This is a genomic window from Streptomyces sp. NBC_01750, from assembly GCF_035918095.1.
Taxonomy (GTDB): domain Bacteria; phylum Actinomycetota; class Actinomycetes; order Streptomycetales; family Streptomycetaceae; genus Streptomyces.
In genome coordinates this window covers 6111793-6227135 of sequence record NZ_CP109137.1, presented here as the reverse complement: position 1 = coordinate 6227135, position 115343 = coordinate 6111793, and the positions used below count along the sequence as shown (strand labels likewise).

General features: G+C 69.4%; 101 protein-coding genes, 3 pseudogenes and 1 riboswitch (2 of these 105 only partly in view). Of the genes and pseudogenes, 52 read left to right on the top strand and 52 right to left on the bottom strand.

The window, feature by feature from the left end:
• The 3 genes from OG966_RS28455 to OG966_RS28445 form a co-directional block, all read right to left on the bottom strand.
• Window positions 1-180, bottom strand: partial view of a cysteine desulfurase family protein gene (locus OG966_RS28455; RefSeq protein WP_326652762.1) — the 5' end (the start) only. Its footprint begins 984 nt before the window's first position; 180 of the gene's 1164 nt are visible here — the first part of the coding sequence; its start codon is at window positions 178-180; its stop codon lies off the left edge, out of view.
• A 100-nt stretch (window positions 181-280) separates the two neighbouring features.
• On the bottom strand, window positions 281-658 hold the full coding sequence (locus tag OG966_RS28450) for a DUF4190 domain-containing protein (RefSeq protein ID WP_326652761.1): 378 nt from the start codon (window positions 656-658) through the stop codon (window positions 281-283).
• A gap of 21 nt (window positions 659-679) precedes the next feature.
• A complete protein-coding gene (locus OG966_RS28445; protein WP_326652760.1) occupies window positions 680-832 on the bottom strand; it encodes a hypothetical protein in 153 nt (50 codons plus the stop codon).
• A gap of 103 nt (window positions 833-935) precedes the next feature.
• Between OG966_RS28445 and OG966_RS28440 the strand changes: the two genes are divergently transcribed.
• Entirely contained in the window at window positions 936-1550 is a 615-nt protein-coding gene (locus tag OG966_RS28440; protein WP_326652759.1) for a TetR family transcriptional regulator, read from the top strand.
• Here the strand turns inward: OG966_RS28440 and OG966_RS28435 are convergent.
• Window positions 1486-2517: a helix-turn-helix transcriptional regulator gene (locus tag OG966_RS28435; RefSeq protein WP_326652758.1), complete on the bottom strand. Its 1032-nt coding sequence runs from the start codon at window positions 2515-2517 to the stop codon at window positions 1486-1488. The two genes, OG966_RS28440 and OG966_RS28435, sit on opposite strands and share 65 nt — an antisense overlap.
• 88 nt (window positions 2518-2605) lie before the next feature.
• On the opposite strand from OG966_RS28435, the gene OG966_RS28430 reads away from it, so the two are divergent.
• On the top strand, window positions 2606-3184 hold the full coding sequence (locus OG966_RS28430; RefSeq protein WP_406731003.1) for a TIGR03086 family metal-binding protein: 579 nt from the start codon (window positions 2606-2608) through the stop codon (window positions 3182-3184).
• A gap of 65 nt (window positions 3185-3249) precedes the next feature.
• Here OG966_RS28430 and OG966_RS28425 read toward each other — a convergent pair whose 3' ends face one another.
• From OG966_RS28425 to OG966_RS28370, 12 genes are all read right to left on the bottom strand, one after another.
• Window positions 3250-4101, bottom strand: coding sequence for an SRPBCC family protein (locus OG966_RS28425; protein WP_326652755.1), 852 nt, complete (start codon window positions 4099-4101; stop codon window positions 3250-3252).
• Complete coding sequence (locus tag OG966_RS28420) at window positions 4098-4442, bottom strand: ArsR/SmtB family transcription factor (RefSeq protein WP_326652754.1); 345 nt, start codon at window positions 4440-4442, stop codon at window positions 4098-4100. Before OG966_RS28420 ends, OG966_RS28425 begins: the two co-directional genes overlap by 4 nt.
• Before the next feature lie 53 nt (window positions 4443-4495).
• On the bottom strand, window positions 4496-5344 hold the full coding sequence (locus OG966_RS28415) for a thioesterase family protein (RefSeq protein WP_326652752.1): 849 nt from the start codon (window positions 5342-5344) through the stop codon (window positions 4496-4498).
• Window positions 5345-5456: 112 nt separating this feature from the next.
• A complete protein-coding gene (locus OG966_RS28410; protein ID WP_326652750.1) occupies window positions 5457-6116 on the bottom strand; it encodes a trimeric intracellular cation channel family protein in 660 nt (219 codons plus the stop codon).
• Window positions 6117-6519: 403 nt separating this feature from the next.
• Window positions 6520-7839 carry a dipeptide ABC transporter ATP-binding protein gene (locus OG966_RS28405; protein WP_326652749.1) on the bottom strand — a complete coding sequence of 440 codons (1320 nt, stop codon included), beginning with the start codon at window positions 7837-7839 and terminating at the stop codon, window positions 6520-6522.
• 20 nt (window positions 7840-7859) lie between these two features.
• Window positions 7860-8957 (bottom strand): ABC transporter ATP-binding protein, encoded by a 1098-nt coding sequence (locus OG966_RS28400; protein ID WP_326652748.1) that lies wholly within the window; start codon window positions 8955-8957, stop codon window positions 7860-7862.
• The gene (locus tag OG966_RS28395) at window positions 8954-9952 is read right to left on the bottom strand and encodes an ABC transporter permease (RefSeq protein WP_326652746.1); all 999 of its coding nucleotides are present in this window, start codon (window positions 9950-9952) and stop codon (window positions 8954-8956) included. The genes OG966_RS28400 and OG966_RS28395 overlap by 4 nt, the downstream gene beginning before the upstream one ends.
• Before the next feature lie 125 nt (window positions 9953-10077).
• Complete coding sequence (locus tag OG966_RS28390) at window positions 10078-11853, bottom strand: ABC transporter substrate-binding protein (RefSeq protein ID WP_326652745.1); 1776 nt, start codon at window positions 11851-11853, stop codon at window positions 10078-10080.
• Between the two features lie 107 nt (window positions 11854-11960).
• Complete coding sequence (locus tag OG966_RS28385; RefSeq protein WP_326652744.1) at window positions 11961-12959, bottom strand: ABC transporter permease; 999 nt, start codon at window positions 12957-12959, stop codon at window positions 11961-11963.
• Window positions 12960-13396: 437 nt separating this feature from the next.
• Window positions 13397-14188 (bottom strand): enhanced serine sensitivity protein SseB C-terminal domain-containing protein, encoded by a 792-nt coding sequence (locus tag OG966_RS28380; protein ID WP_326652743.1) that lies wholly within the window; start codon window positions 14186-14188, stop codon window positions 13397-13399.
• Between the two features lie 123 nt (window positions 14189-14311).
• Window positions 14312-15082, bottom strand: a complete 771-nt coding sequence (locus tag OG966_RS28375) for an enhanced serine sensitivity protein SseB (RefSeq protein ID WP_326652742.1) — start codon at window positions 15080-15082, stop codon at window positions 14312-14314.
• Between the two features lie 138 nt (window positions 15083-15220).
• Window positions 15221-15889: an AAA family ATPase gene (locus OG966_RS28370; RefSeq protein ID WP_326652740.1), complete on the bottom strand. Its 669-nt coding sequence runs from the start codon at window positions 15887-15889 to the stop codon at window positions 15221-15223.
• Window positions 15890-16070: 181 nt separating this feature from the next.
• Window positions 16071-16168, top strand: a riboswitch (glycine riboswitch).
• A gap of 149 nt (window positions 16169-16317) precedes the next feature.
• On the opposite strand from OG966_RS28370, the gene gcvT reads away from it, so the two are divergent.
• The 6 genes from gcvT (at window position 16318) to OG966_RS28340 (ending at window position 22450) form a co-directional block, all read left to right on the top strand.
• Window positions 16318-17442, top strand: a complete 1125-nt coding sequence (gene gcvT, locus OG966_RS28365) for a glycine cleavage system aminomethyltransferase GcvT (protein ID WP_326652739.1) — start codon at window positions 16318-16320, stop codon at window positions 17440-17442.
• A 58-nt stretch (window positions 17443-17500) separates the two neighbouring features.
• A complete protein-coding gene (gcvH, locus tag OG966_RS28360; protein WP_326652738.1) occupies window positions 17501-17878 on the top strand; it encodes a glycine cleavage system protein GcvH in 378 nt (125 codons plus the stop codon).
• 23 nt (window positions 17879-17901) lie between these two features.
• A complete protein-coding gene (glyA, locus tag OG966_RS28355; protein WP_326652737.1) occupies window positions 17902-19164 on the top strand; it encodes a serine hydroxymethyltransferase in 1263 nt (420 codons plus the stop codon).
• Window positions 19165-19317: 153 nt separating this feature from the next.
• Window positions 19318-20685 (top strand): L-serine ammonia-lyase, encoded by a 1368-nt coding sequence (locus OG966_RS28350; protein WP_326652736.1) that lies wholly within the window; start codon window positions 19318-19320, stop codon window positions 20683-20685.
• Between the two features lie 251 nt (window positions 20686-20936).
• On the top strand, window positions 20937-21551 hold the full coding sequence (locus OG966_RS28345; protein WP_326652735.1) for a type IV toxin-antitoxin system AbiEi family antitoxin domain-containing protein: 615 nt from the start codon (window positions 20937-20939) through the stop codon (window positions 21549-21551).
• A complete protein-coding gene (locus OG966_RS28340) occupies window positions 21551-22450 on the top strand; it encodes a nucleotidyl transferase AbiEii/AbiGii toxin family protein (RefSeq protein ID WP_326652734.1) in 900 nt (299 codons plus the stop codon). Before OG966_RS28345 ends, OG966_RS28340 begins: the two co-directional genes overlap by 1 nt.
• Before the next feature lie 443 nt (window positions 22451-22893).
• On the opposite strand, the gene OG966_RS28335 is transcribed toward OG966_RS28340, so the two are convergent.
• On the bottom strand, window positions 22894-23952 hold the full coding sequence (locus tag OG966_RS28335; protein WP_326652733.1) for a phosphorylase family protein: 1059 nt from the start codon (window positions 23950-23952) through the stop codon (window positions 22894-22896).
• Between the two features lie 266 nt (window positions 23953-24218).
• On the opposite strand from OG966_RS28335, the gene OG966_RS28330 reads away from it, so the two are divergent.
• Entirely contained in the window at window positions 24219-24611 is a 393-nt protein-coding gene (locus OG966_RS28330) for an STAS domain-containing protein (protein ID WP_326652732.1), read from the top strand.
• 103 nt (window positions 24612-24714) lie between these two features.
• Here OG966_RS28330 and OG966_RS28325 read toward each other — a convergent pair whose 3' ends face one another.
• Window positions 24715-24930: an EF-hand domain-containing protein gene (locus OG966_RS28325; protein WP_326652731.1), complete on the bottom strand. Its 216-nt coding sequence runs from the start codon at window positions 24928-24930 to the stop codon at window positions 24715-24717.
• A 185-nt stretch (window positions 24931-25115) separates the two neighbouring features.
• Between OG966_RS28325 and OG966_RS28320 the strand changes: the two genes are divergently transcribed.
• A complete protein-coding gene (locus OG966_RS28320) occupies window positions 25116-25754 on the top strand; it encodes a GNAT family N-acetyltransferase (RefSeq protein WP_326652730.1) in 639 nt (212 codons plus the stop codon).
• A gap of 184 nt (window positions 25755-25938) precedes the next feature.
• Here OG966_RS28320 and OG966_RS28315 read toward each other — a convergent pair whose 3' ends face one another.
• From OG966_RS28315 to OG966_RS28290, 6 genes are all read right to left on the bottom strand, one after another.
• Window positions 25939-27117, bottom strand: a complete 1179-nt coding sequence (locus OG966_RS28315) for a YncE family protein (protein WP_326652729.1) — start codon at window positions 27115-27117, stop codon at window positions 25939-25941.
• 8 nt (window positions 27118-27125) lie between these two features.
• Window positions 27126-27905 carry a polysaccharide deacetylase family protein gene (locus tag OG966_RS28310; RefSeq protein WP_326652728.1) on the bottom strand — a complete coding sequence of 260 codons (780 nt, stop codon included), beginning with the start codon at window positions 27903-27905 and terminating at the stop codon, window positions 27126-27128.
• A 409-nt stretch (window positions 27906-28314) separates the two neighbouring features.
• Complete coding sequence (locus OG966_RS28305; protein WP_326652727.1) at window positions 28315-28818, bottom strand: ATP-binding protein; 504 nt, start codon at window positions 28816-28818, stop codon at window positions 28315-28317.
• 262 nt (window positions 28819-29080) lie between these two features.
• Entirely contained in the window at window positions 29081-29851 is a 771-nt protein-coding gene (locus OG966_RS28300) for an enoyl-CoA hydratase/isomerase family protein (protein WP_326652726.1), read from the bottom strand.
• Window positions 29852-29937: 86 nt separating this feature from the next.
• Window positions 29938-31188 (bottom strand): L,D-transpeptidase, encoded by a 1251-nt coding sequence (locus OG966_RS28295; RefSeq protein WP_326652725.1) that lies wholly within the window; start codon window positions 31186-31188, stop codon window positions 29938-29940.
• Between the two features lie 184 nt (window positions 31189-31372).
• Complete coding sequence (locus OG966_RS28290) at window positions 31373-32584, bottom strand: L,D-transpeptidase (protein ID WP_326652724.1); 1212 nt, start codon at window positions 32582-32584, stop codon at window positions 31373-31375.
• Between the two features lie 199 nt (window positions 32585-32783).
• On the opposite strand from OG966_RS28290, the gene glgX reads away from it, so the two are divergent.
• From glgX to OG966_RS28265, 5 genes are all read left to right on the top strand, one after another.
• Window positions 32784-35060, top strand: a complete 2277-nt coding sequence (gene glgX / locus OG966_RS28285) for a glycogen debranching protein GlgX (RefSeq protein ID WP_326652723.1) — start codon at window positions 32784-32786, stop codon at window positions 35058-35060.
• Between the two features lie 152 nt (window positions 35061-35212).
• Window positions 35213-37003 carry an ABC transporter ATP-binding protein gene (locus tag OG966_RS28280; protein ID WP_326652722.1) on the top strand — a complete coding sequence of 597 codons (1791 nt, stop codon included), beginning with the start codon at window positions 35213-35215 and terminating at the stop codon, window positions 37001-37003.
• Window positions 37000-38889 carry an ABC transporter ATP-binding protein gene (locus OG966_RS28275; protein WP_326652721.1) on the top strand — a complete coding sequence of 630 codons (1890 nt, stop codon included), beginning with the start codon at window positions 37000-37002 and terminating at the stop codon, window positions 38887-38889. Before OG966_RS28280 ends, OG966_RS28275 begins: the two co-directional genes overlap by 4 nt.
• A 247-nt stretch (window positions 38890-39136) precedes the next feature.
• Window positions 39137-39613 carry a TetR/AcrR family transcriptional regulator C-terminal domain-containing protein gene (locus OG966_RS28270; protein ID WP_326652720.1) on the top strand — a complete coding sequence of 159 codons (477 nt, stop codon included), beginning with the start codon at window positions 39137-39139 and terminating at the stop codon, window positions 39611-39613.
• A gap of 174 nt (window positions 39614-39787) precedes the next feature.
• On the top strand, window positions 39788-41824 hold the full coding sequence (locus OG966_RS28265) for a M4 family metallopeptidase (RefSeq protein WP_326652719.1): 2037 nt from the start codon (window positions 39788-39790) through the stop codon (window positions 41822-41824).
• Window positions 41825-41912: 88 nt separating this feature from the next.
• On the opposite strand, the gene OG966_RS28260 is transcribed toward OG966_RS28265, so the two are convergent.
• The gene (locus tag OG966_RS28260; RefSeq protein ID WP_326652718.1) at window positions 41913-43136 is read right to left on the bottom strand and encodes an alginate lyase family protein; all 1224 of its coding nucleotides are present in this window, start codon (window positions 43134-43136) and stop codon (window positions 41913-41915) included.
• 282 nt (window positions 43137-43418) lie between these two features.
• A complete protein-coding gene (locus OG966_RS28255; RefSeq protein WP_326652717.1) occupies window positions 43419-46076 on the bottom strand; it encodes a glycosyltransferase family 1 protein in 2658 nt (885 codons plus the stop codon).
• Window positions 46077-46834: 758 nt separating this feature from the next.
• On the opposite strand from OG966_RS28255, the gene OG966_RS28250 reads away from it, so the two are divergent.
• From OG966_RS28250 to glgB, 4 genes are all read left to right on the top strand, one after another.
• Window positions 46835-48823: an alpha-1,4-glucan--maltose-1-phosphate maltosyltransferase gene (locus OG966_RS28250; RefSeq protein WP_326652716.1), complete on the top strand. Its 1989-nt coding sequence runs from the start codon at window positions 46835-46837 to the stop codon at window positions 48821-48823.
• The gene (gene treS / locus OG966_RS28245) at window positions 48820-50544 is read left to right on the top strand and encodes a maltose alpha-D-glucosyltransferase (protein WP_326652715.1); all 1725 of its coding nucleotides are present in this window, start codon (window positions 48820-48822) and stop codon (window positions 50542-50544) included. The genes OG966_RS28250 and treS overlap by 4 nt, the downstream gene beginning before the upstream one ends.
• Window positions 50545-50698: 154 nt before the next feature.
• Window positions 50699-52111: a maltokinase N-terminal cap-like domain-containing protein gene (locus OG966_RS28240; RefSeq protein WP_326652713.1), complete on the top strand. Its 1413-nt coding sequence runs from the start codon at window positions 50699-50701 to the stop codon at window positions 52109-52111.
• A gap of 29 nt (window positions 52112-52140) precedes the next feature.
• On the top strand, window positions 52141-54492 hold the full coding sequence (gene glgB / locus OG966_RS28235) for a 1,4-alpha-glucan branching enzyme (RefSeq protein ID WP_406731011.1): 2352 nt from the start codon (window positions 52141-52143) through the stop codon (window positions 54490-54492).
• Window positions 54493-54617: 125 nt separating this feature from the next.
• On the opposite strand, the gene OG966_RS28230 is transcribed toward glgB, so the two are convergent.
• Entirely contained in the window at window positions 54618-56900 is a 2283-nt protein-coding gene (locus tag OG966_RS28230; RefSeq protein ID WP_326652711.1) for a HelD family protein, read from the bottom strand.
• 165 nt (window positions 56901-57065) lie between these two features.
• On the opposite strand from OG966_RS28230, the gene OG966_RS28225 reads away from it, so the two are divergent.
• Both OG966_RS28225 and OG966_RS28220 read left to right on the top strand, forming a co-directional pair.
• Window positions 57066-57614, top strand: a complete 549-nt coding sequence (locus OG966_RS28225) for a DUF6817 domain-containing protein (protein ID WP_326652710.1) — start codon at window positions 57066-57068, stop codon at window positions 57612-57614.
• 566 nt (window positions 57615-58180) lie between these two features.
• Window positions 58181-59677 carry a D-glucuronyl C5-epimerase family protein gene (locus OG966_RS28220; RefSeq protein ID WP_326652709.1) on the top strand — a complete coding sequence of 499 codons (1497 nt, stop codon included), beginning with the start codon at window positions 58181-58183 and terminating at the stop codon, window positions 59675-59677.
• A 51-nt stretch (window positions 59678-59728) separates the two neighbouring features.
• Here the strand turns inward: OG966_RS28220 and trxA are convergent, their stop codons facing one another.
• From trxA to OG966_RS28205, 3 genes are all read right to left on the bottom strand, one after another.
• Window positions 59729-60121: a thioredoxin gene (gene trxA / locus OG966_RS28215; RefSeq protein ID WP_326652708.1), complete on the bottom strand. Its 393-nt coding sequence runs from the start codon at window positions 60119-60121 to the stop codon at window positions 59729-59731.
• Entirely contained in the window at window positions 60118-60537 is a 420-nt protein-coding gene (locus tag OG966_RS28210; RefSeq protein ID WP_326652707.1) for a MerR family transcriptional regulator, read from the bottom strand. The genes trxA and OG966_RS28210 overlap by 4 nt, the downstream gene beginning before the upstream one ends.
• Window positions 60538-60807: 270 nt before the next feature.
• Entirely contained in the window at window positions 60808-61326 is a 519-nt protein-coding gene (locus OG966_RS28205) for an Lrp/AsnC family transcriptional regulator (RefSeq protein WP_326652706.1), read from the bottom strand.
• Between the two features lie 65 nt (window positions 61327-61391).
• Here OG966_RS28205 and OG966_RS28200 point away from each other — a divergent pair, with 65 nt between their 5' ends.
• The 4 genes from OG966_RS28200 (at window position 61392) to OG966_RS28185 (ending at window position 65857) form a co-directional block, all read left to right on the top strand.
• The gene (locus OG966_RS28200) at window positions 61392-62300 is read left to right on the top strand and encodes an NAD-dependent epimerase/dehydratase family protein (RefSeq protein WP_326652705.1); all 909 of its coding nucleotides are present in this window, start codon (window positions 61392-61394) and stop codon (window positions 62298-62300) included.
• The gene (locus tag OG966_RS28195; RefSeq protein WP_326652704.1) at window positions 62300-63253 is read left to right on the top strand and encodes an aldo/keto reductase; all 954 of its coding nucleotides are present in this window, start codon (window positions 62300-62302) and stop codon (window positions 63251-63253) included. Before OG966_RS28200 ends, OG966_RS28195 begins: the two co-directional genes overlap by 1 nt.
• Before the next feature lie 176 nt (window positions 63254-63429).
• The gene (locus tag OG966_RS28190) at window positions 63430-64869 is read left to right on the top strand and encodes a glycoside hydrolase family 16 protein (RefSeq protein ID WP_326655406.1); all 1440 of its coding nucleotides are present in this window, start codon (window positions 63430-63432) and stop codon (window positions 64867-64869) included.
• A gap of 16 nt (window positions 64870-64885) precedes the next feature.
• Complete coding sequence (locus tag OG966_RS28185) at window positions 64886-65857, top strand: DUF1996 domain-containing protein (protein ID WP_326652703.1); 972 nt, start codon at window positions 64886-64888, stop codon at window positions 65855-65857.
• Window positions 65858-65860: 3 nt separating this feature from the next.
• Here the strand turns inward: OG966_RS28185 and OG966_RS28180 are convergent.
• Window positions 65861-66547 (bottom strand): annotated as a pseudogene (locus OG966_RS28180) (MFS transporter); the annotation flags it as partial.
• On the opposite strand from OG966_RS28180, the pseudogene OG966_RS28175 reads away from it, so the two are divergent.
• Window positions 66513-67075, top strand: a pseudogene (locus OG966_RS28175) (TetR/AcrR family transcriptional regulator). The pseudogenes OG966_RS28180 and OG966_RS28175 sit on opposite strands and share 35 nt — an antisense overlap.
• Window positions 67076-67106: 31 nt before the next feature.
• Entirely contained in the window at window positions 67107-67412 is a 306-nt protein-coding gene (locus OG966_RS28170; protein WP_326652702.1) for an ArsR/SmtB family transcription factor, read from the top strand.
• A gap of 132 nt (window positions 67413-67544) precedes the next feature.
• On the opposite strand, the gene OG966_RS28165 is transcribed toward OG966_RS28170, so the two are convergent.
• Window positions 67545-68918, bottom strand: coding sequence for a cation:dicarboxylate symporter family transporter (locus OG966_RS28165; RefSeq protein WP_326652701.1), 1374 nt, complete (start codon window positions 68916-68918; stop codon window positions 67545-67547).
• A 123-nt stretch (window positions 68919-69041) separates the two neighbouring features.
• Between OG966_RS28165 and OG966_RS28160 the strand changes: the two genes are divergently transcribed.
• Complete coding sequence (locus tag OG966_RS28160) at window positions 69042-70808, top strand: sensor histidine kinase (RefSeq protein WP_326652700.1); 1767 nt, start codon at window positions 69042-69044, stop codon at window positions 70806-70808.
• A gap of 322 nt (window positions 70809-71130) precedes the next feature.
• On the top strand, window positions 71131-71832 hold the full coding sequence (locus OG966_RS28155; RefSeq protein WP_326652699.1) for a response regulator: 702 nt from the start codon (window positions 71131-71133) through the stop codon (window positions 71830-71832).
• Between the two features lie 10 nt (window positions 71833-71842).
• Here the strand turns inward: OG966_RS28155 and OG966_RS28150 are convergent, their stop codons facing one another.
• Entirely contained in the window at window positions 71843-73480 is a 1638-nt protein-coding gene (locus OG966_RS28150; protein WP_326652698.1) for an IS200/IS605 family accessory protein TnpB-related protein, read from the bottom strand.
• On the bottom strand, window positions 73473-74048 hold the full coding sequence (locus OG966_RS28145; protein WP_326652697.1) for an IS607 family transposase: 576 nt from the start codon (window positions 74046-74048) through the stop codon (window positions 73473-73475). The genes OG966_RS28150 and OG966_RS28145 overlap by 8 nt, the downstream gene beginning before the upstream one ends.
• Window positions 74049-74308: 260 nt before the next feature.
• Here OG966_RS28145 and OG966_RS28140 point away from each other — a divergent pair, with 260 nt between their 5' ends.
• The 4 genes from OG966_RS28140 (at window position 74309) to OG966_RS28125 (ending at window position 78150) form a co-directional block, all read left to right on the top strand.
• Window positions 74309-75670, top strand: a complete 1362-nt coding sequence (locus tag OG966_RS28140) for an extracellular solute-binding protein (RefSeq protein WP_326652696.1) — start codon at window positions 74309-74311, stop codon at window positions 75668-75670.
• On the top strand, window positions 75667-76533 hold the full coding sequence (locus tag OG966_RS28135) for a carbohydrate ABC transporter permease (protein WP_326652694.1): 867 nt from the start codon (window positions 75667-75669) through the stop codon (window positions 76531-76533). Before OG966_RS28140 ends, OG966_RS28135 begins: the two co-directional genes overlap by 4 nt.
• Window positions 76533-77357: a carbohydrate ABC transporter permease gene (locus tag OG966_RS28130; protein WP_326652692.1), complete on the top strand. Its 825-nt coding sequence runs from the start codon at window positions 76533-76535 to the stop codon at window positions 77355-77357. Before OG966_RS28135 ends, OG966_RS28130 begins: the two co-directional genes overlap by 1 nt.
• A gap of 115 nt (window positions 77358-77472) precedes the next feature.
• A complete protein-coding gene (locus OG966_RS28125; protein WP_326652691.1) occupies window positions 77473-78150 on the top strand; it encodes a helix-turn-helix domain-containing protein in 678 nt (225 codons plus the stop codon).
• Here OG966_RS28125 and OG966_RS28120 read toward each other — a convergent pair.
• From OG966_RS28120 to OG966_RS28110, 3 genes are all read right to left on the bottom strand, one after another.
• Window positions 78147-78677 (bottom strand): RICIN domain-containing protein, encoded by a 531-nt coding sequence (locus OG966_RS28120; protein ID WP_326652690.1) that lies wholly within the window; start codon window positions 78675-78677, stop codon window positions 78147-78149. The two genes, OG966_RS28125 and OG966_RS28120, sit on opposite strands and share 4 nt — an antisense overlap.
• Window positions 78584-79042, bottom strand: coding sequence for a hypothetical protein (locus tag OG966_RS28115; RefSeq protein WP_326655405.1), 459 nt, complete (start codon window positions 79040-79042; stop codon window positions 78584-78586). The genes OG966_RS28120 and OG966_RS28115 overlap by 94 nt, the downstream gene beginning before the upstream one ends.
• A gap of 298 nt (window positions 79043-79340) precedes the next feature.
• Window positions 79341-80366, bottom strand: coding sequence for an ATP-dependent 6-phosphofructokinase (locus OG966_RS28110; RefSeq protein ID WP_326652689.1), 1026 nt, complete (start codon window positions 80364-80366; stop codon window positions 79341-79343).
• Between the two features lie 279 nt (window positions 80367-80645).
• On the opposite strand from OG966_RS28110, the gene pta reads away from it, so the two are divergent.
• The 4 genes and pseudogenes from pta to OG966_RS28090 form a co-directional block, all read left to right on the top strand.
• Complete coding sequence (gene pta / locus OG966_RS28105) at window positions 80646-82727, top strand: phosphate acetyltransferase (RefSeq protein WP_326652687.1); 2082 nt, start codon at window positions 80646-80648, stop codon at window positions 82725-82727.
• On the top strand, window positions 82724-83941 hold the full coding sequence (locus OG966_RS28100) for an acetate kinase (protein ID WP_326652685.1): 1218 nt from the start codon (window positions 82724-82726) through the stop codon (window positions 83939-83941). Before pta ends, OG966_RS28100 begins: the two co-directional genes overlap by 4 nt.
• 88 nt (window positions 83942-84029) lie before the next feature.
• Entirely contained in the window at window positions 84030-85460 is a 1431-nt protein-coding gene (pyk, locus tag OG966_RS28095) for a pyruvate kinase (protein ID WP_326652683.1), read from the top strand.
• A gap of 87 nt (window positions 85461-85547) precedes the next feature.
• A pseudogene (locus OG966_RS28090) lies at window positions 85548-85673 on the top strand (SAM-dependent methyltransferase); the annotation flags it as partial.
• Window positions 85674-85781: 108 nt separating this feature from the next.
• On the opposite strand, the gene OG966_RS28085 reads toward OG966_RS28090, so the two are convergent.
• The 4 genes from OG966_RS28085 to OG966_RS28070 form a co-directional block, all read right to left on the bottom strand.
• On the bottom strand, window positions 85782-87068 hold the full coding sequence (locus OG966_RS28085; protein WP_326652681.1) for a hypothetical protein: 1287 nt from the start codon (window positions 87066-87068) through the stop codon (window positions 85782-85784).
• On the bottom strand, window positions 87058-87606 hold the full coding sequence (locus OG966_RS28080) for a DUF6114 domain-containing protein (protein ID WP_326652679.1): 549 nt from the start codon (window positions 87604-87606) through the stop codon (window positions 87058-87060). The genes OG966_RS28085 and OG966_RS28080 overlap by 11 nt, the downstream gene beginning before the upstream one ends.
• A gap of 97 nt (window positions 87607-87703) precedes the next feature.
• On the bottom strand, window positions 87704-88360 hold the full coding sequence (locus tag OG966_RS28075; protein WP_326652678.1) for a DUF6230 family protein: 657 nt from the start codon (window positions 88358-88360) through the stop codon (window positions 87704-87706).
• Window positions 88361-89014: 654 nt separating this feature from the next.
• Window positions 89015-89992: a tetratricopeptide repeat protein gene (locus tag OG966_RS28070; protein WP_326652677.1), complete on the bottom strand. Its 978-nt coding sequence runs from the start codon at window positions 89990-89992 to the stop codon at window positions 89015-89017.
• Window positions 89993-90212: 220 nt separating this feature from the next.
• Here OG966_RS28070 and OG966_RS28065 point away from each other — a divergent pair, with 220 nt between their 5' ends.
• Window positions 90213-90860: a TetR/AcrR family transcriptional regulator gene (locus tag OG966_RS28065; protein ID WP_406733745.1), complete on the top strand. Its 648-nt coding sequence runs from the start codon at window positions 90213-90215 to the stop codon at window positions 90858-90860.
• Between the two features lie 49 nt (window positions 90861-90909).
• Here OG966_RS28065 and OG966_RS28060 read toward each other — a convergent pair whose 3' ends face one another.
• The 4 genes from OG966_RS28060 to OG966_RS28045 form a co-directional block, all read right to left on the bottom strand.
• Entirely contained in the window at window positions 90910-92610 is a 1701-nt protein-coding gene (locus tag OG966_RS28060; RefSeq protein ID WP_326652675.1) for an acyl-CoA mutase large subunit family protein, read from the bottom strand.
• Window positions 92611-92696: 86 nt separating this feature from the next.
• Window positions 92697-93023: a DUF3817 domain-containing protein gene (locus tag OG966_RS28055; protein ID WP_326652673.1), complete on the bottom strand. Its 327-nt coding sequence runs from the start codon at window positions 93021-93023 to the stop codon at window positions 92697-92699.
• Window positions 93024-93087: 64 nt separating this feature from the next.
• Window positions 93088-93597, bottom strand: a complete 510-nt coding sequence (locus OG966_RS28050; protein ID WP_326652672.1) for a MarR family winged helix-turn-helix transcriptional regulator — start codon at window positions 93595-93597, stop codon at window positions 93088-93090.
• A 10-nt stretch (window positions 93598-93607) separates the two neighbouring features.
• Entirely contained in the window at window positions 93608-95044 is a 1437-nt protein-coding gene (locus tag OG966_RS28045; protein WP_326652671.1) for an MFS transporter, read from the bottom strand.
• 71 nt (window positions 95045-95115) lie between these two features.
• Here OG966_RS28045 and OG966_RS28040 point away from each other — a divergent pair, with 71 nt between their 5' ends.
• Window positions 95116-96111 carry an ArsR/SmtB family transcription factor gene (locus OG966_RS28040; RefSeq protein ID WP_326652670.1) on the top strand — a complete coding sequence of 332 codons (996 nt, stop codon included), beginning with the start codon at window positions 95116-95118 and terminating at the stop codon, window positions 96109-96111.
• 26 nt (window positions 96112-96137) lie between these two features.
• On the opposite strand, the gene OG966_RS28035 is transcribed toward OG966_RS28040, so the two are convergent.
• Window positions 96138-96431, bottom strand: coding sequence for an MTH1187 family thiamine-binding protein (locus tag OG966_RS28035; RefSeq protein WP_326652669.1), 294 nt, complete (start codon window positions 96429-96431; stop codon window positions 96138-96140).
• Window positions 96428-96772, bottom strand: coding sequence for a DUF3817 domain-containing protein (locus tag OG966_RS28030; protein WP_326652668.1), 345 nt, complete (start codon window positions 96770-96772; stop codon window positions 96428-96430). Before OG966_RS28030 ends, OG966_RS28035 begins: the two co-directional genes overlap by 4 nt.
• 181 nt (window positions 96773-96953) lie before the next feature.
• Here OG966_RS28030 and OG966_RS28025 point away from each other — a divergent pair, with 181 nt between their 5' ends.
• The 4 genes from OG966_RS28025 to OG966_RS28010 all read left to right on the top strand — a co-directional run bounded on the left by OG966_RS28025 (window position 96954) and on the right by OG966_RS28010 (window position 99619).
• Window positions 96954-97586 carry an AIM24 family protein gene (locus tag OG966_RS28025; protein WP_326655404.1) on the top strand — a complete coding sequence of 211 codons (633 nt, stop codon included), beginning with the start codon at window positions 96954-96956 and terminating at the stop codon, window positions 97584-97586.
• Window positions 97586-98236, top strand: a complete 651-nt coding sequence (locus tag OG966_RS28020) for an AIM24 family protein (RefSeq protein ID WP_326652667.1) — start codon at window positions 97586-97588, stop codon at window positions 98234-98236. Before OG966_RS28025 ends, OG966_RS28020 begins: the two co-directional genes overlap by 1 nt.
• Window positions 98233-99015 (top strand): AIM24 family protein, encoded by a 783-nt coding sequence (locus tag OG966_RS28015; protein ID WP_326652666.1) that lies wholly within the window; start codon window positions 98233-98235, stop codon window positions 99013-99015. Before OG966_RS28020 ends, OG966_RS28015 begins: the two co-directional genes overlap by 4 nt.
• A 127-nt stretch (window positions 99016-99142) precedes the next feature.
• A complete protein-coding gene (locus OG966_RS28010; RefSeq protein ID WP_326652665.1) occupies window positions 99143-99619 on the top strand; it encodes a MarR family winged helix-turn-helix transcriptional regulator in 477 nt (158 codons plus the stop codon).
• 99 nt (window positions 99620-99718) lie between these two features.
• On the opposite strand, the gene meaB is transcribed toward OG966_RS28010, so the two are convergent.
• Both meaB and OG966_RS28000 read right to left on the bottom strand, forming a co-directional pair.
• The gene (gene meaB, locus OG966_RS28005) at window positions 99719-100675 is read right to left on the bottom strand and encodes a methylmalonyl Co-A mutase-associated GTPase MeaB (protein ID WP_326652664.1); all 957 of its coding nucleotides are present in this window, start codon (window positions 100673-100675) and stop codon (window positions 99719-99721) included.
• Window positions 100676-100707: 32 nt separating this feature from the next.
• Entirely contained in the window at window positions 100708-101910 is a 1203-nt protein-coding gene (locus OG966_RS28000) for an acetyl-CoA C-acetyltransferase (protein WP_326652663.1), read from the bottom strand.
• Window positions 101911-102046: 136 nt separating this feature from the next.
• Between OG966_RS28000 and mce the strand changes: the two genes are divergently transcribed.
• From mce to OG966_RS27965, 7 genes are all read left to right on the top strand, one after another.
• Complete coding sequence (gene mce / locus OG966_RS27995) at window positions 102047-102475, top strand: methylmalonyl-CoA epimerase (protein ID WP_326652662.1); 429 nt, start codon at window positions 102047-102049, stop codon at window positions 102473-102475.
• Between the two features lie 166 nt (window positions 102476-102641).
• The gene (gene scy, locus OG966_RS27990; protein ID WP_326652661.1) at window positions 102642-106598 is read left to right on the top strand and encodes a polarized growth protein Scy; all 3957 of its coding nucleotides are present in this window, start codon (window positions 102642-102644) and stop codon (window positions 106596-106598) included.
• Between the two features lie 114 nt (window positions 106599-106712).
• Window positions 106713-107651: a cellulose-binding protein gene (locus tag OG966_RS27985; protein ID WP_326652660.1), complete on the top strand. Its 939-nt coding sequence runs from the start codon at window positions 106713-106715 to the stop codon at window positions 107649-107651.
• 100 nt (window positions 107652-107751) lie between these two features.
• The gene (locus tag OG966_RS27980) at window positions 107752-108735 is read left to right on the top strand and encodes an ABC transporter ATP-binding protein (RefSeq protein WP_326652659.1); all 984 of its coding nucleotides are present in this window, start codon (window positions 107752-107754) and stop codon (window positions 108733-108735) included.
• Between the two features lie 3 nt (window positions 108736-108738).
• Complete coding sequence (locus tag OG966_RS27975) at window positions 108739-109518, top strand: ABC transporter permease (RefSeq protein ID WP_326652656.1); 780 nt, start codon at window positions 108739-108741, stop codon at window positions 109516-109518.
• A gap of 196 nt (window positions 109519-109714) precedes the next feature.
• Complete coding sequence (locus OG966_RS27970) at window positions 109715-110890, top strand: ABC transporter ATP-binding protein (RefSeq protein WP_326652655.1); 1176 nt, start codon at window positions 109715-109717, stop codon at window positions 110888-110890.
• Window positions 110887-111714 carry an ABC transporter permease subunit gene (locus OG966_RS27965; protein WP_326652653.1) on the top strand — a complete coding sequence of 276 codons (828 nt, stop codon included), beginning with the start codon at window positions 110887-110889 and terminating at the stop codon, window positions 111712-111714. Before OG966_RS27970 ends, OG966_RS27965 begins: the two co-directional genes overlap by 4 nt.
• Before the next feature lie 5 nt (window positions 111715-111719).
• Here OG966_RS27965 and OG966_RS27960 read toward each other — a convergent pair whose 3' ends face one another.
• Window positions 111720-112049 (bottom strand): ATP/GTP-binding protein, encoded by a 330-nt coding sequence (locus OG966_RS27960; RefSeq protein WP_326652652.1) that lies wholly within the window; start codon window positions 112047-112049, stop codon window positions 111720-111722.
• A gap of 214 nt (window positions 112050-112263) precedes the next feature.
• On the opposite strand from OG966_RS27960, the gene OG966_RS27955 reads away from it, so the two are divergent.
• The gene (locus OG966_RS27955) at window positions 112264-113295 is read left to right on the top strand and encodes an LLM class flavin-dependent oxidoreductase (RefSeq protein WP_326652651.1); all 1032 of its coding nucleotides are present in this window, start codon (window positions 112264-112266) and stop codon (window positions 113293-113295) included.
• A gap of 74 nt (window positions 113296-113369) precedes the next feature.
• On the opposite strand, the gene OG966_RS27950 is transcribed toward OG966_RS27955, so the two are convergent.
• Window positions 113370-113762, bottom strand: a complete 393-nt coding sequence (locus OG966_RS27950; RefSeq protein ID WP_326652650.1) for an SCO5389 family protein — start codon at window positions 113760-113762, stop codon at window positions 113370-113372.
• 242 nt (window positions 113763-114004) lie between these two features.
• On the opposite strand from OG966_RS27950, the gene nucS reads away from it, so the two are divergent.
• A complete protein-coding gene (nucS, locus tag OG966_RS27945) occupies window positions 114005-114676 on the top strand; it encodes an endonuclease NucS (protein WP_326652649.1) in 672 nt (223 codons plus the stop codon).
• Between the two features lie 69 nt (window positions 114677-114745).
• On the opposite strand, the gene OG966_RS27940 is transcribed toward nucS, so the two are convergent.
• A protein-coding gene (locus OG966_RS27940) for an ATP-binding protein (protein WP_326652648.1) crosses the window boundary here: on the bottom strand, window positions 114746-115343 show its 3' portion. The gene runs 1883 nt beyond the window's last position; only the last 598 of its 2481 coding nucleotides appear in the window; its start codon lies off the right edge, out of view; it ends in the stop codon at window positions 114746-114748.

Here is a 115343-nt window from a genome sequence, read left to right as displayed (position 1 = left end):
GCTGGGCCGTGCGCCGAGCGCCTCGGCGAGGGTCTCGCGGGCCTCCTCGACGGCGCGGCGGGCCCGGCGCCCGGCGGCGTGCAGCGCGGAGGCGTTGCCGGTGACGGTGAGCTGCGCGGTCATCGCCTCGACGGCTTCCGGCAGCATCGGAGTGGTCGCAGCGTGGTCCAGGTAAGCCATGGTGGCCACGATTCTACGAGGCCCGGCGGGGGCGCGGACGCGGCGCAGGGGTGCACGGGCGTGCGGGCTCCGCTTTCCCGGCTCTCCGCGGCCGCCGGTGTCAGCCTCCGAGGCCCCAGACGACGGTTCCGTTCACGCTGACGAGTACGGCGAGAACGGCCAGGTCGGCGACGCCGAGTGCGAGTCCGAGCAGGGCGCGGAAGCGGCGGGTGGTGCCTCGCCAGAGGGCGATCACGGCCAGCACCACGGCGATCGGGCCGAGCAGGATGTTCATCACGAGCAGGCCGACCAGGCCGAGGACGAACGCGGCGACGGCCATGCCGTCGGCGTCGCGCCGCGCTTCGGGACGGGTTTCGGACTGCGTAGCCGGCCGGGTTCCGGGCTGAGTGGCATTCCGGTCGGCGGCATCCCCGAGGGTGCTCTCGGTGCGGGCGCCGCGTGCGGTGCGTGCAGTGCGTGCGGTAGCGGTGAGTTGCATGGTGGTTCGGCTCCTTCCGGATCAGTGGTTCCGGGCGCGACGCTCGCGCACGGCGAAGACGATCAGCCATGCACCGATGAGGGCGCAGGCCACGGCGGTGACGGAGAGCGGGAGTTGGGCCACTGCGCCCAGCATGATTCCCAGGAGGAGAAGCGCTGCGACGATGGCGATCATTGTCGTCCTTCCGAATTTTGGGTGAACACTTGTGAGTACGATTGTTCACTGACTGACGAGTCTACACTTCCCTTCTCGGGAGAACGGTTGTTTACTGAATGTTATGAGTCACACCGTCGGGATCCGTCAGGCCCAGAAACAGAAGACCCGTCAGGCCCTCCTGGACGCCGCGCTGCAGCTCCTCGAGGAGCAGAGCCTGAGCAGCCTCGGACTGCGTGAGGTGACTCGGGCCGTGGGTGTGGCACCGACGGCGTTCTACCGGCACTTCAGAGACACGGCCGACCTCGGCGTCGCGCTCGTCGAGGAGGCGCTCGGCAGCCTGCACGCCATGATCGGCGAGGCGCTCGCCGAGACCGGTGACGATGTACGTATCGACCGGACCGTCGCGCTGATCGCGGATCTCGTCCGCAGATCCCCCGCGCATGTCCGGTTCATCGCCCGCGAGCGCCATGGCGGAGTGCAGCCCGTACGCAAGGCGATAGGCGCGCAACTGCGCCGGTTCGCCGACGAGGTGGCGGCGGCCTTCGCACGCGAGCCGGAGTCGGCGGGATGGAGCGAGGCGGATCTGCGGATGCTCGCGGGCGTCTATGTCGACCACATGGTGATGACGGCGTACACGTTCCTGGAGGCCGGTCCCGAGGGCGAGGAGCGGGTCAGTTCGGTGGCCCGCCGCCAGCTGCGTCTGGTGAGTCTGGGCCGGCGCCACTGGCTGGACTGACGGGCCCGGCGGGCCCGTTTCCGTACAACTCGGCGACGGCCGCGGCCGCGCGGGCCAGCTCTTCTCGCGCCTCGGGCGGGGAGAGCACCTCCACGCTGTCGCCGAAGGCGAGCAGCGCGCGGGCCGCGGCCGCGGTCGACAGCGCGAGCTCCACGCGCGCCCACTCGCCGGCGACCTGAGGCTCCTCGGCGATCTGACCGGCCTGTATACGCAGGAACATGTCCAGCCGGTCGGTCCGCACCAGCGCCGTCACCCGTACATCCGCCGGGCGGGCCTCGACCTGACGGCGCAACACCTGCCAGACGTCCGCCAGTTCCCGGCCGGGGCGCCGCCGGACCGGCGCGTCGGTGAGAGTGGCGGCGAGCACGCGGTCCGCGCGGAAGAGCCGAGGGGCGGCCCGGTGGTCGGCGACCAGGTACCAGACGCCCGCCTTGACGACGAGTCCGTACGGATCGAGCGTATAGGTCCGCGGTTCGGTCGTCCCGCTGTGCCGGTAGCGCAGTCGCAGCCGTCGGTCGGTGAAGACGGCGGAGTTCAGCACGTCCAGATCGACGGCCGGCTGCGGTACGCGCATCCAGCGGGCCGGGTCGACCAGGATCCGCCGGCTCGTCAACTCGGCCGCCGGCCGGTGCGGTTCGGGCAGCGCGGCCATGACCTTGCGCAGTGCGGAGCCGAGCGCCTCGTCGAGGCCGAGCGCGGAGTGGACGCCCTGGGCGGCGAGGACGAAGAGGGCGCGGGACTCGTCGGCGGTCAGCCCGGTGACATCGGTACGGAAGCCGGGCAGCAGCGTGATGCCGCCGTGCCGCCCGCGCTCGGCGTAGACGGGGACGCCGGAGGAGGAGAGCGCCTCTATGTCGCGGTAGATGGTGCGTACGGAGACTTCGAGCCGCTCGGCGAGTTCGGCGGCCGGGACAAGACCGCGGGTCTGGAGGAGCAGCAGGATCGATAGCAGCCGGTCGGATTTCACGGGTCTCAGGGTCTTTGGAAAACATGACGGAAGGTGTCAGGTTATCCCGGAAGAGTCCCCCTCGTCACCGAGTTCCGGTCTTGAGGAGATGGACACCATGAACGATCCCCGCCCCTTGTACGAGCGCGCGGCCGACCAGTTCGCGAGCGTGCTGAAGACCGTGACGCCGGAGCGGCTCGACGGCCCGACACCGTGTACGGAGTTCGATGTACGGGCGCTGCTGTCCCATGTCGTGGGCGGTGTACACCGGATCGCGCTCATCGGGGAGGGCGGGGACGGCCTGTCCGTGCCGGCCCGGGTGGACGGTGTCGCGGACGACGGCTGGGTGACGGCGTACGAGGAGGCCCACCGCCGGTTCACGGCGGCGTGGGCGGACGACACGAAGCTGACCCGTGAGGTCACGGTCCCGTGGGGCACGGTGCCGGGCGCGGCCGCGGTGGGAGGCTACGTGATGGAGACACTCACGCACACGTGGGACCTCTCGTGGTCCCTGGGCCACCCGCTGCCGCTCGACCCGGCCCTGGCGGAGGTGATCCTGCCGATCGCCCACGAGGTGCTGCCGCCCGAATCCCGCGCGGAAGGCGCTCCCTTCGGGCCGGTGCGGGAAGCGCCGGAGGGTGCTGACGCGTACGACCGCCTGGCGGCGTGGCTGGGGCGCTCGGTGTGACGCATGGGAGGGGTGCCCCACCCTGCTTGACCGTGGGGCACCCCCCGAGCGGCTGAACCTCCGCCCTACTTCTCCGGCAGGCGGGCCGCCAAGGCGTCGACGCGGGACTGCCAGGCCGTCAGCGCCGATTCCGCGTCGAAGTCGCCCGGACCCGATTCGGTCAGGATCAGGCGCGGGCCGTGGCCCGTGCCGGGGGTCAGCTGCCAGCGGACCTCACCCCCGGAGTGGGTGGTGAAAGCCAGCAGGTCCGGGGCGTGCACTTCGCTGACCGGGCCCGGAGGAGTCCGCGGTGCGGTGAACCCCTTCGGTGCCGGTGTGCCCTTCAACGGCTCCGTGCCCGAAGTCAGTTCGGCCCAGACCGTCTCCACGGGGCGCACCAGCTGGCGTTCGATGCGGATCCGGCGACCGTCCGCCGTGTGCTCGACCACGCCGCGGCCCAGATCGAACTGCGCGAGGTACGTCTCGTGCAGTTCACCGAAGGTGTCCTGTGTGACGTCGACCTTCCCGTCGTCCAACAACTGGCCCAGCGCGGTGATGCACAGATGCCAGCCCGAGGCGAAGCTCGCCGCGCCGAAGCGGTCGCCGAAGGTGTGGACGAGGGTGAGCAGCGAGCCATCGCCCTCCGGGGTGATCTCCCAGCGCAGATGGTCCTCGCCCCAGGTGAAGGCGAAGACACGCGGCTCCTCTGCGTCCGTCACGGTGCCTGTCATCCCCGGCTCGCCGGAACCGGGGAAGACGAAGCCGATTGCCCCTCCGGGCCTGAGCTCCACGGACACCTCGGACGGGAACCACCGGGCGAGGTGGGCGGGTTGGGTGATGGCGGCCCAGACTCGCTGCGGCGGCTGCGCGAGCCGGCGCTCCATCCGGAGCGCGGTGCGCCCGTCCGCAGTGGTGAGAGTGTCGGAGTGCGGGTTCATGAGGAGTCGTCCTCCATCGCGTCGGACTGTCGTCCATGGGGGTCCACCCGGACGAAGTCCGGGGGAGCGTCGAGACTCCCCGCCCACAGATGGCGGTAGTGCGCGAGCCAGGCGTCGAGCTCCGCGAGGGGCTCGGGCGTCAGCTCGTACCAGCGGCGCTGGGCGTCCTGGCGGACCCGGACCAGACCGGCCTCCCGCAGCACTCGCAGATGCTTGGAGGTGCCGGGCTGGCTCAGGCCGAGCCGGTCGGTGAGCTCACCGACCAGGTGCGGACGCTCCAGAAGCCGATCGAGGATCCTGCGCCTGCTCGGATCCGCGAGCACGTCGAACGGTATGGGCATACCTCGAACATACTTCGCGGGTTATATACCGGCAACGACATGAAGGCGGGTCCTCAGTCGCGCGGAGCCTTCGCCAGCTGGCGCGACTGAGCCACCAGGCGGTCCGCGCTGTCCCAGACCTCCGCGTCCTCCTCCAGGAATCCACCGGCCAGGTTGCGGGTCGCGATGGAGACCCGGAGCGGTCCGGGGGCCGGGCGGCAGCGGATGTGCGTGGTGAGTTCGACCGTCGGCGTCCAGCCCTTCAGGCCCAGCTCGAACGAGGTCGGCGGCAGCGCGTCGACCGTGAGCAGCAGCGAGAACGGGTCGGCGTCACGGCCGTCGGCGAGGGCGAACCAGCCGCGCATCTCGCCCTTGCCGGAGGGGGCGCCGACGGCCCAGCCGACGGTCGTCGGGTCGAGCTTGATGTTCAGGCGTTCCGTGATGGCCGAGCTGCCGGGGATCTTCGGCGCGGGACCGTCGGACGGGCCGAGGCAGTCCTGGAGCGCCGGCATGACGGGCGGCTCCGCCGACGTGCGTACGTCGTCGGGCAGCGCGTCCAGGTCTCCGTACGAGGCGAGGACGCGGATGCGCTCGACCTCCGTGCCGTCCTCGGCGTACTGGAACAGCGAGGCCTGGCCGGTGGAGAGCGTGCGGCCGGTGCGTACGACCTCGGTGCGGATGACCGCGGGGCCCGGGTGCGACGCCGTGAGGTAGTGCGCCGAGACCGTGAACGGGTCGGGGTGCGGCAGAGCGTCCCCGAGCGCACGGCCGAGCAGGGCCAGCAGGTAGCCGCCGTTGACGGCGCGGATGATCGTCCAGCCCGCCGAGAGCTCCGCGTCATAGATGCCCGGTGCGCGCAGGGTGACAGCGGTGTCGCGGTCGAACTCACTGTCCCCGATGGTTGCCTGTACTGCCTGTGCCATGGCGGCACCGTACAACAGAAAATTACTGAGCGGTAGCTTTTTTTGCTCTGTGCGGGCCAGACCGGCGGAACGCGGCATTCCGGAGCGGTCCGGCTCTGCCGGCTCTCTTCGGCTAGCTCTCTTCGGCGGCTGCCGAGCGCCGGTTCCAGGCGCGCGGCGCGCGCCAGTGGAAGCGCATCGCGAGCAGCCGCAGCACGAACGCGGTCACCACGGCGAATCCACTGGTGGCCGCGTTCAGTACGTCGAACTGGATGGCGACCACCACCATGGTCGCGCCGACAATGGCGGGGACGGCGTACAGATCACGGTCCCAGCGCAGCAGCGACGGCACCTCGTTGGCGAGTACGTCACGCAGCACACCGCCACCCACGGCGGTGGCAAGCCCGAGCGCGGCGGAGAAGGTGAGGCCGAGCCCGTACTCGTAGGCCTTGGTGGTGCCGGTGACGCAGAACAGGCCGAGGCCTGCGGCGTCGAAGACATTGACACCGACCTGGATGCGCTCGACGTGCGGATGCAGGAAGAAGACCAGAGCGGTCGCCACGAGCGGCATGAGGAAGTAACCGAGATCGCTGAAGGCCGCGGGCGGGACGGCCCCGATGATCAGGTCACGAAGGAGCCCTCCGCCCAGCGCGGTCACCTCAGCGAGCACCGCGATGCCGAAGACGTCGAAATTCTTGCGTACGGCGAGCAGTGCGCCGGAGATCGCGAAGACGAAGATCCCGGCGAGGTCGAGCGCATGCTGGACGGAGGGCGTGAACAGTTCATGGAGCACCGGACGATTGTGCCGGTTCCACGACGCGGAGCTTGCCGTGGTTACCCGCGGATCGACCGGCGGTCCCCGCCGGCGGCCTCCGCGGCGCCGCCGACGACGCCCGTAGCGGGCTGAGCCTCGGCCTCGCCTTCTTCGCCCGGGCGGGCGCGGCCTCGCTTTCCCCGGCGCCCACGGCCCCTCCTGGCCGAGCCGTCACCTTCGCCGGCCGCAGGCTCGGCCTGCGGCTGCGCGGCCGCACCTCCGGCAGGTCCCGGCGCCGTCGGCGTACGACGCCGCGCTCGGCCGAAGGCTCCGCCCCGGTTGCCCCGGACTCGCCCTGCGCATCGGCGCTCTCGCCTGCGACAGGCCCGGCCCGGCCGACGGCGTCGCCATCGGCCGGAGCTCTCACCCCGGCAGCGCCTGACTACCCGTCGGACGCCTTGCCTTCGACGGGCCCGGTCCTGTCGCCCGGCTGCGCATCGGCGTCCTCACCCACGGCAGGCTCAGGCCCGCTGTCGGCGGCGTCGTCCGACGCCGCGGCGGCCGGGGTCTCCGCCTCGATGGCCTCAGGCTCGGCCTTGGCGAGGCTCGCCCCGGCCTCGGTGTGGTCCGCGTCCTCGTCGGACTTCGCAAGGCTCGCCCCTGCGGTCTCCGATGCCTTCGGCGTCACGTCGACGATCTCGATCGCCTCCCGCGCCGACGGCAGGAGCGCCGCGTCGCCCGGGGCCAGGTCCGGTGCGTTCTCCGGGTGGTGGCAGGCCACCTGGTGGCCCGTCTTCAGTGCCAGCAGCGGCGGTTCCTGCGTCTTGCAGATATCCGTCGCCTTCCAGCACCGGGTGTGGAACCGGCAGCCGCTCGGCGGGGAGATCGGCGACGGGACGTCGCCCTTGAGCAGGATGCGGTCGCTCTTGGCGCCACGCCGCTTCGGGTCAGGCACCGGCACCGCCGAGAGCAGCGCCTTCGTGTACGGGTGCATCGGCGACTCGTACAGCGACTTGCGGTCCGTCAGCTCGACGATCTTGCCCAGGTACATCACCGCGATGCGGTCCGAGACATGGCGGATGACCGACAGGTCGTGGGCGATGATCACATAGGTGAGACCCAGCTCGTCCTGGAGGTCGTCCAGCAGATTCACCACCTGCGCCTGGATCGACACGTCCAGCGCCGAGACCGGCTCGTCCGCCACGACCAGCTTCGGCTTCAGGGCGAGGGCCCGCGCGATACCGATGCGCTGGCGCTGGCCGCCGGAGAACTCGTGCGGGTAGCGGTTGTAGTGCTCGGGGTTGAGACCGACCAGGCCCAGCAGCCGCTGGACCTCCTTCTTGATCCCGCCCTCGGGTGTGACGCCCTGCAGCTTGAACGGCGCGCTGACGATCGAACCGACCGTGTGGCGCGGGTTCAGCGAGCCGTACGGGTCCTGGAAGATCATCTGCACGTCCCGGCGCATCGGGCGCATGCCCGCGACACCGAGGTGCGTGATGTCCTTGCCCTCGAACTCGATCTTGCCACCGGTCGGTTCGAGCAGCCGGGTGATGAGCCGGCCCATCGTCGACTTGCCACAGCCGGACTCACCCACGACACCGAGCGTCTCGCCGGGAAGTACGTCGAAGCTGATGCCGTCGACCGCCTGAACGGCACCGGCCTGCCGGCGCAGCAGCCCCTTCGTGATCGGGAAGTGCTTGACCAGTCCGGTGACCTTGAGCAACGGCTCGGGCGAGGAGGTGGCCTGCTCCGGGATCGCCATCTCGGAATCCTTTGTCTCACTCAAAGCTTCGGCGCAATCTCTTCGGTCCAGATCCGCGTGCGGTCCTCCTGCGACATGTGGCAGGCCGAGTGGTGTCGGCTGCCGACCTCCCGCAGCTCCGGCCGCTCGGTGCGGGTGATCCCGCCCTTGGGCACATCGGCGTACGGGCAACGCGGGTGGAAAGCACAGCCACTGGGGATGTTGATCAGGCTGGGCGGGGAACCCTTGACCGGGATGAGGCGCTCGGTCTGGTCACGGTCGATACGCGGCATCGAGCCCAGCAGGCCCCAGGTGTAGGGGTGCTGCGGCTCGTAGAAGACCTTCTCGGCCGGACCCCGCTCGACGCAGCGGCCGCCGTACATCACCAGGATGTCGTCGGCCAGCTCGGCGACGACGCCCAGGTCATGGGTGATGATGATGACCGCGGAGCCGAACTCCTTCTGCAGATCCCGGATCAGGTCGAGGATCTGCGCCTGGACGGTGACGTCCAGCGCGGTGGTCGGCTCGTCCGCGATGAGCAGCTCGGGGTTGTTGACCAGCGCCATCGCGATCATCGCGCGCTGGCGCATACCGCCGGAGAACTCGTGCGGGTAGCTGTCCACCCGCTTGTGGGGCTCCGGGATGCCCACCCGGTCCAGCAACTCGACGGCCCGCTTCAGGGCGGTCTTCTTGTCCGCCTTGTTGTGGACCTGGTACGCCTCGCTGATCTGCTTGCCGATGGTGAAGTACGGATGCATCGCGGACAGCGGATCCTGGAAGATCATCGCCATGTCGCGGCCGCGCAGGCGGCGTACCTCGTCCGGATCTGCGGTCAACAGTTCCTTGCCGTTCAGCCAGATCTCGCCGGAGAGGTGCGCCTTCTGCCGGCCGTACTGGCCGACGCGGTGCAGGCCCATGATGCCGAGCGAGGTCACCGACTTGCCGGAACCGGACTCACCCACGATGCCGAGGGTCTTGCCCTTCTCCAGCGTGAAGGAGAGTCCGTCGACCGACTTCACGAGACCGTCGTCGGTCGGGAAGTGCACCTGGAGGTCGCGTACCTCGAGGAAGGCGGTGGAGGGGGCCGAGCCCGCGGAGACGGGCTCGCCGACGGCGCCGGTCTTCGTCAGATCGGTCATGAGAGCCTCACTCGGGGGTCGATCACTGCGTACATGAGGTCCACGACGAGGTTGGCGAGGACGACGAAGAAGGCCGCGATGAGCGTGACTCCGAGGATCACGGGCAGATCGTGGTCGCTGATTGCCTTCACCGCGTTGTAGCCGAGGCCGTGCAGGGAGAAGGTGCTCTCGGTCAGGACCGCGCCGCCCACCAGGGCTCCGAGGTCCAGGCCGAGGACGGTCAGGATCGGGGTCATGGTCGAGCGCATCGCGTGCTTGCCGATGACCACCGGTTCCGTGAGGCCCTTGGCTCTGGCGGTGCGGATGTAGTCCTCGTTGAGGACCTCCAGCATGGTGGCGCGGGTGAGCCTGGCGTACATCGCGGCGTACAGGAAGGCCAGCGTGACCCACGGCAGAACCATGCCGTTGAACCAGGCCGCCGGATCCTCACTGAACGCCGCGTCCGGCCGGTCGAACCACCCCAGCTGGTCGGAGAAGAGCGCCAGGGAGAGCATGCCGGTGAAGTAGATGGGCAGCGAGACACCGCCGAGAGCGATGCCCATCGCCGAACGGTCCAGCGGCGTACCGCGCTTGAGGGCGGAGATGATGCCGGTGGAGACACCACCGATCACCCAGAGCACGACAGCACCCGCGGCGAGCGAGAGGGTGACCGGCAGCCACTCGAGCAGCAGCGGCCAGACCTCCTGCTCGGTTTTGAACGAGTACCCGAAGCAGGGCGCGGCGCATTGCGTCACGTCGGAGCCGTTGGCGTACGTCCGTCCGACAGCCAGCCCGGCCACGAACTTCCCGAACTGGACCAGGATCGGGTCGTCCAGGCCCATCTTCTGCCGGATGCCCTCGATGGAGGCGGGGTCGGACTGTTTGCCGACGAAGTACAGCGCCGGGTCCGTCCCGATCATCTTGGGGAAGAGGAAGAAGATTCCGAAGGTCACCAGCGTGATGACCATCAGCATGACGATGACGGCGAAGATTCGCCTGATGAGATATGCAAGCACTGCGCTCGGCCCGACGGTGGCCCGGGGGCCCTCTCTTATGGAGAGGGCCCCGGGCCACCGCTCGCGGCCATCACCTGCCCTTCGTGCCTAGCGGGTGTGGCACTGGAACGTGAACTGACTGGGATTTACTTGACGACGCCGAGCGAGGCGTAGTCGTAGCGGCCGTTGTAGGCGTCCGCGGTGTAGGCGTTGGTCAGGCGGGTGCTGCGCCAGGTGATCGTCTTGTCGTAGACGAAGGGCAGGTAGACAGCAGCCTCGGAGACCTTCTGGTTCATCTGCTTGTAGATCTCGCCGGCCTTGGCCGGGTCGGTCTCGGCGATGGCCTGGTCGAAGAGCTTGTTGACCGCGGGGTCGTTCAGCTCGGAGAAGTTGTTGTTACCGCTCTGCAGGATGAACCGGCCGTCGACCAGCGGCTGCGAGAAGCCCTGGCCGGTCGGGAAGTCCGCGCCCCAGCCCATGATGATGATGCCGTAGCCCTTGGACTTGACGACCTTCGGCGAACCGATGATGCCGGACGTCTGGGCGCCGTCGAACTGGTCGACCTGAGCGTCGATGCCGACCTGCTTCAGCGCGTTCTGCAGCGAGACGGCCGTGGCGACCTCGACCGGCTTGTTGTTGCGCACCGCGATGGTGGTCTTGAAGCCGTTCGGCTGGCCACAGGCCTTCAGCGCGGCCTTGGCCTTCTCGACGTTCGGCTTGCTGTCGTTCTTGAGGACCTCGTACGGGTCGTACGTGGGGTCGGAACCCTTGATGCCCGCGGGGAGCATGTTCGGGGCGATGTCGCCACCGGCCTGCGGGCCGCCACGGGCGGTCTGCAGCGACTTCTTGTCGGCGGCGTAAATGACTGCCTTGCGGCACTCGATGTTGTCGAACGGCTTGACCGTCTGCGGGAAGACCGCGTAGCGGATGAAGCCGGTCTGGCCGTTGTCGAGGTTGTCCTTGTGCTTGCGCAGGGCGGTGGTACGCGCCGCCTGGCCGATGCCCGTCGCGTTGATGTCGACATCGAAGTCGCCCTTGAGCAGGCGCTTGTCCATGTCGTCCGCGTTGGTCATGAAGGTGACCGTGATCTTGTCCGGAAGCGCCTTGCGGATGGTGTCCGAGGCGGGCTTCCAGTTGGTGTTGCGGGACAGCGACATCGACTTGTTCGGCGCGTACGAGTCGATCTTGTACGGGCCGTTGGAGAAGGGCTTCAGGCCGTACTTGGAGGCGGTGTCCTTCTCCTTCTTCACCGGCGAGGCCGCCGGCATGGCGAGCATCTGCTCGAAGTCACCGTTCGGCTTCGGCAGCTTGAAGACGATGGTCTTCGCGTCCGGCGTCTCGATCGCCTTCAGGCCGAGCTTGTCCGCGGCCTTGTCCTTGTACGGACCCTTGTACTCGGTCTTCGGGTCGAGCACCTGCATCAGGTAGACCGGACCGCCGGAGATGACGTCCTGAGCCCAGGTGCGCTCGATGCCGTACTTGATCTCCTGCGAGGTGACGGGCGTGCCGTCCTCCCAGGTCACGTTGTCCTTGAGGGTGTACTTGTAGGTCTTGCCGCCGTCCGATATCTCGGCCTTCGCGGTCGCGAGGTCCGGGACGAGCTCGGTGCTGCCCTGGCCCGGCGCCGCCTTGAAGCTGACGAGCTGGCGGGTGTAATAGCGGGCGAAGTCCCACATGAAGCCGTAGTAACCGCGCTGCGGGTCCCACGAGTCGGCGTCCTGGGTGCCGACGAACTTCAGCGTGCCGCCCTTGGTGTCGGACGCGTTGGCGACCTTGCCAATGCCGGCGTTGAAGCCGGCCGCCTTGCCGGCGCCGTCCTTGCCGTCGTCCTTGCCGCCACATGCCGTGGCGGTCAGCAGGGCCGCGAGCACGACAGCCGTGCCTGCGGCAAGCCTGCGCTTCGACGTGCGATTGGTTGTCACGATGCTCGCAACCTCCGTAGTAGTCACTGCCCTTGAGGGCCGTGGTTCTGGGCTATTGCTCCTGACGGCTTCGGCAGGGGCGGTGTGTCCGCAGGGACGTGTGGGGGTCAGCGGGACCCCTTCGGGTCCAGCGCATCTCGTACGCCGTCGCCGAAGAGATTGAAGGCCAACACGGTGACGAAGATCGCCAGGCCCGGGATGATCATGAACAGCGGATCGTCCTCGTAGGTGCGCACGGCCGTCGAGAGCATCTCGCCCCACGACGGAGTGGGCGGCTTGACGCCAACGCCGAGGAAGCTCAGGGCGGCTTCCGTCAGGACGTTGGTGGGGATCATCAGCGTCGTGTAGACGGTGATCGGGGCCACCAGGTTCGGCAGCAGCTCCCGGAAGAGGATGTACGTACGGCCCGCACCGAGGCTGCGCGCCGCTTCGACGTACTCCCGCTCACGCAGCGAGAGCGTCTGCCCGCGCACGATCCGGCCGATGTACGGCCAGCCGAAGAAGCCGATCACCAGGACGAGGACCGCGATGCGCAGACCCGAACCGGAGAAGCCCCACAGTTCATTCGGGACGACCGAGATCAGGGCGATGATGAAGAGCAGCTGCGGGAAGGCCAGCAGCAGGTCCATCACCCGGCTGATCGCCGCGTCGACCCAGCCGCCGAAGTAGCCGGCGACGACTCCGAAGACGGTGCCCAGGGTGACCGCGACGAAGGCGGACAGGAAGGCGACGAGAAGCGAGATCCGCGCGCCGTAGACGATTCGGCTGAAGACGTCCCGGCCGTTGACCGGCTCAACTCCGAAGAGGAAGTCGGAATTGATGCCACCCCAGTCACCGATCGGGGTACCCAACAGCGGGTCGATCGCATCCTCGTGGAGCTCCTCCGGCGGGTGGCCGAGCAGACTCACGATCAGTGGAGCGAATATCGCGACCACGATCAGGAGGAGCACCACGAAACCGCCGACAAGTGCGACCTTGTCACGCTTCAACCGGATCCAGGCGATCTTCCAGGGCGAACGCCCTTCGATGGCCTTCTGCGGGACATCGGCGGCGACATCGACGGCCGCGGTTTCGGCCGCGCTCGTGTCGTGCAGTGGTGCCGTCATCGTGGTGGGGACCCCTCTCGGCCGGCGGTGACCGACCCATGCCCGCCGCTGTAGCGGCTTCGTTCACATCAGTGGTGCAGTTGTGTGTGTTGCGAGGAATGTTCGAAAAAGCTGGTCGTACACAGGACCGAAGGGTCCTTGTTGCCGGGAGTCTTCAACGCTGCCGCGATCACCCGCCAGACCCCTCGGGGAATGTTTGCTCAAACGTGATGAGGGGAGGGGGTTTCCGTTATACGGACGGAGCCACCGACTGAGCGGAACGCCAAATATCGCAAATGGGGCGAAAGTTGACTGTTGTGCCGCCATGCGGACGAGGGCGGCTCTTCGATTGCAAGGCGTTTGAAGGTCCAAGCGCACACAATTGCACCCCAAGTGTGAAGTTGGGGCATGGAATCAGCAGGTCAGGCCCTGAGCGTCAATGTGCTGTCACGGCCGACTCAGCGGCCGTGCGGCGGCGGATAGCCGTAGCCGCCGCCGGCGGGCACGCCGCCGGCATGGGCCTCACGGTCGTAGAACGGGCGGGCGTTGGCCCGCAGCCACATCGTGACGGGGTCGTACTCGTCGGACATCGCGACGGTGGAGACCGGCAACCCGTCCGGTACCGCGGCGATCGACTGCTGCATCATCGCCCGCACCGTGTCCACGGACTGCCTGCTCGTGTCGTACAGATCGAGCCCGATGGCGAGATACGGAGCGCCGAGCGCGGGCTGCACCCAGGCGCGGCGCAGCGAGCGGATCGCGTGCGTGCGGTGGGCATTCTGGGCGAGCAGGCCGTAGAAGTGCGGGAGCTCGATGGCCGGTTCGGACAGTCGCAGCGGTCCTGCGGGCATCCGGTCGAGGCCGGTGGCGATGCGGCGCAGATCCAGCCAGGGGATGCCGACGCCGCCGCCCGGCGCGTGCGGGTTGAGCCAGATACCCCAGCGGTCCGGGTACAGCGCGCGGGCGATGTCCCGGCCGGTGACCACCTCGTGGGCACGGTTCCAGCCGGAGACGGAGAGCTCCTGGGCGGAGGTGACGCAGGGCGCGTAGCCGACGCCGTCGACCTCCATGTTGCCGTACTGGGCGTCCGACGATCCGGCCTGGCCGTGCCAGAGCAGCATCCAGACCTGGCCGTTCGACGGGTCGGCGATGGCGTGCAGCAGCGCCTCGTACGCGTCGTAGCGTCCGGGAGTCACCTGGCGCAGCATGTGCTCGACCTGCCCGGCCGCCGCGGTGCCTGACGCACTCACCCTGGTTCCGCCCCTCTTCGATGCCTCTTCGATGCAGCAACACCACAGCCGCCCCGGGCACACGAGTGCTGCGGTAAGGCCATCAAACCAGCTTAATCGGCAGTCCTGACACCGACTTGACGACTACAAGTGCGGCCGTTCGTAGAAGGGCCGCACCCGCTCCAGCATCCATGCGCCGACCGGGTCCTGGGCGGCATCCAGCAGTACGAGGTTGACCGGCCAGCCCACCTGGACCCGGCCGAGCGCCCGGCCGAGCGCGTCCATCGGGGCATTGCGCTCGGCGGCCTCCCAGGAGGAGAGCTGGACACCTATGAAGAGGGCCGGCGGGTCGCCCTCGATGGAGGCGAGCGCACGACGGGCGGTGAGGACGACGCCGGAGGCCTCGAACTCCCCGGCCGCGGCGGCGAGGAAGTCGACCGGCTCTTCCTGCCAGTCGGGCTCGAAGAGCCGGACCCGGCCGCCGGTCGCGGGGCCGTCCAGCGGTGTACGTCCCACCCGGCACAGCTCGGCGACCGCGGGCGGCGGCAGCGGCGCGCCGACCGTACCGCCGGGATTCACGGCGATACCGAGCTGCGGAGGCAGCCCGCGGGCGAATTCCCGTGCGGGCGCGACGGTGAAGGAGACATGGCTGCCGACGCACTGCAGATACTGCTGCTCGGAGCTGAAGACCGGGACATAGGGAGCGCCGTCGATCTCCATCGTGGGCAGATCGAGATCGGGGCTGTCGGGTCCGCCGCCGTTGGGCAGCGGCACCCAGATATGACTGCGGCCGAGCACCTCGACCAGCCGGCCGCCTGCCGAGGGGTTGCCGAGCGATGCGCCGAGCACCTCTTCCAGCTCGTTCCCCGGCCAGCCGGAAGACGGATACGGATGGGTCTGCTCCGGTATCTCCATGTGCGGTCCTTCTCCCCCGGCTTCCACGGCTGCGCGCCACGAGCCTAACTCCGCGGCCCGACGGACATGAACCGGGGCTCCGCGGATCCCGCTCCTCAAAGGCCTCAGAGGCCGAGTCCCAGCCCCGCGCGCACCGCCCTACGGCTTCTCGAAGCCGACCCGCGCCAGCACCCCCGCCGCGTCCCGGTCCAGCAGCACCGCCGAAGCGCAGCCCGCCGGCAGCCGGCCCGCCTCCGCGTCGCCGATCAGATGCCCGACCGCGCGCCGGTGCCGGGCGAAGGCGTACCCGGAGACACCGCGACCCCGCTCGCGCTGGCCCTGTCTGGCGACCTCGGGCGTGACGTCGAGCAGCACCAGATGGAGACCGCTCCCGCGACGGAGCGCCACGCGGACCAGCCAGCGCCGCACCCAGGTCTGCGTACCGCAGTCATGGACGACGACACTCTCGCCGGAGCGCAGCGCCCGCCTCAGCCCGGCGTAGTGGGCGATCCGTACCAGCGGGCGGTAGACGGCGTACGGCAGCAGCCGCGGCATCAGGGCCTCCCAGCGGTCCCGGGTGTCCTGCGAGTCGATGACACGGCCGCGCGCCGCGCGCCGGATCAACGTGGACTTGCCGCTGCCGGGCAGGCCGGAGACGACCACCACATCACCGGCGGCGAAGACCAGACTGTGCGGACTGCGCCCCGAGCGGTCCCTGAGGTCGCGCAGTATGGCCTCGGGCGCCCCGCGCAGTTCCCGTGCGGACATGTCCGGCCGGGCGGGCACCCCCGCGGTCGTCGCACAGGCACCGGACTGCTGCAACGTCATCACCCTCCCCCATGTCGGGTCACGCTCACCCTTGCCCATGAAGTGTAAAGAATTGGTAATGCGACACAACCTATTCGCAGCTGCGGGCCACTTCGGGCAGGCGCGGCCGCGTTCCGGACCACACGCACCACTCTGGCGCGATGCGTGCAATGATGTGCCCGCCAACTGCATACCGGCCGCTTGAATCCACGCGGGAGAGTCCTGGCCACTGTGTGCGCCGGGCGCCGAAGGAGCAAGTCCCTCCCTTGAATCTCTCAGGCCCCGTACCGCGTGTGATGAGGCAGATCTGAAAAGCGAGCCGCTGTCGAGTGGCTCCACCCAAGGTGCAAGTCACGACCATCAATACGTGTGGTCGGGACGAACCTCTCAGGTTCCGATGACAGATGGGGAGGATTGTCCTCGCCGGCCATGCCCTGGGAGCCACTTCTATGAGTCACGTCCCCCGTCTGACTGCCCTCGACGCCCTGCACCGCTCGCTGGGCGCGACCATGACCGACTTCGCGGGCTGGGACATGCCGCTGCGGTACGGCAGTGAGCGCGACGAGCACAACGCCGTACGCACCAAGGCCGGTCTCTTCGACCTGTCGCACATGGGCGAGATCACCGTCAGCGGACCGCGCGCGGCCGATCTCCTCGACTTCGCGCTGGTCGGCAACATCGGCGGAGTGGCCGTCGGCCGCGCCCGCTACACCATGATCTGCCAGGAGGACGGCGGGATCCTCGACGACCTGATCGTCTACCGCCTCGGCGAGACGGAGTACATGGTCGTCGCCAACGCGGGCAACGCCCAGGTGGTGCTGGACGCGCTGACCGCCCGCGCCGAGGGCTACGACGCCGAGGTACGGGACGACCGCGACGCGTACGCGCTCATCGCCGTCCAGGGCCCGGAGTCCCCCGGGATCCTCGCATCGCTGACCGACGCCGACCTGGACGGGCTGAAGTACTACGCCGGCCTGCCCGGCACGGTCGCCGGCGTCCCGGCGCTGATCGCCCGTACGGGCTACACCGGTGAGGACGGCTTCGAGCTCTTCGTCCAGCCGCAGTACGCCGAGAAGCTCTGGCAGGCGCTGACCGAGGCGGGCGCGCCCGTCGGTCTCGTCCCGGCCGGTCTGTCCTGCCGCGACACGCTCCGCCTGGAGGCGGGCATGCCGCTGTACGGGCATGAACTGACCACCGCGCTGACCCCGTTCGACGCGGGCCTCGGCCGGGTCGTGAAGTTCGAGAAGACCACGAACGACGGGCGTTTCGTCGGCCGCGAGGCACTCGAGGCAGCCGCCGTGCGCGCCGAGTCCAACCCGCCGCGCAAGCTCGTCGGCCTGATCGCCGAGGGCCGCAGGGTCCCGCGGGCCGGCTTCTCCGTGGTCGCGGGCGGCCAGGTCGTCGGCGAGGTCACCTCCGGTGCGCCCTCCCCGACCCTCGGCAGGCCGATCGCCATCGCGTATGTGGACGCGACGCACGCCGTCCCGGGCAGCGAGGGCGTCGGCGTCGACATCCGCGGCACCCACGAGCCGTACGAGATCGTCGCGCTGCCGTTCTACAAGCGCCAGAAGTGATCGTCCGCACCTTCACTCCGTTCACCAGCACTCCCCCGCGTACAGGAGAATTCAGGCCATGAGCAACCCCCAGCAGCTGCGCTTCAGCAAGGAGCACGAGTGGCTGTCGGCCGCCGAGGACGGCGTGTCGACGGTCGGCATCACGGAGCACGCGGCGAACGCACTCGGCGATGTGGTGTACGTCCAGCTCCCTGAGGTAGGTGACACGGTGACCGCGGGCGAGACCTGCGGTGAGCTGGAGTCGACCAAGTCCGTCAGCGACCTGTACTCCCCGGTCAGCGGTGAGGTCACCGAGGCCAACGAGGACGTCGTCAATGACCCGTCTCTGGTGAACTCCGCCCCCTTCGAGGGCGGCTGGCTCTTCAAGGTGCGCGTCAGCGAGGAGCCGAAGGACCTGCTCTCCGCCGACGAGTACACCGAGTTCTCCGGCAACTGACCACGACCACGACAGGGATCGAGATGTCGCTTCTCAACGCCCCTCTCCATGAGCTGGACCCGGACGTCGCCGCCGCTGTCGACGCCGAGCTCCACCGCCAGCAGTCCACCCTCGAGATGATCGCCTCGGAGAACTTCGCTCCGGTCGCGGTCATGGAGGCGCAGGGCTCCGTCCTCACCAACAAGTACGCCGAGGGCTACCCGGGCCGCCGCTACTACGGTGGCTGCGAGCACGTCGATGTCGTCGAGCAGATCGCGATCGACCGCATCAAGGCACTCTTCGGCGCCGAGCACGCCAACGTCCAGCCGCACTCGGGCGCCCAGGCGAACGCGGCCGCGATGTTCGCGCTGCTGAAGCCGGGCGACACGATCATGGGTCTGAACCTCGCCCACGGCGGGCACCTGACCCACGGCATGAAGATCAACTTCTCCGGCAAGCTGTACAACGTGGTCGCGTACCACGTGGACAGCGAGACCGGCCAGGTCGACATGGCCGAGGTCGAGCGCCTCGCCAAGGAGTCCCGTCCGAAGCTGATCGTCGCCGGCTGGTCCGCGTACCCGCGCCAGCTCGACTTCGCGGCCTTCCGCCGGATCGCGGACGAGGTCGGCGCGTACCTGATGGTCGACATGGCCCACTTCGCGGGCCTGGTCGCCGCCGGTCTGCACCCGAACCCGGTGCCGCACGCCCATGTCGTCACCACCACCACGCACAAGACCCTCGGCGGTCCGCGCGGCGGTGTGATCCTGTCGACGCAGGAGCTCGCCAAGAAGATCAACTCCGCGGTCTTCCCCGGTCAGCAGGGCGGTCCGCTGGAGCACGTCATCGCGGCGAAGGCGGTCTCCTTCAAGGTCGCGGCGACCGAGGAGTTCAAGGAGCGCCAGCAGCGCACCCTGAACGGCGCCCGTATCCTCGCCGAGCGTCTGATCCAGGCCGACGTGACCGAGCACGGCGTCTCCGTACTGTCCGGCGGCACGGATGTGCACCTGGTCCTGGTCGACCTGCGCAACTCCCAGCTGGACGGCCAGCAGGCCGAGGACCGCCTCCACGAGGTGGGCATCACGGTCAACCGCAACGCGATCCCGAACGACCCGCGGCCGCCGATGGTCACCTCGGGTCTGCGGATCGGCACCCCTGCGCTGGCCACCCGCGGTTTCCAGGACGAGGACTTCCGTGAGGTCGCCGACATCATCGCCGAGGCGCTGAAGCCGTCGTACGACACGCAGGCGCTGAGCGCCCGGGTCTCGGCCCTGGCCGCGAAGCACCCGCTTTACCCTGGCCTGAAGTAATTCCGTACGCTTTTGTACGAACTCACGGGGCACCGCGCACACTGGTCAGTGCGTGCGGTGCCCCGCACCAGGTATCGCCTCGGTACCGCCACGCACCGCCCTCTGCACCACCCCGGCAGACAAAGGCGTCTACCAACCCCCTAGGAGTCTTCCGTGGCCATTTCGGTCTTCGACCTGTTCTCGATCGGCATCGGCCCGTCCAGCTCCCACACCGTCGGCCCGATGCGCGCGGCCGCCCTGTTCGCGCGGCGGCTCAAGAACGAGGGCCTGATGGCCCACACCGCCGCCATACGCGCCGAGCTCTTCGGCTCACTGGGCGCGACCGGCCACGGCCACGGCACCCCGAAGGCCGTGCTGCTCGGTCTTGAGGGCAACTCTCCCCGTACCGTCGACGTCGAGACCGCGGACGCCCAGGTCGAGCGCATCCGCACCGGGCGCCGGATCAATCTGCTCGGTATGCACGAGATCGACTTCGACTTCGACAAGGATCTGATCCTGCACCGCCGCAAGGCGCTGCCGTACCACGCCAACGGGATGACGATCTTCGCGTACGACGCCCAGGGCGGACTCGTACTCGAGAAGACGTACTACTCGGTGGGCGGCGGCTTCGTGGTCGACGAGGACGCCGTCGGCGAGGATCGGATCAAGCTCGACGACACCGTGCTGAAGTACCCCTTCCGTACCGGCGACGAGCTGCTGCGGCTCGCGCAGGAGACCGGTCTTTCGATCTCCGCGCTGATGCTGGAGAACGAGAAGGCCTGGCGCACCGAGGACGAGATCCGCGAGGGCCTGCTGGAGATCTGGCGGGTCATGCAGGCCTGCGTCTCGCGCGGGATGTCCCGCGAGGGCATCCTGCCCGGCGGCCTCAAGGTCCGCCGCCGGGCGGCCAACTCCGCCCGCCAGCTGCGTGCCGAGGGCGACGCACTGGCCCGCTCCATGGAGTGGATCACGCTGTACGCGATGGCCGTGAACGAGGAGAACGCCGCGGGCGGCCGCGTCGTCACCGCACCCACCAACGGTGCCGCGGGCATCATCCCGGCGGTGCTGCACTACTACATGAACTTCGTGCCGGGCGCGGACGAGGACGGCGTGGTCCGCTTCCTGCTCGCCGCCGGAGCGATCGGCATGCTCTTCAAGGAGAACGCCTCGATCTCCGGCGCCGAGGTCGGCTGCCAGGGCGAGGTCGGCTCCGCCTGTTCGATGGCCGCGGGTGCGCTGGCCGAGGTGCTCGGCGGCACCCCCGAGCAGGTCGAGAACGCGGCCGAGATAGGCATGGAGCACAACCTCGGCCTGACCTGCGACCCGGTCGGCGGCCTGGTCCAGATCCCGTGCATCGAACGCAACGGCATGGCCGCGGTCAAGGCCGTGACGGCGGCGAAGATGGCGATGCGCGGCGACGGCAGCCACAAGGTCTCGCTCGACAAGGTCATCAAGACCATGAAGGAGACCGGGGCGGACATGTCGGTCAAGTACAAGGAGACCGCGCGCGGCGGCCTCGCGGTGAACATCATCGAGTGCTGACGTTCTAGGCCCTGACCAGCGCATTTTCTTCTTTCAGCGCTGTCAGGGCCTTCCCTGCTTACGTGGCGGAAAGTCCCTGGAAACGCCCTGGGACAGAAGTGAAAGTCCCTGAAAAGTCCCTGGGAAATCCCACGGGATGGGCGTCTGACCTGCGGGTTCGTGGCACATAGTCAACGACGGGAACTCTGCCCCCACCATCTGGATGTATCAAATCGATCCCCTAAGCCCACCAGAGGGGTATCATTCGATACATGAGTGCTGCGGAAAACTCGCGCCTGGAGCAGCGGCTGGCCGGCCTCTCCCCTACGTTCACGACAGCGCAGGCACGTCAGGCCCTGCTCTCCGCTCGCGATCTGGCGTACCTGGTCGCCGAAGGAGAGATAGACGAACTATCCCGTGGTGTGTACCGGCGGGCAGACGCGCCAGAGACCGCATACGCAGACCTACTGGCCGTGTGTACGCGGGCGCCTCGCGCTGTCCTGTGCGGGGAGTCCGCCCTGGCTCTGCACGAGCTGATCGACGACATCCCCAGTGCCGTACACATCGCCATACCACGCGGATCACGCCGTCCCACGATCTCTTATCCCCCAACCGTGGTGGCGCAGTACGCGGCGAAGACCTTCAACCTCGGCGTCGAACGGTTCGAGGCCGCACCAGGAGAGACCATTCCCGCATACAATGCCGCCCGCAGCGTCGTCGACGCGATGCGCCACCGTGGCAGAATCGGCGAGACCATGGCCCTGTCCGCACTCGGCCGCTACCTGCGTCGCAGCGGACGGAGCGGGGTCGGCGAACTCCAACTCATCGCCCGCGACCTGGGGGCGCTCTCCGTCATCCGCCCCGCCGTAGAGGCGGTGCTCGCCTGATGGTCAACCCAACTCGCGATACCACCGCAGGCCGCGTCTACAACGACCTGCGCAATCTGGCTCGTCGCAACGGCCGTTCAACGGACGAGGTCATGGTCGAGTACGTACTCGAACGCTTCCTCTACCGCCTGGCAGCATCCCCCCTCGGCCGCGAGCACTTCATCCTCAAGGGCGGCCTGCTACTCGCCCAGTTCGGCGCCCGCCGGATGACCCGTGACATCGACATCCTCGGCCGCGCGTTCTCCGGCGAGGAAGCCGAGATCATCCGCAGAATCGCCGCGATCGCCACCACTGAGGTCGACGACGGCGTGGCATACGACTCCGCCACGCTCAGAACCGAACCCATCCGAGAGGAGGACGAGTATCACGGCCTACGGCTGTCCATGGCCGCATCGATCGCCCGGGCGCGTCTCAAGCTCCAACTGGACATCAGCTTCGGCGACCCCGTCACTCCCGGACCTCAGACCATCAACTACCCGCAGCACCTCACCACGGACAGCTTCCAACTCTTCGGTTATCCGCTCGCCACAATCATCGCCGAGAAGCTCTCCACCGCCATCTCACTCGGCGATCTCAACACCCGCGACCGGGATTACGCGGACCTCTACCGCCTGCTGACGCTCAACAATCTCAACGGCGACGAACTGGCCGCAGCACTGACCGCCACCGCCACACACCGCGGCATCGAGCTGAAGCCCCTCAGCGCCGCGATCACCGACCTCGCCGAGCGCCGCCAATCCTCCTACGCCGCCTGGCGCCGCCGACAGGGGCCTTCCTCGACCGGCTATCCGAATCTCTTCACTGACGTGGTCGGCCTAGTCATCGCATTCGCAGACCCACTGCTCGCAGGCATTGCCGCCACACGTAGTTGGAACAGCTCAGCCAGTACGTGGACGTGATCCAACTTGCTCACAAACCGCAGGAGATGCCCCACGTCCCGAAGCGTCAATGACGTCCTGTCACTGACTGTCGGAGGCGCACGACACACGGAGTGGTGGATGCCCACTCGTTCGTGATGCCGGGGAAATGCGGGAACTTCCCATCCGTAGGACAACGTTGCGAACTGGGGCTACGTGGGTCCGGAACAGTGGCCTGGAGCCCGGCGGCCAAGGCAAGGAGGCCTTTCCGGCACCTGGCTCACCCAGCAACACGGTTGCCCCCTCACGGGCGACGTCACCCGGGGCAACGAGCAGACCCGCAGTGGCCTCGGACCCAGGGGGCGCCAAAATGTGCTCGCCGCCCAGGAATCCGTCGTCGTCCAAGGGGAACAAGTCCCCGTCGGGAGAGCTGTCGGCACGTACGCGGCACCAACGCGGGGCCTGTACGGTGAAAACCTCATTCGTCATGGCAACAACCGGCTCAGCCCTTCAAGGGCCCCGTCGTCAGGACGAGCGTACTCAAGAGCGGCGTAGAGGGCCGTGCGTGCAGCAGGAGGATCCCGGTAGGCGTTCATCCGACGGACGATCTCCCGCACGTGATCACGGGCCACGGATGATTCCGCCGCCATGAATGCATGAGGCAGGCCGAGTGTGCGCCCCATGTCGGTGAGAAGGCTATGCCGGAAATCCCCCCTGGCCATGTCGTCAAAGGCCATCAGGGCCCTCACCCACTCGGCCTCCGGTGCTGACGCCTCGTCAATAGCTCCCGCAGAGCGTACGGCGCGGCTCGAACCGCCAGGTCCAGCCGTCTCTGGCAGCAGCTCACACGCGAGGGCCGCCGCCGCGGCGGCGGCATGTGCGGACGCCCGATGCTGCGAACCCGATGCATCGGCTTCACCTTTGTTGGCATCGGCGTGGTCGCTGATGCCTCGAAGGGTGAGTATCCGAAGGCCCTCCGAAAGGTCGGCGGCACGGGCAACGCCGGCGGACTCCATCTCGATGGCCAGGGCGTCACCGTAGTGGAACGTGATCTGGTCACGCAGAGGAGTGACCGGGGAATTCAGGACGACCTCACCGGCGATGATGGGCTGGAAGTGAACGTGCGGACCGGTTTCCTGCCAGGTCGCTCGTACCTCATCAGGAACCCACTTGCGCCAGGTTTCCGAGCACAAGGCGATTCCTGCCGCCTGCTCCAACCTGTGCGCCACAGCGCCTGGCACCGGTCGGGCGTTGAAGCCTTCGGGTGTCTCTTTGCCCGGATGCAGGTAGTGAACCTTCGTCGACACCACAACGTCACCGAGTCGGGCCTCTGGCTTCAGTCCACCCGCAACGCCGACGAACAGCAACGCCTGCGGGCGCAGCCACTGGCGGACACGCTCAGCGATGACGGCCGACGTCAGATTGCCAGCTCCGATTCTTGAGACGTACTCCGGATACCTTTGTAGGTAACTGTCGGCATGAAGTCCCTGAAAAATCCCTGACGTGACGCCAGTTGGACTTCCCGCGCCAAATCCGCAGGTCACACCCGTGATCAAAAGCGGCCCACATGTCGGTCAAGTACAAGGAGACCGCGCGCGGCGGCCTCGCGGTGAACATCATCGAGTGCTGATCCGCACCTACCGCACGCACGTCAAGACAGTTCGCAAGGATTCACCCGCAAGGGTGAGTTTTCCGAGCTCCGAACGTTTCTTCTCTGCCACGGGCCCGAGCCTCCGCATTAGTCTCACAGCCTGTTCACCCAAGCCCCCCGGTGATCAGATCGGGCACTACCCAGCAAGGAGAAACCCAGATGTCCGAGGGGCTGACGTCCAGGCCGTACGGCTTACTCGCCACGCTCCCAGGAGCGTACGGCCGGGTCTACCGACGACAGGAACGCACCGTCGTCGAGCTGCGTGGCGAGATCGACATCGCCGCAGTGACGGTGGTCGGCGCGTATCTCGATGTGGTCACCTCGGTCCGCGCCCACGAGGTGGTCGTCGACCTGACGCATGTCGAGTTCCTGGACTGCTCCGGGCTGGCGCTGCTCTGCCGGGCCCGACGGCGCACCACAGAGTTCGGCGGCCGCCTGTGCGTGGTCTGCGCCCGGCCGACGATTCTGCGCGTCTTCAAGGCGGGCGGCGTGCTGGACGTGTTGCGTACGCTGCCGACGCTGGACGCGGCACTGGCGGCGCAGGGCGGATGAAGTCCGGGCGGTCCCCGGCCTGGCCGGGGAGCCGCTCCGGTGCGTCAAGGCCTTGCGCAGCTCTGGCGAGGCCCTGTTCAGCTCAGGCCCTGTGCAGCTCTGTTCAGGCCTTGTTGAGCGAGGCCCAGAATTCGTCGAAGGTCAGCTGACCGTCGCCGTTGGCGTCCTTCGTCCTGATCACTGCCTCGGCGACCGTCTCGGTGACATGGAAGTCGCCCAGCTGAGCCATCACGCTCTTGTACTCGCTCGCCGTGATCAGGCCGTCGCCGTCCAGGTCGTAGCGCTCGAACGCCCTGCGCGCCTCTTCGATGTCCGCCACTGCTTCCGCCCCTCCTTGGTGCATTACTGACGGGGTCAGATTAACCGCCCCGATGAGCCCTCTCGGCAGCGGCCGTCCGATCGAAGGCGGCCGCGGCTCTTGTCGCACCCTGGAGCACTCCGCGTACGTCCTCCAGGGAGAGCCCGGGTTCGGGTGGAGGCTCACGTCGCGGAGAGGGACACGAGATGAGCAAGGCACTGGCGGAGATCCTGGCCGCGGCAGCACGCGGGAAGTTCCCGCCACCGGACGGATCCACTACCGTGATCGGTCAGCCGAGCGTCCGGGACGCCGGTGTGATGGCGTTCACCGCGCACTCGGTGGTCTTCACGGACGAGGATCCGGAGTGGGTACGGGCAGAGCTGGCCGCCACCGCGTGCGACCGGCTGGCCGCGGCGATGAACCCTGCGTTCCTTTCCGCCGTGCTGGCCCGTACCGGCCGCTCGATGCACACCATCGACCTGATGACGGTCGCCGGCGCGCTGCGGGGCGGACCGGCGCTCGAACTGCGCGAGATCGAGGACCCGGAGCACCCTCGGGTGGCACGCGCCCTGAAGTTCCGCGAGGGGGTGAGGGTCTGGGCCGCGGACGGCGGGGTGCTGGTACTCGGCCGGGGCGTCGCGGGCCGCTGGGAGGCCGCGATCGAGGTGGACGAGCAGGCGCGCGGCCGGGGCCTCGGCGTGGAACTCGCTGTGGCGGCCCGCCACTTGGTGCCGGACTCCGTGGTGTGGGCCCAGCAGTCGCCGGGGAACGCCCGCAGCGTACGGACGTTCCAGACGGCGGGCTTCCGGCCGGTGGGCTCCGAAGCCCTGTTCGTGGCCCGATGAACCGTGGTCGAGTCGGCCGGACGAGCCGGACGAGCCGGACGAGCACGCCGCCCGCGCCACAGAACTCGCCCGCCGGGCGGCGCCGTGCTTAACCGCGGGGCGTGTCCTCGAACGCGGGCGGGGCCGGATAGCGGCCCCGCCCGCGTTCGAGGCGCGGGTCCGGGGCTGATCCCCGAGGCGCTGCCTAGCGGAAGATGCCCGTGTGACCCAGCGAGTAGCGCCCGGGCTGCGGATAGACCGCGAGACCGTGCGGACCGCTGCCCACCCTGATACGGGCCAGCTGCTTACCGGTCGTGGTGTCGATGGCGTACACCTCGGAGTCGTAACGCCCGGACAGCCACAGCACCTTGCCGTCCGCCGAGACACCGCCCATGTCGGGGCTGCCGCCGTCCGGCAGCGTCCACTTCTTGGTCAGTCTGTTCTGTGCGAAGTCGAAGACGGAGATGGAGCCCTCGCCGCGGTTGGAGATGTACATCTCCCTGGAGTCACGGCTGACGTAGAGGCCGTGACAGCCCTTGCCGGTGGGCAGCAGTCCGGGCGTGGTGAACTTCTCGCCGTCGAGCACCCACACGCCGTGCGCCATCATGTCGGCGATGTAGAAGGTCTTGCCGTCCGGCGAGATCTTCACGTCCTGCGGCATCGCACCGTTGAAGGGCAGCTTCTGCCGGCCGACGACCTTCATCTCCTCCGTGTCGACCTTCAGCAGCTCGCCGGAGAACTCGCAGGAGACGATGAAGAAGCGGCCATCGGCGGAGAAGTCCGCGTGGTTGACGCCGTAGCAGGAGACCGGGGTGCTCTTGATCTGCTTCATGGTGTGCGCGTCGCGGAAGACGAGCTCGCGGTCCAGCGAGGCCATGACGATCGCGTACTTGCCGTCGGGCGTGAAGTAGAGGTTGTACGGGTCGTGCACGTCGACCGGCTTGCCCGCGGCGCCGGTGGCGGGGTTGATCGGGGTGAGCGTATGGCCGCGGTTGTTGTTGACCCAGAGCGTCTTGAGGTCCCAGGAGGGGACGACGTGCTGCGGCTGGACGCCGACCGGGATCGTCTGGATGACCTTGTACGTCGTGGGGTCGATGACCGAGACGGTGTTGGAGTTGGTGTTGGGGACGTAGACCCGGGACGGGAAGCCGTTGACCGCCGGCGAGAGCCGGCCCGGGCGGTCCGCCGAGTAGACGTCATGCGGGTCCAGCACGGGCGGCATGCCACGCAGCCAGGAGTGCTGCCCGTACCGGGGCTTGGCGGGCGGCGCGGCGGCCTTGGTGGCGAGCGCCTCCGTCCGGTCGGGGGGTGAGCTACAGCCCGCGAGCAGCGCGAGCAGGACGCCCGCGAGCAGCGCGGTGGTCCGCTTGGCGAGGGGAGTCATCGGGTGCATCAGATCAGCAGCTCCGTGGTGGTCACCGCGCGCAGGCCGCGGCGGTTGAGGTCGTCGAGGAGTGCGGGCAGCGCGGCGACCGTGTCGGGAACGCCGAAGTGCAGGCTCACCACCGACCCGCGCCGGATCTGCCCGGTGACATTGCGGGTGACGGCTGTGGCGCCGGGCTTGGTGTAGTCGAGGGAGTCGACGTCGTACGAGAGAACATGCGGGTAGCCGGCCCGGTGGGCGAGCGCGGTGACGAGGGGGGTCGCGTCGCGCGTTCGGGAGGGGCGGAACCAGGTGCCGATGGAGCCGGTGAGCCGGCGCAGCCGCTCGGCACAGCCGGTGATCTCGGCGTACGCCTGCGTCTCGGACATCTCCGAGATGCCCAGATGGCGCTGGGTGTGATTGCCGAGGTCGTGCCCGCCGTCGAGGATCTGGCGGGCGAGGGCCGGGTACTCGTCGAGCCAGCTGCCGACGGCGAGGACGGTGACATGGGCCCCGGCCCGTTCGGCCTCGGCCAGTAACGCCCTGGCCACGGCCGGATCCCCCTGGCCGTGGAAGGTGAGGGCCACCCGGTCCCGGTCGCGGGGACCGTGCGCGATCCGGGCGGGCTGTCCGGGGAAGCGGCGGGGAGCGGGGCCGGGACGGGAACCGCGGGGCAGCGGCGTGGGGGCGGCGGGCGGTGCGGGCGGCGGCGGAGCGGGACTGTCGTCGGTGCAGCTCGTGGCGAGGGCACCCGCGACGGCCGCACCCACTCCTGCGCGCAGTGCGCTGCGGCGGTCGATCGAGGTCACGGGAAGCACAGTAGGCGCGGACTGCCCGCAAGATAACGATTGTCCAAATTCAGGGTGATTACGGGTCGCGACCGCGAGGCCCGTCGCCGGGACGGTGGGCCACTAAAACACTCGATGCAATCTATATTCATGCACCGTTTACCAGGCAAGTGGCCCATCTAACCTACGATTCACTTCACACATGTCCATATTTGACAGCTTTCAACGCCTATAGACTTTTGGCGCCGCGGCGCCCGTCTGCCATAGTCGGTGACACGACCCCATTGACCCGGGCCAGGTCGTCGTAAGCCGCCGTGGATACACCCCCCAATCCACGGCGCTCCACAGGAGCCCCCGCTCAGGGGGCTTCTGTGTTTCCCGGTCCACTGTTTCCCGGTCCGCCGATCGCGGCACCTCGCCGCCCGACTCCTCAGCGGTCGGAGACCCGCATCTCGAACCAGGTGGTCTTGCCGCGGGGCAGCAGATCCACGCCCCACCGGTCGGAGAGCTTGTCCACGAGAAAGAGGCCGCGGCCGCTGATGTCCATCTCCTGGACCGGCATCAGACAGGGCAGCCCGCGGGAGGGATCATGGACCTCGATCCTGATCCAGCCGCGACGCCGCAGCATCCGCAACCCGAAGACGCGCGCGCCGGTATGGCGCACGGCATTACCGACGAGCTCCGAGACGAGTAACACCGCATGCTCGGCGGTCTGCGCGGAGAGCGCCCACTGGCGCAGCACCACACACTGGGTCAGCCGGCGTGCGGTGGCGGCGGATTCGGGGCGGGAAGGCAGTCGGACTTCCTCGTCCGTCGGATTGCCGAACAACTCCAGAGCCTTGAGCGCCTGTTCATCCTCGACGGCCGGAACCCGCCGCGCGACGGGAGCGCTGCCACGCTGTCGCGGTTGCTCCACACCCTCCAGGCCCGCCATGCCCCCATCATGGCCGCAATGAGCGGCTTCCGGGGCCATTCCGGGGGAATAGGCCCCCCGGAACAATCCACTCCCGCGCAACTCAATGGCATATGCCACTGGCCCCATGCAGCCATTCATACACTCGCTGAGCTGCGCTGACGCCTCGCTCACAGATGATCACTCAGCGCAGCGGCCCGCTCGGCCTTAAGGCTCCTTTAAGACTCGGCTAAGCCGGTCACAGGGTTGACGCCCGGCATCGATGTGTCCAACGTGCCCGCGCTCAGAGGAACTTGGCCTTGCCCGGGCCCTCCTCCACGAAGCTGCGCATCCCGCGCTCGCGGTCCTCCGTCGCGAACAGGCCCGCGAACCAGTTGCGTTCAATGGCGAGGCCCGTCCCGATGTCCGTCTCCAGGCCGGCGTCGATGGACTCCTTGGCGGCACGCAGCGCCAGCGCCGGCCCCCGCGCGAGCCGTGCGGCCCAGGCGCGGGCCTGCTCGTACACCTCGGCCGCGGGGACGAGGCGGTCGACGAGACCGAGTGCCAGCGCCTCCTCGGCCTTCACCATGCGGCCGGTGAAGATCAGGTCCTTGGCCTTGGACGGGCCGATCAGCCGCGAGAGCCGCTGGGTGCCGCCGGCGCCCGGGATCAGGCCGAGCAGGATCTCGGGCTGCCCGAGCGTGGCGTTGTCGGCGGCGATCCGGAAGTCGGCGCAGAGGGCCAGCTCGCAGCCGCCTCCGAGTGCGTAGCCGGTGACGGCGGCGACTACGGGCTTGGGGATACGGGCGACAGCGGTGAAGGAATCCTGCAGGGCCCGGGACCGCACGACCATCGCCGCGTGGTCCATCTCCTGCATCTCCTTGATGTCCGCTCCGGCCGCGAACACCTTCTCGCCGCCGTACAGGATCACGGCCCGCACGTCGTCGCGGCGGGTCGCCTCCTCGGCGAGCTCGCGCAGCCTGTCCTGGATGGCGATGTCCAGGGCGTTCATCGGCGGGCGGTCCAGTCGGATGGTGCCGACGCCTTCGGAGACCTCGAGTGCAACAGTCGTCATGGAGGCAGGTTAACCGTCGCTAACGACAACGGACCCGGTGCTGTTGCTCACAGCACCGGGTCCGGCGTTTCCGGAAGGCGGACGTACTACTTGGTCCAGTCCGCCCAGGACAGGTTCCAGCCGTTCAGACCGTTCTCCGGAGCGATCTGGCGGTCCTTGGAGTTCTTCACGATCACCACGTCGCCGATGATCGACCGGTCGAAGAGCCAGGCCGCCGGGGTGCCGTCGTCGTACGCCCCCCGGACGTCGCGCAGACCCACACAGCCATGGCTGACGTTCGACGAACCGAACGTCCCGGACGAGGCCCAGTAGTTGCCGTGGATGAAGGTGCCCGAGCTGGACAGACGCATCGCGTGCGGCACGTCCTTGATGTCGTACTCGCCGCCGAAGCCCACGGTGGCGCCGTTCATCCGGGTCACCTTGTACTTCTCACTGATGACCATCTGGCCGTTGTACGTCGTGGTCGACGGCGCGCCCGCGGTGATGGGAATGGACTTGATCTGCTTGCCGTCCCGTACGACCTTCATGGTGTGCGCACCGGCGTCCACGGTGGAGACCTGGCTGCGGCCGATGGTGAACTTCACCGTCTTGGACTGCTTGCCGTACACCCCGGGGCGGCCCTCGACGCCGTCCAGGCTGAGCCTGACCGTCACCTTGGTGCCCGCGGCCCAGTACTTCTCCGGGCGGAAGTCGAGACGGTCGTTGCCGAACCAGTGGCCCTCGACCGGCACGGCCGGCTCCGCGGTCACCTTGATGGCCTTCTCGACGGACTCCGGATTGGTGATGCCACGGGTGAAGTTGACCGAGACCGGCATGCCGACGCCGACCGTCGCGCCGTCCTCGGGCGTGTACTGCCCGAGGAAGGTGTTCTTCGGGACGAGCGTGGTGAAGGTGGTGTCCTTCGCCGACTCACGGCCGTCCGCGTCCTTGGCGATGGCGTGCACCTTGTACTTGGTGGAGCCCGCCAGGTGCTGCAGCGGCTGCCAACTGGCGCCGTCCGCTGCGAGCTTGCCCTCGACCGCGGAGCCCTTGTCGTCCTGGACCGTGACCGTGGTCAGCTTGCCCTTCTCGGCGGTGACCTTGAGTGCGCCGCTGGTGGCTACCGACCGGGCGCCGTCCTTGGGCGCGATGGTCACCACCGCCTGGGAGGCCGCGTTCCCGACCTTCCCGCCGTCCTTCTTGTCCTTGTCGTCACTGCCCTTGCCGGAGCCCCCACCACCGCAAGCCGTGACCAGCACCAGCAACGCCCCCAGCACCAGAGCCAGCAGAGCGGCGCCCCCACGCCCGCGTCCGCTTCCCGCCCCGGCCGATGCCCCCGATATCGGCTGCCCGTTCAAAATGGTCTTCTCCCCTCGCACGGCCTGGCCCCGCCACGGCCCGCACCCCCGCGCGCCTCACGCACGCACGGCGATAGATAATCACACCGTGGGTAGGTGAACCTCCCCACGAATGTCACCGTTCAGTCCCAACTTGTCCGCCGGGCTCACCTGAGACGGTGCGGGCCTTGCAGGTCAGCGAGGGTCAGCGCAGCGCGGAACCCTCCTTCCACGCCTTCCAGTCCAGGTTCCAGCCGCCGAGACCGTTGTCGGGGTCGACCCGCTTGTCCTGTGAGCCCACGACCTCGACCACATCGCCGATCAGCGTCCGGTCGAAGAACCACCCGGCCGGGGTGTCCTCGCTGCCGCCCTTGACGTCGCGCAGTCCGACGCAGCCATGGCTCACGTTCTCCGAGCCGAAGGTCTCCGGCGCGGCCCAGTAATTGCCGTGCAGGAACGTCCCCGAGTTGGTCAGACGCATCGCGTGCGGGACGTCCTTGATGTCGTACTCGCCGCCGAAGCCGACCGTCCGGCCGTTCATCCGGGTCACGTCGAACAGCTCGGAGACCACCATCTTGCCGTTGTACGTCGTCGTCTTGGGCCCTCCCGCAGTGATGGGCAGAGTCGCCAGGACGGCGCCGTCGCGCGTGATCCGCATGGTGTGCGCCGTGGCGTCGACCTGTGAGACCTGCGAGCGGCCGACCGTGAAGGCGACGGTCTTCTGCTGGATGCCGTACACCCGCGGCGCCGCCTCGACATCACGCAGCCGCACATCGACCGTGACCTTGGTGCCCGGTTTCCAGTACTCCCGCGGACGGAGGTCGAGGCGCTCCTTGCCGAACCAGTGGCCGACCACCTCGACGGGCGGCTCGGAGGTGACGCGGATGGCACGTTCGACGGCCTCGCGGTTCTCGATCTCCCGGTTGAAGTCGAAGGAAACGATCATGCCGGTGCCGACGGTCGAGCGGTTCTCCGGTTTGAAGTAGCCGATGAAACGGCGCTCGGGAATCTGTGTGGTGAAGGTGGTGTGGCGGGCCTGACGGTGGCCGTGTCCGTCCAGCGCCACCACGTCGACGCTGTACTTCGCAGACAGATCGAGGTGCGTGCCCTCGGCCGGGTTCCAGCGCAGCCCGTCCTCGGAGACCACGCCGGGGACCTCGGTCGGCCGGCCGTCCTCCACCTGCATCACCCTGACCCGCTCGAGCCGCCCGCTGGGCAGCTTCACCATGAGCGGGCCCTCAGGGCCGACCCCCTTCGCGCCATCCTCGGGGACGACCTGGATCGCGTCCTCGGGCGACCGCGGCTTATTGCCGATGTCGAGCTCCGCGCCGGTGCATCCGGCCAGCCCGGCCATCAGTCCTGCCCATGTCAGGACGACGGCCGCGCCCCGTCCTGCCCGCTTCAGTACATGTCTCACGTACCGACCAACGACCGCCCCCCTCCAGGGGAAACGTGAGCGCGGGGCCATGTTGGTATGAGAGCAGTGCGGGCAGAACAGGTGGGAGGACCACGCGTGGGGTGCCGCGGCCGGGACGCCGTGAGCAGTACTCCCCCAGAGCCCTTCGGGCCTGGGAGGCACCCCCGGCGGGGCCCGATGAGCCGCGGGAGGCCGGCAGGTGTCTAGCGCAGCCGAGCAGGAGACAGTGCAGGAGGGGGTGCGGGGCGAACTTCCCGGCCCACTCCCGGCGGTCGGTGTCAACGGCCGCCACAGAGAGACAGGTGCCCGCAGGCCGGCCGTATGGCCGGGGGCGCCGACGCCGCTCGGGGCGCGTTTCCGGGTCGGACCCGACGGGGTCGCGGGCACGAACTTCGCGCTCTGGGCGGGCGGGGCGGAGGCGGTGGAGCTGTGCCTGTTCGGCGACGAGGGCGGTTCCGTCACCGAGACGCGGCTGCCGCTGACCGAGCTGACCCATGAGATCTGGCACGGCTTTGTGCCCGAGGTACGGCCGGGGCAGCGGTACGGCTTCCGGGTGCACGGCCGCTGGGACCCGTGGACGGGCGCGCGATGGAATCCGGCGAAGCTGCTGCTCGATCCGTACGCACGCGCGGTGGACGGCGAGTTCCGACTGCCCGCCGAGGTGTACGGGCATGTGCGCGACTGGCCGCAGCAGCATGTCGCGGACACGGTGCGGGACGACCGGGACTCGGCGCCGTATGTGCCCAAAGGCGTCGTCGTCCACGATGACGCCCCCGACGACGAATGGACGGACGACCGCAGGCCCAAGACGCCGTGGGCGGACTCGGTCATCTACGAGCTGCATGTGCGCGGGTTCACCAAGCTGCATCCGGGGGTTCCGGAGGAACTGCGGGGCACGTACGCGGGTCTCGCGCATCCGGCGGCGACAGAGCATCTGGTGCGGCTCGGGGTGACGGCGGTCGAGCTGCTGCCGGTCCACCAGTACGCGCACGAGGACCATCTGCTGCGGCGCGGCCTGCGCAACTACTGGGGCTACAACTCCATCGGCTACTTCGCGCCGCACGCCGCGTACTCGGCGAGCGGGACGAGCGGTCAGCAGGTCGGCGAGTTCAAGCGGATGGTGCAGGCGCTGCACGCCGCCGGGATCGAGGTCATCCTCGATGTGGTCTACAACCACACGGCGGAGGCGGGTGAGCTGGGCCCGACGCTGTCGCTGCGCGGTATCGACAACCGCGGCTACTACCGGCTTCAGTCGGACCCCCGGACGTACGCGGACTACACCGGGTGCGGCAACACCCTGCATGTGGTGCAGCCGCATGTGCTGCGGCTGATCACCGATTCGCTGCGCTACTGGGTGACCGAAATGGGGGTCGACGGCTTCCGCTTCGACCTGGCGGCGGCGCTGGCGCGCTCCATGCACGATGTCGACATGCTCTCCCCCTTCCTCGCGGTGATCGCGCAGGATCCGGTGCTGCGGCGGGTGAAGCTGATCGCCGAGCCGTGGGACGTGGGCAACGGCGGCTACCAGGTGGGGGCGTTCCCGCCGCTGTGGACGGAGTGGAACGACCGCTACCGCGATGCCGTACGGGACTTCTGGCGCGGCGCGCTGCCCGACGTGAGGGACCTCGGATACCGGCTGTCGGGCTCCAGCGATCTGTACGCCTGGGGCGGCCGGCGGCCGTACGCGTCCATCAACTTCGTGACCGCGCACGACGGGTTCACCCTGCGCGATCTGGTCAGTTACGAGCAGAAGCACAACGAGGCCAATGGCGAGGGCAACCGCGACGGCACGAACGACAACCGGTCATGGAACTGCGGCGCCGAGGGCGAGACGGACGATGCGCAGATCAACGCGCTACGGCGGCGGCAGCTGCGCAATCTGCTGACGACGCTGCTGGTGTCGACGGGGGTGCCGATGCTGGTCGCGGGCGACGAGATGGGCCGTACACAGGGCGGCAGCAACAACGCCTACTGCCAGGACAACGAGATCGGCTGGGTGGACTGGTCACTGCGCGAGCAGCCGGGCCCGCGCGGACTGCTGGAGCTGACGACCCGGCTGCTGGCGCTGCGCCACAGCCATCCGGTGCTGCGCCGCCGTGCCTTCTTCTCGGGCCGCGCGAGGGCGGCGGACGGGCTGCGGGATCTCGCCTGGTTCACGCCGCACGGCACGGAGATGACGGAACGGGACTGGTACGCCCCGGCGTCGACGCTGGCGCTCTATCTCTCCGGCCGCGACATCCCAGGACGTGACGCGCGCGGGGCGGAGGTGACGGACGACAGCTTCCTGACGGTGCTGCACTCGGCGGACCGGCCGACGAGCTTCCGGCTTCCCGGCCCGCCCTGGGCGCAGGCGTACGAGCTGGTGGTCGACACCTCGCGGGAGGACCAGGAGACGGCGCCGGGCACCGTGCATCCCGGTGGGGAGACGGTGACCGTGCCGGCGCGGTCGGTGCTGCTGCTTCGCGTCAGAACGTGACCAAAGGACGCAGGGAGCGAAGTCGTCCTCGACGGGGCTGGTTCCCGGTCTCGCCTCGGCGGGCACAGAGACTGCGCCGCTGCCGGGATACGCCCCGGTGGCGGCAAAAACCGGATGAGCGATGTCAGTGGTGAACCGTAGGCTCGCCGCTGATGTCCGATACACATGCAGCCACCAGGGACCGGTCCGCCGTGCGTTCGCTGCTGCGGCTGTGGCCGTACGTACGCCCGGTCCGAACGCGCCTGTTCAGCGCGGCATTTGTCGCCATAGTGGCCTCCTGCCTCGGCCTGGTCATCCCGCTCGTCCTGAAGTGGATGGTGGACGGCCCGGTCGCGGGCAGGGACCCCGGCGGGGTCTGGCTCGGTGCGCTGGTGCTGCTGATGCTGGGCGTCGCCGAGGCTGTGCTCTTCGGCCTCCGGCGGTGGCTGGTGGCCAGGCCGCTGGCGAGCGTGGAGGCGGCCATGCGGGCCGGTCTCTACCGGCATCTGCAGCGGCTGCCGGTGGCTTTCCACGACCGGTGGGCGTCGGGGCAGTTGCTCTCGCGCGGGACGACGGATCTGATGCTGGTGCGGATGTTCCTGGCCTTTCCGCTGACCTTCCTCGTGGTCAACGCGACGACCATCCTGGTCGGCTATGTGATTCTGCTGGGCCAGCAGTGGACGCTGGGGCTCGTACTCCTGGCACCCATCGTGCCGCTGGTGATTCTCTGCTCGGTCTTCGAGACGCGGTACGCGATCGTCGCCCGGAAGGCGCAGGACCAGGTCGGCGATCTGACGACCGTCGTCGAGGAGAGCGTGCTCGGCATCCGCATCATCAAGGGCTTCGGCCGCCACCGCAGCCAGGCCCGCGCCTTCCGCGGGCTCTCGGAGCGGCTGCGCGGTACGGAGCTGGGCAAAGCGCGGCTGCTGGCCGGGATCTGGGCACTGATCACGACCATCCCGGAGGTGGCGATCGGCGCGGCGCTGGTGCTGGGCACGATCCAGGTCGCCGACGGCGGTCTGTCGGCGGGCACGCTGGTGGCGTTCCTGTCGACAGCGCTCGCGCTGCGCTGGCCGGTGGAGTCGATCGGCTTTCTGCTGGCGATGAGCCAGGAGGCGGCGACGGCGACGGAGCGGTACTTCGAGGTGATGGACGCGGCGGAGGAGTCGTCCGGGGGGTCGGACGTGTCCGGGGCCGGCAGCGCCGACGGGCTCCGGTTCGAGGGCGTCGAGTTCCGCTACCCGGACGCGTCCGACGGCGCCGCGCCCGTGCTCGCCCGCATCGATCTGCGGGTACGTCCCGGCGAGACCATGGCCCTGGTCGGCGGGACCGGCTCCGGAAAGACCACGCTCACCGCGCTCGTACCGCGACTGCACGAGGTGACCGCGGGCCGGATCACACTGGACGGGGAGGACATCGCGGCGATGTCTCGCGAGCGGTTGCGCGAGCTGGTGTCCGTGGCTTTCGAGGAGCCGACGCTGTTCTCGGCGAGCGTCGGAGAGAACGTTCTGATGGGCGCGGAGGGCGCGGGCGACGAAGAGCTGGACCGGGCCCTGGACATCGCGCAGGCCGGTTTCGTGCAGTCGCTGCCCCACGGCACCGACACCCAGGTCGGCGAGCAGGGCCTCAGCCTCTCCGGCGGACAGCGGCAGCGCTTGGCCCTGGCCAGGGCGGTCGTCGGGCAGCCGCGCTTCCTGGTGCTCGACGACCCGCTGTCGGCGCTGGATGTGCATACGGAGGCGCTGGTCGAGGCCGCACTGCGCAGAGTGCTTGAGGACACGACGGCGCTGGTGGTGGCGCACCGCCCGTCGACGGTGATGCTGGCGGACCGGGTGGCGCTGCTGTCGGGCGGGCGGATCGCGGCGGTCGGCACTCATCAGGAACTGCTGCGTACGAATGGGGAGTACGCGTGGCTGATGTCCGGCGCCGATGCCCAGGAGAACGCCGAGGAGAGTGTCCGATGACGTCATCGACGACCACCGCGCCGTACGCCGACGGCGAGGACGACCGTACGGGCGACGGCGCGCCGCCCCTGGAGGAGCCGGCGCCGGTCAGGGCCGACCCGTTCGACCGGGATGCGCTGCCGGCGCCGCAGGGCGCGACCGGCGTCCTGTTGCGGTCGCTCCTCGCGCCGCGGCGCCGCTTCGTCGGCATCGCCGCGCTGCTCCTGCTGCTTCAGCAGGCCGCCGTCCAGGCCGGTCCACTCCTCGTCGCGTACGCCATCGACCGCGGCGTACCGGCCTTCCGCACACACGACTACGGACCGCTGATCGCGGTCGCCGTCGGGTACGCCCTGTGCGCGTTCGGCGCCGGTGTCCTGCAGTACTCCTTCATCCGCGCCTCCGCCCGCGTCAACCAGGACGTCCTCCTCGATCTGCGCGGCCGCATCTTCCGTCACGCACAGGCCCTGAGCGTCGACTTCCACGAGCGGTACACCTCGGGCCGGCTCATCTCTCGGTCGACCACCGATGTCGAGTCCCTCCGGGAGCTGCTCAGCGAAGGCCTGCAGGAGCTGATCATGGTTGTCCTCGCCTTTGTCTACATCTCGGCGATGCTGCTCTGGCTGGACCTCGGACTCGGCGGGCTCGCGGTGCTCTCGTTCGTCCCGCTCTATCTGCTCGTACGCCTCTACCAGCGCCGTGCCAAGGCCGTCTACAGCACCCGTTCCACGGCGATCGCCGCCGTCATCGTGAAGTTCGCGGAGACGATGAACGGCATCCGGCCGGTGCGCGCCTTCCGCCGCGAGCGCGCCAACGACACGGAGTTCCAGGCCCTCAACCACCACCATGAGCGCACCAACGGCGACGCCATGCTGGAGATGGCGCGCTATGTCCTCGGCTCCCGGCTCGTCGCCAACACCGCTGTCGCCGGCATCGTGCTGTGGGGCGCGTACCGGGTCGCGGACGGCACGCTGGCGCTCGGTGTGCTGGCCGCCGCCGTCCTCTATCTGCGGCGGCTGTACGACCCGATCGACCGGCTCGGGATGTTCCTCAACTCCTACCAGTCCGCAGCGGCTTCACTCGAGAAGATCGCGGGCCTGCTGGCCCAGATCCCGTCGGTCCCCGAGGCACAGGACCCGAAGGAACTGCCTGCCCGTCACTCGGGCCACCCGGGCCGCGAGGTCGTCTTCGACGGCGTCCGTTTCGCCTACCGCACCGGCGGCGAGGTGCTACCCCGCTTCGATCTGACAATCCCGGCCGGCCAGACCGTCGCCGTCGTCGGCTCGACCGGCGCGGGCAAGTCCACGCTCGCGAAGCTGCTGGCCCGCTTCTACGACCCCACGGAGGGCCGGGTCCTCCTCGACGGCGTCGAGCTGCGCGAGCTGGCGACGCCGGAACTGCGGCGCGGGGTGGTGATGGTGACCCAGGAGGCGTTCCTGTTCTCCGGGACGGTCGCGGAGAACATCGCGATCGGACGGCCGGACGCCTCCCGCGAGGAGATCGAGCAGGCGGCGAAGGCGATCGGCGCGCACGGCTTCATCAGCGGCCTGCCGGACGGCTACGACACGGACGTACGCAAACGGGGCGGCCGGATCTCCGCCGGCCAGCGACAACTGGTGGCCTTCGCCCGCGCGCTGCTCGCCGACCCGGCGGTGCTGATCCTTGACGAGGCGACGAGCTCGCTCGACATCCCGGGTGAACGGGCGGTGCAGCGCGCGATGGACACGGTGCTGCACGGGCGCACGGCGGTGGTGATCGCACACCGCCTGTCGACGGTGGAGATCGCGGACCGGGTGCTGGTGATGGAACACGGCCGCATCGTGGAGGACGGCGCGCCGGGCCGGCTGATCGCCGGGGAGGGCCGCTTCGCGGGCCTGCACCGGGCGTGGCGCGACAGCGTGGTGGGGTGAGTCCGCGGGGTGCGGGCCCTGTGTGCAGACCGTGGGCCGCTCCCCTGCGCCGCCGGCTTCGCGCGCCGCGCGGCGACCCACCTCCGGGAAGCGCGGGTACGTGGGGCACGCCGGCCCCGGACGGCCGGCGGCACAGGACCGGGCACCCCGCCCCCACAGGGGACGGCCGCCGCGGCACCCGCCTGCTCGAGCGGGCCGCGCCCGGGGCCGGTCCGTTCGCACGGACGCGATCTGTGGCGAGGATTCGATGGGCCGGTTCCGGCCGATTGGCGGGCCGCGCCCGAGCACGCCGCTCGCCGGGCTTCGCCGGCGTAACACCCGCCGTCCGTGGACGGCGCAGGCGATGGCGTCCCTCACGCGGCCGACCGTCCCGCCGAACGCGGTGAAGTACACCGAACGGGTACCGCGCGCTCGGCACGGCACCGGCCTGCCCCCCTTCGAGGCGATCCACACCCACCTCACGCTCTTCGCGTATGTCCAAGGGCCGGCTGTGACCGCGGAGTCGGAGACCCGGGCGGAGCAGCACACCGGAATGCCGGACGCCGAGTGGACGGCACGGAACGCGCCATGTTTCGGGGCGATCGCCGCGACCGGGAACCATGCCCTGCTCAACACGCCGTTCACACGGGACAGGTTCGAGCCGGACCCCGAAACGCTCTTCGAGTTCGGGCTGCGCCGAACACTCGACGGCATCGCAGTGATGATCAGCGAAACGTCCGCTTAACGAACATGACTGTTCACGCAGCGGACGATTTCCAGCCATCTTTTTGACGCGGTCCTGACAGGAGGCCTCAAGTGCTGCCACTCTTCCCCAGCATCCACGCACCACATGCTCCGCATGCTCTGCCCGGCCGGCCCCACCCAGCCGACCGGTACCCCCCTCGCAGAAGGAGTTCGCGTGAGACCCACGCCTCGCCGGCGCACCACCGCGACCGGAGCTCTTATAGCCACCGCCGCCCTCCTGGCGGTCGGATTCCAGACAGGTACGTCATCGGCCGAACCGGCGGCATCCGCCGCGCCGGCGGCAGCGACAGCGGGGAAGGCCGACCCCGGCGCCCTGCCGTTGACTCTCAGCCCCGCGCAGCGCGCCGAGCTGATCCGCAAGGCGAGCGCCACCACGGCGGCGACCGCCAAGGAACTGGGCCTCACCGCCCAGGAGAAGCTCGTCGTGCGGGACGTCACGCAGGACCGTGACGGCACCACGCACACCCGCTACGAGCGTACCTACGCCGGGCTCCCGGTCCTCGGCGGCGACCTCGTGGTCTCCGAGACCAAGGCGGGCGCCACCGAGTCGGTCAGCAAGGCCTCCCGGTCGGTCCTGAAGAACATCGACACCGGCGCCGACGTCGCTCCCGCCGCCGCCGAGAAGCAGGCGCTGGGCGCGGCCAGGGCGGAGGGCTCGGCGAAGGCCAAGGCCGACCGCGCACCGCGCAAGGTGGTCTGGCTGGCGTCGGGCACGCCGACTCTCGCGTACGAGACCGTCGTCGGTGGCCTCCAGCACGACGGCACTCCGAACGAGCTGCACGTCGTCACCGACGCCTCCACCGGCAAGAAGCTCTTCGAGTGGCAGGCCGTCGAGAACGGCACCGGCAACACGCAGTACAGCGGCTCGGTGACGGTCGGCAGCGTGCAGTCCGGCAGCACGTACAACCTCACCGACTCCGGGCGCGGCAACCACAAGACGTACAACCTGAACCACGGCTCCAGCGGCACCGGCACCCTGTACTCGGGTTCGGACGACGTCTGGGGCAACGGCCAGGCCTCCGAACCTGAGACCGCCGGCGCGGACGCCGCCTACGGCGCCGGGCTCACCTGGGACTACTACAAGAACGTGCACGGCCGCTCCGGCATCCGTGGTGACGGTGTCGGCGCGTACTCCCGTGTCCACTACGGCAACGCGTACGTCAACGCGTTCTGGCAGGACAGCTGCTTCTGCATGACGTACGGCGACGGCTCGGGCAACGCCAAGCCGCTCACGTCCATCGACGTGGCCGCGCACGAGATGACCCACGGCGTCACCGCCGCCACCGCGAAGCTCGTCTACAGCGGCGAGTCCGGCGGCCTCAACGAGGCGACGTCCGACATCTTCGCCGCGGCCGTCGAGTTCTACGCCAACAACGCCCAGGACAAGGGTGACTACCTGGTCGGCGAGAAGATCGACATCAACGGCGACGGCACCCCGCTGCGCTACATGGACAAGCCGAGCAAGGACGGTGCGTCCAAGGACGCCTGGTACTCGGGTATCGGCGGCGTCGACGTCCACTACTCCTCGGGTCCGGCGAACCACTGGTACTACCTGCTCTCCGAGGGCAGCGGTGCCAAGGTCATCAACGGGGTCAACTACGACTCCCCGACCTCCGACGGTCTGCCCGTGACCGGCATCGGCCGGGACAAGGCCTCGCTGATCTGGTTCAAGGCGCTCACCACGAAGTTCAACTCCACGACGAACTACGCGGCGGCCCGCACCGGCACCATCGCGGTCGCGACGGAGCTGTACGGAGCCACCAGCGCCGAGGTCAAGTCCGTGACCGACGCATGGGCCGGCATCAACGTCGGCGCCCGCCCCGGCGGCGACCCGGACCCGGGCGGCACGGTCTTCGAGAACACCGCTGACGTCGCGATCCCGGACAACGGCGCTGCTGTCACCTCGACGGTCAACGTCACGGGCCGTACGGGCAACGCCCCGGCCACCCTCAAGGTCGGCGTGGACATCATCCACACCTGGCGCGGCGACCTGGTCGTCGACCTGGTCGCCCCGGACGGAACGGTCTACAACCTGAAGCCGTTCAGCTCCTCCGACTCGGCGGACAACGTCCAGGCGACCTACACGGTCAACGCCTCCTCCGAGGTCGCCAACGGCGCCTGGAAGCTCCGCGTCCAGGACAAGGCCGCATGGGACACCGGCTACATCAACAGCTTCAAGCTCACTTTCTGAGTCCTGCCGCACGAGGCTGCCCGGGGGTGCACCATCGCCCCGGGCAGCTTCCGCGTGTTCGTGACCGCGGCTTCGGGGTGCGCAGCCGCTAGCCGGGATTGCCGGCATGGGTGAGGGTCTCCCAGGCGACGAACAGGTTGTTGGACCCGGCGGGCCGCTGCTGCTCGGTGAGGCGCTGGGTGTTGCTCATGTCGATGCCCATGCGGTTGTGCAGGGCGTTGAAGCCGACCTCGGTGACGGGGCCGAGCTTGTCCTTGAGACTGCCTCCGCAGAGGTTGCCGGGCACGGGCGTGCCGAGCTGGTACCTGCTGTGCAGGCCGAGCGCGTGCCGGAGCCGGGCGGCGACCTCCGGGTAGAGGTCCCGGCCCTGGATACGGCTGGTCTCGGCGATGTGCGAGACGGCGGAGAGTCCGTATCCGGTGTGGGTGAGGTCGCGGCAGGTCTCCTGGCTGAGCCCGTCCATGAACGTCGACTGGCCCTGCCAGTACTTGATGATCTTGTCGCGAGTGTCGAGACCGGAGCCGGGGGCGGTCTTCGGCAGCGAGCCGTCGGAGGCCAGATAGATGTACGCGGGGACGCGGCCGCGGAATGTGGCGACGGCCTTGTCGTAGGCGCCCCGGTCCTCCAGGAAGACCGCGATGCCGATCGCGGCCTCGGTCATGCTCAGCTCCCAGTTGCCGTTGGAGTGCGAGCCGTTGATGACCTCGGGGAGATAGACGGTGCGCAGCATGGTCCCGAAGCGGCCGGAGTTCGGCCAGCTGCCGTAGGTGTACTTGACGATCTCGGCGGCCCGCGGCCAGGAGGATCCGGCCCAGCCGGTCTGCAGCGGGGCGTTGCTGTTGGTGTGGTCCTTGATCACGGCGGACCAGGCGTCCATGATCTCGATCGACTTCCTGGCGTACCGGCTGTCCCCGCCGATGTACCAGGCCAGCGAGAGGGTGTACGCGGCGATGGCGTCCTCGCGCTCGTCCGTACAGCCTATGTTGGGGTTGGAGTACGAGCCGCACTCGACGACCGCGCGGGGCTTGGCGGTACGCGAAAGTGAGGCGTACTTGCTGCTGATCATCTGGTCGTAGGCGGATTTCCAGGGCTGGGCGCCGTCCCTGACCTTCGCCTTCACGAAGTCGAGCTGCGGACGGCTGACGAGCACGCCGGGATGGGTGAACTCCGTGGGGGCGGCTGCCTGTTGAGCGGTGTCCCTGACGGCCGAGGCCGGGGCTGTCAGCACCGCGGCCAGTACTGGGGCCAGGAGCGCCGCGAGGGCGAGCAGAAGCGTTCTTGGTCTGCGCAGGGCGCGTGATCCGGTACGCATGGGGGGTTGCCTTCCGGTGGGGATCGCTCTCCAATTGAGTTCACTCATATGAACGTTGAGCGTGGGAGTGAACGCCGTAATGGGTGAGGAAACTAAAGGCATCCCATGAGCACGTCAAGGCTTCGAGTTCAAGGCGTGAAGGAGAACGGTCGATCCGCCGGAATACTGGGGCGGTACACGTGGGCGAACCCGGCCGCGGGTGCGACCGGGTTCGCCGTGAAGCGGTGCGCGGACATCACCGTGGATCAGCCCACCGACCCCATTGATCAGCGCATCAGCGGATCACCGCATCAGAACGCCCGCGCCCTCCCCCGTCGCCTCCGTCGGCAGCGCGACCAGCCCCAGATCCGCGCTGGCGGCGAGCAGTCGGTGGTCCGGCAGGATCCGCACCGTATAACCGAAGGGACCCGTACGGTCGAGCGCGAGCGGACCCTCGTACACCCAGCGGCCGTCCAGGTCGGGGCCGCTCGTCGGCTTCAGCGGGGAGGTCTGGGCGCCGGCGATCGCGTCGTCCGAGTCGACCTGACCCGCCACCGCCTGCACCTCCACATCGTCCGGCTGCAGGTCGCCCAGGGCAACCCGCACCCGGAGCGCGAGGGTGGCGCCCAGCTCCGCCGTGCCCGCGGGCGAGGCCTGTTCGAGGGCCTCCACATGGTCGACGGCCACCCGCGGCCAGGCGATGCGCACCCGGGACTTCCAGGCCGCCAGCTCACGTGCGGTGTCCGCGTTCAGGGACCGGTGGGCCCGGGCGGCCGGGGCGTACAGCCGCTCCACGTACTCGCGCACCATGCGGCCGGCGAGCACCTTGGGGCCGAGCGTGGTCAGCGTCCGGCGGACCATCTCGATCCAGCGCTCGGGCAGTCCGCCGCCGTTGCGGTCGTAGAAGCGGGGCGCCACCCGCTCCTCGATCAGCTCGTACAGCGCGCCCGCCTCCAGCTCGTCGCGGCGGTCGTCGTCGGTGGCCGAGCCGTCCGCGGTGGGAATGGCCCAGCCGAAGTCCGGCTCGAACCACTCGTCCCACCAGCCGTCGAGCACGGACAGGTTGAGGCAGCCGTTCAGCGCGGCCTTCATCCCGCTCGTCCCGCAGGCCTCCAGCGGCCGCAGCGGATTGTTCAGCCACACATCACAGCCCGGGTAGAGCTTCTGCGCCATCGCCATGCCGTAGTCGGGCAGGAAGACGATGCGATGACGGACCCGCGGATCGTCGGCGAACCGCACCAGCTCCCGCACCAGCCGCTTGCCGCTGTCGTCCGCCGGATGCGCCTTGCCCGCGACGACGATCTGGATGGGCCTGGTGGGGTGGAGCAGCAGCTCCATCAGCCGGTCGCGGTCGCGCAGCATCAGGGTGAGCCGTTTGTACGAGGGAACCCGGCGGGCGAACCCGATGGTCAGCACATCCGGGTCGAGCACCCCGTCGATCCAGCCCAGTTCGGCCGCGCCGGCGCCGCGCTGGCGCCAGGAGGCGTGCAGCCGCTCCCGTACCTCCAGGACCAGCTGTTCCCGCAGGCCGCGGCGCAGCTCCCAGATGTCGGCGTCCGGGATGTCCGCGACGGCGTCCCAGCGCTCGGAGTCGCCCACGGACAGGGCGTCCTCGGTGCGGCCCGGGCCGATCTGGCGCGCACCGAGCCGGAACACCTCGGGCGCCACCCAGGTCGGCGCGTGCACCCCGTTGGTGACCGAGGTGATCGGCACCTCCTCGGCGTCGAAGCCGGGCCACAGGCCGGCGAACATGCCGCGGCTCACCGCACCGTGCAGGACCGAGACCCCGTTGGCGCGCTGGGCCAGCCGCAGCCCCATCACCGCCATGTTGAAGAGATTGGGCTCGCCGCCCGGATAGGTCTCCATACCGAGCTGGAGCACCTTCTCGACCGGGACTCCGGCCAGCTCCGCGCGGTCGCCGAAGTGGCGGGCGACGAGCTCGCGGTCGAAGCGGTCGATCCCGGCGGGCACGGGCGTGTGGGTGGTGAACACGGTCCCGGCCCGGACCGCCTCCAGCGCCGCGTCGAAGTCCAGGCCCGTGTCACCCAGTTCGCGGATGCGCTCCAGGCCGAGGAAGCCGGCGTGCCCCTCGTTGGTGTGGAACACCTCGGGCGCGGGGTGGCCGGCGAGCCGGCAGTACGCACGTACCGCACGTACCCCCCCGATCCCCAGCAGCATCTCCTGCAGCAGCCGGTGCTCGCTGCCGCCGCCGTACAGCCGGTCGGTGACATCGCGCTCGCCGGGATCGTTCTCCTCGACGTCCGAGTCGAGCATCAGCAGTGGTACTCGGCCGACCTGCGCGACCCAGACGTGCGCGCGCAGTGAGCGACCGCCGGGCAGCGCCAGGGACACCTGGACGGGGGTCCCTTCGGTCTCCCGCAGCAGGCTCACCGGGAGCTCGTTCGGATCGAGAAGCGGATAGTGCTCCTGCTGCCAGCCGTCGCGGGACAACGACTGGCGGAAGTAGCCGTGGCGGTAGAGCAGCCCGACGCCGATGAGCGGTACGCCGAGGTCGCTGGCGGCCTTGAGATGGTCGCCGGCGAGGATGCCGAGGCCGCCGGAGTACTGCGGGAGTGCGGCGGTGACCCCGAACTCCGGCGAGAAGTAGGCGACCGCTGCCGGGAAGTCCGGCGCCTCGGGATCGATGTCGCCGGAGGTGCCGCTGTGCGCCTGGTACCACCTGCGCCCGAGCAGATAGTCGTCCAGGTCGTCGGCGACGGCGGTCAGTCTGCGCAGAAAGCGCCGGTCTCCGGCCAGCTCGGCCAGTCGGGCGGCGGACACGGCCCCGAGCAGCCGCACGGGGTCGCCGCCCGCCGCCTGCCATCCTTCGGGATCGACGGCCTGGAAGAGGTCACGGGTCTCGGTATGCCAGGACCAGCGCAGATTGCGCGCCAGATCGCTGAGCGGACTGAGCGGTTCGGGGAGGACGGGGCGGACGGTGAATCGACGAATGGCCTTCACGGGTCCCACCTTCGCAGGGGAGGTACGCATCCGAGGGGACGCACGACGGTGTGCGCCTCTCCGTCACCCCAGACGGTAGTGGTAAGCACGCCTTCTCAACCACGGCGCGCGGGCGTCCGGCGGGCGCCCGCGGGGGTACTCGGCGCGGTGAACTCACCGAAACTCCGTACGGGGAACCCCGGTTGACGGTCGCCGGGCCAAAGGCCCTGTTCGCCGGACACCGGGCCGCTGTCTCGGCGAGTTCCCGCGCCGGTATCACCTGGTGGATGCCGGTGCAGCCGTCCCGTGCCCGCTCATGAGCCATATGGATGACGACCTCGGGACCGGCTGCCGGTTCACCCGCTGAAGCTCTGTCATGGCGGCCTGCTCCAGGCGGAAACCCGGTCCCGGACCCGCGAAGGTGCCGGGTCGTCTCCTACGCCCCCTAGTAGTGCCGCGCTCCCCCCGGGGGGACGACCCCCAGATCCCCCGCAGAACTCTATCCGGGCCGGCGAAGGTGTTGTGTCGTCATCTACGCCCTAGTAGTTAACGAACCACCGGATTGCCCACCCGAAGTGCGGGGGAAGGCTCCTCCGGTAACGCATGCGATCGCGCACCTCTCACAGCATTCTTTCCGCCCACCCGAGTGAACGCGGACAGGAGCGGCCATGCCCACAGCCCGCCAGTCGTCGCCTGAGCAGCTACAAAGAACAACCAAACCTCGTAAAAAGAAACAACCCGCTCAATCCGCCCTGCCCGCACAGCCCTCAGGTGATCCCATGATCGGTCGCATCCCCGTCCTGGACGTCCGCCCCCTCGTCGACTGTGGAAGGAGGCCGGCGAAAGCGGTGGCCGGTGAGACCTTCCAGGTCACCGCCACCGTCTTCCGCGAGGGCCATGACGCGGTCGCCGCCAATGTCCTCCTGCGCGATCCGAGCGGTCACCCCGGCCCCTGGACCCCCATGCGCGAGCTCGCGCCCGGCTCCGACCGGTGGGGAGCCGACGTCACGCCGGATGCCGAGGGCCGCTGGACGTACGCCGTCGAGGCCTGGAGCGACCCGGTCGCCACCTGGCGGCACCACGCCCAGATCAAGATCCCCGCAGGTATCGACACCACGCTCGTCCTGGCCGAAGGCGCCGATCTGTACGAACGTGCCGCCGCCGGAGTGCCCAAGAACGACGGGCGCGAGGCCGTGCTCGCCGCCGTCGACGCGCTGCGCGACGACACGCGGTCCGCCGCCGCGCGGCTCGCCGCCGCCCTCACCCCGGACGCCGCCGCCGCGCTCGGCCGCCACCCGCTGCGCGAACTGGTCACCTCCTCCCGCCCGTTGCCACTCCTGGTCGAGCGGCAGCGTGCGCTGTACGGCTCCTGGTACGAGCTCTTCCCGCGCTCCGAGGGCGCGGTCGTCAAGGAGGGCGAGCCGCCCGTCTCCGGCACCTTCCGCACCGCGGCCGAACGGCTGCCCGCCGTCGCCGCGATGGGCTTCGACGTCGTCTATCTGCCGCCCGTCCACCCCATCGGCACCACCTTCCGCAAGGGCCCCAACAACAGCCTCTCCCCCGGCGCCCACGATGTCGGAGTGCCCTGGGCCATCGGCTCGCCCGACGGCGGCCATGACGCGCTCCACCCCGATCTCGGCACCTTCGAGGACTTCGACCACTTCGTCGAAACGGCAGCCGCTCTGCGTATGGAGGTCGCCCTGGACTTCGCGCTCCAGTGCTCTCCCGACCATCCCTGGGTGAAAGAGCACCCCGAGTGGTTCCACCACCGGGCCGACGGTTCGATCGCGTACGCCGAGAACCCGCCCAAGAAGTACCAGGACATCTATCCCATCGCCTTCGACCAGGACATGCGCGGACTGGTCCGCGAGACGCTGCGGGTGCTGCGCTTCTGGATGGGCCACGGTGTACGGATCTTCCGCGTCGACAACCCGCACACCAAGCCGGTCATCTTCTGGGAGAAGGTGATCGCGGACATCAACCGCACCGATCCCGATGTGCTCTTCCTGGCCGAGGCGTTCACCCGTCCGGCGATGATGCACACCCTCGCCGAGATCGGCTTCCAGCAGTCGTACACGTACTTCACCTGGCGCAACACCAAGCAGGAGCTGACCGAATACCTCACCGAGCTCTCCGGCGGGGCCGCCTCCTGCATGCGGCCCAACTTCTTCGTGAACACGCCCGACATCCTGCACGCCTACCTCCAGCAGGGCGGTCGCCCGGCGTTCGAGGTACGCGCGGTGCTCGCCGCGACCATGGCGCCGTCCTGGGGGGTGTACGCCGGCTACGAGCTCTGCGAGAACTCCCCGGTACGGCCCGGCAGCGAGGAGTACCTTCACTCGGAGAAGTACCAACTACGGCCGCGGGACTGGGAGTCGGCGGAGCGCGAGGGTCGCACCATCGCCCCCCTGATCACCACCCTCAACCGGATCCGGCGCCGCCATCCCGCCCTCCAGCAGCTGCGTGACATCCATTTCCACCACACCGACAACGACGCGGTGATCGCGTACTCGAAACGGTCCGGCTCGAACACCGTCCTCGTGATCGCCAACCTCGACCCCCACCACACCCAGGAGGCCACAGTCTCGTTGGACATGCCGCGCCTCGGCCTCGACTGGCACGAGAGCACACCGGTGCGCGACGAGCTCACCGGCGAGACCTATCACTGGGGCAGGGCCAACTATGTGCGCCTCGAGCCGGGCAGAACGCCCGCGCACATCGTCGTTCTGCGACCGTCCCCGCCGATCGGAGGGTCACCCACATCATGATCGTCAATGAGCCCGTCCACGACACGTTCGAGGACACACCCGCCAAGGACCGCGACCCCGACTGGTTCAAACGGGCCGTCTTCTACGAAGTCCTCGTGCGGTCCTTCCAGGACAGCAACGGCGACGGCATCGGCGACCTGAAGGGCATCACCGCCAAACTGGACTATCTTCAGTGGCTGGGAGTCGACTGCCTCTGGCTGCCGCCGTTCTTCAAGTCGCCGCTGCGGGACGGTGGTTACGACGTCTCCGACTACACCGCCGTACTGCCGGACTTCGGCGACCTGGCGGACTTCGTGGAGTTCGTCGACGCGTCCCACCAGCGGGGCATGCGCGTCATCATCGACTTTGTCATGAACCACACCAGCGACCAGCACCCGTGGTTCCAGGAGTCCCGCAGCGCCCCGGAAGGACCGTACGGCGACTACTACGTCTGGGCCGACGACGACAAGCAGTTCCAGGACGCCAGGATCATCTTCGTCGACACCGAGACGTCCAACTGGACCTTCGACCCGGTGCGCAAGCAGTACTACTTCCACCGCTTCTTCTCCCACCAGCCCGATCTCAACTACGAGAACCCGGCGGTGCAGGAAGAGATCATCTCGGCGCTGCGCTTCTGGCTGGACCTGGGCATCGACGGCTTCCGGCTGGACGCAGTGCCGTACCTGTACCAGGAGGAGGGCACGAACTGCGAGAACCTCCCCGCCACCCACACCTTCCTCAAGCACGTACGCAAGGTGATCGACGCCCACTACCCGGACACCGTGCTGCTCGCCGAGGCCAACCAGTGGCCGGAGGACGTCGTCGACTACTTCGGCGAGTTCCCGGCCGGCGGCGACGAGTGTCATATGGCGTTCCACTTCCCGGTGATGCCCCGGATCTTCATGGCCGTACGGCGCGAATCGCGCTACCCGGTCTCCGAAATCCTCTCCAAGACCCCGGCCATCCCGAAGAACTGCCAGTGGGGAATCTTCCTGCGCAACCACGACGAGCTCACGCTCGAGATGGTCACGGACGAAGAGCGCGACTACATGTACGCGGAGTACGCCAAGGATCCGCGGATGCGCGCCAATATCGGCATCCGCCGGCGGCTGGCCCCACTGCTGGACAACGACCGCAATCAGATCGAGCTGTTCACGGCGCTGCTGCTGTCGCTGCCGGGCTCGCCGATCCTGTACTACGGCGACGAGATCGGGATGGGCGACAACATCTGGCTCGGCGACCGGGACGCGGTACGGACGCCGATGCAGTGGACACCGGACCGGAACGCGGGATTCTCCTCCAGCGACCCGGGCCGGCTCTATCTGCCGACCATCATGGATCCGGTCTACGGCTACCAGGTCACCAATGTGGAGGCGGCGATGGCCTCGCCGTCCTCGCTGCTGCACTGGACCCGGCGGATGATCGAGATCCGTAAGCAGAACCACGCCTTCGGGCTCGGTTCGTACACCGAGCTGCCCTCGTCGAACCCGGCCGTGCTCGCGTTCCTGCGCGAGGCCCCGTCAGTTGACGGACACGGCGACGATCTCGTGCTCTGCGTGAACAATTTCTCGCGTTTCGCGCAGCCCACCGAGCTCGATCTGCGGACGTTCAGCGGCCGGCATCCGGTGGAGCTCATCGGCGGAGTGCGGTTCCCGGCCATCGGTCAGTGGCCCTACCTGCTCACTCTCGCCGGTCACGGCTTCTACTGGTTCCGCCTGCGAAAGGATTCGGCGCCGACCTGAGTCACGTACGGGGAGAGGTATGTCCCGCGGGGCGGTTTCCCCCGCCCCGCACCGGGCACTCTCCCCCTTATCCCCGCGCGCCGCCGGACAGCCACTGCTGTAATCCGGGACACTCTGCGCATTCGTGGTGTACCCGGGGAAAGGACGCGATGCCATGTCGGAGGCTGCATCCACCCGGACTCCCGTCGCTCTCCTCCCGTCACTCGCCCCCTTACTGCACGAATGGCTCCCCCGGCAGCGCTGGTTCGCCGGCAAGGGCCGTCCAGTCACCGGCTTCTCGCTCGTCTCGGCGACCGAACTGCTGCCGGTGGAGGGTTCAGGTGCCGGACTGCTGCATCTGCTCGTACGTGTCCAGCAGCCGGGACCTCCCGCTCCGTCCACGAACGACTGCTACCAACTCCTGCTCGGCGTACGCAAAACGCTGCCGCCGTATCTCGCGCCCGCGCTGATCGGCCGTCCCGCGGAGGGTCCGCTGGCCGGGCTGACGGTCTACGAGGGCCTGCATGACCCGCGCCTCGCCGAGCTGATCCTGGAGCGGCTGCGCACGCCCGGCGTGCTCGGGGCACTCCGCTTCGACCGGTTCGACCGCGGCCCGGCCATCCCCGGCGGGCTCGCCGCACGGCCTCTGGACGCCGAGCAGTCCAACTCCTCGCTCGTGTACGGCGATGCGTACATCCTCAAGCTCTTCCGCCGGGTCCATCCGGGCCCCAACCCCGATCTCGAGCTGCCGCTCGCGCTCGCCCGTGCCGGATGCGGCCGGGTGCCCGCGCCCGTCGCCTGGTACGAGTCCACCGCGCCGGAGCCGTACACACTCGGGGTCCTGCAGCCGTTCCTGCGCGGCTCCGAGGACGGCTGGCTGCTCGCGCTGGACTCACTGGCGGGCGGGCGCTCCTTCACCGCGGAGGCCTGCGCGCTGGGCCGGGTCACCGCCGAGGTCCACGCGGCGCTGGCGAATGCCCTGCCGACCGTGATGCTGCGCCGACCGCAGGCCGAGCACCTGGCGGCAGCGATGTCGGAGCGGCTGGACGCGGCCGCGCAAGCCGTGCCCGCCCTGATGCCGTACGCGCCCCGGCTGCGCTCCGCCTTCGACGCGATCGCCTCGCTGGCCAGGCACGGCCGCGCCTGGCGGGCCCAGCGCGTCCATGGCGACCTCCATCTGGGACAGACCTTGCTCGGCGCCGGTTCCGGCGGTCTCTCCGGTCCCGCCGGTTCGTCCGGCGACGGCCACTGGTCGGTCATCGACTTCGAGGGTGAGCCCGCGCGCCCGCTCAACGAACGGCGCAGGCCGCAACCCCCGGTACGCGATGTGGCCGGCATGCTCCGCTCGTTCGACTACGCGGCCCGTACGCACCGCCCGTGGGACCCCGCCTGGGCGGAGCGCTGCCGTACGGCGTTCTGCGAGGGCTATGCCGAGATCTCCGGCGCCGATCCGCGCACCGAGCCCGAACTGCTGCGCGCGTACGAGACGGACAAGGCCGTGTACGAGGTCGTGTACGAGGCCCGGCACCGCCCCGACTGGCTGCCGGTGCCGATGGCGGCGATCGACCGCCTGGCCGCGCTCACCTGATCCCCCACAGCCCAAGGAGGCCGACCCCCGTGACCGCCCGACCCCCGTCCCGACACTCGTCAGACCCCGATGTACCGAATCCGGCGGCAGCGGCCAGGCCCGGCCGCAAGCACCCCGCCGCACCACGGCCGCGCGCCGGCGGCAGTCATGGTGTGCGGGCCGCGCGGCCGCTCGCGGACGGGGACAGGGAACGGCTGCTGAGCGGCGCCCACCACGATCCGCACGGGCTTCTCGGCGCGCACTCGGTGCGGGGCGGCGTCGAACTGCGCGCGCTGCGCCCGTACGCGCGGGCGGTGACCGTACTGGCCAAGGGGCTGCGGGCCGAGCTGCACGAGGACGGCGACGGGTTCTTCTCCGGTGTGCTGCCGCTGCGTACGGCTCCGGAGTACCAGTTGCTGGTCACGTACGACGCGGGCGGGGCCGCCGAAGGGGACGAGAGCCCCGGCACGCACGAGATCGAGGTGCAGGACCCGTACCGCTTCCTGCCCTCGCTCGGCGAACTCGATCTGCATCTGATCGGCGAGGGCCGCCACGAGGAGCTGTGGAAGGCGCTCGGCGCCCATCCGATGGCGCACCAGGGTGTCACCGGAACCCGGTTCACCGTCTGGGCACCCAACGCCCTCGGCGTGCGCGTCGTCGGCGACTTCAACTACTGGGACGGCACGGGCCATCCGATGCGGTCGCTGGGCTCGACGGGCGTGTGGGAGCTGTTCGTCCCGGGGGTGGGCGAGGGCGCGCTCTACAAGTTCGACGTCACCCGCCCGGACGGCTCGCACACCATGCGCGCCGACCCGATGGCGCGGCACACGGAGGTGCCGCCCGCCAATGCCTCGATCGTGATCGAGTCCCACCATGTGTGGCGGGACGAGGAGTGGATGGCGCACCGCGGTGACCGGCCGGTGCACGAGGCGCCGTTCTCCGTCTACGAGGTGCATCTGGCGTCCTGGCGGCCCGGTCTGACCTACCGCCAGCTCGCCCTCCAGCTCCCCGCGTACGTCAAGGACCTGGGCTTCACTCATGTCGAGCTGATGCCGGTCGCCGAACATCCCTTCGGCGGCTCCTGGGGCTATCAGGTCACCGGGTTCTACGCACCGACCTCCCGGATGGGCAGCCCGGACGATTTCCGCTTCCTGATCGACGCCCTGCACCGGGCCGGCATCGGGGTGCTGGTGGACTGGGTGCCCGCGCACTTCCCGAAGGACGACTGGGCGCTCGCGGCGTTCGACGGCCGCACCCTGTACGAGCACGAGGATCCCGCGCGTGCCGCGCACCCGGACTGGGGAACCCTCGAGTTCGACTACGGCCGCAAGGAGGTGCGCAATTTCCTGGTCGCCAACGCGACGTACTGGTGCGAGGAGTTCCATATCGACGGGCTGCGGGTGGATGCCGTCGCCTCGATGCTCTACCTCGACTACTCCCGCGAGCAGGGCGAGTGGTCGCCGAACGTCCACGGCGGCCGGGAGAATCTGGACGCGGTCGCCTTCCTCCAGGAGATGAACGCCACGGTCTACCGGCGCTGTCCCGGCGTCGTCACCATCGCCGAGGAGTCCACTGCCTGGGACGGCGTCACCCGTGCCACCCACCATGTGGGCCCCGGCGGCTTCGGCGGCCTCGGCTTCGGCCTGAAGTGGAACATGGGCTGGATGCACGACTCGCTGGACTATGTCACCCACGAACCGGTGCACCGTAAGTTCCACCACAACGAGATGACCTTCTCGATGGTGTACGCGTACAGCGAGAACTACGTCCTGCCGATCTCGCACGACGAGGTGGTGCACGGCAAACGGTCGCTGGTGAGCAAGATGCCCGGCGACTGGTGGCAGCAGCGCGCCAATCACCGCGCCTATCTGGGCTTCATGTGGGCGCATCCGGGCAAGCAACTGCTCTTCATGGGGCAGGAGTTCGCGCAGGGCGCCGAGTGGTCGGAGGGCCACGGCCCGGACTGGTGGCTGCTCGACCCGTCGTACGCGGCGGAGGCGGACCACCGCGGGGTACGGAATCTGGTCAGCGATCTCAACGCGGTGTACGGAGCGACTCCCGCGCTCTGGCAGCGCGACACCGTGCCCGAGGGCTTCGCCTGGGTGGACGGCGACGCGGCGGAGGACAATGTCTTCGCCTTCCTGCGCTACGACGCCTCGGGCGCACCGCTGCTGGCCGTCAGCCACTTCTCGCCGGTGGTCCGCCATGAGTACCGCCTCGGGGTGCCGGACTCGGCCCAGGCGTGGACGGAGATCCTCAACACGGACGCGGCGCGCTACGGCGGCGGCGATGTGCTCAACGAGGATCCGCTGAAGCCGGAGTCGGTGCCGTCGCACGGCCGCCCGTCGAGCATCCAGCTGACGTTGCCGCCGCTGGCGACGGTGTGGCTGCGCCCGGCGTGAACGTATGCCCTCGGTCGCCGGGCGGGCCTGCTCTCCGAGCCCGGCCGGCGGTTGAGGACGGACCGGCTGCCGGTCGGACCCGGTCATTCCCGCGCGGTCATTCCCACGCGGTCATTCCCGTGAGGTCACCTGGACAGGCCGCGGCCGCGGTCCGTACGCACCACCCCCAGGCGCTGGGTGGCCCGGGTCAGCGCCACATAGAGGTCGTTCGTCCCGTGGGGCGAGCCGGCGCGGATCAGCTCCGGCTCGACGAGGATCACCGTGTCGAACTCCAGGCCCTTCGCCTGGCGGGGGTCGAGCAGTACGACGGGCCGGGTGAGGTCCGGTTCACCGCCGCTCGGGACGTCGGGCAGCTCGGCCGCCAGCGCGGTGTGGAGCCCGGCCGGGGCGATCACCGCGAGCCGTCCCTCGTACGGAACTTCGGCCACCCGCTCCGCGACGGTCCGTGCCAGCTCGTCCGGGGCGACAGCCACCTCCCACGGCCGTACGCCCGTGGAACGCACCGAGCGCGGCGGCTCGAAGGCGGGGTCCTCACTGCGCCGCACCTCCGCCGCGAGCTCCATGATCTCGGCGGGCGTGCGGTAGTTGACACCCAGTCGGTTGTGCTGCCAGCGGTCGCCGACATACGGCTCCAGGATCTCCTGCCACGACCCGCAGCCGGCCGCGTCGCCCGTCTGGGCCGGGTCGCCGACCAGGGTCATCGAGCGGGTGGGGCAGCGGCGCATCAGCAGCCGCCACGCCATCGCGGACAGCTCCTGGGCCTCGTCGACGATGATGTGCCCGAACGCCCAGGTCCGGTCGGCGGCGGCACGCGCGGCCGCGCTGCGGTGGTCGGCCTCCTCCTGGCGCTCGGCCATCCGCTCGGCGTCGATGATGTCGTGTGCCGCGAGAACCTCGGACTCCTCGTCCTCGAACTCGTACGTCTTGGAGCCCTGCGAGAGCTCCAGGACACCCTGCGCGTAGGCGATCCGGTCCTGCCGTTCGGCCTCCGCGGCGGCCCGTTCCGCGCTGTCGTCGATGCCGAGCAGTTCGGCGGCCTCGTCGAGAAGCGGCACATCGGCGGGCGTCCAGGCACCCTTCGTGCGCCGGATCATCTCGGCCTGCTCGCAGGGCAGTTGGGCCTCGGGCTCGGCGAGAAAGTCGGCGACGACCCGCTGCGGGGTGAGCGAGGGCCAGAGCTCGTCGATGGCCGAGTGCACCTCGGCGCTGGTGGCGATCTCCTTGCCGAGCTGGGCGATGTCGTCGGGGCCGAGGAGGTTCGGTCCTCCGTACGGGTCGGCGCCGAGCCGGTCCACGAGCTGCTCGGTCAGCGCGTCGATGATCCGGAAGGCGAAGTGCGGCCGGGCCAGGTTGTGCGGGAGCCCGGTGGCGCGCGCCCGGTCGCGGGCCTCGTACGCCATCTCTCGGTGGAGCAGCAGCGTCCCGTGCTCCTGATGGTCGATCTCCAACGCGGGCTCGGGCAGCGTGCCGCTGTCCTCGTGATCGACCCGGGGCACGGACTCGGGGAGCGTCTGCCGGTCCCGTACGACACGGGCCAGCACATCGGCCATCTCCCCGCGGCCCTTGACGGCCGCGGCCTGCTGAGCGTCGGTCCCGGTGGCCCGTACACCGGGGTAGAGCTCCGCCATGGTGGACAGCAGCACCCCGGTCTCGCCGAGCGAGGGCAGCACCTCACCGATGTATCCGAGGAACGCCGGGTTCGGCCCGACGATCAGCACGGCGCGCCGGGCGAGCTGCTCGCGGTGGGCGTAGAGCAGATAGGCGGCCCGGTGCAGCGCGACCGCGGTCTTCCCGGTGCCGGGCCCGCCCTCGACAACGAGCACACCACGCTGCGGGGCGCGGATGATGCGGTCCTGCTCGGCCTGGATGGTCTGCACGATGTCGCTCATCCGCCCGGTCCGCCCGGCCCCGAGCGCGGCGAGCAGTACGGCGTCCGCGTCGTGGTCCTCGTACCCGGTGCGGGTGGCATCGGCGAGATCGAGGATCTCGTCGTGCAGCGCGGTGACGGTGCGCGCCTTGGTGGTGATGTGCCGGCGCCGGCGCAGCCCCATCGGCTCATGGCCGGTTGCGAGGTAGAAAGGCCGGGCCACAGGAGCGCGCCAGTCGATGAGGAGCGGCGTGCGCTCCGCATCGTCCTGCCGCATTCCGATGCGTCCGATGTGGTGCCTGGCACCGTCCGCGAGATCCATGCGCCCGAAACAGAGTCCGGAGTCCACGGCATTCAGCGCGGACAGCTGTCCGGACTGTTCCGCGACGCTGACATCGCGCTCCACGCGGGCCTGAAGACCGGTGCCGGCCTGCCCGATCGCCGTCCGGACCGCACCCTCGGCCTGCTCGCGAAGCGCATCGAGACGCTTGTAGAGCAGGGAGACGAATTGCTGCTCATTCTGCAATTCCTCGGTTGACAATTCAGCTCCTGACGCGATACGGTGTCACCAGTGAACTTATCCGCGCACTTCAGTGTGCGCGGGCACGCAAACATTAAATATACGCAGAAAAATACCCCGGCCGTCAATTCGGTTCCGGGGTATTTTTCTGCGTCGTGGCGTTGTCGAAGAGTCCGGAGGAGACACATGGGCGGGGCGAAGGCCATGGCGCTGCTGCGAGAGTACGGCGCCGATCAGCTGGAGCACCCCGGCGGGACGCTGCTCGCCCACCTGGAGCGCGTGGGGGAACGCCTGGCCACCTGGGGCGCACGGCCGGAGCTCCGGCTGGCCGGTCTGTGCCACGCGTTCTACGGGACGGACGGCTTCGCGACAGCCCTGCTGCCGCTGGAGCGGCGGGGCGAACTGGCGGCCGCTGTCGGCACGGAGGCGGAGGAGCTCGTGTACTTCTACGCGAGCTGCGACCGGAAGGCCTCCTACAGCACGCTGGCCGAGGACGACGCTGCGTTCCGCGACCGGTTCACGGGCGCGACATACACACCGAGCCGCCAGCAGCGGCAGGACTTCGCCGAGCTCACCGCCGTCAATGAACTCGACCTCGCCCGGACGGACAGCGCGTTCCGGTCCCGGCACGGCGGGCCGCTGCTGCGGCTGTTCACCGCATGGCGGCCACTGCTGAGCGAAGCCGCCCGAGCGGATGTGCGCGATCTGCTGGTACTTCGCGGCGAGGAACAGTGACCGCGCTCCGACCCAGCGGAACAGCGGACCAGGGTCCGCCGGCCATGCCCTCGAGGTAGCCGGGAAACGTCCGGTCACACACATGGTGCCGACGGCATGAAACATTTCTTCATCGTCATCGCATCAATAGAGGTGAAGGGGCTTGGAGGCCCCGCAAAAACCGAGCACATAACGGGGACGGACGGGGAGGGGACAGCATGACCGAGTCCCGCGAGGACGAGTTCCTCCAATTGCTGAGGGTCGTCTCTTTCGCTCCGCCAGCCTCTTCATCAGGGGCGACACGCGTCCTGCCGTCGAGAAGACCGCCGGCGCGCTGAACGCCGGCTCCCTCTCCATTCGGACGCGCTCGTCGCGCGCACCGGCACGCCCGCACGGAGAACCCGGCGGCAGCCGAGCCGGGCTTGTTCAGGTCCGCCGAGACCTCTTTTCTCACTCCGCCGGCATCGACCGGAGATGGTGATCCGTCATGCCGCCCGCCACCGGCAAGAAGTGGCACGGGCTCAGGTAACCGCCATATGCGTTCCATTCGACTGTCGTGCGTTCGCGTCCGACCGGGGGTCCCCTTCATGTCAGCCATTGATACCGGCCGCAGGCGCTTCCTGCGCACCGCAGGAGCCGCCGCAGCGGCCGCCGGGCTGTCCGGCGGCGGTTTTGCCGTGGGCCGGATGTCGACGACCGAGGCTGCCGCGACACCGGCACCGACAGGGCTGCCGTTCGCCTTCCGCACCGGCGGCTATTGCGCCGCGCTCGATGTACCCGAAGGCATGCAGCCGTGGCGCACACGTACGGCGGAGCGGACCGACTCCGGGCAGCACGACGCTGCGGGCGTCCGGATGTTCCGTGCACACGGCCGGTTGCACGACCACCCTGTCGGACAGATTCAGTACGGTCTGGAAAACCTGGCAAGCCACCGGCGAACCGGGGACGCGTTCTTCCTCCGACGGGCGCGGGCGCAGGCGGACCGGGTGATACGGAGACGGCATCAGGCGCGCGGCGCCTGGTTCTTCCCGTATCCCTTCGACTTCAGCCACGCCGTGCACAAGGGCGTGGCGTACCGGGCCCCCTGGTACTCGGGCATGGCTCAGGGCGAGGCGCTCAGTCTCTTCTCCCAGTTGGCCCGGAACACGGGAGTCCCGTCGGCGGACCGGGCGCAGTACCGGACCGCGGCCGACAAAGCGTTCGCTTCCCTGCTTGTCGGGAACGACAAGGGGCCGTGGGTGGTCGCTCGGGACGAAAGGGACCACCTGTGGATCCACGAGTATCCCATCGAAGCGCCAGGCACCTCGGACTACACGTACAACGGCTTCATGTTCGCGGCGCTCGGGCTGTGGGACTACTACGCGATGAGCAGAAATCCGCTGGCGGAGCAACTCTTCGACGGTTCCCTGACGACGCTTCACGCCTACTTCCCGGATCTGCGCAATCCCGGCCGGCTTTCGCACTATTGCCGAACCCACGAGATCCCGACAGTCCACTACCATCCGGTGCACATCGACCTTCTGCTCCAGTTGTCGTGGCTTTCCGGCAGCGAGCGCTTCGCCGCTCATGCGGACCTGCTGATGGAGGACTACCCGCCGCCTTCTCTGGGCGCCTCCGGTGGACGGGTCACCCTCCAGGACGGCACGCACACCCTGTTCCGCTTCACCGAGGAGGGTGCCGTCACCGCGACACGCAGGCTCCATCTGCGCCGCCCCCGGCAGTTCACGGCCTCCCGCCGGACCCGCGTCATGGGCCGCGGCATTCACTATCTGCTGACGGACGGGCCGGAGGCGGAGTGGTACGTGGCCGAACGCTTTCCAGCGGCCCGCCTGCACGGGGAGTGGTGCGGCACCGACTACCGCCCGGCGCGCCGCGCGGTGTTCCAGGCGGGCGTCAGTGTGATCTGCCACGCGAGCCCGACGGTGAACGCGGCACCCCGGACGGTCACTTACCCGAAGGACACGCCCGTGTACTACAACCGCCGGGCTCTGGTCGAGGGCCGTTCGATGGTCCGCCTCACGGACGGCCCGTCGGCCGGCTGGTGGGCCCCGACCGCACAGCTCCTCATGCCGGGAGCCTCATGAATCCTCAGCCGGGGAGGGGGTGTCCGGACAGAAGCCGCGCCACCCGCGCTTTCACATCGATGCGGGTGCGCCGTTCTTCACGTCGCCGTTCTCCGGCCGACGCGACAGCGGGCGGATCACGTCCTCCAGTTCCTGGAGCAGCCGTCGCTTGGGCCGGGCTCCGATCATCGACTTCACCGGCTCGCCCCCGCGGAACACCATCAGCGTCGGCATCGACAGCACGCCGTACCGCGCCATGATCTCCGGATTGGTGTCCACGTCGAGCTGTACGACCTTGAGCCGGCCGGCCTCCTCGGCGGCGAGTGCGCTCAGCACGGGCGCGAGCTGGCGGCACGGGCCGCACCAGTCGGCGGTGAACTCCACCAGGACCGGCAGTCCCGCCTTCAGTACCTCGTCGTCGAAGTCGTCGTCCGTCACCGCGGCGACGCCCTGTGCGTGGATCATTCGTCTTCCCTTCCGTACGTCAGTTCACAGCGTGGCTCCGGACCGCCCGGAATAGCGGCCCGCGCCTCCAGCTCCGCCCGTGCGAGCTGCGCCCCGACCTGGGCGCGCACCGACTGGAGCTGGTCGATGAGCGTGTCCAGCTCACCGAGCTTGGCGCGGTAGACGGCGAGCGAGGCGGGGCAGGAGTCGCCCGCCGGGTGCCCGGCGCGCAGGCAGTCGACGAAGGGCCTGGTCTCCTCCAGGTCGAACCCGAAGTCCTGCAGGGTCCGGATCTGCTGGAGCAGCCGCAGATCGTCCTCGTCGTACGTGCGGTAGCCGTTCACCGCGCGCCGGGCGGGCAGGAGCCCGCGGGACTCGTAGTAGCGCAGAGCGCGGGTGGTCGTCCCGGCCCGCTCCGCCAGCTCGCCGATTCGCATGCCTTCGACGGTAATCCTTGACGTCGGCGTCAAGGCAACAGGCCGACCCCTTCCCGGGGCTCAGACCTTCCCGGGGCTCAGACCGTCCCGGGGCTCAGACCTTCCCGGGGCTCAGACCTTCCCGGGGCTCAGACCTTCCCGGGGCTCAGACCTTCCCGGGGCTCAAGCCCTCCCGGGGCTCAGGCCCTCCAGGTGACGGCCTCGACCGTGCTCGCCCAGTCGTCGGCCCTGTGGCCCTTCGCGATCGCCCTGTCGGCGAAAACATCGAGGTCAGCGCGGTGGCAGCAGCGGTTTCCGGGCCACCGGCGAGGTCAGCACCACCGATGTCGTCGTACGGCCGAGCGCCGACGTCTGCTCCAGTACGTCCTCGAGATGGACCGTGTCGGTCACCGCGACCTTGATGATCCAGCAGTCCTCGCCGACGACATGGTGAACCTCGATCACCTCGGGGCGCGCCAGCAGTTCCAGAGTCCTGGGGTGCCTCAGGTTGTAGCCGCCGTGCGGACTGACGCGGATGAAGGCCTGAATGCCGTGGCCGAGGCGGGCCGGTGAGACATGAGCCCCGTAACCGGTGATCGCGCCGCAGGCCTCCAGCCGGCGCAGCCGTTCGGTGACCGCCGCCGGGCTCAGCCGCACCCGGCGGCCCAGTTCGCTGAGTTTGATGCGGCCGTCGGTCTGGACGAGCTCCAGGATCTGGCGGTCGACGGCGTCGAAGGCGGTCGCCGACGTTTCGTTGGCGGCAGCTCGCAGAGGCCGTGGTTCTTTCGGCAGGCCGGCCGGATCTCCCATGTCTCCCCCTTCAGAATGCGATCCGTAAACGTAACACTTGACGTACGACGAGAGGGAGTTGGGAAATGGGCGAGATATGCGTCATCGGCGGCAACCGGTATTTCGGCAAGCGGTTGACAGCTCGACTGCTGGATTCGGGCGACCGGGTCACCGTCATCAATCGCGGGTCGTCCGCCCCGCCCGCCGGAGTCACCCATCTCGTCGCGGACCGCGACGACGAGGATTCCCTGCGGGCCGCGATCGGCTCTCGTACATTCGATGTCGTCTTCGATCAGGTCTGCTATACGCCACGCCAGGCGGAAATCGCCCGTCGGGTGTTCGCGGGCCGCACCGGGCGCTATGTGATGACGTCCACCGTCGAGGTGTACGAGTACGAACACTCCACAACCCTCGTCCGCGAGGAGGCCGTCGACCCGCTGACGGTGAACGTGGACCTGACCGCTCCATGGGAGGACCCGGACTTCCGCGAAGAGCACTACGGCGAGGGAAAACGGCAGGCCGAGGCGGTCCTGGCGCAGAACCCGGCCTTCCCGTACGTGTCGGTACGCGTCGCCCATGTGCTCGGCGGGGACGACGACTTCACCGGCCGCGTGGACCACTACGCGACCCGGATCAGGGCGGGCGAGCCCATCGCCGTACCCGCGGAGAACCACCCCGCCACCTATGTGCATGTGGCGGAGATCGCCGAATTCCTGGCGTGGACAGCGGGTCAGGAATTCACCGGCCCGGTGAATGCGAATGCGTACGGTCCGCTCTCCACAGCAGATATCTGTGCGGCGATCGAGCGCGTGATCGGCGGAAAGACGGAATTTCTTCCCGTGGAGGTCGGCATGACCTCGCCGTTCTCCTTCGCCCGCTCCTACGGCATGGACAACTCGCGTGCGGCGGAGCTGGGTTACACCTTCAGCCGTACCGAGGAATGGCTGCCCCGTGCCATGGCCGAGACTCTCGGTTCCGGCAAGGAGGTCCGGTAATGCGGTACCGCACGCTGGGCAGCCTCCAGGTGAGCGCGATCGGGTTCGGCGCCATGCCACTGTCCATCGAGGGCCACCCCGACGAGCGGCAGGCCCTCGCCACCGTCCATGCCGCTCTCGACGCCGGCGTGACGCTGGTGGACACGGCCGACTCCTACTGTCCGCCCGGCGGCGAGCCGGGTGCCGGCGAGTTGCTCGTGCGACGCGCGCTCGCCGCGTACGGCGGCGATACGGACTCCGTCCTGATTGCCACCAAAGGCGGCCGGGGCAGGACCGCCGAGGGCGGCTGGACGGTCAACGGCGATCCGCGCCATCTCAAGCAGGCCGCCAGGAGTTCGCTCGACCGGCTCGGCGTCGCGGCGATCGGGCTCTATCAGCTGCACAAGCCGGACCCGTCCGTCCCCTTCGCCGATTCGCTCGGCGCGCTCCAGGAGCTGCTGGCGGAGGGCACGATCCGGTTCGCCGGGATCTCCAACACGAACGCGGCTCAGATCCGGCTGGCCAGGCAGATGCTGGGAGAGCGGCTGGTCTCCGTACAGAACCGGTACTCGCCCGCGGTACGCGACAGCGAGGCGGAGCTGCGGCTCTGCGCGGAGCTGGGCCTCGCCTTTCTTCCGTGGAGTCCACTCGGCGGGATCTCACGGAGTTCACTGGACGGGCCGTCGGATCCGTACGGCGCAGGAGCGGACCGAGAAAGCAGGGAAGTGACAGGTCCGTACGCCGCCTTCCACCAGGTGGCTCGGGAGCACGGCGTGAGTCCCCAACAGACCGCCCTGGCCTGGCTTTTGGCGAAGTCGCCGACCGTGATCCCGATCCCGGGGGCGAGCAGGCCTTCGACCATCCGGAATTCGGCGGCGGCCGCCGGACTCACTCTGAGTGCCGCGGAACTGGCGGCGCTTGACGCCTCGTCGGCCGACGGGATCGACGGGACAGAACCGGCCGTCCGCTCCTGACCAGCGGTTCAGCCCAAACCGGCAACGCGTTCAAGAAGTCAACGATGTGCAGCCATTGACGGCTGGACTGTCTACATCTACAAAACTGTTTGAGAGCGCTCTCAACTCCCTCGGCACCACCCTCCCGGAGGTGTTCCTTGAGCACGAGCCGCATCAAACGCACCCCCCTGCTCACCATGATCGTCGCCATGTCCGTGGCCCTCGCCGGTTTCATCGCTGTGACCGGCGCGGGCTCCGCCCGCGGTGACGTACCGCCCACGCCCGGCTGGAATCTCCAGTGGAGCGACGATTTCAACGGCGCCAACCGCACCCTGCCCTCGTCGGCCAACTGGCAGATCGACCTCGGCCATGCCTACCCGAACGGGCCGGGAAACTGGGGCACCGGCGAAATCCAGAACTACACCGGCAACCCCGACAACCTGAGTCTCGACGGCACCGGCAACCTCCGCATCACTCCGCTCCGGGACGGCGGGGGCAACTGGACCTCCGGCCGAATCGAGACCCGGCGCACCGACTTCAAGGCCCCGGCCGGCGGCACGCTGCGCATCGAGGGCCGGATCCAGATGCCGAATGTGACCGGCCAGTCCGCCCTCGGCTACTGGCCCGCCTTCTGGGCCCTCGGCGCGCCCTACCGTGGCAACTACTGGAACTGGCCGTCCATCGGCGAGTTCGACATCATGGAGAACGTCAACGGCATCAACTCCGTCTGGGGGGTGCTGCACTGCGGGGTCAACCCCGGCGGCCCCTGCAACGAGACCAGCGGCATCGCCAACAACCGCGCCTGCCCCGGGGCGAGTTGCCAGTCCGCATTCCACACGTACCGCTTCGAGTGGGACCGTTCCTCCTCCCCCAATGAACTGCGCTGGTATGTCGACGGCCAGCTGTTCCACAGCGTCGCCGAGAATCGCGTGGACGCCGGGACCTGGGCGAACATGACCAGCCACGCGGGCTACTTCATCCTGCTCAATGTCGCGATCGGCGGCGCTTTCCCCGACGCGCTGGCCGGCAAGACCCCGACGGCCGCGACCGTCCCCGGCCGCCCCATGCTCGTCGACTACATCGCCGTCTGGACCAAGGGCGGCGGCTCGACCACCCCGCCCACCACACCTCCCACGACCGACCCGCCCACGACTCCCCCGCCCTCCGGCTCCTCCCAGCTGTATCTGCGTACGGGAGGCGGCGCGGGCGACGCGGCGGCATCGGCCTCCACGGTGAGCCTCGCCTCGGCGGGCGGCGCCAACTACGACGGCACCCCGCACAATCCGCAGGTCTTCACCTCGTCCGGGATCACCAGGAAGTACAACGGCGGCCCGACGCAGTTCGACCTGTTCGTCGACGCAGGCTCCACGGTCGCCAACGGCCAGCAGGTCAGGGTGAGTTACGACCGTACGGGCGACGGGAGCTGGGACCGGACGGAGACGTACAGCTACTTCGCCACCGACCCCGTCGCCGGCTGGGAGCACTACACCCAGGCGAAGGGCCTCAAGTCGGCCACCGGGGCGTTCGGCGATCTGGCGAACGGCAAGGTGCGGATCGAGGTGTGGAACGCCATCGGCGGCGGTGCCAGCACGGTCGGCGTCGGCAACCAGTCCGTCGTACGCATCCCCTTCGACTGAATCAAGGAGGACCGCAATGTTCCGCCGACTGCTCACGGGCCTTGCCGCCGTGATCTTCCTGATCACGGCGGGATGGGTCACCGCGAGGACTGAACGGGCGGCTCCCGACACCGATTCGGGCCGCACCGCGTCCCGTCCCGCCATGTCAGGCCACAACGGCCACGCCTACACCTTCACCAGCGCCCAGACGGCCGCGATCGTCGCACAGGCCGCGGCCCCGGTGCGCGGCAGCGAATTCCGCGCGGAGTGCTTCTCCAGCCACCGCAGGGGCGACGACCCGATCGTCTTCCCGGGACAGGCGGGCCGTTCGCACATCCATGAGTTCTACGGGAACCGGACCGCGAACGCGGCCTCGACGCTCCAGTCGCTGGCCGCCGGCACCACCAACTGCACGCCCGCGGTGGACCTCTCCTCGTACTGGACGCCCACCCTCTACAAGAACGGAGTTCCAGTGGCCCCCGAGCGGGTCACCGTCTACTACCAGGGCATCACCGACCACGCCCGGGCCGTGGCCCATCCGCGCGGTCTGCGCTACGTCGTCGGCAATGCCCTGGCCACCTCTCCCGACCAGAACCCGGCGGCGCGCTGGTCGTGCGTGGGCCGGCCCGAGTCCAGCCGGGAGTTCATCACCTGCCCTCCCGGCACCAGGCTGGAGAACTATCTGGACTTCCCGACCTGCTGGGACGGGAAGAACCTGGACAGTGCCGACCACCGGGACCACATGGCGTACGCGGCCGGACAGACCTGCCCCGCCTCGCACCCCGTGGTCGTGCCGCGGCTGGAGCTGCTGATCACCTGGCCGGTCAACGGCGGCGGGCTGACACTCGCCGGCACCAGGAACGGCGTCAATGTGACCGACCAGCCCGGCTACACCTTCCACGGCGACTTCTTCAACGCCTGGGACGACGGTGAGCTGAAGCGCCGGGTGGCCAACTGCATTGTCGCGGGGTACATCTGCGGGACGGACGGCAACCCGGTCCAGCAGTGACCCTCATCCGTCCGATTCCGGGGCCGGGACGCCCAGCAGCCTGCGGGTCAGGGCGTCCCGGTCCGTTTCGTCCGGCGCGGTCCGTACATCTTTGGAACGTGTGAGCCCGGTGTCCTCGTCGGCCGCGACCTGCGGCTCGGTCTCGCGGGCCGTGCCGCGGCGCGGCAGCAGTACGGCGACGAGCACCGTGCCGACGCCGAGGATCACGGCACCGACCAGGCTGGTGTGCGCAACGGCGTCCGAGAATGCACCGTTCACCGCGTCCACCAGAGCCTTCGCCTGCTGGGGACCTGCCTGGACGCCGACCTGCTGTGCGACGGCGAGGCCCGCGCCGACCGAGTCCTGGGCGGCGTCGAGCGCCTCGGCCGGGAGCTTGGTTCCCACGGCATCGTCGAGACGGGAGGAGTACGAACCGGCCAGCACCGAGCCGAGGATGGCGATCCCGAGCGACCCGCCGAGCTCGAGGGAGGTGTCGTTGACGGCGCCGCCGACGCCGAGTTCGGACTCGGGGAAGACACCCATGATGGCGTCCGTGCAGGGCGAGAGCGCGAGGCCGATCGCGAGCCCGAGGATGACGAGCGGCAGCACGAAGTCGCCGTACGCCGATCCGGCGTCGATACGGGTGAGCAGGGCGAGCGCGGACGTACCGCCGACCATGCCCGCGGTGACGGTGACCTTCATACTGCTGCGCGACCCGGACGCGTCCATGGACCAGCTGGCCCGCGCGGCGGGCGTGGTGCGCCGGACGGTGTACGGCCACTTCCCCAGCCGCGACGCGCTGATCACGGCCCTGGTGGACGACGCGGTCGCCACGGTCGCCGAGGCGCACGCCCGCGGCCGCGAAGGTGTGGGCGACCCCTCCGAGGCACTGGCCCGCGCGACACTCGCGGTCTGGGAGATCGCCGACCGCTACCGCCTGCTGGTGGCCCTGGCCCAGCGCAGCGTGACAATGGAAGGCATCAAGCAGCGTCTGGCCCCGGTCCGCAAGTCCTGCCTGGAGCTGCTCCAGCAGGGCATGGACGAGGGCGCGTTCACCGCTCCGCTGCCGGCGGCGCGTACGTCCACGAGCAACAGCTCTTCGGCCTGATGGAGGCGGTGAACGACGGCGCGCTGGATCCGGCCGATGCGGGGCGTGCGGCGGCGGCGACGGCGCTGATCTCGGCCGGAGTCGGGGCCGAGCGGGCACGGGAGATCGTGGCGGGGCTGCAGGGCGGGTGAGCGGATTGCCGCATCGGCTAAAATCTGGGGCATGGACGTGGTCCAGGCGGTCGCCGAGCCCAGACGGCGCGAGATTCTCCGGCTGATCTGGAACGACGAACTGCCCGCAGGCGAGATCGCGGCCCGCTTCGAGGTCACCTTCGGCGCGGTGTCCCAGCATCTGAAGGTGCTGCGGGACGCGGGCCTGGTGACACTGCGCAGGGACGGGACCAAGCGGTTCTACCGGGCCGACCGGCAAGCCCTCGGACCGCTCTGCGAATTCCTCCGGTCCATGTGGAGCAGCAAGCTCGACACCCTGGGCCGCATCGCGGAAGAGGCCGAACCGAACGAAGCCTGACGGGCACGGGCACGGACACCGTGACCGTGGCGCACCGCTCCGCCCTCCGCCACGGGGGCAGGCGGAGGGCGGAGCGGAAGAGGCGGTCCTCAACCGCCGGACAAGCAGCGGCAGTTCGCTACCGGCCGGCGGTCAGACCTTCACGCCCGCCTCGTTCTCCTCCCGCGGCTCAGGAAGATCCACGTCCGCCTCCGGTGCCGCGTCACCCCGGCCGTCGTCGAGCAGCGTCTTCTCGTCGAACGGGAGCCTCCCGGCCAGGACCTCGTCGACCCGCGTCCTGTCGATCTCCTTCGTCCACGTCCCGATCAGCACCGTCGCGACCGCGTTGCCCGCGAAGTTGGTCAGGGCGCGCGCCTCGCTCATGAAGCGGTCGATACCGACGATCAGGCCGACGCCGTCGACCAGCTCCGGCCGGTGCGACTGCAGACCACCCGCCAGCGTGGCCAGCCCGGCACCGGAGACGCCCGCCGCGCCCTTCGACGCGACGAAGAGGAAGAGGAGGAGCGGGATCTGCTCCCCGACCGACATCGGGTTGCCCATGGCGTCGGCGATGAAGAGCGAGGCCATCGTCATGTAGATCATGGTGCCGTCGAGGTTGAAGGAGTAGCCGGTCGGAACGGTGATGCCGACCACCGGCTTGCTCACGCCCAGGTGCTCCATCTTCGCGATGAGCCGCGGGAGCGCGGACTCGGAGGAGGAGGTGGACAGGATCAGCAGGAACTCACGGCCCAGGTACTTGAAGAGCGTGAGGATGTTGAGGCCCGCGACGAGGCGCAGCAGCGTGCCGAGCACGATGACGACGAAAAGGAAGCAGGTCACGTAGAAGCCGAGCATCAGCACGGCGAGGCTCTTGAGCGCGTCCAGACCGGCCGACCCGGTAACGGCGGCGATCGCGCCGAAGGCGCCGATCGGCGCGGCCCACATCACCATGGCGAGAATGCGGAAGACGAGCCGCTGGATGTGCTCGACACCGCGCAGCACCGGCTCGCCGACAGGTCCCATCGCCTGCAGCGCGAAGCCGGTGAGCAGCGCGACGAGCAGGGTCTGCAGGACCTCGCCCGACGTGAAGGCGGAGACCATCGTGGTCGGGATGATCCCGAGCACGAACTCGACCGGCGGCTTGGCCTCGGCCGACACCTGGCCCTGGCCCGCCTCCTTGACCGCGTCGGTCAGCGCCAGGCCGTCACCGGGGTGCAGGATGTTGCCGACGACCAGGCCGATGGCGAGGGCCACCATCGACATCACCATGAAGTAGCCGAGCGCTATGCCGCCGACCGCGCCGACCTTGGCGGCCTTTCGTACTGATCCGATGCCCAGCACGATCGTGCAGAAGATGATCGGCGAGATCATCATCTTGATCAGATTCACAAAGCCGGTACCCAGCGGCTTGAGTTCAACGGCGAACTCGGGGGCGACCAGGCCCACCGTGATGCCCAACGCGACCGCGATGATCACGGCGATATAGAGATAGTGGGTACGGTCCCGCCTGACGGCTCCACCAGCCACGGGGTCCTCCTCGTTCCGATTCGTCCATGTCCCTATGGATGCCGTGACTATCCACCAGCCTGTGACGGCGGTCACCCTTACGTTCGTTTCGTTCACACAAAATCGGCCAGGCAGACTGATTGCATGCGCATACCTCGGCCCCGGAGCCTCGCCGGCCAGCTTTTCGCGATGCAGGTCGTGCTGGTCGCCGCGATCGTGGCGGGCTGTGCCCTCTTCGCGTATCTCACCGACCGCTCCCAGGCCGAGGAGACGGCGCGACTGCAGTCCACCGCCACCGCCACCGCCGTGGCGCGGTCCCCCTCGGTGATCGCGGCGGCGCGTTCCGCGCAGCCCACCGAGCTGCTTCAGCCGTACACGGAGCGGCTGCGCCGGGACGCGGGCGTCACCTTCGTCGTGATCATGGCCCCGGACGGCACGCGGTGGACGCATCCGGAGCCGGGCGAGATCGGCAAGACATACCTGGGGCACATCGACGAGGCGCTGAAGGGCAGGACATACAGCGAGAAACACCTGGGCGTGCTCGGACCCTCGGTGCGGACCGTGGTGCCGATCCATGACAACGGGAAGATCACCGGGCTCGTCAGCGCGGGCATCACCATCCAGAAGATCAGCGAGCAGGTGAGCAAGCAGGTCGCCGCGCTGCTCGGCGTCGCGGGCGCGGCGCTCGCGCTGGGCGGCCTCGGCACATACGTGATCAACGCGCGGCTGCGCCGCCATACGCACGGTATGAACGCGGCCGAGCTGAGCCGGCTGCACGACTACCACGAGGCCGCGCTGCATGCCGTGCGCGAGGGGCTGTTGATGCTCGACGGCCGGCGGCGGATCGCCCTGGTCAACGACGCGGGCCGGGAGCTGCTGGGTCTTGACGACCACGCCGTCGGCCGGCCGGTGGCCGAGCTCGGTCTGCCGGCCAGGCTCACGGGCGCGCTGCTGGCGTCCGAGCCGCGCGTCGACGAGGTCCATCTGACGGCCGACCGGGTCATCGTCGTGAACACCAGCCCGGTCGTCGGCGGCGAGCAGCGCGGCACGGTGGTGACCTTGCGGGACCACACCGAACTGCAGGCGCTGTCGGGCGAGTTGGACTCGGAACGCGGCTTCACCCAGGCTTTGCGATCCCAGGCGCACGAAGCGGCCAATCGCCTGCACACGGTCGTCTCGCTGATCGAGCTCGGGCGGGCGGACGAGGCGGTCGACTTCGCGACCGCGGAGCTGGAGCTGGCTCAGGTGCTGACCGACCGGGTCGTCGGCGCGGTGGGCGAGCCGGTGCTGGCCGCGCTGCTGCTGGGCAAGGCGGCGCAGGCGAACGAGCGCGGCGTGGAGCTGATCCTCGCGGAGGACAGCTGCATCGACGACGGCGTTCTGCCGCCGTCGCTGCCGTCGCGCGATCTGGTGACGATCCTGGGGAACCTGATCGACAACGCGGTCGACGCGGCGTCGGAGGCGGCGGCGGGCGGGCGGGGAGCGGGAGCGCACGCCGGGATGGATGCGATCGCGCCGGGCGCCGACGCGCACGCCGGGGTGGACAGCCAGGACCACGTCGTCGTCACCGCGGCGGACGACCGGGGCCGCGACACCGTCAGCGGGGCCACCGCCGCCGACGGCCGGGCCGTACAGGCGCTGCGTGCCCGGGTCACCGTCACCGCGCGTGCCGACCGCGGCGAGCTGATGCTGCGGGTCGCCGACACCGGAGCGGGCGTCGACCCCGCCGACGCCGAGGAGGTCTTCCGGCGCGGCTGGTCCACGCACGGCGCGGGGCGCGGGCTTGGGCTCGCCCTGGTCCAGCAGGCGGCGCACCGCAGCCGGGGCACGGTGCTCCTGGCGGAGGGCCCGGACGGCGGCGCGGAGTTCACCGTACGACTGCCGCTGCACACGGCGGAGGTGCAGGCATGAGCGCACCCTCCTGCCCGGCTCCTGGGCCGCCCACCGGCCGAGGCGCACCGGCCGCGCGCAAGGCCGGACCGGGCACCGGCGCGCCCCACACCCGCCCGCACCCGGCGAGACGCGTCGCGCACGGGCCACATCTCACGGGCCCCGCCCACCACGGCTCCCGCGCCCCGAGGCCCCACACCCGCCCGCACCCCGCGCCGGGCGTGCGCGGGCTGCATACTGCGAGACGGGCCGTCCGCGGTCCGCACCCCGCCCCGCCGGGCACCCGGCGCCCCCACGCCCCCGCGCGCCCACCGCGCCAATCGCGCCCCTCCGAGGTGTCCCCATGAGCAGCACCAGCGACCCCATCAGAGTTCTCGTCGTCGAGGACGACCCCGTCGCCGCCGACGCGCATGCCCTCTACGTCGGCCGCGTCGCCGGGTTCACCGTCGCCGGCGTCGCCCACTCGCGGGCCGAGGCCGTACGCGTCCTCGAGCGGACCGACGTCGGTCTCCTCCTGCTCGACCTCTACCTCCCCGACGGGCACGGGCTCCAGCTCGTCCGTTCCCTGCGCGCCGCCGGGCACTCCGCCGACGTCATCGCCGTCACCTCCGCCCGCGACCTCACGATGGTCCGCGAAGGCGTGTCCCTCGGAGTCGTCCAGTACGTCCTGAAGCCCTTCACCTTCGCCACCCTCCGCGACAGGCTGACCCGGTACGCCGAGTTCCGCGCCACGGCCGGCGAGGCCAGCGGCCAGGACGAGGTGGACCGGACGCTCGCCACCCTCCGGGCGCCACGGGGTGCCGAGAGCGCCGGTCTGCCGAAGGGGCTGAGCGCCCCGACGCTGGAGGCCGTCACCCGTACCCTGCGCAAGTCCACGACCGGGCTCACCGCCGCCGAGGCCGGCACCGCCGTCGGGATCTCGCGGATCACCGCGCGCCGCTACCTCGAGCACCTGGTCGCCGAGGGGCGAGCGGTGCGCAGTCCGCAGTACGGGCAGATCGGGCGTCCGGAGCTCCAGTACCGGTGGAGGCCCTCCACCCGCTGAACAACCGTTCCTAGCCAGTGTGCATAAGTGAGTCTTGGACCCACTGCTGTGAACTGGGCGCATCCCGAGCGGTTTTGGATGCACTGGGTCTCCGCTTTCTCGTCCCGTTCGGCGACGCACCTCCAGGGGTGTGGTCCGTGGCGGGTGGGCGGTTTCCGTCCCGCCCTCGGGCCTGCGGTCGGGCCTGGACGGTCCGATGCCCCGCGGCATCGCTCTGGTGTTGCGGGGGCGGTGTCGTCCGTCGCCTGATCGGATGTCCGAGGGCGCGTCGCCCGATCGCGATGCCGGCGGCATCGTGACGGGTCGTCTTACGGTTTGGGGTGGTCAGCGGTTTCTGCCAGTGCTGGCCGCTCCAGCGGGAGGTATAGGCCGGGTCGACCGCGACGATCGCGAGGCCCTGATCGGTGGCCATGGAGATGAGCCGGGCTTTGAGTTTCGCGGTGGGGAAGCGGGAGAGCAGCCGCCGAAACCGCTTGTTCCGGCCGTACCTCTCCCGGGTCTTGGCGCGTGTGATGTGCAGGTCCTCGATCGCGATGGCCTGGACGCCGACCCGCTTGGCCCAGTGGAGCAGGCGGGTCAGGGCGTGGCGGATCTGCGCGTCGCGGTGATCGGCCGTCCTCGACAGGTCGTAGAAGAAGCGGTGGGGTTCACCTACCGGGTTGCCGTGGGTGTCGAGCTGCCAGGCGGCGAGGTGATCGTCATTGGTGTCGACACCGAGGCAACCGGAGGACAGCGCGGCGTCGAGCGGGACCGTCTGGAGGAGTGGGCGCTGCCACGAGGCGGTCACATACCAGCGGTCGCGGCCGACGTCGTGATGGATGCGGTACGCAACGGCACGGTTCGCTCCGATGCGGTCGGCCCACTCCTGCCCCCGGTGCTTGAACGTGACGGTGCAGGCGAGGATGTACCTGCCATGTTCGGCGTTGGCCAGGTGGGCAAGCGGCACGGGCAGTTTGATGGCGATCTCGCCGTCCGGGGTGATGCGGATCGTTTCGTTCCCGAACCGCTTCCCCGACTCCCCGTCCGCCGACAAGAACATGCGCTCGGCTCCCCAGCGGTCCCGCCACTCCCCGGCGGTGAGATTGGCTTTCTCCAGGTTGTGGCGGGTGTTGACCAGGCGCTTACCGCCCCGTACTACGCGTACACGCCCGGCCTGCCAGTCCGCGAGCGCGGCAGCATGCCGGGCCTGAAGAGCGGCCAGGCGCCGGGACTTGTGAAACCACTCGCCTTTGGACCGGTAGCCACCCGGAGCCTGCTTGGATCCGCGCTCCCCCACGGGCAGGGACAGTCGGTGTTGCAGCGTCTTGATTCCGGCTTCCAGGCTGTGGATGCAAGCGGCGAGGCAGCGGCGGGCGAGCGCCCACTGATCATGCGTGCTCTTGGTGACCGATCCGGCCCACCGTGACGAGGACACCGCCGTCAGGCCCCGTTTGCGGGCCGCCCACGTCTCACTGTCGTGTTCAAGGCCGTCTGCGCATCGGGCCTTGAGGTCGCGGGACGCGAGCGTGCCCATATGCTCGCCAACCAGCCGCAGGACGTTCTCGTCCTGGAGGGTCAGGCTCCGCAGGCGGTCGCGTACCGCTACACCGGACGGCCCCGGGGCCACAAACGACGGAGCGATCGTGCGCAGCTTCTTCGGCTCAGCCACGCTCAGCCGCCTCAATGGCCTTCTGCGCCCGGTGCTTCGCCGACCCCCGCCCGTACAGGCGGGCACAGAAGGAGGTCAGCACCTCGACCATGTCGCGCACAAGATCGTCTTCTACTTCCCCGTCATCCAGCACGACGAGCCGACGGCCATGGGCGCACAGTGCGGCCTCGACCAGTTCGGTATTCATCCTGCCGAGCCGGTCCTTGTGCTCCACCACCACAGTCGTCACATCCGGATCGGCCAGCAGCCTACGGGCCTTCGTGCGACCACCGTTCATGCCGGAACCGACCTCGGATTCCACCCGCACCACCCGATGACCGGCCTTGGCCGCCCACTGCGACAGCCGCGCGACCTGGCGCTCCAGGTCCGCCTTCTGGCCGTGCGAGGAGACGCGGGCGTACAGGCCGACACCACCGACTACGTCCGGCGCGGTATTGGCCTCGACATTCACCAGAATCGTGCGCAGCCCGACCCGCTCAGCCGGAACAGGCAAAATACCCTCGCGGAACCAGCGATACGCGGTCTGCGGATGCACACCCTGCGCCTGCGCCCACTCCTTGAGGTTCATGCACCCGACCGTAACAACACTCACCAAAGTGCACTATCACTCACAAGAGTGAGCTAACGAACCAGCAGCCCACAACCCCGCCCAACAACCCGTCGAACCCGCCGGACCGCCTGCCGAGCACGGCGACCCAACTGATTGAGCCACTCAACGACCCTGCCCTGCACGGGGATTGACCTTGCGAACGGGCCGGTCCTACGGTCGCGGCAGCCCCCGTGTCCCGGGCCCCGGCCCGGAGCCCCGGCTCAGAGGAGGTCGTGCCCGTGCGCCCCACCGCCCCGCTGATCCTCATCACCGCCGCCACCGCACTCGCCGCAGGAACACTCACCGCCTGCGGCGGCGGCTCCGGCGGCGACCCGGACACCGTCAAGGTCGCCTACAACCGGTCCACCGACAACAAGATCCGCTTCAAGGACGCCCATCTCGAGGCCGCGAAGAAGCAGTTCGAGAAGGACCACCCGGGCAAGAAGATCAAGCTCATCCCGATCCAGGCCCCGGACAACGACTACGCGACCAAGGCGCAGCAGATGATGCGCTCCCCGAAGACCGCTCCCGATCTGGTCTACGAGGACACCTTCCGCATCAACTCCGACATCAAGGCCGGGTACTTGAAGCCGCTGGACACCTATCTGCCCAAGTGGGACCAGTGGGGCCAGTTCGTCGGTACGGCGAAAGCGGCGGCCAGGGCGGAGGACGGCAGGACGTACGGCATCCCGGACGGCACCGACACCCGCGGACTGTGGTTCAACAAGGCGATCTTCGCCAAGGCCGGTCTGCCGGCCGACTGGCAGCCCAAGAACTGGGCGGAGATCCTGGACGCGGCGCGCACCGTCAGGAAGAAGGTCCCTGGCGCCATCCCGCTCAATGTCTACACCGGCAAGGGCCCCGGCGAGGCGGCCGTGATGCAGGGCTTCGAGATGCTGCTGTACGGCACCGGCGAGGACCCGCTCTACGATCCCTCCGCCAAGAAGTGGGTGGCCGCGGGCAAAGGGTTCCAGGACTCGCTCGACTTCGTACGCACGGTGTATTCGGAGAAGCTCGGCCCGGACGTCTCCGACGCGCTCGACCCCAATGTCGGCACGCGGGTCGCCACCGAGTGGTTCCCCGAGGGCAGGCTCGCGATCTCCCTGGACGGCTCCTGGATGGGCCAGAACTGGGTGAACAAAGGTCCCAAGGAGTGGCCGGACTGGAGCAGGGAGCTGGCCCAGACCCCGATGCCCACGCAGAACGGCCAGGCGCCGGGGAAGGTGTCCATGTCCGGCGGCTGGGCTTGGTCGATCCCGCAGAAGTCCCGGAATCCCGATCTCGCCTTCGACTTCATCAAGACACTGCAGACCAAGGAGAACGCGACGCAGTGGTGCGTGGTCGCCGCGCAGATCGCCGTACGCAAGGACGTGGCCGCGGAAGCGGAGTACCTGAAGTCCATGCCGGGCATCGACTTCTTCACCGGGCTCGTCCAGTACACCCACTACCGGCCCGCGCTGCCCGTCTATCCGCAGGTGTCGACCGCGATCGGGGAGGCGATGGAGAAGGTGACGACGGGTGATGCCTCGGCGGCGGAGGCGGCGAAGGCGTACAACGACCAGCTGAAGACCATCGTCGACGGCGCGGTCGTCACCAAGTGAGCAGCCGGTCAAAGGGGTTGTGGCGGTGGGTGCCGATCGCCCCCGCCACCGTCCTGCTGCTGCTGTTCCTGGCCGGCCCCATCGGCTACTGCGTCTGGATCGCCTTCACCGACACCCGGCTGACCGGCGCGTCGGGGTCCGACTTCGTCGGCCTGGACAACTTCCGTCGTGCCTTCGCGGACGACGATTTCCGTAACGCCGTCTGGCTCACGCTCGTCTTCACCGTCGTCTCGGCGGTCCTCGGCCAGAACACGCTGGGCCTGGCGCTGGCGGGACTTATGCGGGCCGCTTCCCGTCCCGTTCGCACGATCACCGGGACCCTGGTGATCACCGCCTGGGTGCTGCCGGAGATCGTCGCGGCGTTTCTGCTGTACACCTTCTTCCGCCGGGAGGGGACGCTGAACGCCCTGCTGGACTGGCTGCATCTGCCGTCCCAGAACTGGCTCTTCACACTGCCGATCCTGGCGGTGTCCTTCGCCAATGTCTGGCGCGGCACGGCCTTCTCCATGCTGATCTACTCCGCCGCGCTCGCCGAGATCCCTCGCGACATCACGGAGGCGGCCGAGGTCGACGGGGCGAGCGGACCGAGCCGGGTCTGGCACATCACGCTGCCGATGATCCGACGCTCCATCGGCACGAATCTGATGCTGAATACGCTCTCCACGCTCTCGGTATTCGGCCTGATCTGGGCGATGACGCGCGGCGGTCCGGGCAACCGCAGCCAGACGCTGCCGGTGTTCATGTACGACCAGGCGTTCCTCAAGAGCCTGATCGGCTATGGCACGGCAGTGGCGCTGCTGCTCCTGCTGGTGGGCTCGCTGTTCTCGATCGTCTATCTGCGCCTGATGAAGGTGGAGGTGTGATGCGCCGGAACACCCGCGACCGGCTCACCGCCGATGCCGCCCTGCTGCTCGCCGCCGCGGCCTTCGCGCTGCCGCTGCTGTGGCTGCTGCTGGCGTCGGTGAACGCGGAGGCCGACCTGCGGGTACGGGCGCCGTCGTCGTTCACCGCGGAGAATTTCGACGCGGTGCTCACCGACGAGATCACCTTCACGCCGATGCTCAACAGCCTGCTGCTGTGCGGCGGCGCGACCCTGCTGACGGTGGTGTGCGCGGCGCTCGCCGCGTATCCGCTCTCCCGGCACCCTTCGCGCTTCAACCGACCGTATCTGCTGACGATTCTGTTCACGACGTGTCTGCCGATCACCGCGGTCATGGTCCCGGTGTACGGACTGTTCGTTCAGGTCAATCTGATCGACACGATGTACGGGACGGGGCTCTTCCTCGCCACTTCCCAACTGCCGTTCTCCATATGGCTGATGAAGAACTTCATGGACGGCGTGCCGGTGGTGCTGGAGGAGGCGGCCCGAACGGACGGCGCGTCGAATCTGCAGACGCTCACCAGGGTCGTACTGCCGCTGATGGGCCCGGGGCTGACGGTGGTGACGATCTACACCTTCATCCAGCTCTGGGGGAACTTCTTCGTACCTTTCATGCTGATCCTTTCCCCGGAGCAGATGCCCGCGTCGGTTTCGATCTTCACCTTCTTCGGCAACTACGGCTCGGTGATCTACGGGCAGCTCGCGGCGTTCTCGATTCTGTACTCGGCGCCGGTGCTGGTGCTGTACGTGCTGATCGCGCGGAGGCTGGGCGGCGGCTTCGCCCTGGGCGGCGCCGTCAAGGGCTGACGAATCACCCCGGGACGTTACCAAACGGTACGATCAGCTCGGACGTTCCTACGACAGGTGGCGTTGGGCGAACGCACCGTAGTCGCCGCCCCCACCCGCCGCCTAGCGTGTGCGCGTGCACCCCACCCCCGCTCCACTCTTCAACGCCCCCGCCGCGCGCCGACTGCGCGAGGCCCTGGGTATGGCACCAGGCCATGTCGCGTACGGTCTCCGCGCCCAGTACGGGCTCCGGATCACACCGGACACGGTGGTCGCCTGGGAGCGCGGTGCCGCCGCTCCCGGTTCACGCGAAGTAACCGCGCTCGCCGGTGTGTTGTGGTGCGCGCAGAGTGAGCTGCTCGCCGCCGCGACGACCCTGCGCGACCACCGGATGGAGCGCGGCCTCGCCCTCGACGATCTGGCGCGGAGGCTGGGCATGGACGCATCCGCGTATCTGCGGATGGAGGAGTCGGGGCGCTGGCGCGGCAATGAGCGGCAGACCGCGGTCCTCGCCGAGGTGCTGGATCTGACGCCACGCGAGTTGCTGACGGCGACCGGCCGGGACGAGGAGCTGGCGGAGCTGCTGCGGGACGCGGTGAAGGCGCGCTGGCAGGCGTACGTACGCCCGGTGGTGAAGATGCTGGCGATGGACCGCGGCCATCTCGAGGGCGTACTGGAAGAGCTGCACGCCGACTACCAGTCCCGTATGGTCGCGACGCTCAGCTGGGGCTCCGCCTCGCAGGACTCCGCGGAGCCGGGCCGGGAGTTCCTGGAGCGGATCCTCGACCACTTCTGGGAACTGACGCACGCCTAGAGCGTGTTGGCCGGGGCATCGGGGTCGAACGAGAACAGCTGCCCCCGCGCGTCCTTCGTGCAGACCTGCTGCACAATTCGCGCCCCGCGCTCCTTCGAGGCGTCCTGCACCCCGGCGCAGAGATCGCTGTGCAGCGGCCTCAGCCGGTAGCCGCGCACCGGCTTGCCGACCGCCTCCAGCCGGAAGGCCTCGGCCGGTCCGCGTTTGCCGCACTCCTGGTCCACGAGCGCGGCGCCCACCTTCGTCGACTTCTCCGCCACACCGGTGCAGCCCAGACCGAAGTCGCGGTGATCCGTCTCTATCCGCCAGGCGGCGACCGGCTTCAGGGCGAAGCGCGGGACGGTGTCCGGCGCACACGGCACCTGGTAGAGCTGCCCGCTCCGCTGCCCGGCACGCTCGGCCAGACAGAGCCCGGAGTGGACGGCCCTGATCTCTACGGGTCCTCGCGCCGGTGCGACCACCGCCGTGTGACGCTCCGCCGTTGGCTTGTCGTCCTCCGGCAGCAGGAACGCGATGGTGACCGCCACCGCGGCCGCACCCAGCGCGACAACCGCCGGCCACCTCGCACGGGAGCGCCAGGACCGGCGCGGCGGCTCGGGCGGTGTCGCCTCCTCCGGCCCGGGGCCGGCTGTCCGCCGGTGCCGAAGCCGGGAACCTCGACGGCCTGCCGCTCGCGCCGGGTGAGCTCCTTGCGGACCCGCAGCCAGCTCTCGGTCGCTCCGGGGCCGCAGCCGCAGGCACGTACGAACGCCGCCACCAGCTCCTCGCGCGGCACCGTGCTGCGGCTGAGCATATTGGCCACGGTGGAGCGCGGCAGTACGTCGCCGGCCGCCTCCGCCCGGGCCGTCAACTCCCGATAGGTCAAGCCCGACCAGTCCTTGAGCTCCTGCATCCGGGCCACGAACTCGGCGGAGCTGTGCGCCTGTTCGGGATCAGGAGCACCGTGCCCGGCTGAGTCCATCCGTCCCTCCGTCTTCCACTCCACGTGCCGGGACAGGGCTGGGACATGTCCCGGACAGGGAACAGCCTTGCCATTCGCGCCATTCAACTCAAGAGTGATCTGCGCCATCCGCGGCAGAAACCGGCGGCGGACGCACGAACGGCCTTGATCGCACACGGGGGGTGCGATCAAGGCCGTTCAGCAGCCGAAGCCAGGACAGAAGCCGGGACCTGGCGTCCCGGAGGGAGGGTCAGAAGACCGACTCCGCCTCGCGCATCCGCTTCTCCGGCACGGTCTTCAGCTGCGTGACCGCCTGCGCCAGCGGCACCATGGTGATGTCCGTGCCGCGCAGCGCCGTCATCATGCCGAACTCACCTCGGTGCACCGCCTCCACGGCGTGCCAGCCGAAGCGTGTCGCGAGCACCCGGTCGTACGCGGTGGGCGTACCGCCGCGCTGCACATGCCCGAGGATGACCGGCCTGGCCTCCTTGCCGAGCCGGCGCTCCAGCTCCGAGGCGAGGCGGTTGCCGATGCCTTTGAAGCGCTCATGACCGAACGGGTCGATCTCGCCCCTCTCGTACTCCATCGAGCCCTGGGCCGGATGCGCGCCCTCGGCGACGGCGATGACCGCGAACTTCTTGCCGCGCGAGAAGCGCTCCTCGATCATCTTCATCAGGTCCTCGACCTGGAAGGGCCGCTCCGGCAGACAGATTCCGTGCGCGCCGCCCGCCATGCCGGCCTCCAGCGCGATCCAGCCGGCGTGCCGGCCCATGACCTCGACGACCATGACGCGCTGGTGGGACTCGGCAGTGGTCTTCAGCCGGTCGATCGCCTCGGTCGCGACCATGACGGCGGTGTCGAAGCCGAAAGTGCGGTCGGTGGAGGAGATGTCGTTGTCGATGGTCTTCGGTACGCCGACGACGGGCATCCCGGCGTCCGACAGCATGCGGGACGCGGTGAGCGTGCCTTCGCCGCCGATCGGGATGAGCGCGTCGATGCCGTACTTCCGCGCCAACTCCGGTACGTTCTCGGCGGCTTCACTCAGCCGGCCGCGCTCCAGGCGCGTGGAGCCCAGGATCGTACCGCCGCGGACGAGAATGCCACTGACCGCATTGAGGTCGAGGGGGCGGTAGTGGCCGTCGAGGAGGCCCCTGAACCCGTCCTCGAAACCGATGACTTCATCGCCGTGCCCGGTCAGGGCCCGGTGCACGACCGACCGGATCACTGCGTTCAGGCCGGGACAGTCGCCGCCTGCGGTGAGAACTCCGATGCGCATCGTGCTGTGTCTCCTGCTCGTCAGCGGTACAGGTGAGCCCAGGTTCAATTGTTCCACGGACTTGCGGAAACTCGCGCTCTCGCCTACTCCGCCGGATGACACGCGGCCCGTGCTCGCGGGCCTTGGGCCGGCCCCTCGCCCGGCGGGCGCCCTACCTACCCGCAGAGGTATTGTCAAGAGGGCAATGCCGCCCCCGAGCGGTTCTTTTGCACGCCCGGGGGCGCGCATTCAGCTGGAATCACTGGATGTGTACGCCACAGCATGGACGGGAGAGCACGCGTGACACGCAGCGTGTACGTGACCGGGATCGACCGCGGGGACGGCCGCCAGGTCGTCGAGCTGGGAGTCATGGAGCTCCTGACCCGCCAGGTGGACCGGGTGGGGGTCTTCCGGCCGCTGGTGCACGACGGGCCCGACCGGCTCTTCGACCTGCTGCGAACGCGCTACCGGCTGTCTCAGGAGCCGGCGACGGTGTACGGCATGGATTACCACGAGGCCGCGGCGCTGCAGGCCGAGAAGGGTACCGACGAGCTGGTTTCCCGGCTCGTCGAGCGCTTCCTCCAGGTGGCGCGGGAGTACGAGGTCGTACTCGTCCTCGGCACGGACTTCTCCGGCTCCCAGCTCCCCGACGAGCTGGCGCTCAACGCCCGCCTGGCCAATGAGTTCGGTTCCTCGGTGATCCCGGTGGTGGGCGGCAAGGGCCAGACCGCCGAATCGGTGCGGGCGGAGACCCGTAACGCCCATCGCGCCTACCAGGTGCTGGGCTGCGACATTCTCGCCATGGCCGTCAACCGGGTCGCCCCCGAGGAGCGCGAGATCATAGCCGAGCGGCTTGCGGCCCGCCTCCCGGTGCCCTGCTACGTAATCCCCGACGATGCGTCGCTCGCGGCCCCCACGGTCGCCCAGATCACCCACGCGCTGGCGGGGACGGTGCTGCTCGGCGACGAGGCGGGACTGGCCAGGGACGCGCTGGACTTCGTCTTCGGCGGTGCGATGCTGCCGAACGTGCTGAACGCCCTGACCCCCGGCTGCATGGTGGTCACCCCCGGCGACCGCGCGGACCTCGTGGTGGGCGCGCTCGCCGCGCACTCCGCGGGCACCCCGCCCATCGCGGGAGTTCTGCTGACGCTGGACGAGCGGCCGAGCAAGGAGGTCCTCACGCTGGCCTCCCGGCTCGCGCCCGGCACCCCGGTGATCTCGGTCTCCGGGACCAGTTTCCCCACCGCGGCCGAACTCTTCGCGCTGGAAGGCAAGTTGAACGCTTCCACGCCACGCAAGACGGAGACCGCACTCGGCCTTTTCGAGCGCCATGTCGACACCGCCGACCTGCTGGCCCGGATCTCGGTGGCCCGCAGCGGCCGGGTCACGCCGATGATGTTCGAGCACGATCTCCTTGAGCAGGCCCGCGCCCACCGGCGCCGTGTCGTGCTGCCCGAGGGCACGGAGGAGCGGGTGCTGCGCGCCGCCGACGTACTGCTGCGCCGTGACGTCTGCGATCTGACCCTCCTCGGCGACACCGAGGTCATCCGCAGGAAGGCCGCGGACCTCGGCATCGACCTCGCGTCCGCCCAGCTGACCGACCCGCAGACCTCCGAGCTGCGCCAGGCCTTCGCCGAGCGGTATGCGCAGCTGCGCGCCCACAAGGGCGTGACGGTGGAGCTGGCGTACGACGTGGTGGCGGATGTGAACTACTTCGGCACGTTGATGGTCCAGGAGGGCCTGGCCGACGGCATGGTTTCGGGTTCGGTGCACTCGACGGCCGCGACGATCCGCCCGGCCTTCGAGATCATCAAGACGAAGCCCGACGCGTCGATCGTCTCCTCGGTCTTCTTCATGTGCCTGGCCGACAAGGTGCTGGTGTACGGCGACTGCGCGGTCAATCCGGACCCGGACGCCGAGCAGCTCGCGGACATCGCGGTCCAGGCGGCGGCGACCGCGGCCCGGTTCGGAGTGGAGCCGCGGATCGCGATGCTCTCGTACTCCACCGGCACTTCGGGCTCCGGCGCGGATGTCGACAAGGTGCGCGAGGCGACCAAGCTGGTGCGGGAGTCGCGTCCCGACCTGCGGGTCGAGGGCCCGATCCAGTACGACGCGGCGGTCGCGCCGTCCGTCGCGGCGACGAAGCTGCCGGACTCCGAGGTGGCGGGCCGGGCAACGGTGCTGATCTTCCCGGACCTCAACACCGGCAACAACACCTACAAGGCCGTGCAGCGCTCGGCGGGCGCCGTGGCGGTCGGGCCGGTGCTGCAGGGTCTGCGCAAACCGGTGAACGACCTGTCGCGCGGTGCGCTGGTCAGCGACATCGTGAACACGGTCGCGATCACCGCGATCCAGTCCCAGGCCGAGGAGCTCCCCGCATGACCGCCACCCGCGTTCTCGTCCTCAACTCCGGCTCCTCGTCGGTGAAGTACCAGCTCCTCGACATGCGCGACACCGGGCGGCTGGCTGTCGGCCTGGTCGAGCGGATCGGCGAGGTGACGTCCCGTCTGGTGCACACGCCACTGGCCGGCGGCAGTGCCGGCAAGCGCGAGCGCACCGGCCCGATCGCCGACCACGGCGCGGCGTTGAAGGCGGTCGCCGAGGAACTGGCGCAGGACGGGCTCGGACTGAACTCTCCCGAACTGGGGGCTATCGGCCACCGGGTGGTGCACGGCGGTCTGAGGTTCACCGAACCGACCTTGATCACCGACGAGGTGCTGGCCGAGGTGGAGCGCCTGATTCCGGTGGCCCCGCTGCACAATCCGGCGAACATCACCGGGATCCGTACGGCGCAGGCCCTGCGCCCGGACCTGCCGCAGGTCGCCGTCTTCGACACCGCCTTCCACTCGACGATGCCGGAGTCGGCGGCCCGGTACGCGATCGACGTCGAGACGGCCGACGCCCACCGGATCCGCCGCTACGGCTTCCACGGCACCTCACACGCGTATGTCTCCCGCAAGACTGCGGCCCTGCTCGGCAAGGACCCGTCCGAGGTGAACGTCATCGTCCTGCACCTCGGCAACGGAGCCTCCGCCTCGGCGGTCGCGGCCGGCCGGTGCGTGGACACCTCGATGGGGTTGACCCCCTTGGAAGGCCTGGTGATGGGTACGCGCTCCGGCGACATCGACCCCGCGGTCACCTTCCACCTCGAGCGGGTCGCCGGAATGTCGTCGGACGAGATCGACGAACTGCTCAACAAGAAGAGCGGACTGGTGGGTCTGTGCGGCGACAACGACATGCGGGAGATCCGCCGCCGGATCGACGAGGGCGACGAGCGCGCACGGCTCGCCTTCGACATCTACATTCACCGGCTGAAGAAGTACATCGGCGCCTACTACGCGATTCTCGGCCGGGTGGACGCGATCGCGTTCACGGCCGGCGTCGGTGAGAACGCGGCACCGGTGCGCGAGGCCGCCATCGCGGGTCTGGAGGGGCTGGGTCTGGCACTGGATCTCGATCTCAATGCCGTACGTTCCGACAAGGCGCGGATCGTCTCGGTGGCGCACGCCCGGGTCGCGGTGGCCGTGGTCCCGACGGACGAGGAACTGGAGATCGCCCAGCAGACCTTCGCTCTGGTCGCCCCTGGGGGCGCCTGAGGGCACACGTCTGAGCGGCGGGCAGCCCATTTGTACTTTCCACCAGACGGAATATTCCGCAGAGAAACAAACCGATAGGATCCGCCTTATGCGCCGTTCCAAAATCGTTTGCACCCTGGGCCCCGCCGTCGACTCCTACGAGCAGCTCAAAGCGCTCATCGAGGCCGGCATGAACGTGGCCCGTCTCAACATGAGCCATGGGACCCACGCCGAGCACGAGGAGCGGTACCACCGCGTGCGCCGGGCGTCCGAGGACACCGGCCGCGCGGTCGGTGTCCTCGTCGACCTGCAGGGTCCCAAGATCCGTCTGGGAACGTTCGCCGAGGGGCCGGTCGAACTGGTCCGGGGCGACGAATTCATCATCACCACCGAGGATGTCCCCGGCGACAAGTCGATCTGCGGCACCACCTACAAGGGCCTGCCCGGGGATGTCTCCAAGGGCGACCCCATCCTGATCAACGACGGCAACGTCGAGCTGCGCGTCATCGAGGTCACGGGCACGCAGGTCAAGACGATCGTCGTCGAGGGCGGCGTGATCTCCGACCACAAGGGCATCAACCTGCCCGGCGCGGCGGTCAACGTCCCGGCCCTCTCCGAGAAGGACATCGAGGACCTCCGATTCGCCCTCCGGCTGGGCTGCGACCTGGTCGCGCTCTCCTTCGTGCGGGACGCGAGCGACGTCAAGGACGTCCACAAGGTGATGGACGAGGAGGGCCGCCGGGTCCCCGTCATCGCCAAGGTGGAGAAGCCTCAGGCCGTCGCCAACATGCAGGACGTCATCATGGCGTTCGACAGCGTGATGGTGGCGCGCGGCGACCTGGCCGTCGAGTACCCGCTCGAGAAGGTCCCGATGGTGCAGAAGCGCCTCATCGAGCTGTGCCGCCGCAACGCCAAGCCGGTGATCGTGGCGACCCAGATGATGGAGTCGATGATCACCAACTCCCGCCCGACGCGCGCCGAGGCGTCCGATGTGGCCAACGCCATCCTCGACGGCGCGGACGCGGTCATGCTGTCGGCCGAGTCCTCGGTCGGCGCGTACCCGATCGAGACGGTCAAGACGATGTCGAAGATCGTCGTCGCCGCGGAGGAGGAACTGCTCTCCAAGGGCCTCCAGCCGCTGGTCCCGGGCAAGAAGCCGCGTACACAGGGCGGTTCGGTGGCCCGCGCGGCCTGCGAGATCGCGGACTTCCTGGACGGCAAGGCGCTGGTCGCGTTCACCCAGTCCGGCGACACGGCCCGCCGGCTCTCCCGCTACCGCGCCAAGCAGCCGATCCTCGCCTTCACGACGGACGAGTCCACCCGTAACCAGCTGACGCTGAGCTGGGGCGTGGAGCCCTTCCACGCACCGTTCGTGGAGACGACGGACGCGATGGTCGACCTGGTGGACGCCGAGCTGCTGAAGCTGCAGCGGTGCAACGAGGGCGACGTCGTGGTCATCACGGCGGGCTCGCCTCCCGGGGTGCCGGGGACGACGAACATGGTCCGGGTGCACCACTTGGGCGGGGAGTCGCGGGACTGACGCGGCTCAGTCCCCCTGGCCGACGAGGGCGGTGTCCCGGTCCTTTGCGAGGACCAGGACACCGCCCTCGGGCATTGTCGGGGGTAGGTCGAGCTGCGCCGGATGCACGACGAACCGGCGGAGTCCCCGTACTTCGGTGAGCCGTTCCTGTGGACGGCCCTGTTCCGCCGCGACGCCCAGGACCTGGCCGGGGGGTCACGCACGGAGTCATGACCGGGTCGCGACGGCGGTGACGGTGCCGGAGAACCGCCGGAGCAACGACTGTGGGCCGCACCCCAGAAAGGGGTGCGGCCCACAGCCTTGTGCGGCTCCCGGAAGGTCTTAGCTCTTGCCACCGGTGAAGTAGTTGTGCAGGCCGGGAACCTTCAGCGTCCCGCCGAACTGACCGGCCTGCGTCACCTTCACGTTGGTGAAGAAGGCGAACGGAACATTCAGCGGCGGAGGTGTCTCGGGACTGAACGTGATCGGGATGAGGCCGAAGAGGTTGCCCTTCAGCTCCTCCGTGTACATCGTCACGGTGCCGTTGGTGATCGTCGACGTGGAGCCCTTGTCCGCCTCGACGTGCGCGGTGGTGCCGTTCGGGCCGACCACCAGCTGGTGGAGGTCCTTGATGTCGACGCCCGAAGCCGTGAACTTCAGCACCTTCTTGACCTTGCCGCTGCCCGTCTTGACCTCGACGATGCCCTTGTAGTCAAGGCCCTTGAGGGTGAGCATCGAGCTCTGCAGAATCCACGGGTCGTCCGGGAGCAGCGGGATGCCCTGCTCCAGGTCCGCGGCGGCGAGGGCCTTCGGGTCCGACGTCGGACACGGGAAGCGCGGCTTGGCGCCGTCCGGGATGTCCTCGTCCTTCTTGGGGTCGAGGCCCTTGACCGCGTCGTCCAGCTCCTCGGTCGTCGCCCCGGCCTTGTCGGCCGCGTCCTTGATCGCGTCCTTGGCCTTGTCCGCCGTCTCGCCCACCTTCTCGACGGGGTTCGTGGACGGCTTCGAGGACGGCGTGCTGGACGGCTTCGCCGTGGGCTCGTCGGCAGGCTTGCTGCTCGCCGACGCGCTCGGTGTCGCGCTCGGTGTCGCGGTAGCCGTCGGCTCCTTGTCGGGGCCGTCGAGCAGGTCCTTGAGCGCGTCGCCCACACCCAGCGGGTCAAGCGGGTTCTTGGTCTGCGTCTCGCTGGGCGCCGGAGTCGGGTTCGTCAGCGGCGCAGTTGCGTCCGCAGGCTTCGACTCGGAGGCCGACGGGGTCGTACCCGGCTTCGGCTCGTCCTTGTCACCCTCCGAACTGCTCGCGGACGGGTCGGGCTTCTCCGACGGCGTCCCGGACGGCGTCGCCGAGTCCGAGGGCTTGGGCGACTCGGACTCCGCCGGCTCGTCCGAGCGGGTCACGCACGGGCCGGGGGCGAACGGGATGTCCTTGTCCTCGGCAAGTGCCAGCTTGGGGGTGAGCCCCATGCCCAGGAAGACAGCAGTCGGCATCGCTGCCAGGGCTATCGCCTTGCCGGCCGGCATCTGGAGCTTGTTCAGCAGGGGCTTGCGCGGGGCCGCGTGCCGCGGCCCCCTTCTCGCCTGCGTGCCGTCGCCTCCAGCCGTGGTCAGCGGTGTGACATCACCCGGCACTGTTCCTCCCGCCGTTGGCTTCGATGGTTGTCTCGTGCGTGCCGTAACCGTCCCACTGCTGGCCCGGTACGAGTGTCTCCGCGGGACCGGGCTCGGGCGCCGACTTCTCGGCCGGAGCCGAATCCGCGGCAGGCTTTCCCGGGGCCCAGGAGAGCGCGAGCGCGCCGCCGATGAGCGAGAACAGGAAACCGATGAGGAAGCCGCCGAGGTTGGCGATCGGAATGGAGATCAGCGCCAGCAGAATCGTGGCGACGCCCGCGAACACCCGGACGATTGCGTGGAACCACATCGTCAGTCCCAGGGTGACCAGCAACACGCCGACGATCAGCGAACCCGCACCCGCGGTCGTCGACATGGCGAGCGTCATGTGCCCGAGCTTGAAGCTCGCGTACGGCAAGTAGGCGATAGGGATTCCGCCGAGCACGGTGAACAGACCCGCCCAGAAAGGCCGCTGCCCCCGCCAGGTACGGAAGTTCCGCCGAATGGCGCGGATGTAGTGCTCGTCCCGCCCCGGTGACACTGCAGACTCGGCGCTCATGGAAAACAGCTCCCTGGAACTGGCGTTGCTGTGTAAAGAGAAAGGCGGGCGGGCAAGGCTGTTTCAGCTTTCCCCGCCCGCCCGGACGGGATGACCGTCAGTAGCACTCGACCCCGGCGCCGGAGCCCTTGAGCAGACGCATGCTCAGACCGCTCAGCTTGAACGTGCCGGCAGTCGTCGCCCACGCCTTCTGCTCGACGTTGTCGAGGACCGCTCGGTCGGCCTGCTGCGCGAACCCGTTCTCAAGGATCGACTTGTCCTTGACGGCCGGACCCTTGCCACCACGGCCCTGGTCGGTGTCCTTGGCCGCGACACCGATGTCGATGTTCGTGAACGTGGCGTCCGCGTCCAGCTCGGACACGTCGAGGTAAAGGTTCTCCGCGGATACCGGAGTCTTCCCCCCGCCGGCCTTCAGCTGCAGGGTGATCTTGCCGACGAACGGCACGTCGGTGACGACCGACTGACACATGTTGTTGATCGTGGCGTTCTTGAAGGTCGAGATCGCGACCGGGTGGGCGGTCTTCGCGTCACCCTTCAGGTCCGCGTATCCCATGTCGACGCCGCCGTACTGGGCGAAGCCGTGACCGTCGAGGTGACCGGCCTTGACCTTGAACTCCTGGCCGGACACAGCGAACGACGCGGCGAGCGCGCCCTGTGCCAGACCGATGCCTATAGCGGCCGTTGCGGCCACACTCGGCACCATGACAAGGGCGAACCGCTTCCATCTGGTTCCGCCACGCGCCACAGACTCCATGACTTTCCTCCTTCTCGGACGTACATCTCCGGTCCGGACTCTGGCGTCCGTCCTGGGATGGGAGAAGTGCTACGTCCTCGGTAAGGAGAGCGCCTGTACTTTCAGGCGCGAGCTGCGTCCGAAACACCGGCGATCACCCCCGAGCGACAACCACTGGTCGCGCCTGACGCATCACGCACAACCTGCCGGACAGGCCCTGCCGTTCGGCAGGAACCCCCCTGTCCGCGACCGGCGCCACTGCCGCCGGCCCACTCGGTGGGGACCCAAGATCCCGCGGCACGGCTGGGGGCCGGGCTGGTGCGGTATTGGACCGAGCGTGGCCGATCGTGGTCCATTCCCGGCCGCGACACAAGAGGGTTCGTTACTCACTAGTAACGGCCTGATAACCACGCAACGACCGGTTGATATCGACCGGCCACACAGGGTGCCGCCAAGGGGTCGACCAGAAGGGCTGATTACAGCCAATAAGCGGACAGAACAAGCCGGGTAATTTACTGGGAGTAACAACGTCTGCGTTTACCAAGTTTTGGTAAAGCGCTGCCGTGTTCTGTCACCTTGTCGCCAAAACGGCGGCGGCGCCTCATCGGCGCCGCCGCCGCAAAACCCTCAGACCTGGCAGAACGGAACGTTCAGTGCAGGACTTTCAAACATGACTCAGAACAGCACCCGCGCCAGCGCCGAACGCGCCGCGGTCACCCGCGGGTCGTCCGGGCCGACGACCTCGAAAAGCTCGAGCAGCCGCACGCGCGCCGCGTCCCGGTCCTCGCCCGCCGTGCGGCGCACCGTCTCGACGAGCCGGCCGAACGCGTCCTCGACATGACCGCCGACCAGATCGATGTCGGCCGCGGCAATCTGCGCGTTCACTTCGGCCGGGTTCTCGGCCGCTTCCTGGCGGACCTTCTGCGGGTCCATGTCCCGTACGCGGGCGAGGAGCTCGGCCTGGGCGAGGCCCAGCTTCGCTTCCGTGTTACCCGGATCGTCGGAGAGCACGTTCTTGTACGCCTGGACCGCACCGCCGAAGTCGCCTGCGTCCAGCGCCTGTACGGCGGCTTCCAGCAGGGCGTCGTACGGCCCTTCGGGCACCGCGGCGGGAGCCGTCGGCGTCTGGGTACCGGAGGCGTCCTGGTCGACCGCGACACCGGTCAGCCCGAAGCGTTCCTCGGCCACCTGGATCAACTGGTCGAGGGTGCCGCGGATCTGGGCCTCGGGCGCCGCGCCCTGGAAGAGCGGCAGGGCCTGGCCGGCCACCACCGCGAAGACCGCCGGGATGCCCTGGATCCCGAACTGCTGCATCAGCATCTGGTTGGCGTCGACGTCGATCTTGGCGAGGACGAACCGGCCGTTGTACTCCTGCGCCAGCCGCTCCAGCACCGGGCTGAGCTGCTTGCACGGCTCGCACCACTCGGCCCAGAAGTCGATGACGACCGGGACCTCGGCGGAGCGCTGGAGGACATCGCTCTCGAAGCCCGCCTCATCGACATCGATCACCAGGCTGGAAGGGGATACGGCTCCGCCGCCGCCCTGGCGGGCGGCCTCGGCGCGCGCCTGTTCCGCCTTTGCCTTGGCCTCACCGGCCGCCTTCACCGCGGCGAGGTCGACGACGCCGCTCATGGACATGTTCCTAGGCTGCATGAGTACATCCTCCCCCTTCCACGCGCGCATGTGAAAAATACGGCCAAGAGACCGCTGTACTGGCCAAAATGTTCGACACCGGGTCCCCACCCGGTGTCAGTGGTTGTCGCTCTGAGCCGGTCAAGGCTTTCGCTACGAGTCGTAGCGTATCTGCACCAGCCCTGCGGCGTGTGAGAAACCTCCGGTGAACTGGCTCACAGCGAAACACCTACCCGCCGGTATGGTCGCCGTCATGTGCAGCCACACCAGCCCCAAAGCCATGCGTAGGGGCCGTACGGGACGCCCCCGCAGCGCCGAGGCCGACGTCGCGATCCTCGACGCGACCCGGGCGGCGCTCGTCGAGCTGGGCTGGTCGAAGCTGACGATGGGCGATGTGGCCACCCGCGCGGGAGTCGCCAAGACCACGCTCTACCGCCGCTGGACCAATAAGAGTGAACTTGTCGTCGACGCCGTCGCCATACTCTTCGACGAGCTCGAACTCCCCGACCTCGGCAGTCTGATGGCCGATGTGGAGGGCGTGGTGCTGCAGTTCGCCGCGCTGCTCGCGAGGCCCGAGGCGAAGACCGCGCTGATGGCGGTGGTCGCGGAATCGACGCGGGACGACGCGCTGCGCGGCCGTATCCGCTCGGCGATCGTCGACCGGCAGAAGCGGCTGGTCCTGGAGGGCCGGGCCCGCGCACAGGCCCGCGGCGAGCTGCCTTACGAGGAGGACCCGGAGGCGGCGGCCCGCAACGCGGACCTGATCTTCGATGTGATCGCGGGTGCGGTCGTCCACCGGGCGCTGGTCAGTGCCGAGCCCGTGGACGAGGAGTGGGCGCGCACCTTCACGACACTGCTGGTGTCGGGGCTGGGCTCACTTCGGGGCTGAAGCCCGAAAGCCCGGACCACCATTGGCCCGGGCCCTCGGTTCTCGGCTGTCAGAAGCCGGGAGGCTCGGTGTACGTGCCCCACTCGTCCCGCAGCGCGTCACAGATCTCGCCCAGCGTGGCCTCCGCGCGGACCGCGTCCAGCATGGGCGCGATCATGTTGGAGCCGTCCCGCGCGGCGGTCAGCATCGCGGCCAGCGAGGACCGTACCCGGGCGTCGTCCCGGCCGGTCCTGCGGTCCGCCAGGACCCGTACCTGCTCGCGCTCGACCTCATGGCTGACCCGCAGGATCTCCAGGTCACCGGTGACAGAGCCGTGGTGGACATTGACGCCCACGACCCGCTTGTCGCCCTTCTCCAGGGACTGCTGGTAGCGGAAGGCGGACTCGGCGATCTCGCCGGTGAACCAGCCGTCCTCGATACCGCGCAGGATGCCGGAGGTAATGGGACCGATGGGGTGCCGACCGTCGGCGTGCGCCCGGCGGCCGCGCTCCTTGATCTGGTCGAAGATCTTCTCGGCGTCCGCCTCGATGCGGTCGGTAAGCTGCTCGACGTACCAGGAACCGCCCAGCGGGTCTGCGACGTTGGCGACGCCGGTCTCCTCCATCAGCACCTGCTGAGTACGCAGCGCGATCTCAGCGGCCTGTGCGCTCGGCAGCGCGAGGGTCTCGTCCAGGGCGTTGGTGTGCAGGGAGTTGGTACCGCCGAGGACCGCGGAGAGCGCCTCGACCGCGGTGCGAACAACGTTGTTGTACGGCTGCTGCGCGGTGAGCGAGACACCCGCGGTCTGGGTGTGGAAGCGGAGCCACTGCGCCTTGTCGGTCTGCGCGCCGTACTCCTCCTTCATCCAGCGCGCCCAGATCCTGCGTGCCGCACGGAACTTGGCGATCTCCTCGAAGAAGTCGAGGTGCGCGTCGAAGAAGAAGGAGAGGCCGGGCGCGAAGGTGTCCACGTCCAGGCCGCGGCTCAGGCCCAGTTCGACATAGCCGAAGCCGTCGGCGAGCGTGTACGCGAGCTCCTGCGCGGCCGTCGCTCCGGCCTCGCGGATGTGGTAACCGGAGACCGACAGCGGCTTGTACGCGGGGATGCCCTGCGCGCAGTGCTCCATCAGGTCGCCGATCAGGCGCAGATGCGGCTCCGGCTGGAAGAGCCACTCCTTCTGCGCGATGTACTCCTTGAAGATGTCGGTCTGCAGCGTGCCGTTGAGCACGGCAGGGTCGATGCCCTGGCGCTCGGCGGCGACGAGATACATGCAGAAGACCGGGACGGCGGGTCCGGAGATCGTCATCGAAGTGGTGACATCACCGAGCGGGATGTCCTTGAAGAGGACCTCCATGTCGGCGGCGGAGTCGATGGCGACGCCGCAGTGGCCGACCTCGCCCAGCGAGCGCGGGTCGTCGGAGTCGCGGCCCATGAGTGTCGGCATGTCGAAGGCGACGGAGAGTCCGCCGCCGCCGTTGGCCAGGATCATTTTGTAGCGCTCGTTGGTCTGCTCGGCATTGCCGAAGCCGGCGAACTGGCGGATGGTCCAGGTGCGGCCGCGGTAGCCGGTCGGGTAGAGCCCGCGGGTGAAGGGGTACTCACCGGGCCAGCCGATCCGCTCGAAGCCGTCGTACGTGTCGCCGGGCCGGGGCCCGTATACGGGCTCAACCGGGTCACCGGAGAGCGTGGTGAAGTCCGCGTCCCGCTTGCGGGCCTTGTCATAACGGGCCTGCCAGCGTCGGCGGCCTTCCTCGATGGCGTCAGCGTCCATACTCTGAATTTACTAGGACGTCCTAGTAAATGTCGATGGGAGACGGCCGCGAGCCTTGCTCGCGGCCGTGGGAACGCCTGTGCCGGTTACGCCTCGGCGGTCGCCGCTTCGGCGTCCATGACCAGGGGACGGATCTCGCGGGTGACCTTCGGCTCGACGAAGAAGGAGGCCACGGGGATGCAGCCGGCGGCCAGCACCCAGAGCAGCTTGCCGAACGGCCACTTCGCCTTGGAGCCGAGATCGAAGGCGAAAATCACGTAGATGATGAAAAGCACACCGTGGATCTGCGAGATCAGCATGGTGTCGCCGACCTCGAACCCGTACTTCGCGATGATCGCCGCGGTGAAGACCAGCAGCCACACGGCGGTGACGTACGCCATCACCCGGTAGCGGGACAGCACGCTCTGTTTCATGGCTACGAGCGTAACCGGACGCAAAGGGCGATCTTCGTCCGGGTGGTGCGGGCCGCCGCTCGCTCTACTTCTCGTCGAAGTCCTGGGCCGAGACCCGCAGCGGGCGCAGCATCGCGAAGATCTCCGCGCACTCCTCGGCGTCGTACGCGCCGAGCCCGAACTCCATCTCCATCAGCTCGCGGGTGGCCGCCTCCACGACCTCCCGGCCCTTCTCCGTGATGGAGGCGAGCGTGCCGCGCCCGTCGTTCGGGTTGGGCCGCTTGTCGACGAGACCGGACCTGACCAGCCGGTCCACCGTGTTCGTCACCGAGGTCGGGTGGACCATCAGCCGCTCGCCGATCTTGGACATCGGCAGCTCACCGGCCTTGGAGAAGGTGAGCAGCACCAGCGCCTCGTACCGCGCGAAGGTCAGTCCGTACGGCTTGACGGCGGCGTCGACCTCCGCGAGCAGGATCTGGTGCGCGCGCATGATCGAGGTGATCGCGGCCATCGAGGGCACGGGACCCCATCGCTGCCGCCAGAGCTCATCGGCTCGGGCGATGGGATCAAAGGGAAGACTGAGCGGCTTCGGCACGGCACCGACCCTACCGACTGGTCATATGGCGGTCAGCCCCGTCTCGCACTTCGGTCCTCCTGGCCTCGGCGACCAGGAGCAGACAGCAGAGAGTTCCGACCGCCCCGGCCCCGGCGACCACCGTGCCCACGGAGAAGAATTCCGCCGCGACCCCGGCCAGCACCATGCCGACGCCCTGGATCGTCATCAGTCCGGCGGTGAGCAGGGTCATGGCCCGGCCGCGCAGCTCTGGGGGGACCGCCTCGATGAACCATCGGTCGACTCCCAGGGTGTACGCGGAGCCGGCGCCGGCCGACACCAGCACGAGCAGTGCCCAGCCGAGACCGGGTGTGAGGACGTAGGCGAGGAGTGGCAGCAGGGTGACCGCTGCGAGGGGCAGAGCGATACGGGCACGGGAGACGGGGCCGAGCGCGGACCCGGCGTACAGCTCACCGGCGATCGTGCCGACCGGCAGCGCGCACATGAGCAGCCCGAGGCCGGCCGGACCGATGCCGATCTCGTCCGCGTACGGGGTGGCGAGAACCTCCGGCGCGACGCTGAACATGGGCGGCACCCAGAAGAGCAGCATCAGCACGCGGAGCCTGCGGTCGGCGAAGATCTGCCGCGCACCGGAGAGCGAGGACCGCAGCAGGGCACCGCTGTCGCCGCTTCTGGCCGGGCGCCTCTTCGTACCGAAGCGGAGGAGCAGCGCCGAGCCCAGAAATGTGCACACGGTGACGACGAGGGCGCCACGCGGGGGTACGACTGCCAGCAGCAGCCCGCCGAGCCCGAACCCGGTGAGCACGGCGCTCTGCGACACGATGCGCAGCAGCGAGCGGCCGAGAACGTAGAGGTCGCCGTCGCCGAGGATCTCGGCGAGGGTCGCCGTGCGGGTGCCGTTGAAGACGGGTGAGACCGCGGCGATGAAGCAGCGCAGCACGAGCAGCGCGGCGACGGGCGTCACGGGCAGCGCCATGGCGGCGGCGCACGCCGCACACAGCAGATCGCACACGACGAGCACCCGCCTGGCGGGGTACCTGTCGGCGACCCCGGCGAGCAGGGTCCCGCCGACGAGGTAGGGCAGAAACCCGAGCGCGAAGGTGAGGGAGCTGAGCAGGGGCGAGGCGGTGAGCCGGTAGACGAGGACGGTGAGCGCGATCTCGCTGACGACGACGCCGAGGAGCGACATGAGATGCGCGACGAATACGGCGCGGAACTCGCGTACCTGAAACACGGCCCGATAGCCGGGGCCGGGCGCGCCGGGGTCCGGGCCGGCGGAGCCGGGGTCCTGCGGCGTGGCAGCGCCGCCGGGGGCCGGGGGCCCGGCCCCGGGTTCGGGGAGGGGCGGTACGGGAGCGAGAGACGTCGGCCCGTCCCCTTCCCGGGGCGCCGCAGCGGCGCCGGCCCCCGCGGGACCATCCTCGGGGGCCGGCAGCGGCGGGTCTTCCGTGAGGTTCTCTTTCGGCATGGCCCACAGCCTGCCGATGCCCTCGCGCCCCGCCTAAACTTTCGGCAGCAGCCGAATCTTCCGAGGTGATCATGCCGTCCTACATGCACTTCGGCGAAGCCGATCTGCTGCGGATCCGGTTCGCCGTCTCCCCTCTCTGGGAGACTCAGAGCGCCGTACGCATCCTCAAACGGCCCGATCGGCACGGATATCACCTGCCCTGGCTGCGCCGGATCCGCCGCGCCGCCGACGAGCTCGATCTCACCGCCCTGTGGCTGCTGATGCCGCAGCGCGGGCACAGCCCGGACTTTCTCGGGCCGCCGCCCATCGGGCCCGCCGCCTCCTTCGAGGAGGAGATCGCCGCCGTACGCCGCGCGGATCCCGAGGCCGCGCGGCACGACATGGCGTGGGCGCTCTCCTGTACCCCGGGGGCGTCGGACTCCCCGCAGGGGCGGGCCTTCGTCGCCGATCCGGCGCGGGCCGTCCGGGAGCTCGCCGATGCCATGGAGTGCGCCTGGCACACGCTCGTCGAGCCGGACTGGCCGCGGCTGCGCGCACTTCTCGAGGCCGATGTGGCGTTCCATTCGCGGCGGTTGGCGGAGACCGGCCTCGAGGGGCTCTTCGCCGATCTCCACCCCCGGCTGCGCTGGACCGACGGCACTCTGGTCCTGACCACGCCCGGCGACCATGTACGCGACCTCGGCGGGCAGGGCCTCATGCTGCTGCCCAGTGTCTTCTGCTGGCCCGACGTCGTGACCGGATTCGAACCGCCCTGGCAGCCGACCGTCGCCTACCCCGCACGCGGTATCGGCGCGCTGTGGGCGCAGCCCACGGGCTCCGCGCCCGAGGCGCTGGCACGCCTGCTCGGCGCCAAGCGCGCCGCCGTGTTCCTCGCGCTCGACGAACCCGCGGGGACGACCGCGCTCGCGCAGCGCCTCGGCCTCGCGCCGTCCTCCGTGTCGGCGCACCTCTCGGTGCTGCGCGACGCGGGGCTGCTGACGGCCCGCCGCTACGGCCATCAGGTGCTGTACGAGCGAACGCCGTTGGGTATCGCGCTCGCGGTGTCGTCGCACCCTGTGGCGCCCTGACCGTCAGCCCGGCGCTCCGAGTGGTTTCAGGCGGAGAGGTGTCGTTCGACGGTCTCGACCTTGGAGTGGAGACCGTCGGTGACGCCGGGGCGGATATCGGCCTTGAGGACGACGGAGACGCGCGGCGCGCGGGCCTCGACCGCGGCGACGGCACGCTTGACGACGTCCATCACCTCGTCCCAGTCACCCTCGATCGAGGTGAACATCGCGTCGGTGCGGTTGGGCAGGCCGGATTCGCGGACGACCCGGACGGCGTCGGCGACATACTCACCGACGTCCTCGCCGACACCCAAGGGCGTGACGGAGAAGGCGACGATCACGCGTCGACCACGCTCTCGCGGCGGGCACGGGAGGCGATGACCTCGTCCTCGGCCGCGCGCTTGAGCTTGCGCTCGGCGACGAAGCCGCCGAAGGGGAGCACGGAGAGCACGAAGTAGAGGGCCGCGGTCTTCGCCTCCCACTTGGTGCGGTTCCAGGCGTCCAGCCAGAAGATCACGTACAGGATGAAGAGCACGCCGTGGACCGCGCCCATCACCGGGACCGCGTTGAACTCCGTTGTGCGCTTGAGCACCGAGCAGACAAGGAGCAGGAGGAAGGAGACGGCCTCCGGCGCGGAGACCAGACGGAGGCGGTGGAGGGACGAGGCGGTCTTGATGTCCACGGAAACACCTTCTGGGAGGGGGGCATTGATCTTGTGAACGCGCTCACAAGCGCTCCCCCATTGTGGCAGCCATCTTCGCGAGGGCCTTGCCGGGGTCCGTGTCGGGGTCAATGTCGGGGTCCGGATCCTCCCAAAGGAGCTGTTCGCGCAGCGCACCGGCCGCTAACGTCGCCCCGTGGCAATGTTCCGACTCCAAGGCAGCAAGGTGCTCGCCGTCGATATGACCGGCGACGCCGTCAAAGCGAAGAACGGCTCGATGGTCGCCTACGACGGCCAGATGGCGTTCAAAAAGATGTCCGGCGGCGGTGAGGGCATCCGCGGGATGGTCACCCGCCGACTGACCGGCGAACAGATGACGATGATGGAGGTGAAGGGGCAGGGCACCTGCTACTTCGCCGACCGGGCGTCCGAGATCAACCTGGTGAACCTGCACGGCGACAAGCTCTATGTCGAGGCGAGCAATCTGCTCTGCACCGACGCCGGGCTGCGCACCGGGACGACCTTCACCGGGCTGCGCGGCGGGGCGAGCGGCAACGGCCTGTTCACCACGACCGTCGAGGGCACCGGCCAGGCGGCGATCATGTCGGACGGCTCGGCCGTGGTGCTGCGGGTGACACCCCAGTACCCGCTCTCCGTCGACCCCGGCGCCTACATCGCCCACCAGGGCAATCTGCGGCAGGACTTCCAGTCCGGCGTGACCTTCCGGACCATCCTGGGCGAGGGCGGCGGCGAGGCGTTCCAGATCCGCTTCGAGGGCGACGGACTCGTCTACGTGCAGCCCAGCGAGCGCAACACCATCGGGGGCGACGTCTGATGCCGTTCCGCGAGATCAACTCCAAGATGGTCGAGGCGACGGTCGTCCCCGGCCGGAAGATGTTCAGTCAGCGCGGCGCGATGCTCGCGTACAAGGGCGAGGTTTCGTTCACGCCGAATATCCAGGGCGGCCAGGGCGGCCTGGCCTCGATGATCGGGCGGCGGGTGGCCAATGAGGCCACGCCGCTGATGACGGTCGAGGGCAGCGGCACGGTGATGTTCGGCCACGGCGGCCATCACATCCAGGTGATCCAGCTGACCGGCGACACCCTGTTCGTCGAGGCGGACCGGCTGCTCGCCTTCGACGGGACGCTGCAGCAGGGCACGATGTTCATGGGCTCGCAGGGCGGGGTCATGGGCATGGTGCGCGGCCAGGTGACGGGCCAGGGCCTGTTCACCACGACACTCAAGGGCCATGGCGCGGTCGCGGTGATGGCGCACGGCGGGGTGATCGAGCTGCCGATCGCTCCGGGGCGGGCGGTCCATGTGGACCCGCAGGCGTATGTGGCGCACCACGGCGACGTACGCAACAAGCTCTCCACCGCGCTGGGCTGGCGCGACATGGTGGGGCGCGGCTCGGGCGAGGCCTTCCAGCTGGAGCTCAGCGGCAGCGGTGCGGTGTACGTCCAGGCGTCGGAGGAGAAACTGTGAGCGCGCCCGTGATTTTCGACCCGATGACGCTGCCGAGCGACGACAACGTCAACGCGTACACCTTCTGCGTGGAGCTCAAATCCAGCCAATGGTTCCTGCAGAAGGGGAAGATGATCGCCTACTACGGGCGCATCGACTTCAACGGCATCGGCCATGGCCGGCTCGACCGGCTGCTGCGGACCTCATTCCACTCGCCGCTGCACGCGAGCGACTGGGTGGTGGCGGAGGGCAGCGGCAAGATGCTGCTCGCCGACCGCTCCTTCGACGTCAACTCCTACGACCTGGACAACGGCAATCTCACGATCCGCTCCGGCAATCTGCTGGCGTACCAGCCGACGCTGGCGCTGAAGCAGTCGATCGTGCCGGGCTTTCTGACGCTGATCGGTACGGGCAAGTTCGTGGCCGCCTCCAACGGCCCCGTCGTCTTCATGGAGCCGCCGATCAGGGTGGATCCGCAGGCGCTGGTGGGCTGGGCCGACTGTCCGTCACCCTGCCACCACTACGACCACGGCTATATGACGGGCGTGATGGGCGGGGTGCGGGCGCTGACCGGGATCGGCGGGGCCTCGGGCGAGGAGCATCAGTTCGAGTTCGTCGGAGCCGGCACGGTACTTCTGCAGTCGACGGAGGCGCTGATGGCCGAACAGGCGACCGGCGCCGTGCCGCAGGCGGCGGGAGTTCCGGGGGGCCACGGCGGGGCGGGCTCGCCCGGTCAACACGGGGCGGCACCGCGTCTTCCCGGCCAGCTGGGGGACCTCCAGCGTCGCTTCGGCCTGTGAACGGTAGTCTGCGGAGTGTGACGTCGAACGCCTGCACCCTTGTTCGCGACTCCGGTCGCGCGCCGGGTGCCGGGCGTCACACTCCCCGTTTTCGTCCGTCTTTCAACTTCTTAGGTAGAATCCATATATGGAGACCGAGACGGCCACCAGCTGGCTTACCGACGACGAGCAGTGCGCCTGGCGCACCTATCTGGACGTCAACCGACTGCTGACGTACCAGATGGAGAAGGACCTCCAGCCGTTCGGCCTGACCAACAACGACTACGAGATCCTGGTCAACCTCTCCGAGTCTGCTGACCGGCGGATGCGGATGAGCGACCTCGCCGCGGCCACGCTCCAGTCCAAGAGCCGCCTCTCGCACCAGATCACCCGTATGGAGAACGCGGGGCTGGTACGCCGGGAGAACTGCGAGTCGGACCGGCGCGGGCTGTATGCGGTCCTGACCGATCAGGGCACGGAGACGATGCAGAAGGTCGCGCCGCACCATGTCGCGTCCGTGCGCAAGCACTTCATCGACATGCTCTCGCCGGAGGCGCTGGCGGATCTACGCGAGTCACTCTCTCCGGTCGCCGAGAACCTGCGCGGGCGGCGCGGCAAGCCGTAGCCCCCCGGGCCTGTCCGGTGCGGGCCCCTGTCGGGAGCGGGCCTGCCGTGAGCGGCGGGTGGCTCGAACAGCGCACCGCCCGCCGCCGGTTGACAGCCGTCAGCCCTCGGTGATGCCCGCCACCAGTTCGTCCGCAGCGCGGTACGGGTCCAGCTCACCCGCCACGATCCGTTCCGCCAGAGCGCCCAGGCGGCGGTCGCCGTGCAGGTCTCCGATCCGTTCCCGCAGCGCCGTCACCGCGATGGTCTCCACCTCACCCGCCGCGCGGCGCGCGCGGCGTTCGGCGAGGACGCCGCGCTCCTCCATCCACGCGCGGTGCTTCTCCAGCGCCTCGACGACCTCGTCGATGCCCTCGCCGCGCGCCGCGATCGTCTTCACGATCGGCGGCCGCCAGTCGCCGGGGCCGCGGGACTCGCCCAGACCGAGCATGTGGTTCAGCTCGCGGGCCGTCGCGTCCGCGCCGTCCCGGTCCGCCTTGTTGACGACGTACACATCGCCGATCTCGAGGATGCCGGCCTTCGCCGCCTGAATGCCGTCACCCATACCGGGCGCCAGCAGCACCACCGAGGTGTCCGCCTGCGAGGCGATCTCGACCTCCGACTGCCCCACACCCACCGTCTCGACCAGGATCACGTCACAGCCGGCCGCGTCCAGTACCCGGATCGCCTGCGGGGCGGCCCAGGCCAGACCGCCGAGGTGTCCGCGCGTGGCCATCGAGCGGATGTAGACGCCCGGGTCGGACGCGTGTTCCGACATCCGGACCCGGTCGCCGAGCAGCGCCCCGCCCGAGAAGGGCGAGGAGGGGTCGACGGCCAGGACACCGACCCGCTTCCCGGCCCGCCGGTACGCGGACACCAGCGCCGACGTGGACGTCGACTTGCCGACACCCGGCGAACCGGTCAGACCGACGACATACGCCCCGCCCGCCAGCGGAGCCAGCGCCGCCATCACCTCACGCAGCTGCGGTGACGCCCCCTCCACCAGCGAGATCAGCCGGGCGACAGCCCGCGGCCGGCCCTCCCGCGCCTGGGCCACCAGCTCGGGGACGTCCACCATTGCCGCTCCGTTCGATCGGTTACGTACGAGGGTTACTTGCCCGGGACGCGCACGATCAGCGCGTCACCCTGCCCGCCACCACCGCACAGCGCTGCCGCACCGACGCCGCCGCCACGGCGCCTGAGCTCCAGCGCCAGGTGCAGGACCACCCGCGCGCCGGACATGCCGATCGGGTGACCGAGCGCGATCGCGCCGCCGTTGACGTTCACCTTTTCCGGGGACACCCCGAGGTCCTTCATTGACTGCACGGCAACCGCCGCGAAGGCCTCGTTGATCTCGATGAGGTCGAGGTCCTCGACACCGAGACCCTCCTTGGTCAGCGCGTGCTGGATGGCGTTGGACGGCTGAGACTGGAGGGAGTTGTCGGGTCCGGCCACGTTGCCGTGGGCGCCGATCTCCGCGATCCACTCCAGGCCCAGCTCCTGGGCCTTGGCCTTGCTCATCACCACGACCGCAGCGGCGCCGTCGGAGATCTGCGAGGACGTGCCCGCGGTGATCGTGCCGTCCTTGGCGAACGCGGGACGCAGCTTGCCCAGCGACTCCACCGTCGTCTCGGCGCGGATGCCCTCGTCCTTGGCGAAGACCACCGGCTCGCCCTTGCGCTGCGGAATCTCGACGGGCGTGATCTCCGCCTCGAAGATGCCGTTCTTCTGAGCGGCCGCGGCCCGCTGGTGCGACAGCGCCGCGATCTCGTCCTGCTCCGGGCGGGCGATGCCGAGCCTGGTGTTGTGCTTCTCCGTCGACTCGCCCATGGCGACGTTCTCGAAGGAGTCGGTCAGACCGTCGTACGCCATCGAGTCGAGCATCTCGATCGCGCCGTACTTGAAGCCCTCGCGCGACTTCGGCAGCAGGTGCGGCGCGTTGGTCATGGACTCCTGGCCGCCGGCGACGATCACGTCGAACTCACCCGCGCGGATCAGCTGGTCGGCCAGTGCGATGGCGTCGAGCCCGGAAAGACAGACCTTGTTGATGGTGAGCGCGGGGACGCTCATCGGGATGCCGCCCTTGACCGCGGCCTGCCGGGCCGGGATCTGGCCCGCGCCGGCCTGCAGCACCTGGCCCATGATCACGTACTGCACCTGATCACCGCCGATGCCCGCACGGTCCAGCGCCGCCTTGATGGCGAAGCCGCCGAGATCGGCGCCGGAGAAGGACTTGAGCGAGCCGAGCAGCCTGCCCATGGGCGTTCGGGCGCCCGCGACAATCACTGAAGTGGTACCGGTCGTTCCAGACATGAGGCACGGCCCCTTGGATGAGGAGTGAACGAGGGTTTACTTCAATGTACTGAGCGGTACGGTCCCCGGTCACCGGGCAGCCGGTGTGATCGCGCGCACGTTGCGTAACCACCGTCCGGGGCGCTGCACTGGAGCCATGCTGACGCGAATCGACCACATCGGGATCGCCTGTTTCAACCTCGACAAGACTGTGGAGTTCTACCGGGCCACGTACGGCTTCGAGGTCTTCCACTCCGAGGTCAACGAGGAGCAGGGCGTAAGGGAAGCCATGCTCAAGATCAATGAGACGTCCGACGGCGGCGCCTCCTACCTCCAGCTCCTGGAGCCGACCCGCGAGGACTCGGCCGTCGGGAAGTGGCTGGCCAAGAATGGTGAGGGCGTCCACCACATCGCCTTCGGCACCGCCCATGTGGACGCGGACGCGCAGTCCATCCGGGACAAGGGAGTACGCGTTCTCTACGACGAGCCCCGTATTGGCTCCATGGGCTCCCGTATCACTTTTCTCCACCCCAAGGACTGCCACGGCGTTCTCACCGAACTCGTCACCTCTGCAACGGAGCACTGACCTCCGGATTCCCGGCCCGGTAGAGTAGGCGGTTCCGGGCCGGGGCCGGGCCGGGGCCGTGCCGCGTCCCCTCCGTTGATCTGTCACCATTCCCCGGGGGGCCGTTCGCCGGCGAACGGTGCTCGTACGGAGACAGTTGCGACCAGGGGACGGATGGGACCGCGCAGTGCGGGGCTACGAACGCCAGGAGAGCCACCGAGCTGACGACGACCACCTCTCGCGGTTCGAAGCCGAGATGGACCGGCTGAAGACCGATCGGGAGAAGGCCGTCCAGCACGCCGAGGACCTCGGCTACCAGGTCGAGGTATTGCGCGCCAAGCTCCATGAGGCGCGCCGCAACCTCGCGTCTCGTCCTGCCTACGACAGCGCCGACATCGGCTACCAGGCCGAGCAATTGCTCCGTAATGCCCAGATTCAGGCCGACCAGCTGCGCTCGGACGCCGAGCGCGAGCTGCGAGACGCCCGCGCGCAGACCCAGCGCATCCTCCAGGAGCACGCCGAGCACCAGGCACGCCTCCAGGCCGAACTGCACTCCGAGGCGAACCAGCGCCGCCAGCGCCTGGACCAGGAGCTGGCCGAGCGCCGGCAGACCGTCGAGGCGCACGTCAACGAGAACGTCGCCTGGGCCGAGCAGCTGCGCGCCCGCACCGAGGCACAGGCCCGCCGACTCCTCGACGAGTCCCGCGCCGAGGCCGAGCAGTCCCTGGCCGCGGCCCGCGCCGAGGCAACCCGGGTCGCCGAGGAGGCCCGCCAGCGGCTCGGTTCCTCGGCGGAGGCCGCCCGTGCCGAGGCCGAGACGATCCTGCTGCGCGCCCGCAAGGACGCCGAACGGCTGCTGAACGCCGCATCGAACCAGGCGCACGAGGCCACCTCCCACGCCGAGCAGCTGCGCTCCTCCACCTCGGCCGAGTCCGACCAGGCCCGCCAGCAGGCCGCCGAACTGAGCCGCGCCGCCGAGCAGCGGACCCAGGAGGCGGAGGAGAAGCTGCGCGAGGCCCGCGCGGAGTCCGAGAAACTCCTGGCCGAGGCCAAGGAGTCGGCGGCCAAGCAGCTGGCGTCGGCCGAGTCGGTCAACGAACAGCGCACCCGTACCGCCAAGGCGGAGATCGCCCGGCTGGTCGGCGAGGCCACCAAGGAATCCGAGGCGGTCAAGACCGAGGCCGAGCAGGCGCTCGCGGATGCCCGCGCCGAAGCGGAGAAACTGGTCGCCGAGGCGGGCGACAAGGCTCGTACGATCGCGGCCGAGGACTCCGCAGCGCAGCTGGCCAGGGCGGCGCGCAGCGCCGAGGAGGTACTGACCAAGGCCTCCGAGGACGCCCGGCAGACCACCCGCAAGGCGGGCGAGGAGGCCGAGCGGATCCGCCGCGAGGCCGAGGCGGAGGCGGACCGGCTGCGCGGCGAGGCCGCCGAGCAGGCGGACCAGCTCAAGGGCGCGGCCAAGGACGACACCAAGGAGTACCGCGCCAAGACCGTCGAGCTGCAGGAGGAGGCGCGCAGGCTGCGCGGCGAGGCCGAGCAGCTGCGCTCCGAGGCGGTCGCGGAGGGCGAGCGGATCCGCGGCGAGGCCCGCCGCGAGGCCGTGCAGCAGATCGAGGAGGCGGCGAGCACCGCCGAGGAGCTGCTCACCAAGGCGCGGACCGACGCGGACGAACTGCGCTCCACGGCGACCACCGACAGCCAGCGTGTCCGTACCGAAGCGATCGAGCGCGCCACCACACTGCGCAAGCAGGCCGAGGAGACCCTGGAGCGCACCCGCGCCGAGGCCGACCGACTGCGCGCCGAGGCCGAGGAGCAGTGCGAGGGCGTCAAGTCCGCGGCCGAGCAGGCGGCGGCCGATCTGCGCGAGGAGACCGAGCGCGCCATCGCGGCCCGCCAGGCCGAGGCCGCTGACGAGCTGACCCGGCTGCACACCGAGGCCGAGTCGCGCCTCGCCGCCGCCGAGCAGGGCCTGAGCGACTCCCGCGGCGAGGGCGAGCGGATCCGCCGCGAGGCCGCGGAGGAGACCGAGCGGCTGCGCGGCGAGGCGGCCGAGCGGATCCGTACGCTCCAGGCGCAGGCCGAGCAGGAGGCCGAGCGGCTGCGCAACGACGCCGCCGCCGACGCCTCGGCCACCCGCGCCGAGGCCGAGAACGTCGCGGTACGGCTGCGCACCGAGGCCGCCACCGAGGCGGAGCGGCTCAAGACCGAGGCGCAGGAGAGCGCCGACCGCCTGCGGGCGGAGGCCGCCGCCGCCGCCGAGCGCGTGGGCGTCGAGGCCGCCGAGGCGCTCGCCGCCGCCCAGGAGGAAGCCTCCCGCCGCCGCCGGGAGGCCGAGGAGATCCTCGACTCCGCGCGCAGTGAGGCGAATCAGGAGCGCGACCGGGCCCGGGAGCAGAGCGAGGAGCTGCTGGCCTCGGCCCGTAACCGGGTCGAGGAGGCGCAGACCGAGGCGCATCGGCTGGTCGAGGAGGCCGACCGGCGCGCCACCGAGATGGTCTCCGCGGCCGAGCAGACCGCCCAGCAGGTCCGGGACTCCGTCAATGGGCTCCACGACCAGGCCGAGCAGGAGATCGCCGGACTGCGCTCGGCCGCCGAGCACGCCGCGGACCGCACCAGGACCGAGGCGCAGGAGGAGGCCGACCGGGTCCGCGCCGACGCGTACGCCGAGCGCGAGCGGGCCGCCGAGGACGCGGGCAGGCTGCGGGCCAGGGCCCAGGAGGAGACCGACGCCGCCAACGCGCTCGCGGAGCGGACCGTCGGGGACGCGATCACCGAGACGGACCGGCTGCGCGCCGACACCGCGGAGTACGCGCAGCGGGTACGTACCGAGGCGGCGGACGCCCTTTCCTCCGCCGAGCAGGATGCCTCGCGCGCCCGCGCCGAGGCCCGCGAGGACGCCAACCGCATCCGCTCCGACGCCGCCGCCCAGGCCGACCGGCTCATCGGCGAGGCGACGAGCGAGAGCGAGCTGCTGCGCACCGAGGCGGCGGAGGCGCTGTCCGGCGCCGAGTCGGCCGCGGCCCGGCTGCGCGCCGAGGCCGAGCAGGTCAAGGCCCAGGCCGAGGCCGAGGCCGAGCGGCTGCACGCCGGGATCCGTGCCGACGGCGAGCAGATCCTGGACGACGCGCGTCAGGCCGCCGACAAGCGCCGCGGTGACGCGGCCGCCCAGGCAGACCAGCTGATCTCCGAGGCGAGCGGTGAGGCGGAGCGGCTGCGCGCCGAGGCCGCCGAGACGGTGGGCTCCGCCCAGCAGGCCGCCGAGCGCATCAAGTCCGAGGCCCGGAAGATCGGGGCGGACGCCGAGGAGGCGGCCGAGCGGATGCGTGCGGAGGCCAGGGCGGAGGCGGACCGGACGGTGGACGAGGCGCGCGAGGCCGCGGCCAAGCGCCGTGCCGACGCCGCGGAGCAAGCCGACCAGCTCATCAACAAGGCTCAGGAGGAGGCACTGCGCGCGGCCACCGAGGCCGAGGCGCAGGCCGACACCATGGTGGGTGCGGCCCGCAAGGAGGCCGATCGGCTGGTCGCCGAGGCAGTCGTCGAGGGCAACTCCCGGGTGGAGAAGGCCCGTACGGACGCCGACGAGCTGCTGGTCGGCGCGCGCCGGGACGCCACCGCCATCAGGGAACGGGGCGAGGAGCTGCGGGCCCGGGTCGAGGCCGAGATCGAGGAGCTGCACGAGCGCGCCCGCCGCGAGACCGCGGAGCAGCTGAAGTCGGCCGGCGAGCGCGTCGACAAGCTGGTGAAGGCCGCGACCGAGCAGCAGGCCGAGGCCGAGGCGAAGGCCAAGGAGCTGTTGTCCGAGGCCAATTCGGAGGCCGGCAAGGTCCGGATCGCCGCGGTACGGAAGGCTGAGGGGCTCCTCAAGGAGGCCGAGCAGAAGAAGGCCGAGGTGTTCCGGGAGGCCGAGCGGCTCAAGGCGGAGTCCGAGGCCGAGGCCGAACACACGGTTACGGAGGGCAAGCGGGAGCTCGACGTGCTGGTGCGCCGCCGCGAGGACATTCAGGCGGAGATTTCCCGTGTCCAGGATGTGCTCGAAGCGTTGGAGTCCTTCGAGGCACCGTCCGGGGGCAACAAGGAGAATGGCGTCAAAGCGGGCGCGACAGCGGGGGTTACACGTTCGAGTGGCAAGTCATCCGAGACCTAGCCACTCAAAAGGCTGGACATTCTCCAGATCAAACCGGCATCCGCTCGATGACACGCCGCTTCGGCCCCTAGGATTCCCCCTATCACCTCACCGGTCTCATTCGACAGGAACCCCATGAGCGACACTTCCTCCCCCTTCGGCTTCGAGCTCGTGCGGCGTGGTTACGACCGCGGTCAGGTGGATGACCGCATTACCAAACTCGTCGCCGACCGTGACAGTGCTCTCGCCCGAATCACCTCTCTGGAAAAGCGCATCGAGGAGCTACACCTCGAGACGCAGAACGCCCAGGCCCAGGTCACCGACGCGGAGCCGTCGTACGCCGGTCTCGGTGCGCGCGTCGAGAAGATCCTCCGCCTCGCCGAGGAGGAGGCGAAGGACCTGCGCGAGGAGGCCCGTCGCGCGGCCGAGCAGCACCGTGAGCTCGCCGAGTCCGCCGCCCAGCAGGTGCGCAACGACGCCGAGTCGTTCGCCTCGGAGCGCAAGGCGAAGGCCGAGGACGAGGGCGTCCGTATCGTCGAGAAGGCGAAGAGCGACGCCTCTACACTGCGTACCGACGCGCAGAAGGACGCGCAGTCCAAGCGCGAGGAGGCGGACGCGCTCTTCGAGGAGACCCGCGCCAAGGCCGCCCAGGCCGCCGCGGACTTCGAGACGAACCTCGCCAAGCGCCGCGAGCAGTCCGAGCGCGACCTGGCCTCGCGTCAGGCGAAGGCGGAGAAGCGCCTGGCGGAGATCGAGCACCGCGCCGAGCAGCTGCGCCTCGAGGCCGAGAAGCTGCGTACGGACGCGGAGCGCAGGGCCCGTCAGACGGTGGAGACCGCGCAGCGCCAGGCCGAGGACATCGTGGCCGACGCGAACGCCAAGGCCGACCGGATCCGCAGCGAATCGGAGCGCGAGCTGGCGGCGCTCACCAACCGCCGCGACTCGATCAACGCGCAGCTGACCAACGTCCGCGAGATGCTGGCCACGCTGACCGGTGCGGCTGTGGCCGCCGCCGGCTCCCCCGCCGACGACGAGCCGGTCTCCCGCGGCGTCCCGGCGCAGCAGTCCCGCTGAGTACGGACCCCTTCATCGGGTACGTCGCCTAGGTCGAGGACCTGTCGAGCCCCCCGCCACTCCAGTGGCGGGGGGCTTTGCGCGCCTTTAGCGTGGCCGCATGATTGAGCTCGAGGGCCTCACCAAACGCTTCGGCAGCCTGACCGCGGTCGACCATCTGTCGTTTCAGGTGAGACCTGGTGTGGTGACGGGCTTCCTGGGCCCGAACGGCGCCGGCAAGTCGACGACGATGCGGATGATGCTCGATCTCGACAACCCGACCAGTGGCTCGGTGCGGATCGACGGCAGGCACTACCGCGACCTCGAGGAACCGCTGAAGTACATCGGCGCGCTGCTGGACGCCAAGGCGATGCACGGCGGGCGGAGCGCGTACAACAACCTTCTCTGTCTCGCCCAGTCGAACCGCATCCCCGCCTCGCGGGTCGCCGAGGTCCTGGACACCGTCGGACTGACCCAGGTGGCGAAGAAGAAGTCCAAGGGCTTCTCGCTCGGTATGGGCCAACGGCTGGGAATCGCCTCCGCGCTGCTCGGCGATCCGGAGATCCTGATGTTCGACGAACCTGTCAATGGTCTGGACCCCGAAGGAATTCACTGGATCCGCAATCTGATGAAGACCCTTGCATCGGAAGGACGGACGATCTTCGTCTCTTCGCATCTGATGAGCGAAATGGCCCTCACCGCCGACCACTTGATCGTGATCGGGCAGGGAAGACTTCTGGCCGACACATCAATGGCCGATTTCATCCATGAGAACTCCCGCAGTTACGTGCGGCTCCGTTCACCGCAGCAGGAGAGGCTGCGCGATGTGCTGCACGAGTCGGGGTTCATTCCGGTCGAGTCCGGCAACGGCATGCTGGAGGTCGACGGCGCGACCACCGAGCAGCTCGGTGAGCTGGCCGCCCGGCATCAGCTCGTTCTGCATGAACTGAGCGCCCAGCGCGCTTCGCTGGAGGAGGCCTTCATGCGGATGACGGCGGGCTCGGTCGAATACCACGCGCACTCGACGGACGAAGGAGCGCCGCCGCCGGTCCGGCAACCGGGTCTCCAGTGGGGCCGGAGCTACCAGAGCAGCAAGGGAGCCTGACCCATGGCCTCGGTACCCGCCGTCCTGCAGTCCGAGTGGACCAAGATCCGTACGGTCTCCTCGACCACCTGGACACTGGTGAGCGCCCTCGTCGTCACTGTCGCGATGGGCGCCGCGCTCAGCGCGCTGCTGAAGTCGACCTTCGACGATCTGCCGAGGCAGGAGCAGCTCACCTTCGACCCGACCTTCATCAGCTTCTCCGGAATGGTCCTGGGCCAGCTCGCGATGGTGGTCTTCGGGGTCCTGGTGGTCGGTACGGAGTACAGCTCCGGCATGATCCGTACCTCGCTCGCCGCCGTACCGCAGCGCGCCACCTTCATGTTCAGCAAGATCACGGTGGCCACGGTGCTGGCGCTGGTGGTCGGCATGGCGACCAGCTTTCTCTCCTTCTTCCTGGGCCAGGCACTGCTGGGCGATCTCCGTACGGACATCGGTGCCGACCATGTACTGCGCGCGGTCATCGGCGGCGGGCTCTACATGGGGTTGATCGCGCTCTTCTCGATGGGCGTGGCGACGATGCTGCGCAGCTCGATGCTCTCGCTCGGCATCCTGATGCCGTTCTTCTTCCTGGTCTCGCAGATCCTCGCGTCCGTGCCGAAGGCGAAGACGGTCGCTCGCTACTTCCCCGACCAGGCCGGCTCCAAGATCATGCAGGTGGTGCCGGATGCGATGGGCAGCGACAGGGCTCCGTACGGGCCGTGGGGCGGGCTGGGCATCATGGTCCTCTGGGTGGTCGCGGCGCTGCTGGGCGGCTATCTGGTACTCAAGAAGCGGGACGCGTAGGCGGCTGCGGGCGGGTCCACGCAGCTCACGGCCCGGCGGGACGCTCGCCCCGGCCGCGCCGGCCGATCAAAACCCGACACCATAGCGTTACGGCTTGGCCGGAACCGTCAAGGCACGGATATCCTCCTAACTCTTACGGGGGTGTACGGCCGGATGGCCTGGGCCCCGACGACCCGAAAGTCGATGGGGCTGGAGAATGATCGAGGCAGTCGGCCTGACAAAGCGCTACGGCGCCAAGACGGCCGTGTACAACCTTTCCTTCCAGGTACGGCCCGGCGCCGTCACCGGGTTCCTCGGCCCCAACGGCGCCGGCAAGTCGACGACGATGCGGATGATTCTCGGGCTCGACCAGCCGACCGAGGGCCAGGTGACCATCGGCGGCCGCACCTTCCGGCAGCTGCCGAACGCGCCCCGCCAGGTCGGTGCGCTCCTCGACGCCAAGGCGGTGCACGGCGGCCGGAGCGCGCGCAACCACCTGCTCTCGCTCGCGCAGCTCTCCGGCATCCCGGCGCGCCGGGTGGACGAAGTGCTCGGCGTCGTCGGTCTCCAGGAAGTCGCGAAGAAGCGCTCCAAGGGCTTCTCGCTCGGTATGGGCCAGCGGCTCGGCATCGCGGCTGCCCTGCTCGGCGACCCGCAGGTACTGCTCTTCGACGAGCCGGTCAACGGCCTGGACCCGGAGGGCATCCTCTGGGTCCGCAATCTGATGAAGCAGCTGGCCTCCGAGGGCCGTACCGTCTTCGTGTCCTCGCACCTGATGAGCGAAATGGCGCTCACCGCCGACCAGTTGATCGTGATCGGCCGGGGGCAGCTGCTCGCGGACATGAGCGTCAAGGACTTCATCTCGCACAACTCCGCGGACTTCGCCCGGGTGCGGACGCCGCAGACCGACCCGCAGCAGCGCGAGAAGCTGTCCGCTGCGCTGACCGAGGCCGGCGGGCAGGTCATGCCGGAGCCGGACGGCGCTCTGCGGGTCACCGGGCTGCCGCTGCCGCAGATCAGCGATCTGGCGCACAACGCGGACGTACGCCTGTGGGAGCTGTCGCCGCACCAGGCCTCGCTGGAAGAGGCGTACATGCGGATGACACAGGGCGCGGTCGACTACCGCTCGACCACGGACCAGAAGTCGGGTCTGATGCAGCAGCCGCCGATGGGCTACCTCCCGCCGCAGCAGCAGATTCCCGAGGTGCCGCAGCAGGGCTGGTACGCCCCGCCGCCGCCCCAGCCCGGCCAGAACCCGTACGCCGGCGCGAACCCGTACGCCGGCGCCCCCATGGCCCCCGCCGCGCCTGCCGGCGCTCCTGCCGCTCCGCCCGTCGTGCCCCCGGCCGCTGCCGCACCCGCCGACCTGACCAAGCCCGAGGACGCCCGATGACCACCCCGTACCAGCAGCAGGGCGCACCCGCCGCCGCGTACTCCTCGCCGATTCCGGAGCGCAGCGCCCATCTCGGCGACGCGCTCGCCTCCGAGTGGACCAAGATCCGGTCCGTACGTTCCACCATGTGGACACTCGGCGTCATGATCGTGCTGATGGTCGGCATCGGCGCGCTCTCCGCGGTGGCCGTCTCCGCCTCGGACGCCGATCTGGGAGATCAGTCGATCCTCTCGCTCGGCTTCTTCGGCGTACTGCTCGGCAGCATCTGTGTGATCACGCTGGGCGTGCTGACCATCGCGTCCGAGTACGGCACCGGCATGATCAGGACCACGCTCACCGCGTGCCCGAGCCGGGCCCGGGTGCTGACCGCCAAGGCGATCGTCTTCTTCCTGCTCGTCTTCACGCTCACCACGGTGATCACCGCGCTCGTCGGCGCGCTGCAGATCGCGATCGTGGGCCAGGGCTCGTCCACCGGCGAGGAGTGGTTCCGCGCCACGGTGGGCGTCGGCGTCTATGTCGCGACGCTCGGTCTGCTGTCTCTCGCCGTCGGCACCCTGATCCGCCACTCGGCGGGCGCGATCACCGTCATGATCGGCGTCGTGCTGCTGCCGCTGGTGCTGGCGATGTTCATGTTCTCGGAGTCGCTGCGGGATCTGCAGCAGGCCCTCTTCGAGTACTCCATCCCGAACCAGATCGGGGTGCTCTACGACACCGCGGTGACCGAGTCGGGCCCGGCCGGCTGGGACCCGCTGTGGATCGCGCTGGGCGTGACGGCGGTCGCGCTGGCCGGCGCCTACGCCTCGCTCACCTCACGGGACGTGTAACTGCCTCAGTACTTCGGCGCGTTACGGGACCGCTGCACCCGCGTGGTGCGGCGGTCCTTCGCGTTCCAGCACGCCTTGTGCCAGTGCCGCCGGTCGTCGACGCCGCCGTGTTCGGGCCAGGCGACCACGTGCGGCATCCCGGAGGGGATCTCCTGGTCGCAGCCGGGGCAGCGGTACCGCTTGCCCGCGGCACTTGCGCCGGCGACATGGCGCACCGACCACTCCTCGCCGTGCCAGGACTCGCTCCGTCCGAGGCCGCCGTACCTCTCGCCCGGCTCGCTGGTTTGCTCGGTCGGCTTCTCGCCGCCTCGGGGGCGGTTGCGGCGCGGGGACACGTGACACCTCAGGGGGCAAGTCCGGACAGTTCGTCTTCCAGCCTACGGTCCGCAGCGGGGGGTACATGCCCCGCACGGGGTGAGACCGTGGCACCCATAGGGGCCAGTTACCGGAAAATCGCAACAACTTCACGATTGGCCGTGCCTATGGCACGTGTCAGGCGTTGTTGCCAGTAGGGGGAGTGACGCGTCGGCCGCAAGGAGGCAAAAGGCGATGCGCGTGGGAACGTTTGTGCTGGCGGCCCAATTCCCGGGCCAGGGACAGGGGGAGGCGCTGCACCGCGCGGTGCGGTCCGCCGAGGTCGCGGAGGAGTCCGGTCTGGACTCCGTCTGGTTGGCCGAGCACCATTTCGTGTCGTACGGCGTGTGCCCGTCCGCCGTGACACTCGCCGCGCTGCTGCTCGGCCGCACCCGGCGGATCCGGGTCGGCACCGCGGTGAGCGTACTGCCGAGCGCCCATCCGGTGGCGCTGGGCGAGCAGGCGGCACTGCTGCACCTCACCTCCGGGGGGAGGTTCTCCCTCGGCGTGGGAAGAGGCGGTCCATGGGTCGATCTGGAGGTCTTCGGCTCGGGCCTGGACGCGTACGAGAAGGGCTTTCCCGAATCCCTGGACCTGCTGCTGCGCTGGCTGCGCGAACCCCGGGTCGCCGCCAGCGGCGAACGGTTCGGCTTCCGTGAAGTCCCGGTCGTGCCCAGGCCGGACGAGCTGATCGGCGGCCCGCCCCACGGCCCCGAGGTGATCGTCGCCTGTACGTCCCCGAACAGCGTGAGGCTCGCCGCCGAGCGCGGGCTGCCGATGCTGCTCGGGATGCACTGCGACGACGAGGAGAAGGCGGAGATGGTCGCCCTCTGGCGTACGCACGCGCTCTCCGCGGGCCGCTCACCCGAGGAGGTCGCGGGCGCCGGGCACGTATCGGCCGGAGTGGCCCAGATCGCGGACCGCCGGGCCGAGGCCACGGAGACTCTGGTGAAGGCGATGCCCGGCTGGCTCAAACAGGGGCTGGACGCCCATGTGACCGTCGACGGCCGGCCTCGCGCGATGCGGGACCCGGTGGGATACACGGAACTGCTGTGCGGGCTCCATCCGGTGGGCCCGCCGCGGCTCGCCGCCGACCGGATCGCGGCCACCGCCGAACGTACCGGCATCACGCGGTTCGCGCTGCTGGCCGAGGGCTCGGGCGATCTGGCGGCCACGGAGGAGAATGTGCGGCGTCTGGGCACAGAGGTCCTGTCTCTGCTGGTCTGAGTCCGCCGTACGGGAGGTGCTGCCGCTCCGACACCAGTAGCACCTCCCGCGATGCGGAGCGGCAGCAAAAGACTTCAGCAGTCGCGGAATTCGGGCGACTGATTGAGCAACTGAGCCCGAACGGAGGTGAAGCGGGCGAGCCGCTCGTCGACCGAGGAGTCCAGCGGGAACACCGCTACGCGGTGGCAGTTCTGGAATGCGAGGCGCACTCCGAAGTGCCGCTGCAGAGCACCGCGAATAGCGTCACTCGCGAGCGCGCGCAGCAGCTGACCGCGTGCCTGCTCGTCCGGCGGGGGCGTCTGGTTGTCGGCGAAGTCGCCGCCGTCCACCTTCAGCTGAGCCACCAGAGAACTGATCATCTCCCATGCGAAGGGCAGGGAGGTCCGGACGCAGTCGACGAAGGCAGCTTCGTCGACCTCGCCTCGCTCGGCCTGATCCAACAGCGCCGGTGAGACGTCGAGCGACATGGGTTCTCCTCTCGCGGCCCCGATGAACGGGGCCTTACGGGCAGGGAAGGAGGACGACGGACGACGGCGTCGTACGAACGACGTACGACGACGCAGAGTGCACGACCGGCAACCTCCTGCTTCCACGGTAAGTGCGCTGGCCGGAGGGCACCAGGAGATTGGGAACACAACCGGCCAAATAACGAAGGGGGCTTCCGGGGCGAATCGCGCGCAACTGCTTCCGTCGAGTAGCGTTGCCGACCATGCGTCTTGTCATCGCCCGCTGCTCCGTGGACTACGCGGGCCGCCTCACGGCCCACCTGCCCTCCGCCCCCCGTCTGATCCTGGTCAAGGCAGACGGCAGCGTCTCCATCCATGCGGATGACAGGGCGTACAAACCACTGAACTGGATGTCCCCTCCCTGCACTCTGAAGGAAGACGGCGAGGGAACGGACAGTGTGTGGACCGTCGTGAACAAAGCGGGCGAGAAACTGATCATTACGATGGAGGAAATCCTCCATGACTCGTCGCACGAGCTCGGCGTGGACCCCGGCCTCATCAAGGACGGCGTGGAAGCCCACTTGCAGGAACTGCTCGCCGACCGCATCGAGACACTGGGCCAGGGCTACAGCCTGATCCGGCGCGAATACCCCACGGCCATCGGCCCGGTGGACATCCTGTGCCGGGACTCGGACGGCGCGACGGTGGCGGTGGAGATCAAGCGACGCGGCGAGATCGACGGCGTGGAGCAGCTCACGCGCTACCTGGAGCTGCTGAACCGGGACCCCCATCTGGCGCCGGTGAAGGGCTTGTTCGCGGCGCAGGAGATCAAACCGCAGGCTCGGGTGCTCGCGACGGACCGCGGGATCGGGTGTGTGGTGCTCGACTACGACGCGCTGCGCGGGATCGAGGACGACAAGCTCAGGCTGTTCTGACCATCACGAGAAGTGTGTGTACGGCCCGGGCGGCAATGCGGTCCGGGGCCGTACCGCGTCCTGTGACGGTCAGATCACCGGCGAGGAGACGGCGCTGGAGCCGGAGGGACCGGACGCCCCGGGCGCGCTGCTGTTCGTGACCGGGGCGCTGGCCGAGTCCGGTGTCGACGGCGTGCTCGACGACGGGCTGGTGGACGGTGTGGACGGCGTGCTCGAAGGCGGGGAGGTGGTCGGAGTCGGGCTCGACGAGGAAGAGGACGGCTTCGGCGTCGGTTTCGTCGTGGGCCTGCCCGACGTCGACGGCCTGCCCTCCGGCGTCGCCGGACTCGACGCCGGCTTGCCGCCGGGCGTGGACTGCGCACCCGACGAAGAGGGCGCGCCCGGCGTCACCTTGTCCGGGTTCTTCGGTTCGCCGCCGCCCCCACCGCCCGGCCTGCTGGTCGAGCCGTCGGCCGGCACGTCCGCGTCCAGGCCGTTCTGCGAGTCTTCCTCGTTCGCGGACTGGCCGTTCCTGACCTTGTTGCCCGGGGCGTCGTTGTTGTCGGAGGTCGCGCCGAGCGTCACCACCGTGCCGAGCACCGCGGCGAGCAGCGCCCCCGCGCCCGCGGCGACGAGGTTGCGCCGGGCGCCGCCGAGGAGCGAACGGCCGCGGCCCGGCCACCCACCG

Bases quoted from the DNA above. Each gene is read 5' to 3' on its own strand.
- OG966_RS28450 (WP_326652761.1), bottom strand. From the start codon at position 658: ATGCAACTCACCGCTACCGCACGCACTGCACGCACCGCACGCGGCGCC.
- OG966_RS28445 (WP_326652760.1), bottom strand. From the start codon at position 832: ATGATCGCCATCGTCGCAGCGCTTCTCCTCCTGGGAATCATGCTGGGC.
- OG966_RS28440 (WP_326652759.1), top strand. From the start codon at position 936: ATGAGTCACACCGTCGGGATCCGTCAGGCCCAGAAACAGAAGACCCGT.
- OG966_RS28430 (WP_406731003.1), top strand. From the start codon at position 2,606: ATGGACACCATGAACGATCCCCGCCCCTTGTACGAGCGCGCGGCCGAC.
- OG966_RS28425 (WP_326652755.1), bottom strand. From the start codon at position 4,101: ATGAACCCGCACTCCGACACTCTCACCACTGCGGACGGGCGCACCGCG.
- OG966_RS28420 (WP_326652754.1), bottom strand. From the start codon at position 4,442: ATGCCCATACCGTTCGACGTGCTCGCGGATCCGAGCAGGCGCAGGATC.
- OG966_RS28415 (WP_326652752.1), bottom strand. From the start codon at position 5,344: ATGGCACAGGCAGTACAGGCAACCATCGGGGACAGTGAGTTCGACCGC.
- OG966_RS28405 (WP_326652749.1), bottom strand. From the start codon at position 7,839: ATGGCGATCCCGGAGCAGGCCACCTCCTCGCCCGAGCCGTTGCTCAAG.
- OG966_RS28400 (WP_326652748.1), bottom strand. From the start codon at position 8,957: ATGACCGATCTGACGAAGACCGGCGCCGTCGGCGAGCCCGTCTCCGCG.
- OG966_RS28385 (WP_326652744.1), bottom strand. From the start codon at position 12,959: ATGACGGCACCACTGCACGACACGAGCGCGGCCGAAACCGCGGCCGTC.
- OG966_RS28375 (WP_326652742.1), bottom strand. From the start codon at position 15,082: ATGGAGATACCGGAGCAGACCCATCCGTATCCGTCTTCCGGCTGGCCG.
- OG966_RS28370 (WP_326652740.1), bottom strand. From the start codon at position 15,889: ATGACGTTGCAGCAGTCCGGTGCCTGTGCGACGACCGCGGGGGTGCCC.
- gcvT (WP_326652739.1), top strand. From the start codon at position 16,318: ATGAGTCACGTCCCCCGTCTGACTGCCCTCGACGCCCTGCACCGCTCG.
- gcvH (WP_326652738.1), top strand. From the start codon at position 17,501: ATGAGCAACCCCCAGCAGCTGCGCTTCAGCAAGGAGCACGAGTGGCTG.
- glyA (WP_326652737.1), top strand. From the start codon at position 17,902: ATGTCGCTTCTCAACGCCCCTCTCCATGAGCTGGACCCGGACGTCGCC.
- OG966_RS28345 (WP_326652735.1), top strand. From the start codon at position 20,937: ATGAGTGCTGCGGAAAACTCGCGCCTGGAGCAGCGGCTGGCCGGCCTC.
- OG966_RS28340 (WP_326652734.1), top strand. From the start codon at position 21,551: ATGGTCAACCCAACTCGCGATACCACCGCAGGCCGCGTCTACAACGAC.
- OG966_RS28330 (WP_326652732.1), top strand. From the start codon at position 24,219: ATGTCCGAGGGGCTGACGTCCAGGCCGTACGGCTTACTCGCCACGCTC.
- OG966_RS28320 (WP_326652730.1), top strand. From the start codon at position 25,116: ATGAGCAAGGCACTGGCGGAGATCCTGGCCGCGGCAGCACGCGGGAAG.
- OG966_RS28315 (WP_326652729.1), bottom strand. From the start codon at position 27,117: ATGACTCCCCTCGCCAAGCGGACCACCGCGCTGCTCGCGGGCGTCCTG.
- OG966_RS28305 (WP_326652727.1), bottom strand. From the start codon at position 28,818: ATGGCGGGCCTGGAGGGTGTGGAGCAACCGCGACAGCGTGGCAGCGCT.
- OG966_RS28300 (WP_326652726.1), bottom strand. From the start codon at position 29,851: ATGACGACTGTTGCACTCGAGGTCTCCGAAGGCGTCGGCACCATCCGA.
- OG966_RS28280 (WP_326652722.1), top strand. From the start codon at position 35,213: ATGTCCGATACACATGCAGCCACCAGGGACCGGTCCGCCGTGCGTTCG.
- OG966_RS28275 (WP_326652721.1), top strand. From the start codon at position 37,000: ATGACGTCATCGACGACCACCGCGCCGTACGCCGACGGCGAGGACGAC.
- OG966_RS28270 (WP_326652720.1), top strand. From the start codon at position 39,137: ATGGGCCGGTTCCGGCCGATTGGCGGGCCGCGCCCGAGCACGCCGCTC.
- OG966_RS28260 (WP_326652718.1), bottom strand. From the start codon at position 43,136: ATGCGTACCGGATCACGCGCCCTGCGCAGACCAAGAACGCTTCTGCTC.
- OG966_RS28250 (WP_326652716.1), top strand. From the start codon at position 46,835: ATGATCGGTCGCATCCCCGTCCTGGACGTCCGCCCCCTCGTCGACTGT.
- treS (WP_326652715.1), top strand. From the start codon at position 48,820: ATGATCGTCAATGAGCCCGTCCACGACACGTTCGAGGACACACCCGCC.
- OG966_RS28240 (WP_326652713.1), top strand. From the start codon at position 50,699: ATGTCGGAGGCTGCATCCACCCGGACTCCCGTCGCTCTCCTCCCGTCA.
- OG966_RS28225 (WP_326652710.1), top strand. From the start codon at position 57,066: ATGGGCGGGGCGAAGGCCATGGCGCTGCTGCGAGAGTACGGCGCCGAT.
- OG966_RS28220 (WP_326652709.1), top strand. From the start codon at position 58,181: ATGTCAGCCATTGATACCGGCCGCAGGCGCTTCCTGCGCACCGCAGGA.
- trxA (WP_326652708.1), bottom strand. From the start codon at position 60,121: ATGATCCACGCACAGGGCGTCGCCGCGGTGACGGACGACGACTTCGAC.
- OG966_RS28210 (WP_326652707.1), bottom strand. From the start codon at position 60,537: ATGCGAATCGGCGAGCTGGCGGAGCGGGCCGGGACGACCACCCGCGCT.
- OG966_RS28205 (WP_326652706.1), bottom strand. From the start codon at position 61,326: ATGGGAGATCCGGCCGGCCTGCCGAAAGAACCACGGCCTCTGCGAGCT.
- OG966_RS28200 (WP_326652705.1), top strand. From the start codon at position 61,392: ATGGGCGAGATATGCGTCATCGGCGGCAACCGGTATTTCGGCAAGCGG.
- OG966_RS28195 (WP_326652704.1), top strand. From the start codon at position 62,300: ATGCGGTACCGCACGCTGGGCAGCCTCCAGGTGAGCGCGATCGGGTTC.
- OG966_RS28190 (WP_326655406.1), top strand. From the start codon at position 63,430: ATGATCGTCGCCATGTCCGTGGCCCTCGCCGGTTTCATCGCTGTGACC.
- OG966_RS28185 (WP_326652703.1), top strand. From the start codon at position 64,886: ATGTTCCGCCGACTGCTCACGGGCCTTGCCGCCGTGATCTTCCTGATC.
- OG966_RS28170 (WP_326652702.1), top strand. From the start codon at position 67,107: ATGGACGTGGTCCAGGCGGTCGCCGAGCCCAGACGGCGCGAGATTCTC.
- OG966_RS28160 (WP_326652700.1), top strand. From the start codon at position 69,042: ATGCGCATACCTCGGCCCCGGAGCCTCGCCGGCCAGCTTTTCGCGATG.
- OG966_RS28155 (WP_326652699.1), top strand. From the start codon at position 71,131: ATGAGCAGCACCAGCGACCCCATCAGAGTTCTCGTCGTCGAGGACGAC.
- OG966_RS28145 (WP_326652697.1), bottom strand. From the start codon at position 74,048: ATGAACCTCAAGGAGTGGGCGCAGGCGCAGGGTGTGCATCCGCAGACC.
- OG966_RS28130 (WP_326652692.1), top strand. From the start codon at position 76,533: ATGCGCCGGAACACCCGCGACCGGCTCACCGCCGATGCCGCCCTGCTG.
- OG966_RS28115 (WP_326655405.1), bottom strand. From the start codon at position 79,042: ATGCAGGAGCTCAAGGACTGGTCGGGCTTGACCTATCGGGAGTTGACG.
- OG966_RS28110 (WP_326652689.1), bottom strand. From the start codon at position 80,366: ATGCGCATCGGAGTTCTCACCGCAGGCGGCGACTGTCCCGGCCTGAAC.
- OG966_RS28100 (WP_326652685.1), top strand. From the start codon at position 82,724: ATGACCGCCACCCGCGTTCTCGTCCTCAACTCCGGCTCCTCGTCGGTG.
- pyk (WP_326652683.1), top strand. From the start codon at position 84,030: ATGCGCCGTTCCAAAATCGTTTGCACCCTGGGCCCCGCCGTCGACTCC.
- OG966_RS28080 (WP_326652679.1), bottom strand. From the start codon at position 87,606: ATGAGCGCCGAGTCTGCAGTGTCACCGGGGCGGGACGAGCACTACATC.
- OG966_RS28075 (WP_326652678.1), bottom strand. From the start codon at position 88,360: ATGGAGTCTGTGGCGCGTGGCGGAACCAGATGGAAGCGGTTCGCCCTT.
- OG966_RS28070 (WP_326652677.1), bottom strand. From the start codon at position 89,992: ATGCAGCCTAGGAACATGTCCATGAGCGGCGTCGTCGACCTCGCCGCG.
- OG966_RS28065 (WP_406733745.1), top strand. From the start codon at position 90,213: ATGGTCGCCGTCATGTGCAGCCACACCAGCCCCAAAGCCATGCGTAGG.
- OG966_RS28060 (WP_326652675.1), bottom strand. From the start codon at position 92,610: ATGGACGCTGACGCCATCGAGGAAGGCCGCCGACGCTGGCAGGCCCGT.
- OG966_RS28055 (WP_326652673.1), bottom strand. From the start codon at position 93,023: ATGAAACAGAGCGTGCTGTCCCGCTACCGGGTGATGGCGTACGTCACC.
- OG966_RS28045 (WP_326652671.1), bottom strand. From the start codon at position 95,044: ATGCCGAAAGAGAACCTCACGGAAGACCCGCCGCTGCCGGCCCCCGAG.
- OG966_RS28040 (WP_326652670.1), top strand. From the start codon at position 95,116: ATGCCGTCCTACATGCACTTCGGCGAAGCCGATCTGCTGCGGATCCGG.
- OG966_RS28025 (WP_326655404.1), top strand. From the start codon at position 96,954: ATGTTCCGACTCCAAGGCAGCAAGGTGCTCGCCGTCGATATGACCGGC.
- OG966_RS28020 (WP_326652667.1), top strand. From the start codon at position 97,586: ATGCCGTTCCGCGAGATCAACTCCAAGATGGTCGAGGCGACGGTCGTC.
- OG966_RS28010 (WP_326652665.1), top strand. From the start codon at position 99,143: ATGGAGACCGAGACGGCCACCAGCTGGCTTACCGACGACGAGCAGTGC.
- meaB (WP_326652664.1), bottom strand. From the start codon at position 100,675: ATGGTGGACGTCCCCGAGCTGGTGGCCCAGGCGCGGGAGGGCCGGCCG.
- OG966_RS28000 (WP_326652663.1), bottom strand. From the start codon at position 101,910: ATGTCTGGAACGACCGGTACCACTTCAGTGATTGTCGCGGGCGCCCGA.
- mce (WP_326652662.1), top strand. From the start codon at position 102,047: ATGCTGACGCGAATCGACCACATCGGGATCGCCTGTTTCAACCTCGAC.
- OG966_RS27985 (WP_326652660.1), top strand. From the start codon at position 106,713: ATGAGCGACACTTCCTCCCCCTTCGGCTTCGAGCTCGTGCGGCGTGGT.
- OG966_RS27980 (WP_326652659.1), top strand. From the start codon at position 107,752: ATGATTGAGCTCGAGGGCCTCACCAAACGCTTCGGCAGCCTGACCGCG.
- OG966_RS27975 (WP_326652656.1), top strand. From the start codon at position 108,739: ATGGCCTCGGTACCCGCCGTCCTGCAGTCCGAGTGGACCAAGATCCGT.
- OG966_RS27970 (WP_326652655.1), top strand. From the start codon at position 109,715: ATGATCGAGGCAGTCGGCCTGACAAAGCGCTACGGCGCCAAGACGGCC.
- OG966_RS27965 (WP_326652653.1), top strand. From the start codon at position 110,887: ATGACCACCCCGTACCAGCAGCAGGGCGCACCCGCCGCCGCGTACTCC.
- OG966_RS27955 (WP_326652651.1), top strand. From the start codon at position 112,264: ATGCGCGTGGGAACGTTTGTGCTGGCGGCCCAATTCCCGGGCCAGGGA.
- OG966_RS27950 (WP_326652650.1), bottom strand. From the start codon at position 113,762: ATGTCGCTCGACGTCTCACCGGCGCTGTTGGATCAGGCCGAGCGAGGC.
- nucS (WP_326652649.1), top strand. From the start codon at position 114,005: ATGCGTCTTGTCATCGCCCGCTGCTCCGTGGACTACGCGGGCCGCCTC.